Below are 83,559 nucleotides of genomic sequence, written 5' to 3'. Positions count from 1 at the left end.
GCACCATCAAACCGTGGGATCAAACACTTAAGAACTGCCCTTAAATCTCGCGCGTTAGGGCCCCGATAAATTCACTGGTTTTCTGAACGATGAGATCGCGATCATAATCCAGGGTCGCGACGTGAAACGAATTCTCAAGCCAATACAAGGTGACATCCGAGGAACCAACATCACGCATGATGCGCAGCCCGTTCTCGGGCGCGACGACATGGTCAGTGCGGGACTGGAAGATCAGTATCGGCTGTTTGAGATTGGGTAACATCGCGCCTGTCGCGCAGGTCAGGACAAACCGTTCGCGCATCGTCGCATAAGGGATCTTGTCATAACAAATTTCATGCCGGTCGGGATGGCAAATATCGGACCCAATCCCCCGTTGAAATCTGTTGCTCTTATCGCAGAATAGGCCAGCAACTTGTTCCGGCCGATAAAGTCCCGTTGAGCCGTTTATGGTAATGACTTGATCCACCTGATCCGCAAAGCGAATTGCCAGATTGAGAGCAATCGTCCCGCCAAGAGACAGGCCCGCGACAATGATCCTGTCGCAATCGCCAAGTAACATTTCAAGCGCAGCTTCCGCAGAGGCGAGCCAATCCTTGTATCCCGTCTGTTCCAATGCTTCTGGTGTTTCGCCATGGCCGGCAAGCAGTGGCACACTGAGGGTAGCACCTGTGGCATCATGGATTGCACGCCCTACGTAGGCGATGCTTTGCGGCGTGCTGGTGAAACCATGAAGCAGTAGCACGCCCGTGCGGGACCCCTTCAGATAAAAAGGATTGGGATCGGCATCATAATCCATAGAGTCTCACACTGGCATCTGGCTTTAACACCGACATAAGACGCCATGAACGCGGCTACGCTCAAATAGGCTTGTGTGATCGGGTGATCGCAAAATTGGATCACCAGCCGCCCTGTTCTATGTCGGGAAGCTCTCACGAAAGGCCTGAAGCAGTTTGGTGTCAACAACTTTACTCCATGCCATTGCGATTGTCAGTTCCGGGCTCCAGTCCGGCACAGGCAGAATTTTGAGCGCGGCGGGAAGGCTGTCTGCAGCACTGATCGGATAGAAGGTCAAACCGCGCCCATCTGCGACCCGTTGGAAGATCACCTGAACGTCCCACGCTTCATCTATGATCGACGGGGAAAGACCTGCTTGACTAAAAGCGACATCGAGCAAAGTACGATACGAACGCCAGTTTTCCCTAACACCCATGACAAAAGCGCTGTCGCGCAGCATGTCGAGTGACACTGTGTCGATGGCACGAGGCACAACGACTCCAATCTGAGTCGACCATATCGGTTTTTGGGCAACCTCGAGATCATGCACACTACCGTGTGATAGAAGAAAGCCGATGTCGATCTCGCCCGTTTTCAGATTGCGCATCATGGTATCCGTCGACATCACATGCATCTCGACTTGGCATCCCGGGTGACGCTTGTGAAAAATGTCTAGCCCGGCTGAGATCTGGGACGACGACGCCAAGGCGGAATATCCCACGATAATATGCCCTCGTGCTCCGATAGCATTCTGACGAGACGCGCGAATTGTCCTCTCGAATGCGGCGAGTGTTAGGCGCGCATCGTCAAGGAAAACGCGCCCGGCATCGGTGATTTCAAACATCCCTGCGCTACGTAGGAAAATCGGAAAACCAAGATCGGTTTCAGTATCCTGAACCGTCTTGCTGACAGCCGGTTGCGCAATGTTCAAGGCGTCGGCAGCGGCGCGGAAGCCACCTGCATCGGCGACTGCGATCGTGTAACGCAGATGGCGGATGCCGATGCGTGTTGGCCCCATGGAAATCTCCTTCTTGTCGGCTGGACCGATAACGAACTGCGATCACCCGATCAAGCTTTGCTATTTGAATAGGGCATGTCGGTGCTGAATGCTGTGCTAATGCGCACATGATCGTGGGAGAGTGACTGGTGCAAGGAGGATTTATGGATCGTGCATTTCGCAAACTGACCCATGGGCTGATGCTTGTGGGTGGGTTGGGTATTATCGTGATGATGATCAATATAACGCTGGATGTAGTTCTGAAAGTGTTCTGGAATGCGCCGATACAGGGCACAGTGGAGATCTCGTCGTACTATTACATGGTCGCGATCGTCATGCTGCCGATGGCATTGGTCGAATATGACGACGAACAGATCAGCGTGGATCTTCTGTTTAACCATTTTCCTGCATGGCTGAAACGCACCAGTTTGCTGATCACCTTCATTGCAACCGCTGGCATCTTGTCGGTGATGACATGGCGCACTGGTCTGGACGCGGTCCGGGCCTTCAAGGTCGGCGAAGTTGTCATGGGTAGCCGAGAAATCATTGTTTGGCCCGCACGCTGCATGCTTCCGCTTGGCTTTGGTTTAGCGGCTGTCGCTGCGGTGTTGCGCGCCGTCATGCTGTTGCAAGGCAAACCTGTCACGAAATTACATGAAACGGATTCCGCAGCATGAGTATGTTGGCTATCGGTTGGATCGGCGTTGGTAGCCTTTTCGGACTTCTCGCTCTGCGCATGTCCATCGGCATCGCTCTGATGATCGTCTCGTTCGTCGGGATCTCTGCCATGCTGAATATGACAGCGGCATTTGGTATCGTCAGCGCGCTGCCGTTTAGCTTCATCGGCGATTGGTCCCTTACAGCGATCCCGATGTTTCTGCTGATGGGGTTCATTGCCGCGAATACCGGGCTGACCACAGGAGCCTTTGATCTGTTGAAGCTGCTGCTGGCACGCGTGCCCGGCGGTTTGGCCTCGGCCAGCGTGGGGGCGTGCGGTCTGTTCGCAGCGGCCTCCGGTTCGAGTATTGCGACAACCGCCGCGATGTCGCGCATCGCTGTTCCCGAAATGTTACGTGCCAAATATCATCCCTCGCTGGCGACAGGCGTCGTTGCCGCATCAGGGACGCTAGGCTCTTTGATCCCGCCTTCGATCCTGATGGTGCTCTATGGCATCTTCACCGAACAGTCGATCGGCCAGCTCTTCATCGCAGGTGTCGTTCCTGGTGTGATTTCCGCCTTGATCTACATGGGAATGATCACTGTTCGCTGCGCCTTGAAGCCCGATCTCGCGCCACGTAGCGCCGAGGTGTTCGATACACGTCGCTTCTTCAATCTGCTGTGGTCGGTTTGGCCCTTCCCTGTCTTAATCATGGGCGTTTTGGGGGGGATATTTGGCGGCTTCTTTACGCCGACCGAGGCGGGCGGAATGGGGGCAACCCTTGCCATCCTGATCGCAATATTGCGCCGCAGCCTGACTTGGGACGCGATGCGCTCTGCAATTCGGCAAACTGTCGTGGCCACGTCGTCGATCTTCTTTCTCTCGATCGGGGCGATCATGTTTACCCGCTTCATGGGGTTGTCGGGCGTGCCACGCTCGCTGACGGATGCGATGCTGTCGGTTTCGGACAATAAAATCGTGATCATACTTATGGTTGCAGCGCTGTTCGTCATTCTTGGCATGGTGATCGATTCCATTGGCCTAATGCTGCTGACACTGCCTATTTTGCTGCCGGTTTTGGAAGCCGCTGATATCAACCTGATCTGGTTCGGCATCATCGCCATCAAGCTGCTCGAGATAGGCCTGGTGACACCGCCCGTGGGCCTCAACCTCTATGTCTTGCACAGTGCGCTGTCCGGAAGGGTCAAATTGGGAGACATCATTTCGGGCACGACCTGGTTCATTGCGATGGACCTACTGACGCTCATCCTGCTGATCGCATTTCCAGCGCTCAGTCTCTTCTTGCCCGCTTTGATGGCAGGGTGATGCAAATGGCTACTAAACGTTCCAAAGGGAGGAAACTTGTGAACATGACGTCGATAATGAGATCCACGGCAATCGCGCTGGCGATGATGACGACCACAGCGACTGCGGACAACTACAATGCAAACCACTTCTTTGCCGAGCGCCATTCAATGGTGCGCGGACCCTATGTTGAATTTGCGAAAAAGGTTGCAGAAGAGACGAACGGCGAGATCAACTTCACTGTTTTCTCTGCAGGCTCCCTGCTGCCGCCAGCGTCTTCCCTTCAGGGAGTTCGCGATGGCGTTGCTCAAGTCACTTACCACGCTGGAACCTACACGCCGTCCGAACTGCCAATCGATAACCTTATCGGTAACATGGCCTTCTACAATACAGATCCGCTGGTCATGGCCTTTGCGTCGACGGAATTCGGGCTGACCAACCCCGCCCAGTTGGCCGAATGGAAGGCCAATGGCGTGATCTATGGTGGTGGTTATTCGACCTCGCAATATTTCATGCAGTGCAACACGCCGATTCGCACGCTGGAAGACATCAAGGGCAAACGCTTGCGCATGGCCGGTGGCGCATGGTCACGCTTCGCAGAATATGTCGGTGCTGTTCCGGTATCGATGCCTTCAAGCGAGATGTATACCGGACTGGACGCAGGGTCTCTGGATTGTGCAGTGGCGGCCGCTGATGCTTTGGACAGCTTCAGCCTTAAAGATGTCGTCACCGACATGAACACCTTGGCGATTGGCAACTATTACGCTGGTTTCGAATGGGGATATAATGTCGCCTTCTGGCAGTCGATCTCGCCGGAAAACCGCCGCGTTCTGTTTAACGAGATGGCCTACTATCTGGCACAGCACCGCATCGAATTTGACAAAGACGTCGCGAAAGCGGTCACATCGGCCCAAGAAAACGGAATGACCGTCGTCGATCCGGATGAGTCTCTGAAAAACGCGCTGGCAGAATTTGTGGTAGCCGATGAAGCTACTCTGATCGCTACCGCGAAAGAACGCGGGATCGAAGACCCGGAAGCGATTCTGACCTCTTTCAAGGCGATCGTAGACAAATGGGACGGGCTGCTTGCCAATGTGGATACCACCGATGTCGATGCACTTGCGCAGCTCGCACGCTCGGAAATCTATGACCGGATTGATGAGACCACATACGGAGTCTACTGACGCCTAAATGGCTTTCAGAAGGAACGAATAAAGGCGGCTCTCGAGCCGCCTTCTTAAATTGTCCTCTGTCCACGTCGATTTTTCGGCTACGTGATATGGTCGTCCTTTGCCGAAGTGAACAAAACTCGCTAGGAAACAGGGTAACGGGCGGAGGCGATCACTGAGCTGAAGGTAAAGACAGACACTCGATCTCGGTCGAATAGGGAAACCAGCGTTCCGACAATCAGGCGTCTGGACCTACCTTGCTGAAAGGCTCGGCTCCTAATAGAGCTGCTTCAAAAAGGCAAATGCTGCGCTATATACAGATGGCAGCTTTAGGAATGACCGGACGGGCAAGTCGAATGTCCGTTTTCGTCCCCTTTCCGCCCTGCCGCTCTTCGCGGAACGAAAATGCTGCGCGGCGCACGAACGACCAGTTCGAAGAAGCTGCATTGCGGCGCTTGACCATCCGATGAACAGCCGAAGTGGGCCGTGAGCCGTCGAAAAGTAGAATAGCAGCTTGAGGCTTTCTATATCCACTTCTTTTAAGAGCGGTGGTAAATCTCACAGACTCTCAGGGCGGGTTCCCGAGTGAATCCGCCCTGATCTGAAGCACCCGACTGTCGCGCCCAGTTCAAGGGCAGCGGATCAGGCTATCGCCTTTTGCACAGGGCCAAGTCCCTATTTCAGCAGCGCGAGGATCTCTTGCGCGGCGGCGGCGGATGAGGCGGGGTTTTGGCCGGTGACAAGTTTGCCATCACGCAGGACGAAGCTGCTCCAGTCTGCCCCTTTTTCATACTTGCCACCATTTGCCTTTAGCATGTCTTCAACCATGAAAGGCACAACGTCGGTGAGTTGCACGGCCTCTTCTTCAGTGTTGGTAAAGCCCGTCACGCGGCGGCCGGAAACCAGCGGTTTGCCGTCCGTCCCTTGGGTGTGGCGGAACACGGCGGGTGCGTGGCAGACCGCCCCAACAGGCATGTCGGCGGCGGCGAAGGCCTCGATCAGGCGTTTGCTGTCCGCGTCTTCGGCGAGATCCCACAAGGGGCCATGACCGCCCGGATAGAAGATCGCGTCAAACCCGTCTTCGGTCACGTCCGAGAGTCTTAGCGTGTTCGCGAGATGCTTTTGCGCGTCGCTGTCGTCCTTGAAGCGGCGGGTGTCATCGGTCTGTGCATCGGGGTTGTCGCTGGAGGGATCAACCGGCGGTTGGCCGCCTTTGGGCGAGGCCAATGTGATATCGGCGCCTGCATCTTTGAAGACGTAGTAGGGGGCCGCAAATTCTTCCAGCCAGAAGCCGGTTTTTTTGCCCGTGTCCCCAAGCGCGTCATGGGATGTGAGTACCATTAGAATTTTCATGGTCTTGCCTTTCAGTTGCGGCCAACGCGGATGACGCGCTTGCCAAAGTTTTCGCCGTTCAACAGCCCGATGAAGGCTTCGGGCGCATTTTCCAGCCCGTCGATGATCTCTTCGCGGTATTTGATTTTGCCGCTCTCAACCCACGGCCCCATTTCCTTCGCGAAGTCCCCGTAGAGATGCCCGAAATCGTCAAAAATGATGAAGCCTTGCACCTTGATCTTCTTGCGCAGGATCTGTCCCATAAGCCAGTTCATCCGGTCCGGCCCGTCGGGCAGGGTGGTAGCGTTATACTGCGAGATCAATCCGCAGACCGGCACCCGTGCGTTGGGGTTCAACAGCGGGATGATCGCGTCAAGAACCTTGCCGCCGACATTTTCGAAATAGACGTCGATGCCATCGGGGCTGGCCTTGGCAAGCTGTTCGGCAAAGTCATCTGCCTTGTGGTCGATACAGGCGTCAAAGCCCAACTCGTTGACTGCGTAGGCGCATTTATCGGGTCCGCCTGCGATGCCGACCACACGGCAGCCAAGGATCTTGCCGATCTGGCCCACGGTGGCCCCGACCGGGCCGGTTGCAGCCGCCACGGCGATGGTTTCGCCGGGCTTTGGCGCGCCGATCTGTGTGAGGCCGGCCCAAGCGGTAAAGCCGGGCATACCCATGATCCCCAGCGCCCAGGACGGATGCGAAGGGGCTTTGCCCAGATTGGTGACGCCGGCACCATCGCTAACAGCATAATCCTGCCAGCCATTGAAGCTGAGCACATAATCGCCCGGCGTGAACCCGTCGACGTTCGAGGTCACGACCTGTGCCACTGTTCCGCCCGGCATGACCCCGTCAATTTCCACCGGAGCCGCGTAAGAGGGTGCGTCGCTCATACGTCCGCGCATGTAGGGGTCCAGCGACAGAAACTCCGTGCGCAAAAGCATCTGATTGGCGCCCGCAGAGGGCACCTCGCCCTTGACCAGACGGAGTGTGTCCTTGGTCGGCGCGCCTTTGGGGCGCTCCGCCAGCACAAGCTGGCGGTTTACTGTTTCGGTCTGTGTCATGTTCAAAACCTCTTACTCGGCGGCTTCAAGAATGCGGCGGGCATCCTCGGGGGTGATGGCGCTGTGCTCGCCAAGGGCGGTCATGCCGTGCTCTTTGAGCGCTGCAACGATGTGGTCGATATCGGCGCTGGCGACGTTGTAATCGCCAAGGCGGGTTTTGATGCCCATCGATTCAAAGAAGTCGCGCGTCGCCTTGATGGTCGCATCGATCCGCGCATCTTCATCGCCTTCGCGGATATCCCAGACATTGGCGCCGTATTGCAGCAGCTTCTCGCGTTTCGGGACGCGCTGGTCATTCATCAGCGCGGGCAGCACCACGGCCAGCGTGCGGGCGTGATCGGTATCGTTCAGCGCGGTAATCTCATGGCCGATCATATGGCTCGACCAGTCTTGCGGCACACCCGCCCCGATCAGACCGTTCAGCGCCAGTGTTGCCGTCCACATCAGGTTGGCACGGACATCGTAGTCGTTTGGCGTCTCAAGGGCTTTCGGCCCCAGTTCGATCAGGGTGCGCAGCAGCGTTTCGGCAAAACCGTCCTGAACGCGTGCAGCAGACGGATATGTCAGATACTGTTCGATGATATGAACAAAGGCATCCGCAACACCATTGGCGATCTGGCGCGGCGGCAGCGAGTAGGTGACCTCGGGGTCGAGCACCGAAAAGACGGGATAGCAATGCGCGCTCATGAAGGGGAGCTTGGCGCCCTTTTCAGAATTGGTGATCACGGATCCAAAGTTCATTTCTGATCCGGTCGCGGGCAGTGTCAGCACGGTGCCGAATGGCACAGCGTCTTTCACGACCGACCCGTGCGATGTCAGAATGTCCCATGCATCGCCGTCATAAAGAGCAGCTGCCGCGATGAATTTGGTGGCGTCAATGACCGATCCGCCGCCGACAGCAAGAAGAAACGTGATGTCTTCTTTTTCGATAACCTCAACCGCCTTGAGTGCGGTGTCAAAACGCGGGTTCGGCTCGATCCCACCGAATTCGACCAACGTGCGACCCGCAAGCGCCTCGCGCACCTGTGCAAGAACGCCGGTGCGTTCAGCGCTGCCGCCGCCGTAGATGATAAGAACATTTGCATCAGCAGGAACCTGATCCTTCAGGTCCGCGATGCGCCCTTTCCCAAACAGGATATGTGTTGGATTGTGAAAATCGAAATTCTTCATTGTTTCAGACCTCTTCAGTTTCAGTGTGCAGGCGCACGTCGATGTTGTTGCGTGTGGCGTTGGAGTACGGGCAAACTTGATGCGCAGCTTCGACAAGGCGCTTTGCGTCATCGGCCGCCATGCCCGGCAAACGAATGGTGATGTCCAGATCAAGCGCGTAACCACCCTCGGCGCGTTGACCAATGCCGACGTCGATCGTGGTTTTTGCCCCTGTGGCATCAAGTTTGAGCTGCTTGGCCATCAATTCCATTGCGCTGTCGAAACAGGCAGCATAGCCAAGCGCGAACAGCTGTTCAGGGTTCACCCCCGGCTCGCCACTATCCGAGCGGACCATCTGGACCGAAAGGCTTCCGTCGTTCAGGGTGGCGGTGCCGGAGCGCCCTCCGCTTGCGGTTGCGGTGGTTTTGTAGAAAATTTTCATGATTTTCCTTTACGAATAGACCGGTCGTCTTTCGCGGTGGCAAAATTTTTGAGAGTTACGGTGCTGGAACAAGCGCCCTTGTCGCATCCATTGCAGAATTAAGTGCGCCATCACTGTGTGAGATGCTCGCAACGAGGCTGGCCCCAAGCCACATATGATAGATCATTTCCGCCAAGGCTCGGGGATCTTTGAGTGAGGCAATTGTGCCTTCATCTTCCCCCTGTTCAAGAGTCTGCGCCAGATGCGCAATGATGTCGGACACACCTTTTTGCAAGATGCTGCTCATGTTTTCCGATAGGTCAGCAACCTCCGCCGACAGTTTGACGACCAGACACCGATCCTCAAGGTTCGGGCTGAGTTGTTTCTCGCGCCACCCTTCGAAATAGGTCAGGAACCGAGACCGCGCATCCATGTCGGGATGCGTGAGCGACGCATTCAGGCGAAGGCTATACTCTGTCATAAACTCGCTCAACAGCGCACAGCCATAAGCCTCTTTCGAGGCAAAATAATGGTAGAAAGAGCCCTTCGGAATGCCGGCCTCTTTCAAAAGTGTGCTCAGGCCGACACCCGTATAGCCCTGCTTGGCTGTCAGGCGGCGTCCTGTGGTCAATATTTGCGAGCGGGTGTCGTTTTGCTTTTCCATGAACTGCTAGATAGGATTGAATAGACCGGTCGTCTATGGGTGGCGCGCTATTTTCTCATTCACTAATCTGTGAGACAGGAGCGTCTACTCGCGGCGAATGACCTGTGTGGATAGCTTCCGCGCCTCCCGGGGCGATGGTGATGCGGAACTCTGCCGCGAGGCTGACCGCTTCATAGTCCCGTTCGCACGATTGCTGAGTCAATTTCAATAGTAGAGCATCTGCGCAGAACCGATGAAGCGGTCGCCCCTTTGAAATATCTCCGCGCGGCATGCTGAGCTTCTGTGATCTGGATGTCAGCTTTTCAGAACCCTCTCTTCAAGGGTAGCAACCGCAGCGTAGGTTCACTTGCTTCCCACCCCGAAAGATTGCCATCCTCACAATGCGCAGACACCCGGCATTAGAGCGCTTGCAGCGAATTGTGGCTTTGTCCGCAGTGCTGTTATTGACGCCAGCGGAACGCTGCGCTGAATATCAAAGTCCGCTTTGGGGAAGCTGCATCGCAGCGGCGATGGCAACCACGGATGACGGCTTTGGGCCGTCCTTGTCGCGTCTTGTGAGCACGCGACACCATTTTTCTGCACGTGGCCTAATGCAACTCAAGTACTCCGAGATAGCCGTTCATCTCCTTCAGCGGCAATCTCTTCGAAAAGGCCATCGAGAGCTTCAAACAAGTCCCATCGATCAGCCTGCAGCCGGGCCGCAACGCCATCGATAATTTGCAGTTCCAGGTCGGCTTCTCGTGAGCCTTTCCACAATGTGTCAGCAAGCGCGATTAATAGCTCTTCGAACGAAGCACCCATGCTGGCGTATTATGCGTGGCTGCGACAGCACCGAGCAATTTGGGCGCAAACTCCTTATTCAAGAAGTAACTTTTCGCCTGCTGCTTCATGCAGGTTACCACCTCCTTCAAGCTCGTTCGGATGAACGATTATTCCCGCATCATGTACCGCAATGCCGACTTGAACGCAGCGTTTATCGTACTGAACCCCAAGGTCATCAAGCTTTGAGATGATTTCACCACCGACTTCGCCGACTAATTGAAGATGTTTGAACAATCTTTGCGGTGCACCTAATCGTTCGAGCAGGTTGAAAGCGTCTTCCCGAGATTTCAGCAATGCCAGCTCCAAACAGCATATTCAGGAAAAGGACTTAGGCACTCCTTCTGTGGCAGCCAACTCAGCATCAGTCACTCTGGACTCAGGGCCGCCAAATGCCGGTGCAACTTTAACAAGGATAGCATCGCTCCCAGACCTGCCACCAGCAGGGATGAGCCGACCACACCCGATAAAAAAATAGGGTGAGGGCGCGGCCCTCCCCCTCGGGCAACCCAATTAGACCGGGCCGGGGCCTCGGCTGCGCCTGTGGGCCGCACCAACCCTGTCGAATTGCATTGCCTCGCCCCCACCCGCGTTCGCCACGTGGCAGATTTGCAGGAACAGGCGGCTTCGCCGTCTGACCTTCAAATCAGCCCTGATTTTCGGAAACGGAAGTCAGATCAACGCAACAGGCCCACAAGCGGCAAGGATACGGGATCAGGTCAGTTTATGACGCAAAGGTCAAAGTCATGTGACGTCTTACAAGAGGGAAATGGTGGACCCGGAGCGATTCGAACGCCCGACCCCTTGATTCGTAGTCAAGTGCTCTATCCAGCTGAGCTACGGGTCCGTGGGGGGCGATTTAGCCCCCGTGGCGGACCATTGCAAGGGCAAAACGCGCCCGATTTCTGAATTTATCCGAGAAAGCCGCTCAGAGTCTTGCAGGCTTAGAGTTCTGCGCTCGTACGCTTGTCCGTCGCGCAGTAGAGCCCCTCGCTTGAGGGCAGGAACAGGCGGAACTCGGTGCCGGTTTCATCGGTGCGCACCAGATCAAGACGGCCGCCATGCCCGCGGATCAGTTCGGCTGCGATTGCCAGACCCAGCCCCGTGCCGCCGCTGCGTGCGCCTCCGGTGAAGGGCTGGAACAGGTGGTCGCGGGCGCGCGCAGGAAGGCCGGGACCGCTATCTTGCACGCGGATCCACCAGCCCTCGGCACTCTCGCCTGCACCGATCTCAATCGTGCCCGGCTTGTTGGTCGCCTCGATGGCCTGACGGGCGTTGCGCACCAGATTGTTGAGCACACGATACAGCTGCTCGCGATCTGCGCGGATCACCAGATTGGGCGGTACATCGGTGACAAATTCCACGACGGTTGTCTCGCCCGGATGATCTTCGTTTTCCAGCACCTCTTGGGCCAGTTCGGCCAGCATAAAGCGCGACAGCGAGGGCGGCGGTTCCTCGGCCTTGCCAAAGGCAAGCGTCGATTCGCACAGGTTGATCGCGCGCCCGATAGAGCCCATCAGCTTGGGCGCGGCGCGCTGCACGCCGGGGTCATCCGAACTTTCCATACGATCCGCGAAAAGCTGCGCCGTGGTCAGGATGTTGCGCAAATCGTGGCTGATCTTGGCCACCGCCTGACCCAACTGAGCAAGACGCTCTTTCTGGCGCAGCGCTGCGGTAAGCTGCTTTTGCATCGACGCCAAAGCCTCTTCGGCGACGCGCAGCTCCTCGACACTGGCTTCGGGCGTGATGATGCGGCGCGTATCCTCGGGGGCCTCGGCATAAGACGCCATATGCGCCACCAGCCGTTTGATCGGCACCACCATCAAGCGGCGGACCAGAAAGAACAGCAGCACCGCCGTAATCACCGAGAACACCGCCGAAATCGACAACAGCCGCAGTCCGTATTCCACCATCGCGATGCGCATCGGTTCAGTGGCGAGTGTGACCTCGATCACGATACCGCCCTGCTGCACCGGTTCACCCAGCACGCGCACGACCTTATTGTCGAAATCAAACAGCGAATGCACCGCATCGCGAATCCGCGTCCATTCCGTCGAATCGCGCAGGTCGTAGGTTTCCGTCACGGGCGAGGGAATTGGCGAGGACAGCACCAGTTGGCGCACCGCATTGCGGCGCAACACCACGTTGAACACCCCGGCATTCGCAAGTAGCTCTTTTTCAAGCTTGGGTTCGATTGTCGTGTCGGTGGTCAGCAGTGCAAGCGAGGCGATCTGCGCGCGCTCAAGCCGTGTGAGGAGATAATCCTCACGGAAATTGGCAAGACCGGGCAACAGGATCAGCGCTTCGGCCAGGACGACGAAAACCGTCGTCAGGATCAGAAACCGCCCCGAAAGAGTGTTCACTGCCATCCGCCTATCATTTGCCACAGCCCGTCACCGAACTGCCTGTTTCTGCCTCTTTACGCCCGACGCGACCCTCGGCGCAACTGTAAGCGATTTGGGGTTAAGATAGGCGGCGGCCCAAAAGGGCAAAACCCCATGATCGGTCACGTTTTTCCGTCACTACCATAAAAAGGCACAAAAATCCGCATCGTCCGAATTGACTCGAGCGGATTGGGTCGCTAGAGACCGGGCTTCGAATGATAGCAGGCCTCGAATCTTGACGTTCAGGGGCCGCAACCGGAGTGACTACGATGAAACGCACGTTCCAGCCGTCGAATCTCGTTCGCGCCCGCCGTCATGGGTTTCGTTCCCGTATGGCGACCAAGGCCGGACGTAAGGTTCTCAACGCCCGTCGCGCCAAGGGCCGCAAGAGTCTCTCGGCCTAAGGCCTGACGACTCTGCAACTGACTTGATGACGCCGCCGGAGGCGCTCGTGACTTACCCTTTGGGTTGGTTTGCGGGTTGCGCCCCGGCGGTTTCTGTTTTTTGCGATGCGTGACGTTTCCTGTTTTGTCCATGAGGGCACTGCCCATGGCCGCGATCCGATCAGATGACCCAGCCCGCCCTGTCGCAACCCTGCGTCAGCGTCCCGATTACCTGCGCGCGGCCAGCGCTCAGCGCAAAGGCATGCCGGGGTTTTTGCTGCAAGCGCGCGCACGCGGCACGGCAGAGCCCGCGCCTGCGCAACTGATCCGCGTCGGTTTCACCTGTTCCAAAAAGCTCGGCAATGCCGTGGCGCGCAACCGTGCCAAGCGGCGTCTGCGCGATATTGCCCGGGCTGTGATTCCCGCTGCGGGCCGTCCGGGGTGGGACTATGTTCTTGTCGGTCGCCCCGACGCCACGGCCACGCGCAATTTTGCGGATTTGAGCGCGGATCTTGAGGCCGCGTTGGCGGTGATCCATGATCTGGAGATCCTGCCCTACCGCCCACGCGGCAAAGGCAAAAAGACCAAAGCGAAAACATGACTCCGCTTGCCCATATCCTTGCGCTGCCTGTGCGCGCCTATCGCCTGCTGCTAAGCCCTTGGGTCGGTCACGGGTGTCGCTACCAACCAACCTGCTCGGCCTATACGCTTGAGGCGCTTGAACGCCACGGCGCGATCAAAGGCAGCTATCTGGGGGCAAAGCGCATCTTAAGCTGCCACCCGTGGGGCGGACATGGCTATGACCCGGTGCCCGGTGCCGATCCCGAGTTTGACGCAGAGCATCGTTGCGATCATGCCCACAAAGACCACCCTGACGCCTGAGGGCGCAGGCAGTCCGGTGTGGTCTCAGATGCGGCGTGAAATAGCTATTCTTCGTGTTATTTAACGCGTCAACTATCCGCTAACGCGTCATCAATCCGAAGCTTGGGCGGTTCTGACGCGGCATTACCCTCGGCGTGACCCTCGCCGTTCAGCGCAAGCCCAGCAAAATCCCAGAGTTTGGGGTCTAGCAAATGCGACGGGCGCGCGTTCATCAGCGCGCGAAACATCACTTGACGACGTCCGGGGCTGTTCTTCTCCCAACCATCGAGGATCTGTTTGACCTGCTGGCGTTGCAGCCCGTCCTGGCTTCCGCAAAGATCGCACGGAATGATCGGATAGTTCATCGCCCGCGCAAATCGCTCGCAATCTTGTTCGGCGACATGGGCAAGCGGGCGGAGCACGAACAAATCACCCTCTTCGTTCACAAGCTTGGGCGGCATCGTTGCAAGCCGCCCGCCGTGAAAGAGGTTCATGAAGAACGTCTCTAATATGTCGTCGCGGTGATGACCAAGCACCACGGCAGTGCAGCCCTCTTCACGCGCGACACGGTACAGATTTCCGCGACGCAGACGCGAGCACAGTGCACAAAATGTCCGCCCCTGCGGCACCTTGTCCATGACGATGGAATAGGTGTCCTGATACTCAATCCGGTGAGGCACCTGCATGCGTTCGAGAAACTCGGGCAGGACGGTCGCCGGAAAGCCCGGCTGCCCCTGATCGAGGTTGCAAGCCAACAGATCGACCGGAAGAAGGCCGCGCCATTTCAGTTCATACAGAACCGCCAGCAAGGTGTAGCTGTCCTTGCCGCCAGACAGGCAGACAAGCCAGCGCGCATTGCGCCCTTGGACCATGCCATATTGATCGACGGCCTCGCGGACTTGGCGAACAATCCGCTTGCGCAGCTTGCGAAATTCCGTCGACTGAGGCGCGCTGTGAAAGAGGGGATGGATATCGTCAGAGTTCTGGTACATGGCCTATGGCATAGGGCAAAGGCTTGGCCGCGAAAAGAGGCTAAGCTCTCGCTGGCGCGCTTCATGATCTGAAAATAAAGCCGGGGCGGTTGCGCAGGCGTGCGCGCTTCGACATGATCGCGCGGATTTCGCAACGGGAGATGGTGATGGCGTTCACATTGGCGACTTGGAATATCAACTCGGTGCGGCTGCGTGAGGGGCTTGTGTGCAAGCTGCTTAGCGAAGAAGCGCCCGATGTGTTGTGCCTGCAAGAATGCAAAAGCCCGGTTGAGAAAATTCCGACAGAGCAGTTCCGCGCCTTGGGTTACACCCACATGGTTGCGCGCGGCCAAAAGGGCTATAACGGCGTGGCGATCCTGTCCAAGCTGCCGATCACCGAGGTCGGGGCGCACGATTTTGCCGATCTCGGCCACGCGCGCCATATTGCGGGGCAATTGGAAAATGGCGTCACGATCCATAATTTCTACGTGCCAGCCGGGGGCGATGTGCCTGACCGGGAGGTGAATGAGAAATTCGGCCAAAAGCTCGATTATCTGACGCAGATGCGCGATCATTTTCGGACCGAGGGTGTGAAAAAGGCGATCCTTGTGGGGGATCTGAATATTGCCCCGCGTGAGGATGACGTCTGGAACCATAAGCAGCTGCTCAAGATCGTGTCGCATACGCCGATCGAGGTCGAACATCTCAATGCTGCGATGGAGGCGGGCGATTGGGTGGATGTGACGCGTCAGGATATTCCCGAAGGCCAGCTTTATTCGTGGTGGAGCTATCGCGCGCGCGACTGGGATGCAGCCGATAAGGGGCGCCGTCTGGATCACGTCTGGGCGACCTCGGATATCGCGGCGGCGGGTCATTCCAGCCGCGTCTTGCGTGCGGCGCGCGGCTGGGAGCAACCCTCGGATCATGCGCCGGTGTTTGCCAGCTTCGATCTTTGACTGGCGCGGGCAGAGCGTGTGGCCAGGTTCAGATTTCGCCCGGCGCTTAGCCCGAAAAGCGCGGCCCAGATTGCGGCCGCCAGCGGTGGCGTAAGCGGACTTGCAAACCAGCTTGCCCCCGCCGCTGCGCCGTAATGTAGCGTGAATTCAAAGGCGAAGATCAGCAAAATCAGGACCAAGAGCATCGGGTCGCCGGGCGTTGTTAATTGTCTTGTGGCGACGTCGATTTTGACGCTCCAGCGGGCCGCGTGCAGCCAGCCCAGCGCAATCCCTACTGCGCCGCCGATGACAGCGAGTATCAGGTCAAATGACGATGCCTGCGGGAAAATTCCGAAAAACCCGTGTAGTCCTAACGCGCCAAAGATGACGGGCATCAGGGCCAGTCGCTCTACCCGGATCGTGCGGGCGTGCAGGCGTTTGACGCCCAGCCACACCAGACCTGCGAACAGAAAATAAACGTATGTGGGAATATGTGACATCTTATCGCCTTGTGTCAGATTGACATGAGCCAAGTTAACGCCAATTTTAACGCCGTAAAGATAGGGGGCGATCACGATGTCGCGCACAGCTAAACACGAGGACACCTATCATCATGGCGATTTGCGCAAAGCACTGTTGGACAGCGCGCGTATATTGCTGGAAGAAGGCGGGCCACCCGCGCTTAGCCTGCGCGAGATTGCCCGCCGCGTCGGGGTGTCGGCCCCTGCCGCCTACCATCATTTCCGCAATCTCGAGGCCATCGCGCAGGCGGTGGCGGAACAGGGGTTTGGCGAGCTCTCAGCCGCGCTGGACAACGCGCGATCGGGGGATGGCGTGAATGCAATGGGAATGGTCTATATCGGTTTTGCGCAGGCCAATCCGGGGCTGTATCGGCTGATGTTTTCCGATGGTCTGGCGGCGAAATCGCAGGCAGGTGCCGCGTTGCGGGCCATGCGCGCGCAGGCGTTTGCGACGTTGCGCACCGCGCTTGAGGCACAGGTGCCACCAGATCAGGCGCGCTCATTGGCGCTGTATTTGTGGTCGGTCACGCATGGCTTGGCGCTGTTGGCGATTGATGGGCAGTTGGGCGGGGCGGAGCAGGCGCAAGGGCAGATTGCACAGGTGCTTGAAGTGACCGGGCGCGCCTTGCCGCCACTCGCGACGTCCTGACGCAGGACATTCGGGGTTTGCGTTTCCACCCGCGCGCGCCATATAAAAACGGAAACTCCGAACCCGATGGTGAGAGACATGCTAGAACTTGGTGCCACGCAAAAATCCGCCCCCGCAGGCGATCTGATCAAGGACGTATCCGAGGCCAATTTCATGGCCGAGGTGGTCGAGAAATCGCAGACCGTGCCGGTCATCGTTGATTTCTGGGCGCCGTGGTGTGGCCCGTGCAAACAGCTTGGCCCAGCGCTTGAGGCAGAGGTGATGGCCGCAAAAGGCGCGGTCGTGATGGCCAAGGTCAATGTCGATGAAAACCAAGGGATTGCGGGTCAGTTGCGCGTGCAATCTATCCCGACGGTTTACGCATTCTGGCAAGGTCAGCCGATTGACGGCTTTCAGGGCGCGTTGCCAGCATCCGAGATTAAGGCGTTCGTCGCCAAGGTGATTGAGGCTGGCGGCGGCGCGGATAATGGTCTTGCGGATGCCGTCGAGGCGGCCGAGGCGATGCTGACCGAGGGCGCGGCAGAGGACGCCGCAGAAACCTTCGCGGCAATCCTGGACGAAGACCCGGAACTGGCCGAGGCGCATAGCGGTTTGATCCGCGCGCGTATCGCCTTGGAGGATCTGGATGGCGCGGGGGCTGCGCTTGCGGGCGTGCCTGCCAAGCTGACGGATGCCGCCCCGATTGAGGCCGCGCGCGCTCAGCTTGATCTGGCAAAACAGGCGCAATCGGCGGGTCCGCTGGACGATCTCAAGGCCAAGGTCGATGCCAACGCGGATGATCTTCAGGCGCGCTTTGACTATGCGCAGGCGCTTTATGCGGCGGGGGATGCTGCGGGCGCGGTCGATCAATTGCTTGATCTGTTCCGTCGCGACCGCGAATGGAATGACGGCGCGGCCAAGACGCAGCTGTTCACCATCTTCGACGCGCTCAAGCCCAATGATCCGGTTGTGCAGTCGGGTCGGCGCCGCTTGTCGTCGATGATATTTGCCTGATCAGTCCGATGACCTATCTCGGGGGAATGATTAAACACGGCGACCTGCCCGACACTCTTCCGCTTTTCCCGCTTCCCGGGGCGCTGCTGCTGCCTCGGGCGCGGCTGCCTTTGCATATCTTCGAGCCGCGCTATTTGCAGATGATCGAGGATTGCATGAAAACGCCACAGCGGCTGATCGGGATGATCCAGCCGCTCAAGGGGCCGGAGGGGCAGAACCACCTCAACGCGATTGGTTGTGCGGGGCGTCTGACCGGATTTTCCGAGACCGAAGACGGGCGTTATATGATCACGCTTGCGGGTGTGTCGCGCTTTCGGTTCCTCAGCGAGAAAGAGGGGTTCACGCCCTATTTGTGTGCCAACATTGATTGGAAGCCCTTCGCGCGCGACCTTGGCCCGGCGGAGCACGATAGCGGCTTTGATCGTGATGCCTTTTTCGATCTGCTCGAGCGCTATTTCGTGGCGCAAGGGTTGGACACCGACTGGGAGTCTTTGCAAGAGGCGGAAGAGGAATTGCTGATCAATTCCCTTGGAATGCTGTTGCCTTTAGAGCCTGAAGATAAGCAGGCGATGCTAGAGGCGCCCTGTCTTTCGACGCGGCGGGAAACCTTAGTGACGCTGCTGGAATACGCGCTGCACGGCGGCAGTGAGGAGAAACTGCAATGAGCGACGCGACCGATAAGCCAAATGCTGAGGCGCAAAACGAACGCGCCAAGCCGTTGTTTGATCGCCACATGCTAGAGGCGTTGGTCTGCCCGCTGACCCATGCAGTTCTGCACTATGATGCCGAGGCGCAGGAGTTGATTTCAAAGCCCGCCCATCTGGCGTTTCCCATTCGCGGCGGTATTCCGATCCTGCTGGAAGACGAAGCGCGTCGCCTTGACGATTAAGCGCGACGATTAGAGCGGTCGACCTTGCAAGAGGCGGGGCAGGGGGCCTGACAGCCCTGCCGCTTGGCGCATGAACCCCTGACGCAGCGCGGGCATAGCCTGCACGATCCCCATGCCAAGATCACGACCCGCACGAAGCAGCGGATTGTTGTTGGAAAACAGCCTGTTGACGCTGTCCATCCCCAGTGCAAGCGTGGTGGCATCGAAACGCCGCCAGCCCTGATAGCGCTCCAACACATCCAGCGCGCCAATGTCTTCGCCACGGCGCACGGCCTCAACCAGCACCTCGGCCAAGGCGGCCACATCCCGCAGCCCGAGGTTCAGCCCTTGGCCTGCAATCGGATGCACGCCATGCGCCGCATCGCCCACCAGTGCGATACGCGGCGCGGCATAGGCGTTGGCGAGCGTCAGGTTCAGCGGATAGCTAAAGCGCGGCCCGGCGAGTTTGATCTCGCCCAGAAAATCCCCGAAACGCGGGCGTAGCACCGCGAGGAAATCGGCGTCATCCAGCGCGGCGATGGCTTGGGCGGTTTCGTCTTTCTCGCTCCAGACGATCGACGAACGGTTGCCTTTGAGCGGCAAAATCGCCAGCGGTCCCGAGGGCATGAAGAACTGATGCGCCACGCCGTTATGAGGCAGCTCATGCTCAATTGCCGCGACGAGGGCGGTCTGACCATAGCCCCAGCCTTCGCGCGTGATGCCCGCACGTTCCGCCACGCCCGAGCGTCGCCCATCGGCCCCGACCAGCAGCTTGGCGCGCAAGCTGCGCCCGTCCGACAGTGTCGCGGCGATCGCGCCCGGCTCGACCGTTTGCTTGGTGACTTGCGTGTCATGGATCAAGGTGATCGCGGGATCGGCCTCCATCGCGTCCAGAAAGGCGCGATACAGATAGCGGTCTTCAAGCATGTAGCCGACCGGCGCCTGATCCAGTTCGCGCGCGTCGAAGTGCAGGAAAAACGGCGCGGCCCCTTCGCCGGCGTGACCATCGCTGGCCTTGACCTCCATCATCGGCTGCGCGGTGTCGGCAATAGCGCCCCAAACCCCAAGCGTAGCCAGCAATTTCTGCGACGCAATCGCAAGCGCATAGGCGCGCCCGTCAAACGTATCGGTGGCGCGTTGGCGCGCGGGAGCGGCATCAACCAGCGTGACGCTGACGCCTGCCGAGGCCAGTGCCAGAGCCAATGCAGGGCCGTTCAGCCCGCCGCCAACGATCAGGACATCGGAATCATATTTCATGCTGCTTACTATGGCGTGCCGAGCGGGATTGTCCATGCGCGCCGGTGTCGCTAGCGTGACGTCAAATAAGTAAGGAGACGGGCATGGAATGGCGGCTGGCAGGTGCGGTGGAACAGGGGCGCGCGATTGCGGCGGGGCAGCTTGATCCGGTGGAGCAGACCGAAGCCTATCTGGATGCCGCGCAGCATTGGGACGACATTTATATCCGCCTTACGCCTCAGCGCGCCCGCGATGAAGCAATGGCCGCCCATCAGCGCGCCAAAGCCAGCCAGCGGCGCGGGGTGCTGGACGGCGTCGCGCTGAGCTGGAAGGACTTGTTCGACAGCGCGGGTGTGGCAACCGAGTCCGGGTCTCGTTTGTTGGCAGGTCGGGTGCCTGATGCAGATGCCGAGGTATTGGCGCAAGCGGGCTTGGGTGGGGCGGTTTGTCTGGGCAAAACCCATATGACCGAGCTGGCTTTTTCCGGCTTGGGCGTGAACCCGATGACCGCCACGCCAGCCAATATTCATAACGCAAAGCTTGCGCCGGGTGGGTCGTCCTCTGGGGCGGCGCTCTCGGTGGCGCGGGGACTGGCGGCGGGTGCGGTTGGCTCGGATACGGGCGGATCGGTGCGTATTCCGGCGGCGTGGAACGATCTGGTGGGCTTCAAAACGACGCATGGCCGGGTGTCGACGCGCGGGGTCGTGCCGCTTTGCCGCAGCTTTGACTCCGTCGGTCCGCTGGCGCGCAATGTCGAGGATTGCGCCCATATCCTTGCGCTTCTTGAGGGGCGCAACGCCCCCGATCTGCGCGACGCAACGCTGACAGGCACGCGCCTTTTGGTGCTCGAAGGGCTGCCGTTTGAGGGGACGCGCGAAAAACCGGTGCAGGGATTTGAGACGGCGGTAGATCGCCTCGCCAAGGCGGGCGCTGTCATTGAACGGCGCGGTCTGTCGATGGTCGCGCCTGCGATGGATCTGTCGGGCATTCTGTTTGCGCCCGAGGCGTATGGCGAGTGGAAACACCTGATCGAGGCCGCGCCCGACAAGATGTATCCGCTGATCTTGGAGCGCTTCCGTAGCGGGCGCGATGTGCTGGCCTCGGATTATGTGGCGGGCTGGCATGCGCTGGCGGGCTATCGCGCGGACTATTTGGCCGCCACGGCGGAATATGACGCCGTGCTCGTGCCCACCGCACCGATTGAGCCCCCCGATGCGCAACGTCTGCTGACCGATAAGGCCTATTTCGAGACGGAAAACCTGCTGGCGCTGCGCAATACGCGGATTGCCAACATTCTGGGTCTTTGCGCGCTGAGCCTGCCAACGGGCGTGGCGTCATGCGGGATTTCGTTGATGGGCGCGCCGATGGCCGAGGACCGCCTGCTGCGTCTTGGGGTGGCTGCAGAATCAGCGCTCGTCTGAAAAGTCACAGTCTTGTGTGTCAAGCCACTTTAAGCGCTGTCTTTTTCTGGACGCGCCCGCTTGGGTTTTGTAACCTGTGTCTCAATACGGGGCGACATAGACTCCGAACCATGAGGCAATGATGGATTTTCCCGAGCGGTTTTCGAACCTGCCCGAATATGCGTTTCCGCGTTTGCGGGGGCTGCTTGATTCGCACGCGCCCGGCGGCGCGACCCTCGCCATGTCCATCGGCGAGCCACGTCATCCTATGCCTGATTTCGTCGGTGAGGTGATCGCGCAAAGCCTTGAAGAGTTTGGGAAATACCCCGCGAATGACGGCACGCCCGAGCTGTTGGACGCGATCTCAAGCTGGCTGAAGCAGCGCTACGATGTCGCGATTGGACCCGAGCGGATCATGGCTCTCAATGGCACGCGCGAAGGGCTTTTCAACGCGGCGATGGCGCTGGCGCCCGAGCTGAAGAACGGCAAACAGCCCGCGATCCTGATCCCGAACCCGTTTTATCAGGTTTACGCGGTGGCGGCGGCTGCGGTCGGCGCAGAGCCGGTTTTCGTGCCCGCAGGCCCCGAAACTGGATTCCTGCCTGATTATGCGGCACTTGCGCCTGAAATTCTGGATCGTGTGAGCGTGGCCTATCTGTGCTCGCCGTCGAACCCGCAGGGGGCTGTGGCCTCGCGCGACTATCTGGCCGATCTGCTGGCGCTCGCCGAAAAGCACGATTTCCGCATCTTCGCGGATGAATGCTATTCCGAGATCTGGCGCGAGGCTGCCCCCGTAGGGGCCGCCCAAGTCGCGGCAGAACAGGGCATCGACCCCGAGCGCGTGGTGATTTTCCACTCGCTCTCGAAACGCTCGAACCTGCCGGGGCTGCGCTCGGGCTTTTTGGCTGCTGGCCCGCAAAGCATCCGGCATCTTCGCCGCTTGCGCGCTTATGCCGGTGCGCCGCTACCCCAGCCTTTGCAGCGTGTCGCCGAACGCGCTTGGGCCGATGAGGCGCATGTGGTCGAAAGTCGGCGGCTATATAACGAGAAATACGATATCGCAGGCGCGGTATTCGCGGGGTTGGACGGGTTCAAGCTGCCCGATGGCGGGTTTTTCCTGTGGCTGCCCGTCAAGGATGGCGAGGCGGCCACGCTGAAACTATGGCAAGAGACCGGAATTCGGGTCTTGCCGGGCGCCTATCTGGCGCGCGACGTAAATGGAGAAAATCCCGGTAAGGGGTTCATACGGGTGGCCTTGGTCGCCCCAAAAGAAGAAACGCAGCGCGGGCTTACTCAGCTACGCGACTGCCTTTACGGTTGAGGACGGTAGGTTATGGCATCTTATCAGGTACGACAGCGCGATCCGCTATTCGATCAGGACACGCAGGCAGTTCTTGAACGGCGCGGCAAAGAGTTGGTGGGGGCCGTTCTGGTTCTGATCGGCGTTCTCGCGGCGATGATGTTGTTTTCCTACGCTCCCGAAGACCCCAGTTGGATGGCGGCCTCGGATCAGCCGGTGCAAAACTGGCTTGGCCGGATCGGGGCGGGCATTGCCTCTCCGCTATTCGTCATTGTGGGGCATGGCGCGTGGCTTCTGCCCGCAGCTTTGCTGGTCTGGGGTGTGCGCTTGATCACCCACCGCGGTGAAGAACGCGCTCTCTCGCGCATGATCTTTTTCCCGATCGCTGTGGCGATGGCCGCTGTTTACGCCGCTCTGCTGGTGCCGGGCGCGCAATGGGGCCAGGCCTTTGGTCTGGGCGGGCATTTTGGCGATATGATCGCAGGCTCGCTGCTCGGGATCGTGCCGGTATCGGGGGCTTTCGGCCTGAAAGTGCTGTCGCTGGTTCTGGCAGCGGCGATGCTGGCGATGGCTGCGTTTGTGCTGGGCTTCACCAAGCCCGAGTTGCGCGCGATTGTGCGGTTCATGTGGTTGGGCACGGTGGCGGTTTATGTCGGCGTGATGAATGTGCTGGGCAAAGGGGCGTCTGCCTCGGTGCAGGGCGCACGTCTGGCAGCCGAACGCGCCCGCGAGCGCAAGGCGCTGGCCGCAGAACGCGCCGCTGAACTAGCCGCTTGGGAAGAGCAACAGGCGTTGGCCGCGGGTCATTGGGCCCCTGAGGTCGAGGCCGTTCGTCCGTCGCTTTTGTCGCGTATTCGCCGCCCCGTTGAACCCGAATATGAAGCCTATGACCCCGCGCCCGAGCTGTTTGAAAGCGAGCCGCATTGGGAAAACCTGCCGCAAGAAGCCCCCAGCGACGACCGTATTCGTGCGCGTATCACGCAGGCCGTGCAAAACCGTAAAGCTGCGGTGGTGACGCCGGACCACGCGCCAGATTACGCCGTAGAATCTGCACCTCGTCTGGCCCATGACATGCCCGAAGCAATGATCGAACCCGAACCCCAAGCGCCTGCTTCGGTTCTGGCAGCTGTGGCAAAACGCCTTGCGCGCGCCCCGCGTCAGCCCCAAGTGAGCCAAGCGCAACCTGCAATGCGTGCCGAGCCGATGCTGCGGGCCGAACCGCCCTTGCACGCCGCGCCGCGCTACATGCCCGGCCACGCGCCCTCGGTTACGGTGACGCGCGAAGCGCCCGCTGAGCAAGGCTACGATTGGACCCATCCCGACTGGACCCCGCCCGAAGAGGACGATGGCGACGTGATGGACCTGCGCACCGATCACTTCTACTCTGGCGATGAGGGGGCCTTTGACGTGGCCACCGGCGAGACGCAATGGGTCGAAGAGCCGATGAGCGATTCTTATGACGCCCATCAGCCCTACGAGTCCGAGGTTCCCGAACTGCCCGCCGCCGCGCGTGGGCTGGATCGCAAGGTCATCAAACAGCCCGAGGCGAAACGCGTCGTGCAGCCGATCAGCAAACCCGCAGCGCCCTCGCGTCGTGCCCTTGAGGAAGCCCAGCCGAAGCTGGCGTTTGAGGCCAAGCCGAGTGCGCCTTATGAAATGCCGCCGCTTTCGCTGCTGACGAACCCAACTTCCATTCAGCGCCACCAACTGTCTGATGAGGCACTGGAAGAAAACGCACGGATGCTGGAATCGGTGCTCGATGATTATGGCGTGAAGGGCGAGATCGTCTCGGTGCGCCCCGGTCCCGTGGTCACGATGTACGAACTTGAACCCGCGCCGGGTCTCAAGGCGAGCCGTGTGATCGGTCTGGCCGATGATATCGCGCGTTCGATGTCAGCACTGTCGGCACGCGTTTCGACAGTGCCGGGGCGCTCTGTGATCGGGATCGAACTGCCCAACGAGCATCGCGAAAAGGTCGTGCTGCGCGAAATCCTGTCCGCGCGCGACTTCGAAGACAAGAATACCAAATTGCCGCTTGCACTGGGCAAGACGATCGGTGGCGAGCCGATTGTCACCAACCTTGCCAAGATGCCCCACCTGCTGATTGCAGGGACCACGGGCTCGGGTAAATCGGTGGCGATCAACACGATGATCCTGTCGCTACTGTATCGGTTGTCGCCCGAGGAATGCCGGTTGATCATGATCGACCCGAAGATGCTGGAACTGTCGGTTTATGACGGCATCCCGCATCTGCTCAGCCCGGTTGTGACCGACCCGAAAAAGGCGGTTGTGGCGCTGAAATGGGTGGTCTCCGAGATGGAGGACCGCTATCGCAAAATGTCTAAAATGGGCGTGCGCAACATCGAGGGCTATAACGGGCGCGTCAAAGAAAGCCTTGAAAAAGGCGAGATGTTCAAGCGCACCGTGCAGACCGGTTTCGATGAGGAAACCGGCGAGCCGATCTTTGAAACCGATGAATATCAGCCCGAATCCTTCCCCTATATCGTCGTAATCGTCGACGAGATGGCCGATCTTATGATGGTCGCAGGCAAGGAAATCGAGGCGTGCATCCAACGTCTTGCGCAGATGGCGCGGGCCTCGGGGATCCACCTGATCATGGCGACGCAGCGCCCCTCGGTCGATGTCATCACCGGCACGATCAAGGCGAACTTCCCGACCCGGATCTCTTTCCAAGTGACATCAAAAATCGACTCGCGCACCATTCTGGGCGAGCAGGGCGCCGAGCAGCTACTGGGCATGGGCGACATGCTGTATATGGCGGGTGGCGGTAAGATCACGCGCTGTCACGGGCCGTTTGTGTCGGATGAAGAGGTTGAGGAAATCGTCAATCATCTCAAGAGCTTCGGTCCGCCGGAATATATGTCGGGCGTGGTCGACGGGCCTGATGATGGCACGGCATCTGAAATCGACGCGGTGCTGGGGCTGAACACGGGCGGCAATACCGGCGGCGAGGATGCGCTTTACGATCAGGCCGTGGCAATCGTGATCAAGGATCGCAAATGCTCGACCTCGTATATCCAGCGCAAATTGGGGATCGGCTATAACAAGGCCGCGAAACTGGTTGAACAGATGGAAGATCAAAGTGTTGTCAGCGCCGCCAACCACGTCGGCAAGCGTGAAATTTTGGTGCCTGAACAGGGATAGGTCTGCGCGTTCAGTGGCGCGAAATCGCTCAATTTTTCGAAAAGCCCCGGCGCAATATCACGCCGGGGCTTTTCCTTTGCGCTAGAGAGCTTAAGTTCAACGGTATGAAACAGATACGCATCCTTTTGGCCGCCGTTTTCACGCTGGCATTCGCGCTTCCGGCTATGGCCGAGAAGCTGTCGCTCAACGCCATTTCGGCCTACCTCAATGGTATAAAAACCGCGTCAGCCGATTTTACGCAGGTCAATTCCGATGGCTCGATTGCCACTGGAAAGCTGTATCTCAAGCGGCCCGGTCAGGCGCGGTTTCAGTATAATTCGGATAAAACACTGGTCTTGGCCACGGCCAACCGGGTGGCGATATTTGATCCGAAATCGAACCAGCCACCGGAACAATACCCGCTGAAAAAGACGCCATTGAACCTGATTTTGGCTAGCAATATTGACCTGAGCCGCAACAAGATGGTGACAAGTTACAGCTCTGATGGGCCCAAAACGCTGGTAACGGCGCAAGATCCGGAGCATCCCGAATATGGCTCGATCCAGCTTGTGTTTACCGCCAAGCCGGTCGAACTGCGCCAATGGGTGATCACCGATCAGGCCGGCGCCAAAACGACGACGATCCTGAATAACCTTCAAAAAGGCGGCGATTATCCCACCTCGCTGTTCTCAATCGATCTGCAGATTGCGCAAGAAAGATGAGCCTTGCGCATCGCTTAGCGACGACAGCTTTCTAGCTGAATCTCATACATCTGCGCGCGGGCCGCGACGCGATTTGCCACTGCCAGAAGCCACGCTTTTGAGCGATGTGTGCCGCGCGAATACCCGCCACGCCCCTCGTGATAAGCGAGGTACTGGTTGCGCGCATCCGATTTGGAAATCCCAAGCTGCTTAGTCGTGCCATCCATGTACCAGCCCATAAAATCGGTGGCGTCGCTGATGCGATTGCGCTTGGCACCAAAGCTGCGGGTGTCTTTGCGATACTCATCCCAAGTCGCGTCAAGCGCCTGACTATACCCGTAAGCCGAGCTTTGACGCCCGATCGGGATAATCCCCAACGCAAAGCGGTTGGGCGTTTTGGCATTGCCGTCGAACTTGCTTTCTTGGTGGATCGTGGCCATCTGCACGGCGACCGGTACGCCCCATCGGGCCTCGGTCCTGCGCATAGCAGAGTAGTATTGCGGCCGTTCACGCACGAGTGCGCAGGCGTCATCAAGGTTACGCGGCGGTTTCGGCGGGCCACCGCACGCGGCAATCACCAACACCAGCCCAAGGGCGAGAATTTTTTTCATCACTGCTCTTCTTTGCTCTAACGGCTTATTTACAGCCATATTAGGCTGTTTTTCCCGTTTCGGAAACCGCAAAGGTTCAGGGATTTGCAAAGACTGTTCGATTCGGCGGCACAGACTGTTTCCGGCAAAAATGCGGCACAAATGTGGACATCATGGGGCTTCACATTTTAGTAATGGAGAAAGAGGGGTCGCAATGCACAGTTCTCAGGCGAAATATCATATCGGTCAGATCGTAAAGCACCGAAAGCACCCCTTCCGGGGTGTGGTGTTTGATGTCGATGCGGTCTTTTCCAATTCGCAGGCGTGGTATGAGGCGATTCCCGAAGACGTGCGCCCAAGCAAAGAACAGCCGTTCTATCATCTGCTCGCCGAGAATGATGACAGCTTTTACGTCGCTTATGTGTCGGAACAAAACCTTATCGCAGATCGCACCGGAGAGCCGGTGAGCCACCCTGACGTGCCGGATTTGTTTGGCGATTTCGACAATGGCACCTATCCGCTACAGTTTCAGCTTAACTGACCTGCGCTATCCCGCCGCGCGTACCAACATCGGCGCAAGCGGCAAGCGGAACGCCAGAAGATTGCGGTTACCATCGCGCGTATAGCCCAGATTGGTTGCTAGATCGCGGATAAGAAACCAGCCAAAACCACCTTCAGGCAGGCTTTCGGGGCTTGGTCTGGAATCTTTGTTATCCGTCTGGGACAGGCAGGTCATGGGCAATGGCACACCATCGTCACTGACAGAGCAACTAAGCCCCTGCGTATCGCGCACCATCGACAACGTAATCGTGCCCACCCCGGTATCTCGGTAGCTATGTTCCACGATGTTGTTCAACACTTCCGCCAGGATCAGTTCCAGCGTGCCCGCCTCATCCGGCGTCATAACCCGCGCGAATCGGGCTAGTGCAGCGCGCAAAGAGCTGCGCACCGAAATTGCGCTGGCTGGAAAGCTTAGGTGAAAAATGCGGGGGGGCGGCGCTGCGTCGGGCCGTGGCGCAGGGCCTTCCCCAGTTGATGTATCACGCATATTTCCGCCCCGAGTTCAGTGCAGTGTCCAGATCGGGATGAATGCGAAACACCGTGTCCATGCGCGTCAGGCGAAACACCTTGTCGACATTCCCGGTCAAGCCGCACAGTTCCAACTGTCGGTGCGGCGCGAGGGATTTCATCACGGCCACCACCGCACCCAGCCCGGAACTGTCCAGAAATTCGATTTTCGACATGTCCAGAATGACCCGAGGCGCGGGTTGCACTGTGACTTCGCGCATCTGCTCTTTAAAGCGGATCGCGATAGCAGCATCGAGGCGTGGCTCATCGACATGGACCACAAGCATGCCATCATAGGCTTCGGAAAAGAGGTTCATCTACGGCTCCCGCAGCAAGATTTCTGAATGCAGGCTAGACGCCAATGCTTACCATTCGGTATCCGTGGGCAGAATTTTGGGAGATGGACATGGAAAATGTGGTGATCGTGGGCGCATCGCGCACACCGATGGGCGGAATGCAGGGCGTTTTTTCCGATGTGAGCGCCTCGGATCTGGGCGGTGTGGCGATTGCGGCGGCGCTTGCGGGTGCAGGCGTGGCGCCGAGTCGCGTTGAAGAACTGCTGATGGGCTGCGTGTTGCCAGCGGGTCAGGGGCAGGCTCCTGCGCGTCAGGCCGGTTTCGCGGCGGGCTTGGGCGAGGAGGTGCCCGCGACCACGCTCAACAAGATGTGCGGCTCGGGGATGAAAGCGACAATGATCGCCTTTGATCAGGTTGCTTTGGGGCATACCGGTGTGATGGTCGCGGGCGGCATGGAAAGCATGACGAACGCCCCCTATCTGCTGTCCAAGATGCGGGGCGGGGCGCGACTGGGCCATGCGCAGGTGATCGATCACATGTTCCTGGACGGGCTGGAGGACGCCTATGACAAGGGCCGTCTGATGGGCACCTTCGCCGAGGATTGCGCGCAGACGTTTCAATTCACCCGCGAGGCACAGGACGATTACGCGCTGGCCTCGCTGTCGCGCGCTTTGGAGGCAGAGGCGTCGGGCGCTTTCGCGGATGAGATCGCAGCCGTGACCGTCAAATCGCGCAAGGGCGACACGGTTGTGGGCACGGATGAGCAGCCCGCTAACGCCCGCCCCGACAAGATCCCGCAGCTCAAGCCCGCCTTTCGCAAGGACGGCACGGTGACGGCGGCGAATTCGTCGTCGATCTCGGATGGCGCGGCGGCGCTGGTGCTGGCCTCGGAACAGGTCGCGCAGGCCGAGGGCCTGACGATCCGCGCGCGCATCCTGGGCCATGCGAGCCACGCCCAAGCGCCTTCCGAGTTCCCGACCGCGCCCGTCCCCGCAATTGAGAAACTGCTGAAAAAATTGGGTTGGTCGGTCGAGGATGTTGACCTTTGGGAGGTGAACGAGGCTTTCGCCGTGGTCCCGATGGCCTTCATGCACAAGCTGGGCGTGCCCCATGACAAGGTGAACGTGAATGGCGGCGCCTGCGCGCTGGGCCACCCGATCGGCGCTTCGGGGGCGCGTATCATCGTGACGTTGCTTAACGCGCTGGAAAAGCGCGGATTGAAACGCGGGATTGCGGCGATTTGTATCGGCGGGGGCGAGGGCACGGCCATCGCGATTGAACGTCCATGAAGGTTGATTACGAAGATTTGGCCAAGCACATCGCGGCACTGACGACAGGCGAGACCGATGAGGTCGCGCTGATGGCGACGCTGGCCTGTGAAATCCATCATAGCGATGATCGCTTTGACTGGACGGGGTTCTACCGTGTGACCGAACCCGAACTGCTGAAAATCGGCCCCTATCAGGGCGGGCATGGCTGTCTGGTGATCCCCTTTGCGCGCGGCGTCTGCGGCGCGGCGGCGCGCACGGGGCAGACGCAGCTTGTGCCCGATGTCGAGGCCTTCCCCGGTCATATTGCTTGCGCCAGTTCCACGCGCTCAGAACTGGTGATCCCGGTGTTTGCACAGCGCGGGGTGATCGGGGTGCTTGATATCGACAGCAATCAGCCCGATGCGTTCACGCAAGAAGATGGAGACGCGCTGGAGGCGATCCTGCGCGATGTGTTTGCCGCGCTCTGACTTGACCGCGCGGGCGCTGCGGTGCATCTCCGCGCGATGAGCTATACTTATGATCCCCCCAAAGACGCCCCGCGCATTCTGCATGCCGATCACGAGGTTCTCGTGGTCGACAAGCAGGCGGGGCTGCTGTCGGTTCCCGGCAAGGGACCGGATAAGGCGGATTGCCTGCTAAGCCGCTTGCGGGCGATCCATCCTCAGGTGCTGCTGGTGCATCGTCTCGATACCGACACGTCCGGCGTGATGGTCTATGCGCTGACGCCGCATGCGCAACGCCATCTCGGGCTGCAATTTGAGAAACGCCAGACCAAGAAGGTCTATCAGGCGCGGCTTTGGGGCGAGTTGGCGCAAAAGGAAGGCACGGTCGATCTGCCGCTTTGCGTCGATTGGCCCAACCGCCCGCGCCAGCATGTCGATTTTGAAAACGGGCGCGCGGCGCAGACCGATTGGCGGGTGATGCGCCATGAAGACGGCACCACGCGCATCCGCCTGATGCCGCTGACCGGGCGCAGTCACCAGTTGCGCGTGCATATGACAGAGCTGGGCCACCCGATTTTAGGTGATCCGCTTTATGCCGAAGGACCGGCGCGTGATTTCCCGCGCCTAATGCTGCATGCGGAATCTTTACGCTTTCGCCACCCCGATGGCGGTGTTCACCTGAGTTTCAGCGCAGAGTGCCCCTTCTGATATTGATACAATCGCGCTCTTTTCCCCGCGCGCGCAGACGGGCATACTCTGGCCAAGTTGAACGCGGAGACCTCCCATGCCCAAAACCCAGCGCCTTGGCGTGAATATCGATCATGTCGCAACGATCCGGAACGCGCGCGGCTCGTCCTATCCCGATCCGCTGCGTGCGGCGCTGATGGCGCAAGAGGCGGGGGCGGATGGCATCACTGCGCATCTGCGCGAAGATCGCCGTCATATTCGCGATGGTGATATCGACTCGCTGATGGCGGGCATCAAGGTGCCGCTGAACTTCGAGATGGCCGCGACGCCTGAAATGCAGACCATCGCGCTGCGCCATATCCCGCACGCCTGCTGCATCGTGCCCGAAAAGCGCCAGGAGGTGACGACCGAAGGCGGCCTTGACGTGGCGGGCGATCTGGCGCGGCTGACCGATTTCGTCGCCCCGCTGGTCGAAGCGGGCATTCGCGTGTCGATGTTCATCGGCCACGATCCCGCGCAAATCGAGGCCTCTGCCAAGATCGGCGCGCAGGTGATCGAACTGCACACGGGCCATTACTGCGACATGCACCATGCGGGCGATTTCGCGGCGCGTGACGTTGAGCTAGAGGCGCTTAAAGCGGGCGCAGCTTATGCCGACAGCCTTGGGCTTGAGGTGCATGCGGGCCACGGGCTGACCTACGACACGGTCGCACCGATTGCCGCGATCAAACAAATCCGCGAGCTCAATATCGGCCACTTCCTGATCGCCGAGGCAATTTTTACCGGCCTCGCCCCCGCAATCGTGCATATGCGCAAGCTGATGGTCACGGCGCGGGGATAAGCTTTCAAACCGAGAAAGGCATTTGAGATGAAAAGATATTACTGGATTTATACCGGCTGGTTCGTCGGTCTTTCTATCGGGCTGCCGATCATTCTTGGGGCTGTGCGGTATTTTTCCGGCGTCGATCTATACACCTCGTTTGTCAGCATCGCGCCCGCCATGTTTGCGGCGCTGGTCGCCGGGATGACTTTCGCCAAAGATCGCGAAACGATGCCGGAGACATCGGAAAGCTGGCAATTTGCGCGCGGCTCGGTGGTGATCGCATTCGTCTTTTCGATCCTGTTCGCAGTCGCGGCTTTTGCCATCTTTCCTGAGATGAAAGACGAACTCCAGAGCCTGTTCGAGCCCACCATTCTTGGCGTGATGGCTGTGGTCTTGGCGGTGCTGTTTGTCGTCATCTTCCTGTTGAACCGCTTCTTTTTCGCGATGGGCGCGAAGAATATTCTCAAGGTCGAGCAACGCAAGAAAGCAAAGGCGGGCTGAATGATCCTTGGCATCGGCACCGATCTGGCCAATATCGAGCGGATCGAGCGCACGCTTGCCCGCTTTGGTGATCGCTTCCGCAATCGGGTGTTTACCGAGGTCGAGCAGCGCAAGGCCGAGCGGCGGCGCGACGTGGCAGGCACCTACGCCAAGCGCTGGGCCGCGAAAGAGGCGTGTTCCAAAGCGTTGGGCACCGGGCTGCGCATGGGGATTTCATGGAAAGACATGGCAGTCACAAATCTGCCAACGGGGCAGCCGGTGATGCATCTGACCGGCTGGGCGGAAGATCGACTTTCGGACATGACGCCAGAGGGTTACGAGGCGCTGGTGCATGTCACATTGACCGATGACCACCCTTGGGCACAGGCCTTTGTGGTGATCGAGGCGCGCAAGCTTTCTTGACTCGGGCGTGAGGCTGGGTAAGGAGGGCGAGAATTCATAAGGGCAGGGCAGATGGCGAAAACGAAAACCGAAGGTGGGATCTGGGAAACCGTAAAGACGATTTTCTGGGCGCTGCTGATCGCAGGCGTGTTTCGCACGCTGTTTTTTCAGCCGTTCTGGATCCCCTCGGGCTCGATGAAAGACACGCTGTTGATTGGCGATTTCCTGTTTGTCAACAAGATGGCTTACGGCTATTCGCGCTATTCCTGCCCGTTCTCGGCCTGCCCGATCACAGGGCGTATTCTTGATCGCGCGCCCACGCGTGGTGATGTCGTGGTGTTCCGCCACCCGACCAAAGATGTCGACTTCATCAAGCGTTTGATCGGGATGCCCGGCGATACCATTCAGGTGACCGATGGGTTGCTGTATATCAACGGCAAGCCGGTCAAAGAGACGCCGGATGGCGATTTCACCGAGGTGATGGCACCGCAAGGCCCGCAGCAATTGATGCCGCGCTGTGCCAACGCGCCCGTGGGCGAGGGTGATACCTGCATCAAACACCGCTATATCGAAACGCTGCCCAATGGCGTGAGCCACGAGATCCTCAAGATCACTGATGGCGGCTATGCCAATAACACCCCGGTCTTCACGGTGCCCGAGGGCGAGTATTTCTTCATGGGCGACAACCGCGACAATTCCGAGGATAGCCGTTTCTCGCAAGCGGTCGGCGGTGTCGGCTATGTGCCCGCAGCCAATCTGGTCGGGCGCGCGGACCGGATCATGTTCTCGTCTGCCGGACGGTCGCTGTTCTACTTCTGGACGTGGCGGTCGGATCGCTTCTTCAAGGCGATCAATTGAAGCTGAGCGCAGAGATCAAGGCCTTTCAGGGCCGGTTGGGGTATACCTTCACCCGGCCCGAAACCTTACTGCGCGCGCTGACGCATTCCTCGATTTCCACGGCCACGCGACCTGACAACCAACGCCTTGAGTTTCTGGGCGACAGGGTGTTGGGGTTGGTCATGTCCGAGGCTCTGTTTCTGGCGGATCGCGCCGCGTCCGAGGGGCAGATGGCGCCGCGTTTCAACGCGTTGGTGCGCAAAGAGGCCTGCGCGGATGTGGCGCGCCAGATTGACCTTGGCGCGGTGCTTAAACTGGGCCGATCCGAGATGATGACCGGCGGGCGTCGCAAGCAGGCCCTGCTGGGCGATGCGATGGAGGCGGTGATTGCCGCCGTCTATCTTGATGCCGGATTTGAGGGCGCGCGTGATTTGATCCTGCGCCTTTGGGGGGAGCGGCTGGATGCTGTCGAAGAAGACGCGCGCGACCCGAAAACCGCCTTGCAGGAATGGGCGCAGGCGCGCGGCCTGACCCCGCCAAAATATGAGATCACGGGCCGCTCCGGCCCCGATCATGCCCCGAAATTTACCATTGAAGCCCTGTTGGACAACGGCGCGCGCGAAACGGCGCAGGCTGGCTCCAAGCGTCAGGGCGAAATGGCCGCTGCCAAGGCGTTGCTGGCGCGGCTGAAGGAGAGCGAATGAGTAACCCGACACGCGCTGGCTTCGTGGCCCTCATCGGAGAGCCCAATGCCGGAAAATCCACCCTGCTGAATGCGATGGTGGGGGCCAAGGTCTCGATCGTGACGCATAAGGTGCAAACCACGCGTGCGCGCATCCGTGGCGTGGCGATGCAGGGTCAAAGCCAGATCGTGTTCGTCGACACGCCCGGTATTTTCCGCCCGCGCCGACGTTTGGACCGCGCGATGGTGCAGGCGGCTTGGGGCGGGGCGGCGGACGCTGATGTCGTGGTGCTGCTGATCGAGGCACATCGCGGCCTGACCGAGGGTGGCAAGGCCATTCTGGAGGCGCTCAAAGAGCGCGAAGGTCTGCGCGTGGCGCTTGCTATCAACAAGATCGACAAGGTCAAATCCGAGGCGCTGCTGGGCCTTGCGGCGCAACTTAACGAGAAATTCGAGTTTGCCAAAACCTTCATGATTTCCGCCGAACGTGGGCATGGCGTGGCCGATCTCAAGGAATGGCTGGCAGGCGAGATGCCCGAGGGGCCGTGGCTGTATCCCGAAGACCAGATTGCCGATCTGCCGCTGCGCATGATCGCTTCGGAAATCACCCGCGAAAAGCTCACGCTGCGGCTACACGAAGAGCTGCCCTACCAGCTCACCGTCGAGACCGAGAATTGGGAAGAGCGCGAAGATGGCTCGGTGCGGATCGATCAGCTGATCTACGTCGCGCGCGATGGCCACAAGGGCATCATCCTTGGCCACAAGGGCGAGACGATCAAGGCGATCTCTAAAGCGGCGCGGATGGAGTTGATCGAATTCCTCGACCGCCCCGTGCATCTGTTCCTGCAAGTCAAGGTGCGCCCGAACTGGCTGGAGGATGCCGAGCGTTATTCGGAAATGGGCCTCGATTTCAAGGACGGCAACTGAGATGGCGGCGCGGCTCACGACCGATCTGTGGGTGCGCGCCTATCTCAAGCGGTTGGAACTGGCCAATATCCCGGGCTATGTGACCGCGCATGGGCAGCAAAGCTCCGGCGCGGTACTGGTGAAATGCGCACGTCTTGACGGCACGGCGCAAAGCTATGAACGACGCATTGATCTGATGACGGGGGCCAGCGCATGGATGCTGCTGCACGATGGTCCCGAGGCCGAGGTGGATGCGAGCATCGCCAAACAACGCAGCTTTGACCCCGACCTCTGGGTGATCGAAATCGAAAGCCGCGACGGGCGCACATTGCTGGATGAAGAGGGGCTTAGCGACTAAGCCGCAGCCCGCCCATCGCACGCCCCAGCGCGACTATTACGAGCCCGCCCAACCAGAACGCGATCACGAACTGCGCGCACCAGATCGCCAGTCCGTTCCAGCCAAGCTGCGTGAGGTTGAGAAAGAAATACGGGTAAAACCCGGTCTCAAGCCCCCTGATTACGGCGTAAACCAAATAGATCGCGGGCCAGATCAACCACAGCCCCGCGTCTCGCCATTGCAACGCACGCTTGGGTGCGAAAAGCAGCCACCAGATCGGCAGCAAGATCGGCGCGGCGGTGTGATAGAGGAAGTTCTCCAACCAATCGAGGCCGTAAAGTTCGGCATTCCCCGCCAGCAGCAGGTGATAGACCGCGCCCACAATAATCATCCACAGCGTCAGGGCCGCCAGAAGTGCTGGCGAAAACAAGCGCTTGCGCCAGAGCATCACGCCAAACAAAATCCCGACCAATGAATTGGTCCAGATCGTGAAGTAGCGCAGCATCAGCCATAAGATCCCCAACGGCACCGCAGCATGGGAATGGGCCGCCATATTCGTGGTGAAGCTTGAGGCGAAGGCAATGACTTCACACAGGAAAATCAGCAATGCGAGGTATTGGGATAAGCGTGTCATGGGCGCAAGCTAGGCCGAACTGCGCCGCGTGCGCAAATCACGAACCCGCTTGCGCCGCAACGTCACGACGCGGATAGTCGCGCGATGGACTGGCAAGATCACGGCACTATTCTGTCTGCGCGCCCGCATGGCGAAAACTCGATGATTGTCGAGCTGTTCACCGCCGATCACGGCCGTCACGCGGGCGTGGTGCGCGGTGGGGCATCACGCAAAATGGTGGGAATATTGCAGCCGGGGAACCGCGTCTCGGCGACGTGGCGGGCGCGGCTTGAGGATCATCTGGGCAGCTTTACCATCGAGCCGCTGCAAAGCCGCACGGTGATCTTGACGGATCGCCTAGCACTGGCGGGGCTGAATGCGACCTGCGCGCTGCTGCGCTTTACCCTGCCCGAACGCGAGGCGCATATGCGTGTTTTCGCATCCTCCGAGGCGCTGTTCGATCTGTTCGTTGAGGGGGGCGATTGGGCCGCCGAGTATTTGCGTTGGGAGATGGGGCTGCTTGAGGAAATGGGCTATGGCCTTGATCTGAGCCAATGCGCGGTGACGGGTTCACGCGACGATCTGGCCTATGTCAGCCCGCGCACGGGGCGGGCTGTCAGCCGTGAGGCGGCAGGCGAATGGGCGCCCAAGCTACTGCATCTGCCGCTGTTCTTGCTAGGGCAGGGACCGGCCACGGGGGCCGAGATTGCCCAAGGGTTGCGGCTGACCGGATTTTTTCTGGGCGAGCGTTTGGCACCCGATCTGGGCAATCGCCCGCTGCCCGAGGCACGCAACCGATTGGTTGATCTATTGGCGCGTCAGGGCTGAGAGCGGTCGTCCAGCACCAGTTGCAACAGCGCCAGATCGAGCCAACGCCCGAACTTCTTACCCACCTGCGGCATCATCCCGACATGGTCAAAGCCAAGCCGCTCATGCAGGCGCACCGATCCGGTATTGGCCGCATCAATCGCCGCGATCATGACGTGAAACCCGGTTTCGCGCGCGCGAATAATCAGCGCCTCCATCATCTGCGCGCCCTTGCCACCGGAGCGGTGATCGCGATGGACGTAAACCGAATGCTCGACGCTTAGATGATAGCCGTCATGGGGGCGAAACGGGCCGAAACTGGCATAGCCCACGGCCTCGCCGTCCTGCTCCCAGACGAGCACCGGATAGCCTGCCGCCTGCCGATCCGCGATCCAGTCGCGGCGGTTCTGCGCGTCGATCTCGATATCGTTCCAGATCGCGGTCGTGTTGCGCACCGCGTCATTGTAGATTTCAGCTATTGCTTCGGCGTCGTCTGGCTTGGCGTCCCGGATCATCTGCGCTCTCCTTGTTCAGGCGCAGATTTGGCGCGCATCGCCGCGGTGTGCAAGCCTCATTTCGCGGCGAGGAAACGCGCGGTGCGGATCACGGCCTCATCGGCGGGGGTGAATTTGACGCCCAGATCATCGGTCGCGGCGGTATGGCTAAGATGCATCTTTTTGCCAATCATCGGCAAGATCAGTGCGATCTGGGCATCAAATAGCGCCAGAAGCTTGAGCACGAATTTCGGTGCCAAGCGTTGCGAGATTTTGCGATCGGGGAAATTGGCCTTAAGGGCTGCCGCGAGATCACGGAAATTGGCGAAGCTCTCGGCGCAGATATAGCGCTTGTTGATCGCGTCGGGGCTATCCAGTGCTGCGATATGACAGGCCGAGACATCGGCGATATCCACCACCGGCAAGTCCAGATCAGGCTGCATCGGATCGCGCCCCGACAGCAGCCGTTCGACCACCGCGACCGAAGATCCGGTGTGCTTATCCATCGGCGTGCCGCAAACCAGACCGGGATTGATCACGCTTAGCAGCATTTCGGGATGGGCTTTGACAAAGTCCCAAGCGGCGCGTTCGGCAAAGATTTTCGAACGCGTATAGGCGCTGCAAGTCGGGGCCTCGGGGTTGGACCAATCGGCCTCGGTCATCGGGTTTGAGGTGACGCCATGCATCACTGCCTCCATCGAGGAGGTCAGCACAACACGCGTCACGCCTGCCTTATGCGCCGCTTTGAGAACGCGTTTGGTGCCCTCAACCGCCGGGCCGATGATCTGGGATTCGTCCTTGGGCTTGCTAAGGGGGAAGGGCGAGGCCGTGTGCATCACGCCATCCACGCCGCCCATCGCTTCGGCCCAGCCGCGATCCGTCATCAGATCGGCCTCGACAAAGCTAAGACGTGCCAGGGCCTCGGGCGGCAACCCCGCAAGTGCCGCGCGTACCTCTTGGCTGCGTCCGGATTTACGTAACGTTCCGCGCACAATATCGCCGCGCGCCAACAGATCATAAGCGATCTTCTTGGCGATGAACCCGGTTATGCCGGTGACGAGGATCGTGCGGGGCATACGGCCCTCCTAACGTGATTGGTTAGGATTGAATTGGGGAGGGCGGGGGTGAAGTCAAGTTCGCCCCGTCGGCAAGGGCGATCACCTGTGGCTGAGATGCCGCCAGTGCAAAGGGCGGTGCCCGTTGGACACCGCCCTCCGCATCAAGTTTCAAGCGCGATCAGCCGAGCAGGCGGCGTGCGATGACCTGCGCCTGAATTTCGGCCGCACCCTCGAAGATATTGAGAATGCGCGCGTCACACAGGATGCGCGAGATTTGATATTCCAGCGCGAACCCGTTGCCGCCATGAATTTGCAGCGCGTTGTCAGCCGCCGCCCATGCGACCCGAGCCCCCAGCAGCTTCGCCATGCCCGCCTCAAGATCGCAGCGGTTGCCGTGATCCTTTTCCCAAGCCGAGAAATAGGTCAACTGACGCGCCATCATCGTTTCGACCGCCATCATCGCCAGTTTGCTGGCAACACGCGGGAACTCGATCAGCGATTTGCCGAATTGCTTGCGATCAATCGCATATTGCATGCCGATTTCCAGCGCCGATTGCGCGACGCCCACGGCGCGCGCTGCGGTCTGGATGCGGGCCGATTCAAACGTCTCCATCAGTTGCTTGAAGCCCTTGCCCTCTTCACCGCCCAGCAGGTTTTCACCCGCCACACGGAAGCCGTCAAAGGCCAGCTCGTATTCTTTCATGCCGCGATAGCCCAGCACCTCAATCTCACCGCCGGTCATGCCGGGCGTCGGGAACGGGGCGTCATCGGTGCCCGGCGTCTTTTCCGCCAGGAACATCGACAGACCTTTGTAATCGCTTGAATCGGGGTTGGTGCGCGCCAGTAGCGTCATCACATGGGTGCGCGCAGCGTGTGTGATCCATGTCTTGTTGCCCGTCACGACCCAATCCTCGCCGTCCTTGACCGCACGGGTGCGCAACGAGCCAAGATCCGATCCGGTATTCGGCTCGGTGAAGACGGCGGTGGACAGGATCTCGCCACTCGCCAGACCGGGCAGCCACTTTTCCTTTTGCGCCTCGGTGCCGCCGCAGATGATCAACTCGGCCGCAATCTCCGAACGCGTGCCAAGCGAGCCAACGCCGATATAACCGCGCGAGAGTTCTTCGGTCACGACTGCCATCGACGCTTTGGACAGGCCCAGCCCGCCATATTCCTCGGGAATGGTCAGGCCGAACACGCCCAGTTCCGCCAGCTCCTCTATTACCGACATCGGGATCAGTTCATCCTTGAGGTGCCATTCATGGGCAAAGGGTTTCACCCGGTCCTCGGCATAGCGGTAGAACTGCTCGCGGATCATTTCTAACTCGTCATCCAGCCCCGATTGACCAAAGATCGAGCGGCCCTGCACGTCTTGGATCAGCGCAACCAGACGCAGGCGTGCCCCGTTGGAGTTGCCCGAGGCGATCAGCGTGGCAGCCGCGTCGGACGGGGTCCACGAGACCTCCATATCGGCCAAGCGCACCATTTCGCCTTGGTTCATCTGGATGCCGCCCGCGATCTGGGCGAGGTATTCGCCAAAACCGATCTGCAGGATCAGTTGTTCTATCTCACCGAACTTGCCCTCATCCGCCAGCCGCTTGGCCCAGCCATGCAGCTGTTTGAGCGATTGCTCATAGGTCGTGAGCCATGCCAGCCCATGGGCCTGATACTGATGCGTTTCCAGCAAGGCGCCGGAAATGCGCCCGTCTTTGGTGGCCTTGGCGCGCAAGGCTTCGGTCGCGTCCGAGACAAGCGCCGCCAGTTCGGGCAAGGTCGCTTCACTCAGCGTTAGAAGGTCATTAAGAATGATCGTCTTCACCATATCGGCCCCGTCATGTGCCATGAATCGGCTCCCTATTCTGCAGTTGCATCGTACATAGGTATTTTGCATCCGCAGCGCAATTAAAATGCGCGAGACGCCACGTTCCGGACCTAAAATGTCGCGTCCGTTTTCGGAGTTTCCAACCTTTCCGTGATTTTACATCGATTTTGGCCTTGGGCTGGCTGCGCCGAGAAATCCCGCTAAAAGCAAGCCAAGCAGGGAGAGAACGATGGCACGGTTAGAGCTTTGGCAGATCGGGGTGGCGCTGGCGGTGACGCTATTTGCGGGCTTCGTCAAAGGCGCGGTCGGATTCGCGATGCCGATGATTATGCTGTCGAGCTTTGCCTCGTTTCTGCCGCCCGAGATCGCGCTGGCGCTGTTGATCCTGCCGACCTTGGTGAGCAACCTGATCCAAGCGTTTCGGCAAGGCGTGGGGGCGGCGTGGGGGTCAATCCGGCGCTATCAGCTTTTCATTGCGATGATCATCATCTTCATCCCGATCAGTGCCAGCTTCGTGCGCATTTTGCCGCAACAAGCGATGTATCTGCTGCTGGGCGTGCCGATTGTCGCCTTTGCGATCTGGCAGCTCTCGGGGCGGCCACTGGTGCTGCCTGTTCATCATCGCAAGCGGACCGAGACGGTTTTGGGCATTATCGGCGGGCTTTATGGCGGGATTTCCGGCATCTGGGGGCCGCCGCTGATCGTGTACCTGCTGTCGATCCACGCGCCCAAGCAGGAGGCCGTGCGCATTCAAGGCGTGGTGTTCATGATCGGCGCGGTGATCCTGACGATATCGCATCTCGCCTCGGGGGTGTTGAACGCGCAAACGGTGCCGCTTTCGGCGCTGATGGTCGTGCCGGCGCTGATCGGGATGCGGCTGGGCTTTGGCGCTCAGGATCGCCTTGATCCGGTGCTGTTTCGCCGTTTGACGCTGATCCTGTTGGGGCTGGCGGGGGCCAATCTGGTGCGTCGCGCCTTGATGGGCTAGCCGGCGACTGGATTAGGCGGCGACTGGACCGCGCCCGTGACGGCGTGCAGTGGCCAAAGTCGTGGCCTCATATCCGCTGGCAATTTTGAGGACAGGCTTGCGGTGCAACGGCAACGCGCCCGCGTGCGCAAGATCGGCCAAAGCGGTTGTCGCCGCTAACAGAGGCTGGCGCGCAAGTCGTCCGATATGCAGGCTTTCCACCTCGCAGCCATCCGCGATCAGCAGGTGGTGTCCGCCCAGCAAAATCCCGTGCCAGCTAAGCAATCCGGGCCGATCGGGTTGCAATGCGGTGCAGCAATCAACAAGATGGCTTGCCTCGATCAGCACCTTTTCCTCGCCCAGAATGTAATCCACCGATGGCCCACCCAGCGCGACACGGTGCTGTGGCAGCAGCCAGAGGTCGCGGGTTGCCCCAAAGACGGGCGCGCGCAGTTGAACGGGGCGCAGATGACCCAGCGCGGGCAGGGTCACGCGCCCGGCCCAGACGACCTTTTGCGGCCCGGCATCGGCTGTAAGAACCTCATCGCCCGCGCAGATATGCGCCGCAGGACGCGGGCCTTGGGGTGTCTCGATTGGCGTCGCGGGGGCAAAGCACGCGCCCGGCCCAAGCGGATGCAAATGATCGCCCAGCGCCAGCCATGACACGCGCGGACCAAGCTTGGCGCGATCATCACCCGCGACCAGCGCCAGCGCCTCGGCACGCGTGGGCGGTAGCGGCGCGTGGCCGGAATGTTGGCGCAGCGTGCCATGATCCAGCGCCTTGAGCGTCAGCAGGCTTTCACGCCCCGGCCCGTCCCAACGCCAGCTTAGACGCATCCGCCCGCCGGTCATGATCTCGGACCGGGCATCCAGCGAAACCGCGTGCACCTGATCGCCGCGCCGCTGCATCAGCGTGATCCGCCCCTGCGCGTCTAGTCCCAGCGAGAGAAACTCGCGCCAACCAGCCGTGCGGTTTTCCAGATGGATCAGCGGCAACGGGCCGCTTTCGCCACGCACCAACGTGAATTCCAGCATCAAAGTGCCTTGCGCCAATATCGGCGGCAAAACGCGATCATCGAAACGGTAATGGCCGCGATGGGGCTCGAACGCGGCAATCCAGCCAGACGCGCGGCTCATGCGGCGCGCCCGTGCAAGAGGCTGGATTCAAAGCTGCGCAAAAGCGGGCGGGCCGGGGGGCCATAGCCAGCGCCCGTCAACGGGCAAAGCTCGGGAAACAGTGTGAGGATCTCGGCTTGCAGAGCGCTTTCCAGCCCCTCCATCGTCATCGGGCCGGGCAGGAAGCTTTCGGTGGCGATGCCTTCGGAGAACACGATGTGATGGCACTCAAAGAGAATATGAACATAGGTCACCATGCCGCCCTCGCAGCGCGTGACCGTGGTGTCGTTCACCAGATTTTTCGCCGCGATCAGCACTTCGGAAGAGTCAAACAACAGCTCTGCCATCGGATCACACACCAAGACACGGTGCTGCGGGGACAACAGCAGATCGCGGCTTGCGCCGAACGTGCCTTTGCGAATGCGGATCGGAGCGAAATTGTCCTTGGCGGGCACGGTCGTTGAACCGCTCCAGATCAGGGGTTGTGCGCCCGCGTCCTGCGTCATTACCAGATCGCCGGGGCGCAGGGCCTCAACCGGGCGCAGGCCCTCGGGGGTGTCGATCAGCGTGCCAGCTACGAAACAGGCCACGTTCAGATCAACCACCCCGACCGAGCTATCACCCGCCGAATTTTCGATCGTATAGGTGAAGGCGGTGTTCTCGATATCGTCGCCGGAATCGATGCTCACCGTGCCATCAGGGTTCAGCGTGATCGACTGCCCCGTCGATAGTGTGACCGTATCCCCTGCGGAAACATCAATCCCGTTGATCTTGGTGATCGTGATCGTGCCCGCAGCGGTGTTCGTGTCGTTCTGCGTCAGATCGAAGTCCTTGATCTTATCCGGCTTGAGTTGCAGGTCATCATCATTCGCGATCAGCGAGGTTTGCGCGCTGTCTGCTGCGATTAAGACGTTGGAGTCATATTGCGTGTCCGACACATCCGCGACGCCGATCTTAAGCGTATTGGGCACGCCCGCATTGACCGGAAAAGTGACCGACATGGTGACGGTAAAGCCGTCCATTTCGGTGTTATAGCTGTCGCCCGTATTGTCGATATACAGGCTGTCATTGGCGCCCCCGTTCACGTTGGACACCGACGTCGAACCATCGCCCACATTCACTGTCGCGGGCGTTCCATTCACCCAGATCCCGAAGAAGTCGTTGAAGCTGGAGTTGATATATTCGGGATATTCTTCGGAGGCGAAAACGAAGGTCAGGGTCATCGTGTCCCCGACAGGCGTGAAATTCACATCGAGGATCGAGGCGTCATAAGTGTTCGTGCCTGCCATCGCGTTGAAATCGCTGTCGCTGGGCCCGTTGGTATCGGTCGAGGTGCTGGTTGAACCGTTCACATCGCCCGAGTTGCGCGTGAAGCTGTCAGCGTAGCCGGTGGACAGGATCACCCCGCTATCAGAGGGCGCAACGCCGGGCGAGATCGTATCCGCGTCGCTATAAATAGCCGAGGACCGGGAGTCTCCCGTATAGGTTGCCGAATTCACGGTTACGCCGCTGCCAAAGATGGTTTGCGCCATCTCCATTGCGGTCGCGTTCAGATCATACGTTAACTCTGCCATTTCTGCCCCCGAGCCTCTCGAAGGCAGCGCAACACATTTGCGGTCGTTGCCGCATTTCGCGGTCCGTTTGGCCGCGTTTCAGATGTTGGGCTTTTGCCCTGCTCGTGTTGCCCTGCCTCGGGCTGTTTATATTTTCCTTTATATTGACAGGTTTTATGGCGATTGCGAGCCCCTGCTCACGCGATTGCGAGCAGAGGTGGCGGCGTTGCAACAGCCATTGCCCGCGCCGCGCCTGCGCTTTACTCCTGTGAGCGAAGTGAAAAGGAGCGCAAATGACCATTGATCCCGTAGCCCTTAGCGCCGATCTGATCCGCTGTCCCTCGGTCACCCCCGAGGAGGGCGGCGCGTTGGTGTTGCTGCAATCCCTGCTGGCAGATGCGGGGTTTGAGTGTGCGCGCGTGGATCGCAACGGCACGCCCAACCTGTTTGCGCGTTGGGGCGCAAAGGGGGCTGCGCGCAGTTTCGGGTTCAACGGACATACCGATGTCGTGCCGGTGGGCGATGCGCGGGCGTGGGGTCATGATCCCTTTAGCGGGCAGATCGAAGACGGTGTTCTTTGGGGGCGCGGGGCGCAGGATATGAAATCGGGTGTGGCCGCCTTTGCCGCCGCTGCGGTGGATTTCGTGCGCGAGACCCCGCCCGATGGCGCGGTGATCTTGGCGATCACTGGCGATGAAGAAGGGTCGGGGCGCGATGGCACGCTGGCACTTCTGGACTGGATGGCCACTCAGGGTGAGACGATGTCGGTCTGTCTGGTGGGCGAGCCGACCTGCCCCGAGGTGATGGGCGATATGATAAAAATCGGGCGACGTGGTTCGATGACTTTCTACTTCGAAGCCGAGGGTGTTCAGGGCCATGTCGCCTATCCCCATCGCGCGAAAAACCCGCTGCACGGGCTGGTCGATCTGCTTGGGCAGATGACGCAGAAACCGCTCGACCCCGGCACCGCGCATTTCCAACCCTCCAGCGTGCAGATCACGACGGTCGATTGCGCCAACCCGGCCAATAACGTGATCCCCGCGCGCGCCACAGCTACGGTGAATATCCGTTTTAATGACGCGCATAGCAGCGCATCGCTGATTGACTGGGCGACGGCGCTTGCGCGCAAAATCACCGATCAGTCGGGCGTGACCTTCGCGCTGAACCCGACTGTATCGGGCGAGAGCTTTGTCACGCCCCCCGGTCCCTTTGTCGATCTGGTCGCGAACGCGGTTCAGGCAGAAACGGGCGTCGCGCCTGAACTCTCGACCTCGGGGGGGACTTCGGATGCCCGGTTCGTCAAAGACCACTGCCCGGTGGTGGAATTTGGCCTTGTAGGTGACCGCATGCATCAGGTCGATGAGCGCGTTCCGGTCGAGCAAATCGAAACCCTTAAACGCGTCTATACGCGCATTCTGCAGGATTATTTCGCATGATCATTGAACCCGTTGACGATATTTCCCCCTGTCACGCATTGCGCCGCGCGGTTTTCATCGAGGAACAGGGCATTTCCGAGCCCGAAGAATGGGATGATCTTGATTCGGGAGCGATTCATTTGCTGGCGTATGAAGGGCAAACCCCACTCGGCACGGCGCGGCTGATTATCGCGGGCACAACGGGCAAAATCGGGCGGCTCTGCGTTGCCAAATCCGCGCGCGGCACCGGCCTTGGCGCGGCGCTTGTCACCGAGGCTTGCCTGCGCCTCAAAGCCCGTGGCTGTTCACGCGCCTACCTGTCGGCGCAAACCTATGCGATCCCGTTTTATGAACGCTTGGGCTTCACCGCTTATGGCGAGGATTACGACGACGCGGGCATCCCGCATCGCGATATGGAAAAACCGCTATAGGGTTCTAAACGGCGCGGTCGAGTTTTGTCGTCAGGTGGATCAGGCTTTCTGAATCCCGCACACCTGGAATCTCGCCGATCACATCAAGCACCTTGTCGAGTTGCGGTGTCGAATTGGCCGCGATTTGCAGCATCAGGTCAATGCGCCCCGACGAGGTGACGATCCGCTCAATCTCGGGGAGAGTGCGCAGCTTTTGCAAGATCGCCGCCTGCACCCGCAGATCAATCTCCAGCAAGACAGTGGCGCGCAGACGGGCGGCCTTGGCGGCCTCGCCCAATTTGACCGTGTAGCCTGCGATCACGCCGTTGGTTTCCAGCCGCTCCAGCCGCGCCTGCGCCGTTGATCGCGCCACCCGCAACCGGCGCGCCATCGTCGCCAGCGATATCCGCGCATCGGCCGAAAGCAGGCCGAGAATCTTCTGATCTAGCTCATCCATGGTCATACCTTACAAATTGACCGGCACTTTCGTCATTCTAACCAAGTTTCGCAACATTTTTGTTCTTTCATCTGGTGAAAACGTGTCGCATATCGCGGACTATCGAAAGACAGGAAAAGGGCGGCTCATACGTACCTTGCCTGCGGACTGGTTGAAACGCGTAAGCGCTCTCCCAACCCGCTCGGGGCAAGAGGTGGCTGCCACTCATATGGCAAGGAGCAAGCCGATGGGACTGTCGAAAACGATCTGGGCGAACCCCGTTGAGGTTATCCGCACCAAGCAGCCGGATCATCCGGTTCTGGTGTTTGCGCCGACCGTGTTGCAAGCCACTGCGCGTCGTTTCATGCGCGGCTTTCCGGGTCTGGTGACCTATGCCGTGAAATCCAACCCCGATGAGATGGTTGTCGAAAATCTGGTTGCGGCTGGCATTCGTGGCTTTGATGTCGCCAGCCCCGCCGAGATCGCGATGATCCGTCGGCTCGCACCCTCTGCTGCGCTGCATTACCACAACCCGGTGCGCGGGCGTGACGAGATTGCGTTCGCGGTGAAGATGAATGTGAAAACGTGGTCGGTGGATTCGATCTCGGAGCTGGAAAAGCTGATCGAGATGGTGCCGACCGAGGGCTGCGAGATCTCGGTGCGCTTCAAGCTGCCGGTGTCGGGGGCTGCCTATAACTTTGGCGCGAAATTCGGGGCGACCGCAGAGCTGGCCTCGGTCTTGCTGTCGCGTGCGGCAGCGGCGGGGTTCATTCCTTCGCTGACCTTCCATCCGGGCACGCAATGCACCGATCCGACGGCGTGGGATGCCTATATCCGCGCCGCTGCCGAGATCGCCACGAATGCAGGCGTGCAAATCGCGCGTCTCAATGTCGGGGGCGGGTTCCCGAACCATCGCACGCAGGGTCCGGCACCGATGCTTGAAGATATTTTCGAGCTGATCAAGCGGGTCACGCGCGAGGCATTTGGTGCGGCGCAACCTGCGCTGGTTTGCGAACCCGGTCGTGGTCTGGTCGGTGATGCATTCGTGCATGTCACGCGTGTCAAAGCGGTGCGTGACGGGGCGCATGTGTTCCTCAACGATGGGGTCTATGGCGGGCTCGCAGAACTGCCGCTGATCGGTGTGATCGACCGCGTTCAGGTGATCTCGCCCGAGGGGGAGTATCGTCGCGAAGCGGGCCAGCCGCGTGTCGTCTTCGGTCCGACCTGCGATTCGGTGGACCGTCTGCCCGGCGAAATGGCGCTGCCGATGGATCTGGCCGAGGGTGATTTCGTCGTCTTCCAAGGCATGGGGGCCTATTCCAGTGCGACCAACACGCGGTTCAATGGCTTTGGTCAGCTTGAAGTGGTCACGGCGCTGAGCCTTGATTTCTAGGCTCTGACGGGCGCGTTCCGACAAAGACAATGAAAATTAACGAACCTTGCCTTACACTCAGTCGGGCAAGGTTTTTCATTTGGCTCGGAAGGGGGCGTCGTGCGGGGACTGTTTGACAGGATGATGTCGGTCTTTCGTCGGCACGACAAAGCCCGCCCGGAGGCGCGCACAACCGCGCGTGGGCGTGGATCGGTCGATCATGTCCTGCTGCTGGATGGCACCTTGGGCAGTTTGCGCGCGGACCGGATGACCTCAATCGGGATCATCTACCGGTTTTTGCGCCGCGCTGCGCCGACGGCGTCGGTTTATTACGGCAAGGGGCTGCAATGGCGGGAATGGCATGACACCTCGGACGTGTGGTTCGGTTGGGGGGTGAACCGCCAGATTTTGCGCGCCTATGGTTGGCTCGCGATGCGTTACCGCCCCGGCGACCGGATCTTCCTGATCGGCTATTCGCGCGGAGCGTTTGCGGCGCGCTCGCTGGCGGGGATGATCGAACGGGTTGGCTTGTTACGCGCCGAGGCCGCGATTGAGCGCAACACGAAAACGGCGTGGCGTCACTATGAGGGCGCGCCGCCGCCGCCGATCCTGCAGGGCTTTCGCGACGGGCTGTGTCATCCGTCGGTGCGGCTAGAGATGGTGGGCGCGTTTGATACGGTTTCGGCGCTGGGTGTGCGACTGCCGTTTTTCTGGCTGTTGAATGATCGCCGCGCGCGATTTCACAATGATATTTTGGGGCAAAGCGTGCATCACGGCTATCAGGCGCTGGCGCTGGATGAGACGCGCTCGGTGCTGGAACCCCTGATCTGGGATTGCGAGGGCACGGGCGCTTCGCGGATTGAGCAGGTCTGGTTTCGCGGCTGTCATGGCGATATCGGCGGGCAGCTTGCGCATTTCGAGGACGCGCGCCCGTTGGCCAATATCCCGCTGGTCTGGATGCTGGAAAAGGCCGAGGCGCTGGGCCTGTCACTGCCGCAAGATTGGCAAGAGGCCTTTCCCCGCGATGTCAGCGCGCCCTCGGTTGGCAGTTGGCGCGGCTGGGGGAAGTTTTCCCTGCTGCGCGCGCCGCGAGTCGTTGGGCGCGATCTAAGCGAGCGGCTGCATGAAACCGTGACGTTGCCACCCGCAGAAGGCTGGCGCGCGATTCTGCGGCCGCGGCTTTTGCGACCCGAACTGCACGCGCCTGCGCCGTCAGCTTCCGGGGGTCATCACGAAACAGGTGGTGGTCCCGGTGGCATAGAGCCGCCCGTCCTGCGCGCCCCGGATCTCGCCGCGCGCGACTCCGGTTGAGCGCCCGATGTGATCGAGCGTGCCGATAGCGATGACCTCGGTGCCCGGTTTGATCGCGCGGATCAGGTTGACCTTGAATTCCAACGTGGTCTGGGTCTGACCTTTCTTGAGCCCGGTGATCACCGCGCAGGTCATCGCGGTGTCCAGCACCATCGCATACCAACCGCCGTGAATGCCGCCATAGCCGTTGGTTTGCGGATGAGCGGGTGTGCCGCGCAACTCGACACGGCCTTCCTCGACCTGTGTGATCTTGTAGGCCATCAGTTTCTGCACGGTGGGTGAGGGCACTTCGCCCGCCGCCATCTTACGGATGTAGTCGAGCCCTGAAATATTCAGAACCTCATCGAGCGTAAGAAAATCCTCGGGGCCGTCGGCGTAAATGGGATCGGGCATGGGCGTCTCCTGTTAGATGCGTCACAGGCTAGTGCGAGTTTTGCCAATGCCAAGGAAATGCGTGACTTTCCTTGCGTCACAACGCGCGCGCATGAAAAAGGGGGCGCGCGGCCCCCCCCCGATAGCGATTGTGGCGATACCCTATTAGGCGACGTTTTCGAGAACCGTCTCGGGCGTCACACCCAAAGCATGGCAGACATCGCGCGTCAGCGTCGGGCGGTTGAGCGTGTAGAATTGCAGGTCTTCCACGCCGCCTTCGATCAGCTTGTCGCACAGCTCGGTGCACAGCGCGGTTGCCAGCAACTGTTCGCGATCATCGCGGGTTGCGGCCTCAAACGCCTCTTCGACCCAAGCGGGGATCGAGGTGCCACAGCTTTGGGCGAATTTTTTCGCGCCTTTCCACGACTGGATCGGCAGGATGCCGGGGATGATCTTGGCTTCGATCCCCTCTTTCACGCAGGCATCGCGAAAGCGGAAGAACGTGTCGGCCTCAAAGAAGAACTGCGTGATGGCGCTGGTGGCACCGGCTTCGACCTTGCGCTTGAGCCAGCGCACATCGGCCAGCGAATCCGTGGCCTCGGGGTGGGGTTCGGGATAGGCGCCGCAACGAATGGTGAAGCGGCCATCTTCGGCCAATGCCTCGATCAGTTCGACCGACGAGGCGAACCCATCGGGATGGGGGGTGAAGCCGGCTGAACCCTTGGGCGGATCGCCCCGCAGCGCCACGATTTCGGTGACGCCAACATCGGCATAAGCGTTCACGATCTCCATCGTCTCGGCTTTCGTCGCCTCAACGCAGGTCAGGTGGGCGGCCACATTCAACCCGTAATTTTTGTGAATCGCGCCTACCGCTTCATGCGTCAGCTTGCGCGTCGTGCCGCCTGCACCATAGGTGACCGAGACGAATTCGGGCTGAAGCGGAGCCAAAACCTGCGCCGTTTCCCACAGCCGGAAAGACGCATCCAGCGTCTGGGGCGGGAAGAATTCAAAGCTAATTCTCGGCGTGGTCATAACGGCGTTCCTTTTCGTTCGCTCTCTTGTGTCAGATCGTCCCGTGTGAGACAAACTCATAATCTTCACAATTGTTATGAGCCAAGCCACAAGATGCATCTCGAGTTCCGTCACTTGCGCACGATCAAGGCGATTCACGATGCGGGCGGGCTCGCGCGGGCGGCGGATGTGCTGCATATAACACAAAGTGCGCTGTCACACCAAATCAAGGGGCTGGAGGATCAGACCGGCGTTGAACTGTTCGTGCGCCGCTCCAAGCCGCTGAAACTGTCTGCGGCGGGCATGAAGCTGCTGCGACTGGCCGAGCGCGTCCTGCCTGAAATCGCCGCGACCGAGGCTGAATTTGATGCGCTGCGATCGGGGCGCGCGGGGCGCTTGCACATCGCGATTGAATGTCACGCCTGTTTTGACTGGCTCTTTCCGGTGCTGGAAAAATTCCGCCACGCCTGGCCCGAAATCGACGTCGATATCCGCCCCGGACTTGCCTTTAACGCCTTGCCGGCGCTGGCGCGCGAAGAGGTCGATCTCGTGATCTCATCCGATCCCGAAACGATCCCCGGCGTGCAGTTCAACCCGCTGTTTGATTACGCGCCGACACTGGTCGCCCCCGCCAACAGCCCCTTGGCGGCGAAACCCTTTGTCGAGGCGCAGGATTTCGCGGATCAGACGCTGATCACCTATCCGGTGGATCGCGCGCGGATCGACATTTTCACCCAATTGCTGACCCCTGCCAAGATCGAACCCAAGGCGCATCGCAAGGTCGAGCTGACGGCGGTGATCTTGATGCTGGTGGCCTCGGGGCGCGGGGTGTCGGTGCTGCCCGACTGGGTTCTGCGCGAGGTGAAATACCAGCCCGATTACATCACTCGCCCGGTCACCGCGCAGGGGCTGACCAAACGTCTTTACGCGGCAACGCGGATCGAGGAGGCCACGCAGCCGTTTATGGCGCATTTCCTGCGCTTGGCGCGAACAGAGCCAATGAAATTGCAACGTGCCTGAGGGCGAGGGTGCGCAGGCTCTTGGATTCCGCGCACAACCCTTGTAAGGCAGCCGCTTGAAAGCCGAAGGAGCCCCCCGATGCAAGGCAGCGCAAACCTCAACCTGATGATCAAGGCCGCGCGCAAGGCGGGCCGCTCGCTGGTCAAGGATTTCCGCGAGGTAGAGAACCTTCAGGTCTCGTCCAAGGGGCCGGGCGACTTCGTGTCGAAAGCCGACCGCGAGGCAGAAGCGATCATCAAAGAAGACCTGCGCGCCGCACGCCCGTCCTATGGCTGGGTTGGCGAAGAAACCGGCGAGGAAGAGGGCGAAGACCCGACCCGCCGCTGGATTGTAGATCCGCTTGATGGCACGACGAACTTCCTGCACGGCTTGCCCCATTGGGCCGTTTCTATCGCGCTGGAGCACAAGGGCGAAGTGATTGCGGGCGTGGTTTTTGATGCCGCCAAGGACGAGATGTATTACGCCGAAAAAGGTCTTGGTGCGTTTATGAATGAAACGCGCTTGCGCGTTTCGGGGCGTCACAAAATGATCGAGTCGATCTTTGCGACTGGCGTGCCCTTTGGCGGCAAAGCGACCCTGCCTGCCACCTTGCAAGACCTTGCGCGCCTGATGCCACAATGTGCCGGTGTGCGGCGCTGGGGCGCGGCGTCGCTGGACCTCGCCTATGTCGCCTCGGGGCGCTATGAGGGCTATTGGGAGCGTGGTTTGAATTCCTGGGATGTCGCCGCTGGGCTGATTCTGGTGAAAGAGGCGGGCGGCTTTGTGTCGTCGCTGCGCGAGGGCCGCACGATCTTTGAATCGGGCTCGGTGATTTCCGCCAATAACGCGATGTTCGATCCGCTGAAAAAAGTTCTGACGGAAAAAGCCTAAAGTTTTAGACGTTCAATCGTCTCTAGGTTGATTTCCCCCGTTTTGTTCACTCCTTGTTCACTCTCCTATGGCAGCGTGCAAAGGCTGCCAAAGGAGGGACACTGCCATGTTCCAAGATACTTACTGGGCCGATGCCGGCCCACACCAGTCGCATGCAGAATTCGGTGGGGCCTACCCGATCGAAGCCGCGCTGGATGAGTTGCGCCTAGCCTCGCGCGACCTTGCTTTTGCTGAAGCTGCCGAAGTGATCGCGCAAAATCGTATCACCGTCATCGACGGGATGATTGCCGCCTGTGAAACTGATGCCGCGTGTTCTGATGCAAGTGATGCGGCGGCCCTTCGCGATGCCGCAGCAAACCTGCGTGACGAACGGGCGTCTTTGGCCGAAACCCTACCGCTGGAACGCGCATTTCGCGCCGATCAACGCGATCTTGCCTGCGCCCGGATTGCAGCGGTGCAAACACGGCTTCAGGCTTGGATTGATAATCCGGATGCGATTGAGGCCCCGTTTAATCCCAATATCGCCCCTGATGAGGCAATTGCATTGGCGCAAGAGGGGCTGGCCTGCTCGCCTGAGGAAATCGCGATGACCGCGCGGTCAGATGCCCGCGCGCGCCTGTATGAGGTTTCCTCGGGTGAGGCGCTTGATATTTCGCCCGTCGCGCCCGTAAGCAACACGTATTGCGCGGCTTGGGTTGCCGGGCGCTTGGTCGCGCGTGCCCGTGCACGGCGACATTAAGTGGGCAGGGCGGCTCTACGGCAGCGCCGCATCGCGGTTAGGTCGTTTTACGGTGCAGGATGGCAGAGAAGTCTTTTGCAGCAGCCTGAAATCTGGGTCCAATTCGACGTGAGACAAAGAATAGCGCTAAAGGTGTTTCATAGACCTGCCAGACCAACCCCGGGTGATAGTGGCTTGGCAGGCCAAGAAGGAAACGCTCAGCCTCTGACGGGGTGAACATAGATAGCAACTCGCCATACGCGGTTAATCTATGTTAACATCTTGGCGCTCGGAAGCAATTCGGGCTATCTCTAAGGGGCAGAGAATGATTCAAGAGTTCAAGGACTTCATTGCCAAAGGCAATGTAATGGATATGGCGGTCGGCATTATCGTCGGCGCCGCGTTTACCGCAATCGTGACATCGCTGGTGGGGGATCTGATCAACCCGATCATCGGCTTGATCACGGGGGGCGTGGATTTCTCCAACAAATACGCCGTGCTGGCCGGCGAAGTTCCCGCCGGCGCAAGCCTTGCAGCCGCGCGCGATGCCGGGGCTTCGGTCTTTGCTTACGGCTCGTTCATCATGGCCGTCATCAACTTCCTGATCATCGCGTTCGTGGTGTTCATGCTGGTCAAGATGGTGAACCGCGTCAAATCCGCTGCGGAAAAGCCCGACGAAGTTGCGCCCGAAGTGGCAACCGGCCCAAGCGAGCTGGATGTTCTGCTTGAAATTCGCGACTCGTTGAAAAAATAAGTCGGCCAAGTGCTGATTGACTAAGGCCCGGGCAAAGCTCCGGGCCTTTTGTCGTTTTACTGTGCTGCGTGCAGCAGGGTTTCCGTTTTACTGAGCGGCAGGTTCAGCGCCTCTGCCACCGCAGGATAGGTGATCTGGCCGTCATATACGTTCAGCCCGGCAGCAAGATGGGGATCCTCGGCGCAGGCGCGCTCCCAGCCTTTGTCGGCAAGCGCCAGCATGAAGGGTTGGGTCGCGTTTGACAGCGCCAGCGTTGCCGTGCGCGCCACCGCGCCGGGCATATTCGCCACGCAATAATGCACGATGCCGTCGACCTCATAAATCGGATCATCATGCGTGGTCGCGTGCGAGGTTTCCACGCAGCCGCCCTGATCAATCGCCACATCGACAATCGCTGCACCCGGCTTCATCGTTTTCAACATATCGCGCGTCACCAGTTTGGGCGCTGCTGCCCCCGGTATCAGCACCGCACCAATCACCAGATCGGCCCCGGCCACCAGTTCGGCGGTCTCGGCTTTTGAGGAATAGGCCGTGCGGAACATCCCGCCGAACGTGTCGTCGAGATAGCGCAGACGCGGCAAGGAACGGTCCAGCACCGTCACATCCGCCCCCATCCCAGCGGCCACGCGCGCCGCATGCGTGCCAACCACGCCGCCCCCGATCACCACGACTTTGGCTGGGGGCACACCGGGCACGCCGCCCATCAATACGCCACGCCCGCCATTGGCCTTTTGCAATGTCCAAGCGCCCATTTGTGGCGCAAGCCGCCCGGCAACTTCGGACATCGGCGCAAGCAGGGGCAAGGTGCCATCCCGCGCCGTCACGGTTTCATAAGCGATGCAGGTCGCGCCCGATTGCATCAACTCACGCGCTTGGGGTTCGTCAGCGGCCAAATGCAGATAGGTGAACAGGATCTGACCTTTGCGCAGCATCGCGCGCTCGTCCGCTTGCGGCTCTTTGACCTTCACGATCATGTCGGCAGCCTCAAAAACCGCCTTGGCGTTGGATGAAATTTTGGCGCCAACGGCCTCGTAATCAGCATCATCAAAGCCCGCGCCCAGCCCTGCGCCCGCTTCGACAAGCACTTCGTGGCCATGTGCCACGGCTTCATGGGCCGCAGCTGGTGTCAGCCCGACCCGATATTCACGTGTTTTGATTTCACGCACCGTTCCAATTTTCATCGCGTTTCCTCCTCCAATGGTCCTGTAACGCTCGTAAGTCATTATGAGTTTCGTCGCGCGGCAATGGTTTGCCAATAATCGGTTGTCGCTGACGCGCGCCGCCGATATCTTCGGTCAAGACAGCCTAAATCGACAGGAACTTGCATGGATGGCAAATTGGACGCGACAGACCGTCGGTTGTTGACGGTGTTGCAAAAGTCGGGGCGAATCTCGAATGCCGACCTGAGTGAGCGGGTGAATCTCTCGCCCTCGGCCTGTCACCGGCGTGTCCAGCGGCTGGAAGAAGAGGGCTATATCCGCGATTACGTTGCGCTTTTGGATGCGCGTAAGATGGGGCGGACGACGGTCATCTATGTCGAGATCAAGCTGTCAGGACAGGCAGATGAGATCCTTGCCGCCTTTGAGCGCGAGGTGCAGAAAGTGCCCGAAGTTCTTGAGTGTCATTTGATGGCGGGATCTGCGGATTACCTGTTAAAGGTGGTCGCCAAAGACACCGAGGATTTTGCGCGCCTACACCGCGCCAAACTGGCCTGCCTGCCCGGTGTGATGCAGATCCAGTCAAGTTTTTCACTGAAATGTGTGCAATGGACGACCGCGCTGCCGGTTTGATCTAGGCACGCCAGAAGCGTGGTGAAAACAGCACGAGGATTGCCAGCATCCCGATCCGCCCCAGCAGCATCGCCAGCGTCATCAGCCAGGTTGCAGCGTCAGAAAACGCGGCCATCGTGCCACTGCTCGCGCTTAGGGGGCCGACGGCATAGCCGATATTTCCCAGCGCCCCCCAAGTGGCAAAGAGCGCCGAGATGAAATCGGCACCCGTCATGGAGATCGCGACCGAAATCACACCAAGCGCCAGAATATAACCGGTGAAATACAAGATTAGCGAAGACAGCACGTCTTCCTCAAGAACTTTGCCGTAGAGGCGTGGCAAAATCACCCGATGCGGTGCGTGCAACCGGCGCACCGAGGTGCGGATGACCGCCGCCAGCGCCTGCCAACGAAACACCGAAAGCGCGCCGGAACTTGATCCGGTGCAGCCGCCAATCAGCCCCACCCAATAGACCAAAACCAGACCGAAGCTTCCCCAATGGGAGACATCGGATGTGCCAAAACCGGTGCCTGTCATGATCGAGGACAGGTTGAAACTGCTGTCGCGCAACACCTCCTCGAATGACCCCTGTTGATGGGCATAGCGCCAGATCAGCAAGGCCCCCAAAGCAATCGCAAACCAGCGCAGAAAGGCGCGCACTTGGGGGTCGCCCCAAAACGGGCGCAGATTGCCGTGGCCAAGTTGAACGTAGCGAATGAAGGGCAGCGCCGAGGCGAGCATAAAGAGCGTTCCGGCATATTGCGCGGCGGGCGGAAAGCCCGCAAAACTGGAATCGTGGGTGCCAAATCCCCCCGTCGCCAGTGTCGCCATTGCGTAGCAAATCGCGTCGAACAGGCTCATGCCGGTGATGACGTAGCTGAGGGCACAGAGAAAGGTCAGCGAGCAATAGACCCAAAGCAAGGACTTCGCGATGTCACGGGCACGTGGCATCACTTTGCCCAGCGTATCAAAGCCCTCTGTCTGGAAATATCGCATCCCGCCAATGCGCAGCACGGGCAGGAAGATCATCGCGACAAAGGCGATGCCAAGCCCGCCGAACCAGTTCAGCATCGCGCGCCATAACAGGACCGAGCGCGGCAGATCATCGAGATCGGTGAACACCGTATAGCCGGTGGTCGTGATCCCCGAGGCAGCCTCGAAATAGGCCTTGGTAAAGGTGACATGCGGCGCGCCCTCGATAAACGCCAGAGCCGCAAACAGCGGCACGGCCAGCCAGATCCCGGCGGTCAGTAGATAGGCTTGTCGCGTGGTTAGTCCGTCATTGTTTTCACCGCGCGTGGTTATCGCAAGCAGCGTGCCCACCAGCATCGTTTCAATCGCAGCTTCAAGGAATTCCTGCCAATTCGGGTTGGTGTCGTGCAGGTCAATTGCCATTGGTAGCAGCATCGACGCGCCGAGTGCGGCAAGGATGAGACCAAGCAAATGTATGACGGGCCGGACATCGGGCATGTTTGAAAGAGGTTCCAGCCTAAAGAGCCAATGCGTCGTGCGAGGGTAGGCGGTGGGGCGATTTAGGCAAGGTTAAATCGGTGTCGCGGGGTTTAGAAAACCAAAAACCCCCGACGGCGAAGCCACGGGGGTCATCAGCGCGGGCAAGCCCGCCAGCATTTTCAGACGCCTTGAGCGGCGTAAAGACGCTTAGAGCGCGCCTTCGCGCTGAGCCTTCTTGCGTGCCAATTTACGGGCACGACGAACGGCCTCGGCTTTCTCGCGCGCTTTTTTGACGGAGGGCTTCTCGAAATGTTGCTTGAGCTTCATTTCACGAAACACACCCTCGCGCTGAAGTTTTTTCTTCAGAGCACGAAGCGCCTGTTCGACGTTGTTGTCGCGAACGCTGACCTGCATGTGGTGTCACCACCTTCCTAAGTTAGAGTTGCAGTTGCTTGCAGGAGCGCCCCATATAGGGGGGAAAGGCTGGCTTGTCTACTGCCGCCAACGGAGGAAACGCGATGAAAAACGATCATATCGACATAGACCGCGCCCGCGCCGAGCTATTATCCGCGATCAAGCCCCACGTGCCCTTTGATGGCTGGTCCGAGCCCTCGTTTCGCGCTGCGGTGGCGGATCTGGGAATCGATTCGGGGCTGGCGCGCGTGATCTGCCCGCGTGGGGCGGTTGATCTGGCGGTTGAATATCACCGCGCAGGCGATGCGCTGATGCTGGAAAAGGTGGCCAAGGCAGACCTGTCGGGGATGAAATTTCGCGACCGGATCGCTACGGCGGTGCGCTTTCGTCTTGAGGTGAGCGATCCTGAACTCGTGCGGCGCGGGGCTGCGGTATTTGCGTTGCCTCAGAATGCCGCGACCAGTTCCAAGTTGGTTTGGGAGACCTGCGACAAGATCTGGCGGGCTTTGGGCGATCAAAGCGAAGATTACAATTGGTATTCCAAGCGGCTCACGCTGTCGGGCGTCTATTCGTCGACTGTTCTTTATTGGATGGGCGACACAAGTGACGATCACGCCGAGACCTGGGAGTTCCTCGATCGCCGCATTGAGGGCGTGATGCAATTCGAAAAAGTGAAGGGAAAGCTGTTGAAATTGCCCTTCGCGACGCAAATCCTAGGAACGATCCGTGCGCCAAAACCGCGCGACGACATGCCGGGAAAGGAGGCGCGCTGATGGAGCTGCCCGAACAGATGCGCTGCGTAGAAATCACCGAAGCTGGCGGGCCGGATGTCTTGGTTCAGGGCGCGCGCGCCGTGCCGGTGCCGCGTCACGGCGAGATCCTGATCGAAGTGGCCTATGCTGGCGTCAATCGGCCCGATGCGCTGCAACGCGCGGGGGCTTATCGCGCCCCGCCCGGTGCGTCCGATTTGCCGGGGTTGGAATGTTCGGGTCGTGTCGCGGCGCTTGGTTCGGGCGTCACGCAATGGGCGGTGGGCGATGCGGTTTGCGCGCTGCTGCCCGGTGGCGGCTATGCCGATTACGCGACATGTCCGGCAGAGCATGCGCTGCCTGTGCCCGCTGGTCTTGATCTGAAATCGGCGGCATGCCTGCCCGAGACCTGCTTCACCGTCTGGTCCAATGTGGTGATGCGCGGCGGGCTTAAGGCGGGTGAGCGGTTCTTGGTGCATGGCGGTTCCAGCGGCATCGGCACCACCGCGATCCAGATTGCCAAGGCGCTGGGTGCGCGGGTGTTCACCACGGCGGGCAGCCCCGAGAAATGCGCCGCCTGCGAGGAATTGGGTGCGACCGCGATCAACTACAAAACCGGCGATTTCGTCGATGTGCTGCGCGCAGAAGGCGGTGCCGATCTGATCCTAGACATGGTTGGCGGCAGCTATATTGCGCGCAATATCAAGGCGATGGCGGATGATGGGCGGATGGTGATGATCGCCTTTCTCGAGGGCCCCAAGGCCGAGATCAATTTCGCGCAGGTGATGATGCGCCGCCTGACGATCACCGGATCGACGCTGCGCCCGCAATCAGACGCCGCCAAGGCTGCAATTGCAGCGCAACTGCGCGAGCATGTCTGGCCGATGATCAGCGCGGGCAAGCTGCGGGTGATCCATGACAGCGCCTATCCGCTGGCACAGGCGGCGACGGCGCATGCGCGCATGGAATCAAGCCAGCATATCGGCAAGATCGTGCTGGAAGTAGCCGGCGGCTGACCCCGCCAAAGGAGGTGAATGATGAGCGATGGATTCAAGATTCTCGACGGATTTCCCGACCCCGTTCTGGCCGTCGAAGCCATCGGCAAGGTCGATGCGCAGGCCTATGAAACGGTGCTGATCCCGGCGATTGAAGACAAGCTTTCGGCGCTGGGCAAGATCAAGCTGCTCTATATCATCGGCGACAGTTTCGACGGGTTCACGCTGGGCGCGGCTTGGGATGACACCAAGGTCGGGCTGACGCATCTGGGCGATTTCAGCAAAATTGCACTGGTGAGCGATGTCGAATGGATCAGGCTGGGGATGCGGGCGTTTGCACCGATGATTCCCGGAGAGATGCGGTTGTTTTCGCTCGCCGAGCGGCAGCAGGCCGAGGATTGGATCGCGGCCTAGCGCACCTTTTCCATCAATGCGCCGCTGAGGCTGCAATCGCGGATCGTGTCTGCGCCACAGCGGCGCGGGCTGAGGTCTTTGCGCAAGCAAACGCGGACCTCTTGGATGCGGCCCTGTTTGCAGGTGATCGTGACCTCATCCGCATGCAGGTCGGGATTTGATTCCAGAAATGCCTGCTCCACCACCTTGGCGGGCAGTTTCACATCGCGGTTCAGATGGGCGAAAACCGGGGGAATCACCACGCTGTCATAGGCTTTGCGCGCGGTTTCGAAATACTGGCTGGCGGACAACCCCGCGCAGCGCCCGTGTTTTTTCCACTGATACCAAGCGGTGCCGGGCGCCCCCATGATATCCTCCATCGCCGCCGTTTGTGCCTTGGAGGGATCGCGCGCTACGGTATGGCAATAGCTGGGCCAGCCGGTTTCGTTTTGCGGCCAAAGCCCATGCAGAACAAACGAGAAATCGTTGCGCGCGTCACATTGAGGCGAGTGGCGCGCATCGCCGGTGGTGGCGCACCAAGTGGGCGACCAGCTCAGCGACAGCACATAATAGTCGAAATTTCCCGCCTTCTCACCATCGGCATGGGCGAGCGTCGCGCTTAGGATCAGGGTAACAGCTAGAACAATGGCTTTCATTTTCTCTTTTCTCCGGACGCGCAAACGACTATATGGGCCTCAATTCCCCTTCCAGAAATGGACCGCGGCAGGGAACGTCCTTCGCCGCAGCCGGTTTCTCGGCCCGGGAGAGATATGTAAAGGATGGCCGCGATGACGAACAAGCCCCTCATGGCAAAGGCCACCGCCGTGTGGCTGGTGGACAATACAACGCTCACCTTCAAACAGGTCGCGGATTTCTGCGGCATGCACGAGCTTGAGGTGCAAGGCATTGCCGATGGCGATGTGGCTGTTGGCGTGAAAGGGCAAGACCCCGTTGCCGCAAACCAGCTTGAGCAAGCCGAAATCGACAAGGCCGAGGCGGACCCGCTGTATAAGCTGAAGTTGAAATTCAACGCCGCCGCTGTGGGCGAAGATAAACGCCGCGGCCCGCGCTACACGCCGCTGTCCAAGCGTCAGGATCGCCCGAACGCGATTTTGTGGCTGGTGAAGTTCCACCCCGAACTGGCTGATGCGCAGATCGCACGCCTTGTGGGGACGACCAAGCCGACGATCCAGTCGATCCGCGAGCGCACGCATTGGAACATCCAAAGCATGACACCGATTGATCCGGTCGCGCTGGGCCTGTGTCGCCAGAGCGAACTGGATGGCGAAGTGCAGAAAGCGGCCAAGAAAGCGTCGGCTGAAGGCGTGATGAGCGATGACGAGCGGCGCAAACTGGTCTCGACCGAGCAGTCCTTGGGCATGCCCGACGAGCCGCGCTTGCCGACTGCGATTGCGGGGCTTGAGAACTTCACCTCGTCCGATCTCAAGGATGAGAACGAGGACGACAACAAAGACTTCTCGAATGCCGACAGCTTCTTCAACCTTCCCGAGGATAATGAAGGCGACGAGGATGACGACAAGAAATAAGGCGCTCCTGCGCTGATATGGAAAAGGCCGCTCCCTCGGGGGCGGCCTTTTGCGTGGGTGGGATGGTGTCGCTTTAGGGCGCGTTGGCGTCCTCAGGCCTGCTGCATCCGCTCGATATAGGCGCGCAACTCCTCGGCCTCGTGGCGGGCGTCGCGTAGGCCATCCATTGCGGCGCGCAGCTCTGCCTCGGATTGGTTGAGCTGCGTGCTCAACTCCGCCTCGCGATTCTCGTAATAGGCCAATGTCTGATCGCGGTTTTCTTCGGCGTCATGCAGGGCCTGCGCCATCTGTTCCAACTCGCCCATATCCGCGCGGCTGACGCGGGTCAGGCGATGGATCAACCACGAGGCAAACCAGCCAAGCGCGAAGGCCACAAAGAGGATGATTGCGGTGGCAAAAACGAATTCGGTTCTGTTCATATCCTGTCCTCTTAACCCTTCTTGTCCAGATCCGCGGGGCGGTTGCGGGGGCGTGGTGTATCGGTTTGTGGCGTCTCGACCGGTATCGTTTCCGAACTGGCGGCGTCGGGCTGTGCCTCTTGCGCAGCGGGAACGCCATCATCGCCCGGAGCAGCTGCCCCATCATCTGTTATCGACCCGTTCCATTGCGGCTCGGCGGTATCGGTGCCTAGGGCGCTGTCATCCAGACCGTTATCCACAGGCTTTTCATCCAGCAGCACAAATTCGATCCGGCGGTTTTGTTCGCGCCCGGCTTCGGTGTCGTTGGTGGCGATGGGTTGGTCCTCGCCGTAGCCTTTCGCGACCAGATTGCCGGTCAGAACGCCACGATCCAGCAGCCCATGCAGAACCGCTTGCGCGCGCGCTTGGGAAAGCTGCAAGTTCATCTCGGCGCGGCCCTGATTGTCGGTATAGCCATCCACTTCCATGCGGAAATCGGTGCAGTTTTTCATCGCCGCCGCCAGCGCGTCCAGTGCTTTGACGCTATCTTCTGACACCTGAGCCGAGCCCGGATCAAAGTTGATCTTGGCCTTGGCCAGCGACCCGTTCAGGCGGCTGACACATTCCTTGCCATCGGGCAGCGCCAGTTTCTCGTCCAGCCGCTTGTCATATTTCACTTGCAGGTCCATCTGCACATCTTCGCCGAGTTGCCCCGTCAACAAACGCGCGATCTTGTCAGAGGCCTGCGCATCGCCGGTCGTGCCTTTCACGCTGATCTGTTTTGCGGTCACAACCAGCGTGCCGTCATGCAGCATCGTCAGCGCCTCAAGACCGGCCAAGGTGCGCACCGGCCAACCTGCGGGCAACGCCGCATCGACCCGCGTAGCGCCGTGGACCTGATCGTGACCAAACTGAGCGCGGGCATAGCTTTCGACCGCGTCGCGTTGGCGCGCATCCAGAACGCGCCCCTTCAGGGTCACGCTGCCCTTGCCGTCACGGATCGCGCTGAATTGCGCCTCTGCGGCCTTTGCCGTGGCGCTGGGTTCCAATGTTGCCTTAAGCGAGAACGCCGCGGGCAGGTTGGATTCCAACTCGCCCACCACATCGTCAAAGGTTTTCTGATCGACCGTGGGTTTCACATCCAGAACGATATCCGCATCCGAGAAGGTGACACTCCCGGCGCCAAGTTGCCCCAGCGAGGTGATCGCCATGCTCGCGGCCTTGGCCCAATCGGTCGAGGGCACACCCATCCCGACGGTGCAGCTAAGCGTGCCTTTCGCACCAGCCGCGCGGGCCGCTGCCAGGATTTGATCGCGCGCTTTGTCGGTATCGGCGGAACAGGCATCGAAATGCGGGCCGTCCGCGTCGATCAAAAACCGCAACGTAAACGGCGTGATCACCGGACGGGGTGCGGAAATATCATAATCAAGTTTAAGGTCGGCGGGGCGGCGACGTGCCAGCGAGGTCTCGACGCGGCCTTGTTCGGTCGCGCTGTCGGTGATCGCCTCGACCGAAACCTTGCCAGCTTGCACCGACACCTTGGAACGCGGCAGCGTCTCCAGCGTGCTCAGGCCGAATTTCATCGCCTTGTCCCAACCCGTAGGCACGGGATAATCCGCAGATTCCAGCAAATCGGTCACGCCGCCATCGCCGGCAACTTTTTTCAGGCTTTCAACAATCGCCTTGCGATCAACTGATGCCGGCACCAGCCCGATCAGCGAAATCCCGTTTTCATTGCGCAGCATCTGCATGGAAAACGGCGGCGGGCTAAGCGCTGCGGTGTTTTCGACATCGGTATTGTCCACAACGCGCGAGCTATCAACATATTTGTCGGCCAATGCGACGGCGCGAAAACGCTCTGCCTCGGTGGGGGCGGTGCCGTTCAGGATGACCTGTAAACCGTCGGTCTGGACTTGCATCCAGCCGTGGTCTTGGGTCTCCATCGCGAGGCGCACCTCGGATTTCGTACGTTTTTCGATCACGGTGGCAGAGCCACCTGCGATCACCATCGACAAGATCAGGGCAATAACAAAAGCCGCAATGGTCATGAACGTGCTGCGCGAGCGCATCTGTCAATTCTCCTCCCCGCCGGACTTGGTCGCACATCCTTTACGGCGCGGGGGGCCGGGGATCAATCACAAGGGTTCTACACGATTGCGCCAATGGCAAGAAACAGCGCGCCCAGCAGCCCCGTGTTGCGATTGGCACGAAACAGATCAAGGCAAATATCGGGGTTGTCGATGTCAAGATTACGCATCTGCCACAGCATATGCCAGCCCATCGCCCAAGGTGCACACAGCGACAGCGCCAGACGCAGCGGACCGGCATTGGGCAACAGCGCCATCAGCACCGCGATGCTCATCAGCGAGACCGAGGCGATCAGAAACCCGCCTAGCCATTTTGCGCTATCATCGCCAAACAGCCGTGCGGTGGATTTCACCCCGATCAGCGCATCGTCTTCTTTGTCCTGATGGGCGTAGATCGTGTCGTAAAACAGCGTCCATACCAGACCCGAAAGATACAGCAGCACCGGCGGCCAGGACAGCGAACCGGTATGCGCTACCCAAGCCAGCAGCGCGCCCCAGTTGAACGCAATGCCAAGGAAAACCTGCGGCCACCAGGTGAAGCGCTTGGCAAACGGATAGATCGCAACCGGCGCAAGTGAGACGATCCCCAGCAAGATCGCGGGGGCGTTAAAGGTCAGCAGGATCGAAAAGGAAATCAACGCCTGAAGCGCGAGCCAGACCAGCGCGGCCTTGACGCTGACCTGCCCCGAGGGGATCGGGCGCGACCGGGTGCGCGCCACGCCCGCGTCGATCTTGCGGTCGGTGATGTCGTTCCACGTGCAGCCCGCGCCGCGCATCAGAAACGCGCCAATCGCGCAGCCCACCGCCAGCCACAGATCACGCCAGATGAACCCGCCGGTATGCGCGGCGGCCAGCGCAATTCCCCACCAGCAGGGCAGCAACAGCAACCACGTTCCAATCGGGCGATCTGCGCGGCTAAGTCGCAGATAGGGGCGCGACCACGCAGGCGCAATCCGGTCCACCCAATTGCCCCGATAAGCATCGGCAACCGTTCCGGTGCTGTCAGGATGTGCCGCCTCTGGCGTTTCGGTTTTTCCGCTCATAAAGTCCGCCCTATGGAACGTGCCAAGATCAGACTCTGTGTAGAGCACCCGCTGGGCGCGGGGCAAGCCGTGCCGCTTGACCCCGATCAGGCGCATTACCTTTTCGTGGTGATGCGGCTGGAAAAAGGTGCCCGCGTGGCGCTGTTTAACGGGCGCGATGGCGAATGGACCGCCGAGGTGGCCGAGGCGCATAAAAAGCGCGGTATCCTCGTCTGTGTCGCGCAGGCCGCGCCGCAGCTTGATCCGCCCGATCTTTGGCTGATCTTTGCGCCGATCAAAAAAGAGCGCACCGATTTCATCGTCGAAAAGGCGACCGAACTGGGCTGCGCGCGCATCCTGCCGATGCAAAGCGAGTTCACCAATTCCGCTCGTATCCGCCAAGATCGCCTGCAAGCGCACGCCCGCGAGGCCGCCGAGCAATGCCTTGGCACCTTCGTCCCGCCGGTCGAGGATTTGCAGCCGCTGTCCAAGCTGCTGAGCGGCTGGGATACATCACGCCGCATCCTGTGGGCTGATGAGGCGCTGGTCGGTCCGGCGGAAACGCTTGCCAGCCTGCCACCCGGACCGTGGGCGATCCTGATCGGGCCAGAGGGCGGTTTTTCCCCGTCCGAGCGCGCCAAGCTGCGCGACCTGCCTTTCGTCACCCCGATCAGCCTTGGCCCGCGCATTTTGCGCGCCGATACAGCGGTCTGCGCGGCCATCACCCTTTGGCAAATCGGCATCGGGGACTGGCAGTGATCCGCCCCGAAGTGGCGCAAGCCCTGCATCGCTGGCGCGAGGTGATCGCCGCCGCCTGCGTGGTCGTCTTTGGCGGCTGGCTGATCTGGCTCGGGGGCTGGCTGCTGATTCCGCTTGGGGCTGCGGCCTGTGCCATCGGCGTGGCGTTCGCGCTGATCGCCCTGCGCCGCTTACGGTTTGCGCGCGCGGTGGGCGCGCCGGGGCTGGTCGAGGTGGTCGAGGGGCGGGTGTCTTATTTCGCGGCGTCGCGTGCCCGCGCGATTGGCGGCCCTGATAGCGCCGCGCCCCAAGGCATGGGCGGTGAGATGGCGCTGCGCGAGCTGGCCGAGATCCGTTTGCTGCATCTGTCGGGGCGGCAATACTGGCGCTTGCGCACGATAGGCGGCGAAGCGCTGCTGATCCCGCTTGAGGCCGCGGGGGCCGATACGCTCTATGATGCCTTTGCCAGCCTGCCCGGCATTGACATGGGCGCGCTGTCTTCGGCGCTGGATCGGCCCCTGACCGCACAGAGCCTGTGGAGTCGTAAATAGGTTTCGCGCTTGACTTGCAGCCTAGGTCGCGCCACCTGTTCCCTCCTGAATTTAACCGCGAGGCTTTCATGTCCATTCCGCAAGAGGGCGGCGGCCCGATCGAAAGATACGAGCAGCTGGCCGAATATCTGGCCTCGGGCGAGAAGCCGCGCGATGATTGGCGCATCGGCACCGAGCACGAGAAGTTTGGCTATTGCGCCAATAAACAACTGCCGCTGCCTTACGAGGGCCCGTGCTCGATCCAAGCGATGCTGGAAGGGTTGCGCGACGGCTTTGGCTGGGCGCCCGTGCTTGAGCAGGGCAACATCATCGGGCTAGAGCGCGATGGCGCCAATGTCAGCCTTGAACCCGGTGGCCAGTTGGAGCTTTCGGGTGGTCCGCTTGAGACGATCCACCAAACCTGTGACGAGGTGAACGAGCATCTGCGCGAAGTGCAAGAGGTCGCGGATAAGATCGGTGCGCGGTTTATCGGCTTGGGCGCCGCCCCGATCTGGAGCCAGGACCAGATGCCGATGATGCCCAAGGGGCGCTATCGGTTGATGACGGATTACATGGATGACGTGGGCACACTGGGTAAGCAGATGATGTATCGCACCTGCACGGTTCAGGTGAATCTCGATTTCTCATCTGAAGCCGATATGGTGAAAAAAATGCGCGTGGCGCTGGCGTTGCAGCCTGTTGCGACGGCGCTGTTTGCCAATTCTCCCTTCTTGGATGGCAAGCCCAATGGCATGAAATCCTGGCGCAGCCATATTTGGCAAAACCTTGATGATGCACGCACCGGCATGTTGCCTTTCATGTTCGAAGAGAGCGCGGGTTATGACGCCTATGTCGAGTATGTTCTCGATGTGCCGATGTATTTTGTCTACCGTAATGGCAAGTATATCAACGCTTTGGGGCAATCCTTCCGCGATTTCCTGAAGGGCGAATTGCCTGCACTGCCGGGGGAAAAACCCACGCTCAGCGATTGGGCCGATCACCTCACCACCGTCTTCCCCGAGGCGCGCACCAAGAAATATATCGAGATGCGTGGGGCCGATGGTGGGCCGTGGCGGCGTCTATGTGCGCTGCCCGCATTCTGGGTCGGGCTGCTGTATGATCAAAGCGCGCTCGATGCGGCTTGGGACTTGGTGAAAGACTGGGATCACGAAACCCGCGAGGGCCTGCGCAAGGTGGCGGCTGTCGATGCGCTGCAAGGCGAGTTTGGCGGTGTTAATCTGCACGATCTGGCGCGTGAAACCGTGGCGATTGCGAAATCGGGCTTGGCGGCGCGAGCACGTCCCGGCGCAGGTGGCATGATTTCGGATGAGACCCATTTCCTCAACGCGCTTGAGGAATCGGTGGAAACCGGTCGCGTCCCTGCCGATGAGTTGCTGGAGAAATACCACGGCGAATGGAATGGCGATCTCAGCCGGATCTACGAGGAATACAGCTACTAAGGCGGACGTTCCTAAGCGGGGCGGGGCCTAAGCCCGGCCCGCTTTTCCAATGCAATGCACCCCGCACCTGTGAGGTGCGTCGACCTAGCCCGCCAGATCGCAAAGAACCTGCTTCACGGTGGCGATTGCCCTCGGCTGGCTGAGGCTTGGGGCATGACCACAATCGTCGAACAAGGTGAGGCCGGGCTTCGGCCCGTAGGTCTGCATCCTAGCGGCAATGTCTTGCGTCAAAAGATCGGATTGCGCGCCGCGAAACAGATGCATCGGCGTGGCGATTGTCTCGTATTGATCCCAGGTGAAGAAATCCTCGGGATGAACCTCGAACTGACGTACAATGCGCGGATCATAGTGCAGTGTCAGACTGCCATCGTCCCGACGACGAACAGAGGTTTCGGCCATGCGCTGCCAGAAAACATCCTCGGCTGGACCGAAAGGAAGGTAAACCTGCCGCAGCCGCGCCTCAGCCTCGGCCACCGTCGCAAAGACCGGCGGGGTGCCGGTATAGGCGAGGATGCGGTCGATTGCAGGTTGCGGCAGTTCCGGCCCAATATCGTTGACGATCAGCGACTTAAGGCGCGGCGCTTGCGGCCCCGAGGCGATACGCATGCCAATAATCCCGCCCATCGAGGTGTCCAGCCAAGCGGTCTGCTCAATCCCGAGCGCATCAAGCAGCGCCAGCGCCTGACCTGCATAGGCGTCAAGACAATAGTCAGCATCAGGATTGCGCGCCCAACTTGAGAACCCGCGCCCGATCGTATCCGGACAAATCACGCGCCAGTGCTCTGACAGCCCCGCCGCGAGTTCGTCGAAGTCGCGCCCGGTGCGGGCAAGACCGTGCCAAAGCACTAGCGCTGGAGCGTCCGGGGCGCCCCACTCGGTGATATGGATTTCATGATCGGGGATCGCGATAAAGCGGGATCCGGGGGTCATTTGCGTGTCTCCCGGCCAGCAAGGGTGCCCGCAATTCCAGCGGGAAAGAAATAGACGAGCAGAATGAACACGATTCCCAGCCACAAGAGCCAGCGGTCGGGGTTCAGCAGGTCAGGCAGAAGCGGTAGGCCAGCCAGCGCATCGGATGCCGCCTGCATCAAGTCACGCAGGTAGTATTGCGCCATGACAAGCGCCGCGGCCCCGATGACTGCCCCCCACATCGTCCCCATGCCACCGATCACCACCATCAGCAGGATGTCGACCATGATTTCAAAGCTCAGGGTCGTGTCGGGGCCGGTATATTGCAGCCATGTCGCATAGAGCACGCCCGCCAGTGCCGCCATCACCGCAGTGAAGCCGAAGACAAAGGTGCGGTATGCTACGACGCGATAGCCCAGTGCCTCGGCGCGCGCCTCGTTCTCGCGGATGGCCTTGAGTACCGTGCCAAGAGGCGAGACGGTGACGCGCAGCAAGATCAGATAAAGGACAAGCGATCCGCCAAAAATGAAATAATAGGCCGCAATTTTGCCATCCATCCGCACCCCGAAAAATCGCGCGGTCCGCCCGGTGGCGTCATGAAAAAGCGCGGTCGCGGGGCTGAAAAGGTCGGGCGCTGAATAGGTCACGCCGTCCTCGCCCCCCGTCAGGTTCGAAAGCTGCGAGGCCAACACCAGCGCAACCGAGGCGACGGCGAGGGTGACCATGGCAAAGAAGATCGCCTTCACCCGCAGCGACAAAAGCGCGATTAGAACCGCCAAGACCAGCGCCGCGAGAACACCCGCCGCGCCCCCAAGGATCAGCGCGCTCCAACTTGCGTCATGCTGCGCCAAGGCGATCCCCACGCCATAAGCGCCAAGGCCGAAGAACATCGTATGCGCGAAGCTGACGATACCGGTGTAGCCAATCAGCAAATCGTAGCTGGCCACCAGCACGATGAAAACGCAGATCCGGGCGGCGACCTCAATCGCGCGCACGCCGGGGAACAGAAAGGGCGCGAATAAAAGGGCGACGCCAATCCCCAAAACGATCAGCCGGACGCTCCAGCCGCCAATGCCAAGCCGTGCCATATGCGCCCCCTATTTCACTGCGGGGCGAAGCCCGTTGGGCCGCCACATCAAGATCACCATCATCAACACCATATTTGATGCCAGCGCCGCCTTGGGCATGAGAAAGCCCACATAATTGTCGATCAGCCCGACCATCAGCGCCCCCAAAAGCGTGCCCTCAATCGACCCTAGCCCGCCAATAATCACCACGATGAAAACCACGATCATCATCTGCGCCCCAAGCGTTGGCGAGATCAACTGCTGGTATCCCGCCCACATCGCTCCCCCCATCGCGGCCAGCGCCGAGCCCAGCATAAAGACCCCGATAAACAGCCGGCCAACGCGAAAGCCCAGCGCCTCGACCATCTCGCGGTTCTCGACACCTGCGCGCACCAGAAGGCCCACGCGGGTCCGATTGAGAAGCAGGTAGAGTGCTGCGTAGACCATCACGCCAAGGACCACGGCGAAAATGCGGTAGGTCTCGATCGAGACGTTGCCCCAGACGAATGAGCCCTGCAGGAACCTCGGGCGCGCCACGTTCAGCGGCGAGCCGCCCCAGATCACGAAGATCAGCTGCTCGATCACGATCAGCGCGCCTATGGTGATCAGGATCTGGCGCAAGTGATCGCGATAGACCGGGCGGATGATGATCCTCTCAAACAGGAAGCCCCCAATCAGCCCGAACAGCACCGCAACGCCGATCGCAAGCATCAGGGCCGCAAGGTTCAGCACCCAGCTTTCCGAACCCAGCCAGCCCGACATATGGGCCAGCACCGTGGCCGCTACAAAGGCACCAAGCGAGGCAAAGGCGGAATGGCCGAAGTTCAGCACATCCATCAGCCCGAAGACGAGGCTCAGCCCCGAGGCCATCAGGAATAGCATCATCCCCATCGCAAGCCCCGCGATGGTCAGCGTCAGCCAGACCGAGGGCGATCCGATCAGCCCGAACGCGATCAGGGCCAGCACGAGCGGCAGCAGATTCACGTTGCCGAGGCGATTGAGCGTTTGGTTCATGGTCATCCTTGTTTCCCTCACACCGACAGGCTCAGCAGGCGGGTCTGCAATTCGGTATCCTCGGCGAAGGCCTCGATTGAGCCGGTATGCACGATGCGCCCGTCCTCGATCACCGCCATGTCGCGCCCCAGCGCGCGCGCGAATTCGAAATTCTGCTCGACCAGCAGGATCGTGGTGTCTCGGGCGATTTCCTGGAATGCCTCGGCCATGGCGTCGACGATGGCGGGGGCAAGCCCTTTGGTCGGCTCGTCGATCAGGATCAGCGCCCGTGGCTCGATGATCGCGCGCGCGACCGCCAGCATCTGCTTTTGCCCGCCCGAAAGCCCACCCGCAGCGGTGTTCCAGAATGTCTTGAGCGCAGGGAACAGATCAAAGATCCAGTCCAGTCGCGCACTATCGAATTGCCCGCGTGCCGTGGCGAGTGTCATGTTTTCGGCCACAGTGAGGGCGCGAAAGATGCCCATATCCTCGGGCACGAAGGCCACGCCCTTGCGCGCGATGACCGAGGTGTGCAGCCCGCTAATTTCCGTATCGCGAAACCGCACCGATCCGGCATGGGGCGTCCAAAACCCCATGATCGTGCGCAGCGTCGTCGTTTTGCCCGCGCCATTGCGCCCGAGCAGGACAAAAACACCGCCCTCGGGGACTGTGAAACTGACCTCGTGGAGCACGTTGTAGCGCCCGATGCGGGTTTCGATGCCGTTGAGTTCAAGCGCGTTCATGCCGCCCCCCGCTTGCCGAGATAGACCTCTCGCACGAGGTCCGAGGCCATGACCTCGGCTGGCTTGCCATCCGCCAGCAACGTGCCGTTATGCAGCACGATAATCCGGTCGGCGAGCGCGCGCACCACGTCCATCTTGTGCTCGACCAACAGCACGGTGCGGCTGCGGTCTTTCTTGATCTCGGCAATCAGGTCCAGCACGTCGGGCGCATGATCAAGCGACATTCCCGCAGTGGGCTCGTCGAACATAAAAACATCAGGCTCCATCGCCAGCAAAAGCGCGACCTCAAGCTTGCGCTGGTCGCCATGTGACAGGGCCGAGGCGGGCTGATGCGCGACCTCGGTCAGGCGGGTTTGCGCGAGATAACCCTCGGCCTGCTCGATCAGCTCGCGATGGCCAGAGGCGCGGCGCAGGAACTGCCGCCCGACGCCGGATCGCGCCTGCACCGCAAGGCGGATATTTTCCAGCACGCTCAGCTCGGGGAAAAGATTGGTCAGTTGAAAGGCGCGCCCGACGCCCGCCCGCGCACGGCCCGATGGAGCAAGGCGTCCAATGTCGCGCCCATCCTTTAGCACCTGCCCGGAACTTGCGCGCAACTGGCCCGAAATCAGATTGAAATACGTCGTCTTACCTGCGCCATTCGGCCCGACGATCACGGTCAACTCGCCGGGATGAAACGCGCAGCTTACGGCGTTCACCGCGACATGACCGCCAAAACGGATCGTCAGATCACGAGTCTCCAACGAGGGGGGCATCGCGTTGTCTCCTGCCGTTCGTGCCGGCCGCCCCATGGGCGAGGCGGCCAAGACTTGGGATATTTACTTCGCGAGATCAGTTTTTGTCTTCGCGCCCGACGGGGATGTCCATCTCGGAGGGTTTGATGACCCGCACAAGTTCGGGCACGGCCCATTTGACGTTCGGATCGACCTTGATCTTAAAGGCATACATGTCTTGCATGGCCTGATGATCCGAGGCGCGGAAAGTCATCTCGCCTTTGGGCGTGTCCCAACTCATCCCCGCCATCGTCTTGATCAAGTCGTCGGTCTTGAGCGAGGGGCTCTCTTTGAGCGCCTTCACGACCGCCAGCGCTGCTGCCATACCGCCCGCAGTAAAGAAGTCGGGCGGCGTGCCAAAGCGTTTCTCATGCTCTGTCACCAGCCAGTCGTTGATCGGGTTTTTCGGGATGCCGTAGTAATAATAGGTCGCGCCCAGCATACCCGGGACCGCCTTGTAAGACACCATCGCGGGCAGGATGTTACCCCCCGCCGACAGCTCAATACCATAGCGGCCCGGATCCATCCCAGCGATCTTGCTGAGCGGATCACTGCCGCCTGCGACATAGATCAGGATCACTTTGCGGCCCGGCTTGTCCTTGAGCGCCGCGAACATGCGCTGTGCCGCAGCGGTATAGTCCGTGGTTTTGAGCGGGACGTATTCCTCATCGACAACCGTTGCCCCGGTGTCTTTCAGCGCCGATTTGAACGCCGCGATTCCGTCGCGTCCGAAGGAATAGTCCTGCGCCAGTGTCGCGACATAAAGATCCTTGTCGGGGTTCAGCGAAAGCGCCTGCGCCTGCATGTCCTGCGACGAGTTTCGCGAGGTTTTGAAGACGTAGCGATTGGACTCTTTGCCCGTCAGCGAATCCGCCACCGCCGGCTCCACGAGCAGGATCCGCTTGTATTGCTTGGCGATTGGCAGCATCGCCTTGGTCACGCCCGACGAGGTGCCGCCGACCGCGATAAGTGCGTCATCGTCGCCATAAGCCTCGGCCAGCACGGCACGCGCGACATCGGGCTTGAACTGGGTGTCTTTGTGGATCAGCTCGATCTTGTGACCGTTCACTTCCATCGTGTTGTTGGTCGCGTATTCGAGACCCATTTCAAAGCCGGTCTCATCCTGCTTTGAATAGGCATCCAGACTGGACCCCGAAGTGCCGTGGATGAGCGCGATCTTAACTGTGTCGGCAAGCACCGGCGCGGCGAAAAGCGCCGCAGCCAAGGCACCGCCGAGAAGGCGGATCGAAGTTTTCATGGTTTCTCCTCCCTATGTCGACACAGTCAAGTGCGTTGTGCCGTGCCCGGTTATCGACTAATTCTTTCATCGGCCAATTCCGGTCGCGAAATGTTGGCAGAGGGCGTTCGCCCGGGCAAGATCGTGGAAATACCTAAACAGCCCCAGTCTTCCGCCGCCGACGATGCCTTTGCGCGCGGTGAATTTGCGGCGCTCGGCTTTATGGAGGCACCGATAGGTCTGGTGATCACCGAGAACCGGGTGATCCGGGCCTGCAACCGGACCTTCGCTGCTATGTTCGGCTACACGGTTGAGGAACTGCGCGACCAGAGTTTTGCCATGCTTTATCTGTCCGAGCAGGAATTTGCGCAGATCCGCGACAAAGGCGTGAAGGAATTGCGCGAAAAGAACCGCTATTGGGACGAACGCATCATGGCGCGCAAGGATGGCGCGCAGTTTTGGTGCCGTGTGCGCGGGCGCACCTTCACCCCCGACAGTCCCCTGATGCGCGCCGTCTGGAGCTTTGCCGATCTGTCCGAGCAGCGCCCTGTGCAACCGCTCACGCCGCGCGAACGTCAGGTGATCATGCTTCTGGGCGAGGGCGACACATCCAAAGAGATCGCGCGCAAGCTCGACATCTCGCACCGCACGGTCGAATTGCACCGCGCCAGCCTGCTGCGCAAATACAACGCCGCCAACGTGGCGCAGCTTTTGATGGCGCTGGGCGGCCTTCCGGGCACAGCTTGTAGGCGCATTTTACGGTATATAGTGTCGGTCTTTTCGGGTAGACGTGACGAGCAGGGCGCATCCAGCAGCCCTTGTGTTCCGGCTGAAAATCAATGTGTCTGACGCCGAACCTCGCGTTTTCCCCGCGTGACGCCCCGAACAGCCCATGCTAGGCAGAGCCATGAGCAAATCCACCCCCATCCCATCGCGCCAAGAGATTCTCGATTGGCTGAACGACAATCCCGGCCAAAGCGGCAAGCGTGATATCGCGCGCGCCTTTGGTGTGTCGGGCCAGGCCAAGATCGAACTCAAGCGGATCTTGCGCGAAATGCAGGCCGAGGGGTTGATCGAAAAGCGCAGCCGCAAGTTCCGCGATCCGGACAGTCTGCCACCCGTTACGGTGCTGCGGATGCTGCGCGAGGATGCCTCGGGCGATCAATGGGCCGAGCCTGCGGAATGGTCGGGCGAGGGGCCTGCGCCTGCGGTGTTGTTCGTGTCCAAACAGGGCGAGCCGGCCCTTGCGCAAGGTGATCGCATCCTCGGCCGGCTGACCCCGGTTGAGGGCGAAAGCTATGGCTATCAAGCGCGCCTCATTCGCAAGATCGGCGAGGCGGCCCATCGCATTCTTGGGGTGTTTCGTAAATCCACGGAAGGCGGGCGGATCATGCCCATCGACAAGGGGCTGGCGAACGAATGGCAGGTGCCTGCCTCGGCAACTTTGGGTGCCAAGGATGGCGAACTTGTCGAGGCCGAGCAGACCGGCCCGCGTGGGCGCATGGGCCTGCCCAAGGCGCGCGTGATCGAGGTGCTGGGCGATCCGGGCGCGCCGCGTGCCGTTTCGCTGATCGCGATCCATCAGCACGGCATCCCCGATGATTTCCCCGACGCCGTCGTGGCCGAGGCCGATGCGGCCAAACCCGCGACGCTGGACGGGCGCGAGGATCTGACCGAGCTGCCATTTATCACCATCGACCCCGCGGATGCGCGCGACCGCGATGACGCCTGTCTGGTGATCCCCGATGATGATCCGAAAAACGAAGGCGGGCATCTGCTGTGGGTCGCGATTGCCGATGTCGCCCATTACGTCACGCCGGGATCGGAACTGGATCGCGAGGCGCGTAAGCGCGGCAATTCCAGCTATTTCCCCGACCGCGTGGTGCCGATGCTGCCAGATAGCTTGTCGGGCGATCTGTGCTCGCTGCATGAAAACGTGGATCGTGCGGTTCTGGCTGTGCGAATGAAGATCGACTCCTTCGGGCGCAAGATCAGCCACCGATTTACGCGCGGGATGATCCGCTCGGTCGCGTCGCTGGAATATGCGCAGGTGCAGGCAGCGCAAGATGGCACCCCTGATGAGAAGACCGAGGATCTGGTCGAGGATGTGATCGCGCCGATCTACGCCTGCTATCAATCCCTGCTGCATGCGCGTGCGCAGCGCCAGCCGCTGGAACTGGAACTGCCCGAGCGTCAGATCGTGATCGGTGAGGATGGCAAGGTCGCCTCGATCCAGTTCAAAGAGCGTCTTGATGCGCATAAGCTGATCGAGGAATTCATGGTGCTGGCCAATGTCGCCGCCGCCGAGGAGCTCGAACGGCTCAAGCGCCCGTTGCTGTATCGCGTGCACGAAGAACCCAGCCTTGAAAAGATCGAGGCGCTGCGCGAAGTGGCGCAGGCGTCGGGCTTTACGCTGGCCAAGGGGCAGGTGCTCAAGACCGCGCATCTCAACAATCTGCTCAGCCAATCCGAGGGCAGCGAGTTCGACGAGCTGCTTAACATGACCACGCTGCGCTCGATGACGCAGGCCTATTACTACCCGCAGAATTTCGGGCATTTCGGCCTTGCGCTGCGCTCTTACGCGCATTTCACCTCGCCGATCCGGCGCTATTCCGACCTGATCGTGCATCGCGCGCTGATCGCCGGGCATGGCTGGGGCAAGGACGGGCTGAGCGCGTGGGATATCGAGCATCTTGAAGAGACCGCCAAGCAGATTTCCGATACCGAACGGCGCTCGATGGCGGCGGAACGCGACACCACCGATCGTTACCTCGCCGCTTACCTAAGCGAGCGTGTGGGCAGCGAATTTACGGGCCGGATCGCGGGCGTGCAGAAATTTGGCGCGTTCGTGCGGCTGGATGAGACAGGGGCCGATGGGCTGATCCCGATCCGCGAAATCGGGCGCGAGTTCTTCCATTACGACCGCGATGCGCAGGAATTGGTGGGCGCGGAAACCGGGCTGACGATCAAGCCGGGATTGCGCGTCACCGTGCGCTTGGCCGAGGCCGTGCCGATCACCGGTGGGCTGATGTTGGAACTGCTAGAGGTCGAGGGGCAGAACATGCCCTCGGGCAAGCGCAAGGGGCGTCGTCCCGGCACCAAACCGCCGCGTAAAGTGGCGCGCGGAGCATCAAAAAAACGCGCGATTGCACGCAAGGTCAAACGCACGCGCAAACCCTGATCGCTACAGCATCCATTCAATCGGCAGCCGCTGCGCAATCGCTAAAAACACGCGATGCGTCCAGGGCACGCCGGGTTCGCTTTTTAGCTCGGGCTGGCCGGGGCGCGACCAACGCAGCTGTTGCGCCCGACTCAGCCGCACCCGCCACGCCCGTTCGGGGATGAACTGCGCGAAACTGTCCGAGATTTGCGTCGCGATTTCCGGCGCAGAAATCACCACGCCGAGTTCGGTATTGAGCCGCATCGAACGCGGATCAAGGTTGAACGAGCCGATGAACACCCGCGCGCGGTCCACGGCAAAAACCTTGGCATGCAGCTTGTTGCGCGAGAACGGCGACGTGCCCTTGATCGCGCTGCCCATGAATTGCCCCGGACGCATGCCGCGCGCGTGTTCGGCCTCGGCAACGGGGGCGTATTCGTAAATCTCAAGCCCGGCGCGCAGCATCGCGCGGCGGCGATGTGCATAGCCCGAATGCACGATCGGTACATCCGTTGCAGCGTAGGAATTCGTAAGCACCTTGATCGTCACGCCGGTGCGCGCAATCCGGCGCAAAAACCGCACGCCGTTGCGCGTTGGCACAAGATAGGGCGTGATCAGCAGCAGTTCCTGCGCTGGCTGACCCAGCGCACGGATCAGATATTGCCACAGCAATTTGCGCCCACGCAGCATGCCGCGAATTTTGGCAGGATGATCATAGATCAACTGGGCTTCGGCCAAGATCACCTTTGTCTTTGCGTCAAGGATCGCATGCGCGCGCTCGCGCGTTTGCAGGGTGTCGCGATATCTGCTGGCCTCGGGGGCAGACAAGCGCAACTCCTCGTCTTGCAAAAGCGCTTTGGCTTCGGTCTCGGGGCAAGTGCCCAGCATCAATTCCGCCGGGATTGCCAGTTGCGCGTTCCAATACAGGTCGAACTGCTCACCGATGGTTTCAATGATCGGGCCGGCGACCGCCACATCCATGTCCATATACAAGCCGGTTTCCGAATCCGGGTCGAAATAGTCTTCGCCGATATTACGCCCGCCCAAGATCGCGATACGACCATCCGCGACCATCGCCTTATTGTGCATCCGTCGATTGAGGCGGCGAAAATCCGACAGATAGCCCAGCACGCGGGCCCGCCGGATCGGAAACGGGTTGAACAGCCGCACGTCGATACCCGGCATCTGGTCAAGCGCGGCCAAGGTCCGGTCCATTCCGGCGGTGCCGTTGTCATCAATCAACAGCCGCACGCGCACGCCCCGCGCCGCCGCCTTGCGCACCGCCCGCAGCATCAACGCGCCTGCCGTATCATTTTGCCAGATGTAATATTGCAGATCGAGCGAGACCTCGGCGGCGGCAATAAGTTCAAGCCGTGCCGCAAGCGCATCCACCGGATCAGCCAGCAGTTGCACTGCCGATTTATCCTTGGGGGCCTTGGCCAGACGCGATTGCAAAGCGCGCGCAATCACACCGCTTTCGGGCGCGATCCGGGTTTGTGCCGCGGCAAAAGGGCCACGTGGACGGCGATGCGAGAGCCGCGCAACCAGCAGCGTGAGCGCGATCAAGATGATCACGCCCGCAAGTATGGCCCAAAGGACCAGATGAATCAGGTCTTGCTCCATTGTGGGTTCAATGTAGGCGGATCAACGCATTAGGGAAGTGTGGGCTGAAGATAGCCATGGTAGGGGCGCGCGCCGATACAGCCAATTCATATCTCGGAGATATGCTTTTTCTGCATAGCAGCATGAACTGGACAAAATCTTGTGAGCACGCCACATGCCGCAACAGGGAGCAGCGATATTTTAGGAGAGATCATGAAACGCGCCATCTCTTGGGGTGTCTGTGCCCTGTCATTGTTTGTAACGCCCGCCATTGCTCAAGCTGGTAGCGTTGAAAAACTCAAGCTCGGCGAAAGCAAGGTTCTCGCCAGCTATATTGGCGGCGATTGCGGAGCCCCCGCACCCAGCTTTGAAGCCATCGAAAGCTTCTTGCCCGCGTCCAAGCTGGTGATTTATTCCGACGGTGGCGTTGGCGCGTTTGAAAGCCAGCGTTGCGGCGGCGAGATCGAAGGGCGTCAGGTTCTGGCCACGGCTGTAAAGCCCGGTACGGAAATCAAGATCTTTCAGGCCAAGCGTGTTGGCGTCAAAGTTGACTAAACGCGTTTCCTTGATCTGACATGAAAAAAGGCCGGGCGCAGTGCCCGGCCTTTTCATTTCGCGCGCGCCGCGGGGTTACCCGATTGCGGCGGCTTTCACGTCGTCGTCGATAAAGGGCACATATTGCGCGAAGTTATCGGCGAACATCTGCACCAGTTTGGCCGCTTGCGCGTCATAGGCCGCGCCATCGTCCCAAGTGCGTCGCGGATCAAGCAGCACGTCGGACACGCCAGGCACCGCGACGGGAACCTCAAAGCCGAAATTCGGGTCCTTGCGGAACTCGACATCATGCAGCGATCCGTCCAGCGCCGCCGTTAGCAGGGCGCGGGTCGCCCGGATCGGCATGCGCGAACCGGTGCCGAATGCGCCGCCAGTCCAGCCGGTATTGACCAGCCAGCACGACGCGTTGGTGTCGTGGATCTTCTCTTGCAGCAGCTTGCCGTAAACCTCGGGGCGGCGCGGCATGAAGGGCGCACCAAAGCAGGTCGAGAAGGTCGGCAACGGCTCGGTCACGCCCACTTCGGTGCCCGGTGTCTTCGAGGTGAAGCCCGACAGGAAGTGATACATCGCCTGCGCCGGCGTCAAACGCGCGATCGGCGGCAATACACCATAAGCATCACAGGTCAGCATGATGACGTTTTTCGGCTGCCCACCCAGGGACGTCGGCGACGCGTTCGAGATATAGTGCAGCGGATAGGCGCAACGCATGTTGTCGGTCAGCGAGTTATCCTCGAAGTCGAGTTCCAGCGTTTCGGGATCAAACACCATGTTTTCAACTACGGTACCGAACATCGAGCAGGTCGCGTAGATTTCCGGCTCGGCTTCTTTGCTCAGATTGATCGTCTTAGCGTAGCAGCCACCTTCAAAGTTGAAGATGCCTTTTTCCGACCAGCCATGTTCGTCATCGCCAATCAGGATGCGAGAGGGATCCGCCGAAAGCGTCGTCTTACCGGTACCCGAGAGGCCAAAGAATACGGCGGCGTCATCGGGATCGCCAATTGCGTGATTGGCCGAGCAATGCATCGCCATCACGTCCTTGCCGGGCAGGATGTAGTTGAGCAGCGTGAAGACGCCCTTCTTGTTCTCGCCTGCGTAGGCCGTGTTGCCGATCAGGATGACCTTTTTGTCGAAGTTCAGCGCAACCACCGTTTCAGAGCGACAACCATGGCGCGCGGGATCGGCCTTAAAGCTGGGGCAGTTGATGATCGTCCACTCGGGGGCGAAGCTGTCCAGTTCGGCGCGCTCGGGGCGGCGCAGCATGGTGCGCAGGAACAGCCCGTGCCATGCCAGTTCGGCGACAAGACGCACGTCAAGGCGATGCTCGGGGTCGGCGCCGCCGTACAGGTCTTCGACGAACATGTCGCGACCTTTGAGGTGGGTTAGCATGTCGGCATAGAGGCGATCAAAGGCCTCTGCCTCCATCGGCTGGTTGTTTTCCCACCAGATCGTGTCTTCCACGCTGGGCGTGCGCACAACGAATTTATCCTTCGGCGAGCGCCCGGAATGAACGCCAGTGGTGCAGTAAAATGCGCCGCCTTTGCCCAACGTGCCCTCATTGCGCTTGATCGCTTCTTCGATCAGGGCTGGTTCCAGCAGGTTGTAATAGACATTTCCCAGACCTTCGATTCCTTGGTCCTCAAGGCGTTTCGCCGGGTTTACACGTCCTATGTCCATTTTTTCGCTCCCCATGCCGTCATACGGCGTTCATTGGGTTCCTCCCGGCATCCCGGGGCCTCGGGGTGCCGATCCAAGTAAGAATGTTACCCGAATGGGTCGCCTATAGCATGACTATTTCAAGATGGAACAGGAAGCATTGCCACAGTTAGCGCAACCATCCTTGGGTTTAGCGCCACCATCGCGGAAACTTGCCCACAGGTGAGGCAAATTAGTCAAACCTTCGGTTTTTTCGGCTCAGATGATTCGGGAAACGGGTATGATTCGCACATCTTGGTTGATTTGCGTCCGTCAAATGCAGATGATGTGGCTAATAACAAAAGAGCAAAAATGAGGGAACGGGCATGTCAAGGATCGCTCTGGTCGATGATGATCGCAATATTCTGACTTCGGTGTCGATGACACTTGAGGCCGAGGGATACGAGGTCGAGACCTATAATGATGGACAGGCCGCATTCGACGCGTTTAACAAACGCCTTCCGGATATGGCCGTGTTGGATATCAAGATGCCGCGGATGGATGGCATGGAACTGCTGCAGAAGCTGCGCCAGAAAACCGCGATGCCGGTGATCTTCCTGACTTCCAAAGATGATGAGATTGACGAAGTTCTGGGCCTGCGCATGGGCGCGGATGATTACGTCAAAAAGCCGTTCTCGCAGCGTCTTTTGGTCGAACGAATCCGCGCGCTGCTACGTCGTCAGGATGCAATCAGCACCGGCGAAGTTGCCACCACCGAAGAGACCAAAGTCTTGGTGCGCGGCGCGCTGGAAATGGATCCGCTGCGCCATGCTGTGACTTGGAAAGGCAAGGACGTCACGCTGACCGTGACCGAGTTCCTGCTGCTTCAGGCGCTGGCACAACGGCCCGGTTTTGTGAAGTCGCGCGATCAGTTGATGGATGTGGCCTATGATGATCAGGTCTATGTCGATGACCGCACGATCGATAGTCATATCAAGCGTTTGCGCAAAAAAATGCGCAGTGCTGACGATGAGTTTTCGGCCATCGAGACGCTTTACGGCATCGGCTACCGCTATAATGAAGAGTGATGTGACATCAGTATGAGCATCGCAGGGAGAATTGGGTTGGGACGCTCACGCAGCACCAAGGCGAACGCTTCGGGCGGGGATGTAATCCTTGGCGAGGACTGGATCGGCCCGGCAGGCGCCGTTGACGAGGATCTGCGTAAAGGGCGTGCGCGGCGCGGTTTTATCGCGCTGAACCGCTCGCCGTTGGCGCGCAAGATCATCACGTTCAATCTGCTTGCGATGATCGTTCTGGTCGTCGGCGTGCTGTATCTCAACCCGTTCCGCGATACGCTGGTGATGCAGCGCGAAAGCGGTCTCGTGAATGAGGCGCAGCTGGCCGCCGACGTGTTCGAGGCGCAGCTTCCCAAAGGCGCGCCGGTCAATCTGGCGGCGGGTGACGGGATTGATCCGGTCGCGACAATTGCAGGGATCGAACTGCCAGACGGGGCTGATCTGTACCTTTTTGATCCCGGCGAGGCGCTGATTGGCACAACGACCACGGGCGAACGTGCCCCTGTCGAGCATGTTGACGGCCTGCAAATGGACCGGCGCACAACGATTCTGACAGATTTTCTTAGCCGGATATGGGCGGGCATTTCGCGCGTGGTCTCGCGGCCCGGCAAAGATACCGGGGATTCCGCGCTTGATATGGTGCGCCAGATGCTGCCCGCCGCCTTAAGTGGTCGGACCCAGATTTCGTCGCAGAAAAACGCCGCTGGCGCGACGATTTTTGCCGTCGCAACCCCCATCCGGCAAGGCGACCGTGTGGTTGGCGTTGTGGGGCTGACGTCAATCGCGGGGCAAATCGACTCTCTTGTAAGTGTCGAGCGTGAGCAAGTGATCCAGATGTTCGTGATCGCAATCATCGTGTCGATCGGGCTTAGCCTTGTTCTGGCGTCTACCATTGCCAACCCGATCTCTGATCTTGCTGCCGCCGCCGAAATCGGGCGTGAGAAAAATGCGCGCAAGATGTCACCCGCACGCGTGCGCATTCCCGATCTGACCGGGCGCCCGGATGAGATCGGTCGGCTGTCTGGCGCGATGCGTGGCATGGTGGCCGCGCTTTACGACCGGATCGACGCTAACGAACAATTCGCTGCCGATGTCAGCCATGAAATCAAGAACCCGCTGGCAAGTTTGCGCTCTGCCGTGGCCTCTTTGCGGATGGTCAAAAAAGAAGAGCAGCGAACCAAACTGCTGGATGTGATTGACCATGATGTGCGCCGTCTGGACCGCTTGGTCAGCGATATTTCCAACGCGTCGCGCCTTGATAGTGAGCTGGTCAAAGAGGAAGAAGAGCAATTCGATCTGGTGAAAATGGTCAGCAACCTGGCGGAATATCTAGGCCAAGAGGCGCGCAAGAAAGGCGTCGATTTCATTATCGACCTGCCGACGCAACCGATCCAAATCTCCGGGCTTGAGGCGCGATTGGCGCAGGTTTTTGTCAACCTCATCACCAATGCGACCTCGTTCTGCGAAGATGGCGACGCGGTGCGGGTCTGGGCGCGGCGTCGCGATAATCGTGTGCTGGTCGTCGTTGAAGATACCGGCCCCGGCATCCCACAAGAGGCGCTGACCAAGGTGTTCAAGCGCTTTTACTCGGAGCGTCCGGTGGGCCAGTTCGGCGATCACTCGGGGCTGGGACTGGCGATTTCCAAGCAGATTGTCGAGGCGCATGGCGGTGTGATCTGGGCTGAGAACATTCGCCCCACCGATGCCGACCTGACGTCTGACCCTCTGGGGGCGCGTTTCGTCGTCGGCCTTCCGGTCTGATCGGGCGGTGGGTGAGACGCCGTCCATTTCCACCAACATCCACGCAAGCGTCGTTGCGTTGGGCTCGCAACGCGGCGCTCTGATCAAAGGGGCGTCGGGGTCGGGGAAATCATTGCTCGCCCTGCGCCTGATGGCCTATGGCGCGCAGCTTGTTGCAGATGATCGCGTTGACCTGTGTGTTGAGGCCGGGCAGTTGATCGCCACCGCACCACCCCAAATCACAGGCCGGATTGAGGCGCGTGAAGTGGGGCTGTTGCACGCCGAACCGCTACCGCGCGCGCGCATTATCTTGTGCGTCAACCTCGATGAGATTGAGACCCAACGTCTCCCGGAGCAACGAAAAGACAGGGTGCTTGGGGTCGAACTCCCTCTTGTGCTGCGCGTGCAACATGGCCATCTTGACGTAGCAATTCTTCAATGGCTGAAAGGCGGTCGATGGGCGTGACCCGATTAGATCCGGCAACGCAGCAGGCTGGCCAGCGCGTCGTGCTGGTAACCGGCCCGTCGGGGGCTGGGCGCACCACGGCAATCGGTGCGCTTGAGGATCTGGGCTATGAGCCGATTATCAACCTGCCGCTCAGTCTGATCCCGCGGCTTCTTTTGGGGCATATCGGGCCTCCTGTTGCTTTGGGCGTCGATGTGCGCGGGCGTGATTTCTCTGTGTCGGCGCTGATCGAGATGATTGACGCCCTGACGCGTGAACCCGATCTAAACCTTGAGCTGTTGTATCTCGATGCGCGCCCCGATGTGTTGGAGCGCCGCTATTCCGAGACCCGCCGTCGCCACCCTCTATCCCCTGACGAGCCGCCGGAATTTGGGATCGCGCAAGAGATCGATATTCTCGCCCCGAT

91 protein-coding genes and 1 tRNA gene (1 of these 92 only partly in view) are annotated in these 83,559 nt (G+C 60.1%); 51 read left to right on the top strand and 41 right to left on the bottom strand.

Annotated elements, in window-relative coordinates; translation table 11 throughout:
- Positions 1–40 precede the first annotated feature (40 nt).
- Both DT23_RS16765 and DT23_RS16760 read right to left on the bottom strand, forming a co-directional pair.
- Positions 41–796 carry an alpha/beta hydrolase gene (locus DT23_RS16765; RefSeq protein ID WP_038133094.1) on the bottom strand — a complete coding sequence of 252 codons (756 nt, stop codon included), beginning with the start codon at positions 794–796 and terminating at the stop codon, positions 41–43.
- A 117-nt stretch (positions 797–913) separates the two neighbouring features.
- A complete protein-coding gene (locus DT23_RS16760) occupies positions 914–1,792 on the bottom strand; it encodes a LysR family transcriptional regulator (protein WP_038133091.1) in 879 nt (292 codons plus the stop codon).
- Positions 1,793–1,935: 143 nt separating this feature from the next.
- Here DT23_RS16760 and DT23_RS16755 point away from each other — a divergent pair, with 143 nt between their 5' ends.
- The 3 genes from DT23_RS16755 to DT23_RS16745 are packed head-to-tail and all read left to right on the top strand — an operon-like array spanning position 1,936 to position 4,918.
- Positions 1,936–2,448, top strand: coding sequence for a TRAP transporter small permease subunit (locus DT23_RS16755; RefSeq protein ID WP_038133090.1), 513 nt, complete (start codon positions 1,936–1,938; stop codon positions 2,446–2,448).
- The gene (locus tag DT23_RS16750) at positions 2,445–3,755 is read left to right on the top strand and encodes a TRAP transporter large permease (protein WP_038133089.1); all 1,311 of its coding nucleotides are present in this window, start codon (positions 2,445–2,447) and stop codon (positions 3,753–3,755) included. The genes DT23_RS16755 and DT23_RS16750 overlap by 4 nt, the downstream gene beginning before the upstream one ends.
- Positions 3,756–3,760: 5 nt before the next feature.
- Entirely contained in the window at positions 3,761–4,918 is a 1,158-nt protein-coding gene (locus tag DT23_RS16745; protein ID WP_162177269.1) for a C4-dicarboxylate TRAP transporter substrate-binding protein, read from the top strand.
- A 660-nt stretch (positions 4,919–5,578) separates the two neighbouring features.
- On the opposite strand, the gene DT23_RS16740 is transcribed toward DT23_RS16745, so the two are convergent.
- The 9 genes from DT23_RS16740 to DT23_RS16705 form a co-directional block, all read right to left on the bottom strand.
- The gene (locus DT23_RS16740; RefSeq protein WP_038133087.1) at positions 5,579–6,256 is read right to left on the bottom strand and encodes a type 1 glutamine amidotransferase domain-containing protein; all 678 of its coding nucleotides are present in this window, start codon (positions 6,254–6,256) and stop codon (positions 5,579–5,581) included.
- Between the two features lie 11 nt (positions 6,257–6,267).
- Complete coding sequence (locus DT23_RS16735; RefSeq protein ID WP_038133085.1) at positions 6,268–7,302, bottom strand: NADP-dependent oxidoreductase; 1,035 nt, start codon at positions 7,300–7,302, stop codon at positions 6,268–6,270.
- Between the two features lie 12 nt (positions 7,303–7,314).
- Positions 7,315–8,472, bottom strand: a complete 1,158-nt coding sequence (locus DT23_RS16730) for an iron-containing alcohol dehydrogenase (RefSeq protein ID WP_038133084.1) — start codon at positions 8,470–8,472, stop codon at positions 7,315–7,317.
- Positions 8,473–8,476: 4 nt separating this feature from the next.
- Positions 8,477–8,893, bottom strand: a complete 417-nt coding sequence (locus DT23_RS16725) for an organic hydroperoxide resistance protein (protein WP_038133083.1) — start codon at positions 8,891–8,893, stop codon at positions 8,477–8,479.
- 55 nt (positions 8,894–8,948) lie between these two features.
- Entirely contained in the window at positions 8,949–9,536 is a 588-nt protein-coding gene (locus tag DT23_RS16720; protein ID WP_038133081.1) for a TetR/AcrR family transcriptional regulator, read from the bottom strand.
- A 597-nt stretch (positions 9,537–10,133) separates the two neighbouring features.
- Positions 10,134–10,337, bottom strand: a complete 204-nt coding sequence (locus tag DT23_RS18755; RefSeq protein ID WP_051697385.1) for a hypothetical protein — start codon at positions 10,335–10,337, stop codon at positions 10,134–10,136.
- A 54-nt stretch (positions 10,338–10,391) separates the two neighbouring features.
- Positions 10,392–10,652 carry a hypothetical protein gene (locus DT23_RS19630; RefSeq protein WP_156023991.1) on the bottom strand — a complete coding sequence of 87 codons (261 nt, stop codon included), beginning with the start codon at positions 10,650–10,652 and terminating at the stop codon, positions 10,392–10,394.
- Positions 10,653–11,125: 473 nt separating this feature from the next.
- Positions 11,126–11,202, bottom strand: a tRNA-Arg gene (locus DT23_RS16710).
- A 97-nt stretch (positions 11,203–11,299) separates the two neighbouring features.
- Positions 11,300–12,724 (bottom strand): sensor histidine kinase, encoded by a 1,425-nt coding sequence (locus tag DT23_RS16705; protein ID WP_051697384.1) that lies wholly within the window; start codon positions 12,722–12,724, stop codon positions 11,300–11,302.
- 284 nt (positions 12,725–13,008) lie between these two features.
- Between DT23_RS16705 and rpmH the strand changes: the two genes are divergently transcribed.
- From rpmH to yidD, 3 genes are all read left to right on the top strand, one after another.
- Positions 13,009–13,143 (top strand): 50S ribosomal protein L34, encoded by a 135-nt coding sequence (rpmH, locus tag DT23_RS19225; protein ID WP_074854838.1) that lies wholly within the window; start codon positions 13,009–13,011, stop codon positions 13,141–13,143.
- 145 nt (positions 13,144–13,288) lie between these two features.
- On the top strand, positions 13,289–13,723 hold the full coding sequence (gene rnpA / locus DT23_RS16700) for a ribonuclease P protein component (RefSeq protein ID WP_240473650.1): 435 nt from the start codon (positions 13,289–13,291) through the stop codon (positions 13,721–13,723).
- The gene (gene yidD / locus DT23_RS16695) at positions 13,720–14,004 is read left to right on the top strand and encodes a membrane protein insertion efficiency factor YidD (protein ID WP_051697383.1); all 285 of its coding nucleotides are present in this window, start codon (positions 13,720–13,722) and stop codon (positions 14,002–14,004) included. Before rnpA ends, yidD begins: the two co-directional genes overlap by 4 nt.
- Positions 14,005–14,072: 68 nt before the next feature.
- Here the strand turns inward: yidD and ttcA are convergent, their stop codons facing one another.
- Entirely contained in the window at positions 14,073–14,975 is a 903-nt protein-coding gene (gene ttcA, locus DT23_RS16690) for a tRNA 2-thiocytidine(32) synthetase TtcA (RefSeq protein WP_038133080.1), read from the bottom strand.
- A gap of 146 nt (positions 14,976–15,121) precedes the next feature.
- On the opposite strand from ttcA, the gene DT23_RS16685 reads away from it, so the two are divergent.
- Positions 15,122–15,910 (top strand): exodeoxyribonuclease III, encoded by a 789-nt coding sequence (locus tag DT23_RS16685; RefSeq protein WP_038133142.1) that lies wholly within the window; start codon positions 15,122–15,124, stop codon positions 15,908–15,910.
- Here the strand turns inward: DT23_RS16685 and DT23_RS16680 are convergent.
- Positions 15,877–16,389, bottom strand: a complete 513-nt coding sequence (locus tag DT23_RS16680) for a DUF6622 family protein (RefSeq protein WP_038133140.1) — start codon at positions 16,387–16,389, stop codon at positions 15,877–15,879. The genes DT23_RS16685 and DT23_RS16680 overlap by 34 nt on opposite strands.
- A 76-nt stretch (positions 16,390–16,465) precedes the next feature.
- Here DT23_RS16680 and DT23_RS16675 point away from each other — a divergent pair, with 76 nt between their 5' ends.
- The 4 genes from DT23_RS16675 to DT23_RS16660 all read left to right on the top strand — a co-directional run bounded on the left by DT23_RS16675 (position 16,466) and on the right by DT23_RS16660 (position 18,941).
- Entirely contained in the window at positions 16,466–17,059 is a 594-nt protein-coding gene (locus DT23_RS16675) for a TetR/AcrR family transcriptional regulator (RefSeq protein ID WP_038133078.1), read from the top strand.
- A gap of 78 nt (positions 17,060–17,137) precedes the next feature.
- Complete coding sequence (locus DT23_RS16670) at positions 17,138–18,052, top strand: thioredoxin family protein (RefSeq protein WP_038133077.1); 915 nt, start codon at positions 17,138–17,140, stop codon at positions 18,050–18,052.
- Positions 18,053–18,078: 26 nt separating this feature from the next.
- Complete coding sequence (locus DT23_RS16665; RefSeq protein WP_038133138.1) at positions 18,079–18,717, top strand: LON peptidase substrate-binding domain-containing protein; 639 nt, start codon at positions 18,079–18,081, stop codon at positions 18,715–18,717.
- A gap of 68 nt (positions 18,718–18,785) precedes the next feature.
- A complete protein-coding gene (locus tag DT23_RS16660; RefSeq protein ID WP_240473652.1) occupies positions 18,786–18,941 on the top strand; it encodes a Trm112 family protein in 156 nt (51 codons plus the stop codon).
- Between the two features lie 9 nt (positions 18,942–18,950).
- Here the strand turns inward: DT23_RS16660 and DT23_RS16655 are convergent, their stop codons facing one another.
- Entirely contained in the window at positions 18,951–20,213 is a 1,263-nt protein-coding gene (locus DT23_RS16655; RefSeq protein ID WP_081847270.1) for an FAD-dependent monooxygenase, read from the bottom strand.
- A gap of 47 nt (positions 20,214–20,260) precedes the next feature.
- Between DT23_RS16655 and DT23_RS16650 the strand changes: the two genes are divergently transcribed.
- From DT23_RS16650 to DT23_RS16635, 4 genes are all read left to right on the top strand, one after another.
- The gene (locus DT23_RS16650; RefSeq protein WP_038133072.1) at positions 20,261–21,577 is read left to right on the top strand and encodes an amidase; all 1,317 of its coding nucleotides are present in this window, start codon (positions 20,261–20,263) and stop codon (positions 21,575–21,577) included.
- Positions 21,578–21,698: 121 nt separating this feature from the next.
- Positions 21,699–22,877 carry an aminotransferase class I/II-fold pyridoxal phosphate-dependent enzyme gene (locus DT23_RS16645; protein ID WP_038133070.1) on the top strand — a complete coding sequence of 393 codons (1,179 nt, stop codon included), beginning with the start codon at positions 21,699–21,701 and terminating at the stop codon, positions 22,875–22,877.
- A 12-nt stretch (positions 22,878–22,889) separates the two neighbouring features.
- Complete coding sequence (locus tag DT23_RS16640; RefSeq protein WP_038133068.1) at positions 22,890–26,021, top strand: DNA translocase FtsK; 3,132 nt, start codon at positions 22,890–22,892, stop codon at positions 26,019–26,021.
- Positions 26,022–26,125: 104 nt separating this feature from the next.
- Positions 26,126–26,722: a LolA family protein gene (locus DT23_RS16635; RefSeq protein WP_038133065.1), complete on the top strand. Its 597-nt coding sequence runs from the start codon at positions 26,126–26,128 to the stop codon at positions 26,720–26,722.
- Between the two features lie 14 nt (positions 26,723–26,736).
- On the opposite strand, the gene DT23_RS16630 is transcribed toward DT23_RS16635, so the two are convergent.
- Positions 26,737–27,312: a transglycosylase SLT domain-containing protein gene (locus DT23_RS16630; protein WP_038133062.1), complete on the bottom strand. Its 576-nt coding sequence runs from the start codon at positions 27,310–27,312 to the stop codon at positions 26,737–26,739.
- Positions 27,313–27,505: 193 nt separating this feature from the next.
- Here DT23_RS16630 and hspQ point away from each other — a divergent pair, with 193 nt between their 5' ends.
- On the top strand, positions 27,506–27,832 hold the full coding sequence (gene hspQ / locus DT23_RS16625) for a heat shock protein HspQ (protein ID WP_038133061.1): 327 nt from the start codon (positions 27,506–27,508) through the stop codon (positions 27,830–27,832).
- Positions 27,833–27,838: 6 nt separating this feature from the next.
- Here the strand turns inward: hspQ and DT23_RS16620 are convergent, their stop codons facing one another.
- Both DT23_RS16620 and DT23_RS16615 read right to left on the bottom strand, forming a co-directional pair.
- Positions 27,839–28,339, bottom strand: coding sequence for an ATP-binding protein (locus tag DT23_RS16620; protein ID WP_081847268.1), 501 nt, complete (start codon positions 28,337–28,339; stop codon positions 27,839–27,841).
- Positions 28,332–28,676, bottom strand: coding sequence for an STAS domain-containing protein (locus DT23_RS16615; protein WP_038133059.1), 345 nt, complete (start codon positions 28,674–28,676; stop codon positions 28,332–28,334). The genes DT23_RS16620 and DT23_RS16615 overlap by 8 nt, the downstream gene beginning before the upstream one ends.
- Before the next feature lie 89 nt (positions 28,677–28,765).
- Between DT23_RS16615 and DT23_RS16610 the strand changes: the two genes are divergently transcribed.
- The 10 genes from DT23_RS16610 (at position 28,766) to DT23_RS16565 (ending at position 35,544) form a co-directional block, all read left to right on the top strand.
- Complete coding sequence (locus DT23_RS16610) at positions 28,766–29,944, top strand: thiolase family protein (protein ID WP_038133058.1); 1,179 nt, start codon at positions 28,766–28,768, stop codon at positions 29,942–29,944.
- Positions 29,941–30,393: a GAF domain-containing protein gene (locus DT23_RS16605; protein ID WP_038133057.1), complete on the top strand. Its 453-nt coding sequence runs from the start codon at positions 29,941–29,943 to the stop codon at positions 30,391–30,393. The genes DT23_RS16610 and DT23_RS16605 overlap by 4 nt, the downstream gene beginning before the upstream one ends.
- Positions 30,394–30,429: 36 nt before the next feature.
- Entirely contained in the window at positions 30,430–31,077 is a 648-nt protein-coding gene (locus DT23_RS16600; protein ID WP_038133055.1) for a pseudouridine synthase, read from the top strand.
- A 76-nt stretch (positions 31,078–31,153) separates the two neighbouring features.
- On the top strand, positions 31,154–31,897 hold the full coding sequence (locus tag DT23_RS16595; protein ID WP_038133052.1) for a pyridoxine 5'-phosphate synthase: 744 nt from the start codon (positions 31,154–31,156) through the stop codon (positions 31,895–31,897).
- Between the two features lie 27 nt (positions 31,898–31,924).
- Complete coding sequence (locus tag DT23_RS16590; RefSeq protein WP_038133050.1) at positions 31,925–32,380, top strand: ABZJ_00895 family protein; 456 nt, start codon at positions 31,925–31,927, stop codon at positions 32,378–32,380.
- Complete coding sequence (gene acpS, locus DT23_RS16585; protein WP_038133048.1) at positions 32,381–32,782, top strand: holo-ACP synthase; 402 nt, start codon at positions 32,381–32,383, stop codon at positions 32,780–32,782.
- A 51-nt stretch (positions 32,783–32,833) separates the two neighbouring features.
- Complete coding sequence (gene lepB, locus DT23_RS16580) at positions 32,834–33,619, top strand: signal peptidase I (protein ID WP_038133047.1); 786 nt, start codon at positions 32,834–32,836, stop codon at positions 33,617–33,619.
- Complete coding sequence (rnc, locus tag DT23_RS16575; RefSeq protein WP_038133045.1) at positions 33,616–34,302, top strand: ribonuclease III; 687 nt, start codon at positions 33,616–33,618, stop codon at positions 34,300–34,302. The genes lepB and rnc overlap by 4 nt, the downstream gene beginning before the upstream one ends.
- Positions 34,299–35,207 (top strand): GTPase Era, encoded by a 909-nt coding sequence (era, locus tag DT23_RS16570; RefSeq protein WP_038133044.1) that lies wholly within the window; start codon positions 34,299–34,301, stop codon positions 35,205–35,207. Before rnc ends, era begins: the two co-directional genes overlap by 4 nt.
- A gap of 1 nt (position 35,208) precedes the next feature.
- Positions 35,209–35,544, top strand: coding sequence for a DUF1491 family protein (locus DT23_RS16565; RefSeq protein WP_038133043.1), 336 nt, complete (start codon positions 35,209–35,211; stop codon positions 35,542–35,544).
- Here the strand turns inward: DT23_RS16565 and DT23_RS16560 are convergent.
- Positions 35,534–36,157 (bottom strand): Pr6Pr family membrane protein, encoded by a 624-nt coding sequence (locus tag DT23_RS16560; protein WP_051697380.1) that lies wholly within the window; start codon positions 36,155–36,157, stop codon positions 35,534–35,536. The two genes, DT23_RS16565 and DT23_RS16560, sit on opposite strands and share 11 nt — an antisense overlap.
- Before the next feature lie 84 nt (positions 36,158–36,241).
- Between DT23_RS16560 and recO the strand changes: the two genes are divergently transcribed.
- Complete coding sequence (recO, locus tag DT23_RS16555; RefSeq protein WP_038133041.1) at positions 36,242–36,964, top strand: DNA repair protein RecO; 723 nt, start codon at positions 36,242–36,244, stop codon at positions 36,962–36,964.
- On the opposite strand, the gene DT23_RS16550 is transcribed toward recO, so the two are convergent.
- The 3 genes from DT23_RS16550 to DT23_RS16540 all read right to left on the bottom strand — a co-directional run bounded on the left by DT23_RS16550 (position 36,955) and on the right by DT23_RS16540 (position 40,338).
- Entirely contained in the window at positions 36,955–37,458 is a 504-nt protein-coding gene (locus DT23_RS16550; protein ID WP_038133040.1) for a GNAT family N-acetyltransferase, read from the bottom strand. The genes recO and DT23_RS16550 overlap by 10 nt on opposite strands.
- A 56-nt stretch (positions 37,459–37,514) precedes the next feature.
- Complete coding sequence (locus tag DT23_RS16545) at positions 37,515–38,513, bottom strand: NAD-dependent epimerase/dehydratase family protein (protein ID WP_038133039.1); 999 nt, start codon at positions 38,511–38,513, stop codon at positions 37,515–37,517.
- A gap of 160 nt (positions 38,514–38,673) precedes the next feature.
- The gene (locus DT23_RS16540; protein ID WP_038133038.1) at positions 38,674–40,338 is read right to left on the bottom strand and encodes an acyl-CoA dehydrogenase family protein; all 1,665 of its coding nucleotides are present in this window, start codon (positions 40,336–40,338) and stop codon (positions 38,674–38,676) included.
- A gap of 208 nt (positions 40,339–40,546) precedes the next feature.
- On the opposite strand from DT23_RS16540, the gene DT23_RS16535 reads away from it, so the two are divergent.
- Positions 40,547–41,305, top strand: coding sequence for a sulfite exporter TauE/SafE family protein (locus DT23_RS16535; RefSeq protein ID WP_038133036.1), 759 nt, complete (start codon positions 40,547–40,549; stop codon positions 41,303–41,305).
- A gap of 12 nt (positions 41,306–41,317) precedes the next feature.
- Here DT23_RS16535 and DT23_RS16530 read toward each other — a convergent pair whose 3' ends face one another.
- Both DT23_RS16530 and DT23_RS16525 read right to left on the bottom strand, forming a co-directional pair.
- A complete protein-coding gene (locus DT23_RS16530) occupies positions 41,318–42,421 on the bottom strand; it encodes a Hint domain-containing protein (protein WP_038133034.1) in 1,104 nt (367 codons plus the stop codon).
- Complete coding sequence (locus tag DT23_RS16525; protein WP_038133033.1) at positions 42,418–43,974, bottom strand: choice-of-anchor L domain-containing protein; 1,557 nt, start codon at positions 43,972–43,974, stop codon at positions 42,418–42,420. The genes DT23_RS16530 and DT23_RS16525 overlap by 4 nt, the downstream gene beginning before the upstream one ends.
- A gap of 272 nt (positions 43,975–44,246) precedes the next feature.
- Between DT23_RS16525 and dapE the strand changes: the two genes are divergently transcribed.
- Both dapE and DT23_RS16515 read left to right on the top strand, forming a co-directional pair.
- A complete protein-coding gene (gene dapE / locus DT23_RS16520; protein WP_038133031.1) occupies positions 44,247–45,389 on the top strand; it encodes a succinyl-diaminopimelate desuccinylase in 1,143 nt (380 codons plus the stop codon).
- Positions 45,386–45,799: a GNAT family N-acetyltransferase gene (locus tag DT23_RS16515; protein ID WP_038133028.1), complete on the top strand. Its 414-nt coding sequence runs from the start codon at positions 45,386–45,388 to the stop codon at positions 45,797–45,799. Before dapE ends, DT23_RS16515 begins: the two co-directional genes overlap by 4 nt.
- Before the next feature lie 4 nt (positions 45,800–45,803).
- Here the strand turns inward: DT23_RS16515 and DT23_RS16510 are convergent, their stop codons facing one another.
- A complete protein-coding gene (locus DT23_RS16510; RefSeq protein WP_038133131.1) occupies positions 45,804–46,235 on the bottom strand; it encodes an Lrp/AsnC family transcriptional regulator in 432 nt (143 codons plus the stop codon).
- A gap of 226 nt (positions 46,236–46,461) precedes the next feature.
- Between DT23_RS16510 and DT23_RS16505 the strand changes: the two genes are divergently transcribed.
- Together DT23_RS16505 and DT23_RS16500 are read left to right on the top strand one after the other, a co-directional pair.
- The gene (locus tag DT23_RS16505) at positions 46,462–47,607 is read left to right on the top strand and encodes a type III PLP-dependent enzyme (RefSeq protein WP_038133026.1); all 1,146 of its coding nucleotides are present in this window, start codon (positions 46,462–46,464) and stop codon (positions 47,605–47,607) included.
- 99 nt (positions 47,608–47,706) lie between these two features.
- Positions 47,707–48,897, top strand: coding sequence for a DUF2235 domain-containing protein (locus DT23_RS16500; RefSeq protein WP_240473649.1), 1,191 nt, complete (start codon positions 47,707–47,709; stop codon positions 48,895–48,897).
- On the opposite strand, the gene DT23_RS16495 is transcribed toward DT23_RS16500, so the two are convergent.
- Positions 48,799–49,290 carry a PaaI family thioesterase gene (locus tag DT23_RS16495; RefSeq protein ID WP_038133024.1) on the bottom strand — a complete coding sequence of 164 codons (492 nt, stop codon included), beginning with the start codon at positions 49,288–49,290 and terminating at the stop codon, positions 48,799–48,801. The genes DT23_RS16500 and DT23_RS16495 overlap by 99 nt on opposite strands.
- A 144-nt stretch (positions 49,291–49,434) precedes the next feature.
- Positions 49,435–50,301, bottom strand: coding sequence for a methylenetetrahydrofolate reductase [NAD(P)H] (gene metF, locus DT23_RS16490; RefSeq protein ID WP_038133021.1), 867 nt, complete (start codon positions 50,299–50,301; stop codon positions 49,435–49,437).
- 93 nt (positions 50,302–50,394) lie between these two features.
- Here metF and DT23_RS16485 point away from each other — a divergent pair, with 93 nt between their 5' ends.
- From DT23_RS16485 to mscL, 4 genes are all read left to right on the top strand, one after another.
- A complete protein-coding gene (locus tag DT23_RS16485) occupies positions 50,395–51,300 on the top strand; it encodes a LysR family transcriptional regulator (RefSeq protein ID WP_038133020.1) in 906 nt (301 codons plus the stop codon).
- 78 nt (positions 51,301–51,378) lie between these two features.
- Positions 51,379–52,170, top strand: a complete 792-nt coding sequence (locus DT23_RS16480) for an inositol monophosphatase family protein (protein WP_038133018.1) — start codon at positions 51,379–51,381, stop codon at positions 52,168–52,170.
- Positions 52,171–52,276: 106 nt separating this feature from the next.
- Positions 52,277–52,909, top strand: coding sequence for a hypothetical protein (locus DT23_RS16475; RefSeq protein WP_038133017.1), 633 nt, complete (start codon positions 52,277–52,279; stop codon positions 52,907–52,909).
- A 304-nt stretch (positions 52,910–53,213) separates the two neighbouring features.
- Positions 53,214–53,642, top strand: coding sequence for a large conductance mechanosensitive channel protein MscL (gene mscL, locus DT23_RS16470; RefSeq protein WP_038133015.1), 429 nt, complete (start codon positions 53,214–53,216; stop codon positions 53,640–53,642).
- Between the two features lie 56 nt (positions 53,643–53,698).
- On the opposite strand, the gene ald is transcribed toward mscL, so the two are convergent.
- The gene (gene ald / locus DT23_RS16465; protein WP_038133012.1) at positions 53,699–54,823 is read right to left on the bottom strand and encodes an alanine dehydrogenase; all 1,125 of its coding nucleotides are present in this window, start codon (positions 54,821–54,823) and stop codon (positions 53,699–53,701) included.
- A gap of 144 nt (positions 54,824–54,967) precedes the next feature.
- Here ald and DT23_RS16460 point away from each other — a divergent pair, with 144 nt between their 5' ends.
- Positions 54,968–55,432 (top strand): Lrp/AsnC family transcriptional regulator, encoded by a 465-nt coding sequence (locus DT23_RS16460; RefSeq protein WP_038133010.1) that lies wholly within the window; start codon positions 54,968–54,970, stop codon positions 55,430–55,432.
- A gap of 1 nt (position 55,433) precedes the next feature.
- On the opposite strand, the gene DT23_RS16455 is transcribed toward DT23_RS16460, so the two are convergent.
- Positions 55,434–56,819 carry a TrkH family potassium uptake protein gene (locus DT23_RS16455; protein ID WP_240473648.1) on the bottom strand — a complete coding sequence of 462 codons (1,386 nt, stop codon included), beginning with the start codon at positions 56,817–56,819 and terminating at the stop codon, positions 55,434–55,436.
- Positions 56,820–57,071: 252 nt separating this feature from the next.
- The gene (gene rpsU, locus DT23_RS16450) at positions 57,072–57,278 is read right to left on the bottom strand and encodes a 30S ribosomal protein S21 (protein ID WP_011748553.1); all 207 of its coding nucleotides are present in this window, start codon (positions 57,276–57,278) and stop codon (positions 57,072–57,074) included.
- Between the two features lie 104 nt (positions 57,279–57,382).
- Here rpsU and DT23_RS16445 point away from each other — a divergent pair, with 104 nt between their 5' ends.
- The 3 genes from DT23_RS16445 to DT23_RS16435 are packed head-to-tail and all read left to right on the top strand — an operon-like array spanning position 57,383 to position 59,436.
- Positions 57,383–58,051 (top strand): COQ9 family protein, encoded by a 669-nt coding sequence (locus DT23_RS16445; RefSeq protein WP_038133006.1) that lies wholly within the window; start codon positions 57,383–57,385, stop codon positions 58,049–58,051.
- Entirely contained in the window at positions 58,051–59,043 is a 993-nt protein-coding gene (locus DT23_RS16440) for an NAD(P)H-quinone oxidoreductase (RefSeq protein WP_038133004.1), read from the top strand. The genes DT23_RS16445 and DT23_RS16440 overlap by 1 nt, the downstream gene beginning before the upstream one ends.
- A gap of 21 nt (positions 59,044–59,064) precedes the next feature.
- Positions 59,065–59,436, top strand: coding sequence for a SpoIIAA family protein (locus DT23_RS16435; RefSeq protein WP_038133003.1), 372 nt, complete (start codon positions 59,065–59,067; stop codon positions 59,434–59,436).
- Here the strand turns inward: DT23_RS16435 and DT23_RS16430 are convergent.
- Complete coding sequence (locus DT23_RS16430) at positions 59,433–60,071, bottom strand: ribonuclease T2 family protein (protein WP_038133001.1); 639 nt, start codon at positions 60,069–60,071, stop codon at positions 59,433–59,435. The two genes, DT23_RS16435 and DT23_RS16430, sit on opposite strands and share 4 nt — an antisense overlap.
- A gap of 132 nt (positions 60,072–60,203) precedes the next feature.
- On the opposite strand from DT23_RS16430, the gene DT23_RS16425 reads away from it, so the two are divergent.
- Positions 60,204–60,962, top strand: coding sequence for a DUF1013 domain-containing protein (locus DT23_RS16425; protein ID WP_038133128.1), 759 nt, complete (start codon positions 60,204–60,206; stop codon positions 60,960–60,962).
- Positions 60,963–61,054: 92 nt separating this feature from the next.
- On the opposite strand, the gene DT23_RS16420 is transcribed toward DT23_RS16425, so the two are convergent.
- From DT23_RS16420 to ubiA, 3 genes are all read right to left on the bottom strand, one after another.
- Positions 61,055–61,381 (bottom strand): hypothetical protein, encoded by a 327-nt coding sequence (locus DT23_RS16420; RefSeq protein ID WP_038132999.1) that lies wholly within the window; start codon positions 61,379–61,381, stop codon positions 61,055–61,057.
- Between the two features lie 11 nt (positions 61,382–61,392).
- Positions 61,393–63,429 carry an OmpA family protein gene (locus DT23_RS16415; RefSeq protein WP_051697379.1) on the bottom strand — a complete coding sequence of 679 codons (2,037 nt, stop codon included), beginning with the start codon at positions 63,427–63,429 and terminating at the stop codon, positions 61,393–61,395.
- 77 nt (positions 63,430–63,506) lie between these two features.
- Entirely contained in the window at positions 63,507–64,490 is a 984-nt protein-coding gene (gene ubiA / locus DT23_RS16410) for a 4-hydroxybenzoate octaprenyltransferase (RefSeq protein ID WP_038132997.1), read from the bottom strand.
- A gap of 12 nt (positions 64,491–64,502) precedes the next feature.
- Between ubiA and DT23_RS16405 the strand changes: the two genes are divergently transcribed.
- The 3 genes from DT23_RS16405 (at position 64,503) to DT23_RS16395 (ending at position 67,197) form a co-directional block, all read left to right on the top strand.
- Positions 64,503–65,228 (top strand): 16S rRNA (uracil(1498)-N(3))-methyltransferase, encoded by a 726-nt coding sequence (locus tag DT23_RS16405; RefSeq protein WP_038132993.1) that lies wholly within the window; start codon positions 64,503–64,505, stop codon positions 65,226–65,228.
- Positions 65,225–65,758: a hypothetical protein gene (locus tag DT23_RS16400; protein WP_038132991.1), complete on the top strand. Its 534-nt coding sequence runs from the start codon at positions 65,225–65,227 to the stop codon at positions 65,756–65,758. The genes DT23_RS16405 and DT23_RS16400 overlap by 4 nt, the downstream gene beginning before the upstream one ends.
- Positions 65,759–65,826: 68 nt before the next feature.
- Complete coding sequence (locus tag DT23_RS16395) at positions 65,827–67,197, top strand: glutamate--cysteine ligase (protein ID WP_038132989.1); 1,371 nt, start codon at positions 65,827–65,829, stop codon at positions 67,195–67,197.
- 84 nt (positions 67,198–67,281) lie between these two features.
- On the opposite strand, the gene DT23_RS16390 is transcribed toward DT23_RS16395, so the two are convergent.
- From DT23_RS16390 to DT23_RS16365, 6 genes are all read right to left on the bottom strand, one after another.
- Entirely contained in the window at positions 67,282–68,127 is an 846-nt protein-coding gene (locus DT23_RS16390) for an alpha/beta fold hydrolase (RefSeq protein ID WP_038132987.1), read from the bottom strand.
- Positions 68,124–69,194: a branched-chain amino acid ABC transporter permease gene (locus DT23_RS16385; RefSeq protein WP_038132985.1), complete on the bottom strand. Its 1,071-nt coding sequence runs from the start codon at positions 69,192–69,194 to the stop codon at positions 68,124–68,126. Before DT23_RS16385 ends, DT23_RS16390 begins: the two co-directional genes overlap by 4 nt.
- 9 nt (positions 69,195–69,203) lie before the next feature.
- The gene (locus tag DT23_RS16380; protein WP_038132984.1) at positions 69,204–70,193 is read right to left on the bottom strand and encodes a branched-chain amino acid ABC transporter permease; all 990 of its coding nucleotides are present in this window, start codon (positions 70,191–70,193) and stop codon (positions 69,204–69,206) included.
- Positions 70,194–70,204: 11 nt separating this feature from the next.
- Complete coding sequence (locus DT23_RS16375) at positions 70,205–70,909, bottom strand: ABC transporter ATP-binding protein (RefSeq protein ID WP_038132981.1); 705 nt, start codon at positions 70,907–70,909, stop codon at positions 70,205–70,207.
- Positions 70,906–71,664, bottom strand: coding sequence for an ABC transporter ATP-binding protein (locus tag DT23_RS16370; protein WP_038132980.1), 759 nt, complete (start codon positions 71,662–71,664; stop codon positions 70,906–70,908). The genes DT23_RS16375 and DT23_RS16370 overlap by 4 nt, the downstream gene beginning before the upstream one ends.
- 76 nt (positions 71,665–71,740) lie before the next feature.
- Positions 71,741–72,940, bottom strand: a complete 1,200-nt coding sequence (locus DT23_RS16365) for a substrate-binding domain-containing protein (RefSeq protein WP_038132979.1) — start codon at positions 72,938–72,940, stop codon at positions 71,741–71,743.
- A 123-nt stretch (positions 72,941–73,063) separates the two neighbouring features.
- On the opposite strand from DT23_RS16365, the gene DT23_RS16360 reads away from it, so the two are divergent.
- Together DT23_RS16360 and rnr are read left to right on the top strand one after the other, a co-directional pair.
- Positions 73,064–73,768, top strand: a complete 705-nt coding sequence (locus DT23_RS16360; protein ID WP_338064228.1) for a LuxR C-terminal-related transcriptional regulator — start codon at positions 73,064–73,066, stop codon at positions 73,766–73,768.
- A gap of 58 nt (positions 73,769–73,826) precedes the next feature.
- Entirely contained in the window at positions 73,827–76,100 is a 2,274-nt protein-coding gene (gene rnr, locus DT23_RS16355; RefSeq protein WP_038132976.1) for a ribonuclease R, read from the top strand.
- A 3-nt stretch (positions 76,101–76,103) separates the two neighbouring features.
- On the opposite strand, the gene DT23_RS16350 is transcribed toward rnr, so the two are convergent.
- Positions 76,104–77,702, bottom strand: a complete 1,599-nt coding sequence (locus tag DT23_RS16350; protein ID WP_051697378.1) for a phospholipase D-like domain-containing protein — start codon at positions 77,700–77,702, stop codon at positions 76,104–76,106.
- Positions 77,703–77,894: 192 nt separating this feature from the next.
- Here DT23_RS16350 and DT23_RS16345 point away from each other — a divergent pair, with 192 nt between their 5' ends.
- On the top strand, positions 77,895–78,236 hold the full coding sequence (locus tag DT23_RS16345) for a hypothetical protein (RefSeq protein ID WP_038132974.1): 342 nt from the start codon (positions 77,895–77,897) through the stop codon (positions 78,234–78,236).
- Positions 78,237–78,311: 75 nt separating this feature from the next.
- Here the strand turns inward: DT23_RS16345 and DT23_RS16340 are convergent, their stop codons facing one another.
- Positions 78,312–79,910 carry a phosphoenolpyruvate carboxykinase gene (locus DT23_RS16340; protein WP_038133122.1) on the bottom strand — a complete coding sequence of 533 codons (1,599 nt, stop codon included), beginning with the start codon at positions 79,908–79,910 and terminating at the stop codon, positions 78,312–78,314.
- Between the two features lie 344 nt (positions 79,911–80,254).
- On the opposite strand from DT23_RS16340, the gene DT23_RS16335 reads away from it, so the two are divergent.
- The 4 genes in view from DT23_RS16335 to rapZ are tightly spaced (at most 12 nt apart) and all read left to right on the top strand, a layout consistent with a single transcriptional unit that may run on beyond the window.
- Positions 80,255–80,956 carry a response regulator transcription factor gene (locus tag DT23_RS16335; RefSeq protein WP_038132973.1) on the top strand — a complete coding sequence of 234 codons (702 nt, stop codon included), beginning with the start codon at positions 80,255–80,257 and terminating at the stop codon, positions 80,954–80,956.
- 12 nt (positions 80,957–80,968) lie between these two features.
- Positions 80,969–82,708 (top strand): sensor histidine kinase, encoded by a 1,740-nt coding sequence (locus DT23_RS16330; protein ID WP_038132971.1) that lies wholly within the window; start codon positions 80,969–80,971, stop codon positions 82,706–82,708.
- A gap of 7 nt (positions 82,709–82,715) precedes the next feature.
- Positions 82,716–83,153: an HPr kinase/phosphorylase gene (locus DT23_RS16325; protein ID WP_038132970.1), complete on the top strand. Its 438-nt coding sequence runs from the start codon at positions 82,716–82,718 to the stop codon at positions 83,151–83,153.
- Positions 83,150–83,559, top strand: partial view of an RNase adapter RapZ gene (gene rapZ / locus DT23_RS16320; protein WP_240473647.1) — the beginning only. The gene runs 511 nt beyond the window's last position; 410 of the gene's 921 nt are visible here — the first part of the coding sequence; it begins with the start codon at positions 83,150–83,152; the stop codon falls past the right edge of the window. The genes DT23_RS16325 and rapZ overlap by 4 nt, the downstream gene beginning before the upstream one ends.

Origin of the sequence: Thioclava indica (assembly GCF_000714545.1) — a bacterium.
Taxonomy (GTDB): Bacteria; Pseudomonadota; Alphaproteobacteria; order Rhodobacterales; family Rhodobacteraceae; genus Thioclava; species Thioclava indica.
The sequence above is the reverse complement of the archived record's forward strand: the minus strand, read 5'-3'. Positions and strand labels throughout refer to the sequence as shown.

Excerpts from the sequence above, each read along its gene's own strand:
- DT23_RS16370 (WP_038132980.1), bottom strand. The coding sequence starts at position 71,664 with ATGCCCCCCTCGTTGGAGACTCGTGATCTGACGATCCGTTTTGGCGGT.
- DT23_RS16435 (WP_038133003.1), top strand. The coding sequence starts at position 59,065 with ATGAGCGATGGATTCAAGATTCTCGACGGATTTCCCGACCCCGTTCTG.
- DT23_RS16510 (WP_038133131.1), bottom strand. The coding sequence starts at position 46,235 with ATGGATGAGCTAGATCAGAAGATTCTCGGCCTGCTTTCGGCCGATGCG.
- DT23_RS16660 (WP_240473652.1), top strand. The coding sequence starts at position 18,786 with ATGCTAGAGGCGTTGGTCTGCCCGCTGACCCATGCAGTTCTGCACTAT.
- DT23_RS16730 (WP_038133084.1), bottom strand. The coding sequence starts at position 8,472 with ATGAAGAATTTCGATTTTCACAATCCAACACATATCCTGTTTGGGAAA.
- ubiA (WP_038132997.1), bottom strand. The coding sequence starts at position 64,490 with ATGAGCGGAAAAACCGAAACGCCAGAGGCGGCACATCCTGACAGCACC.
- DT23_RS16455 (WP_240473648.1), bottom strand. The coding sequence starts at position 56,819 with ATGCTGCTACCAATGGCAATTGACCTGCACGACACCAACCCGAATTGG.
- DT23_RS16740 (WP_038133087.1), bottom strand. The coding sequence starts at position 6,256 with ATGAAAATTCTAATGGTACTCACATCCCATGACGCGCTTGGGGACACG.
- DT23_RS16335 (WP_038132973.1), top strand. The coding sequence starts at position 80,255 with ATGTCAAGGATCGCTCTGGTCGATGATGATCGCAATATTCTGACTTCG.
- DT23_RS16765 (WP_038133094.1), bottom strand. The coding sequence starts at position 796 with ATGGATTATGATGCCGATCCCAATCCTTTTTATCTGAAGGGGTCCCGC.
- DT23_RS16535 (WP_038133036.1), top strand. The coding sequence starts at position 40,547 with ATGGCACGGTTAGAGCTTTGGCAGATCGGGGTGGCGCTGGCGGTGACG.
- DT23_RS16340 (WP_038133122.1), bottom strand. The coding sequence starts at position 79,910 with ATGGACATAGGACGTGTAAACCCGGCGAAACGCCTTGAGGACCAAGGA.
- lepB (WP_038133047.1), top strand. The coding sequence starts at position 32,834 with ATGGCGAAAACGAAAACCGAAGGTGGGATCTGGGAAACCGTAAAGACG.
- DT23_RS16365 (WP_038132979.1), bottom strand. The coding sequence starts at position 72,940 with ATGAAAACTTCGATCCGCCTTCTCGGCGGTGCCTTGGCTGCGGCGCTT.
- rpmH (WP_074854838.1), top strand. The coding sequence starts at position 13,009 with ATGAAACGCACGTTCCAGCCGTCGAATCTCGTTCGCGCCCGCCGTCAT.
- DT23_RS16670 (WP_038133077.1), top strand. The coding sequence starts at position 17,138 with ATGCTAGAACTTGGTGCCACGCAAAAATCCGCCCCCGCAGGCGATCTG.
- DT23_RS16560 (WP_051697380.1), bottom strand. The coding sequence starts at position 36,157 with ATGACACGCTTATCCCAATACCTCGCATTGCTGATTTTCCTGTGTGAA.
- DT23_RS16630 (WP_038133062.1), bottom strand. The coding sequence starts at position 27,312 with ATGAAAAAAATTCTCGCCCTTGGGCTGGTGTTGGTGATTGCCGCGTGC.
- DT23_RS16650 (WP_038133072.1), top strand. The coding sequence starts at position 20,261 with ATGGAATGGCGGCTGGCAGGTGCGGTGGAACAGGGGCGCGCGATTGCG.
- DT23_RS16705 (WP_051697384.1), bottom strand. The coding sequence starts at position 12,724 with ATGGCAGTGAACACTCTTTCGGGGCGGTTTCTGATCCTGACGACGGTT.
- dapE (WP_038133031.1), top strand. The coding sequence starts at position 44,247 with ATGACCATTGATCCCGTAGCCCTTAGCGCCGATCTGATCCGCTGTCCC.
- DT23_RS16605 (WP_038133057.1), top strand. The coding sequence starts at position 29,941 with ATGAAGGTTGATTACGAAGATTTGGCCAAGCACATCGCGGCACTGACG.
- acpS (WP_038133048.1), top strand. The coding sequence starts at position 32,381 with ATGATCCTTGGCATCGGCACCGATCTGGCCAATATCGAGCGGATCGAG.
- DT23_RS18755 (WP_051697385.1), bottom strand. The coding sequence starts at position 10,337 with ATGGGTGCTTCGTTCGAAGAGCTATTAATCGCGCTTGCTGACACATTG.
- yidD (WP_051697383.1), top strand. The coding sequence starts at position 13,720 with ATGACTCCGCTTGCCCATATCCTTGCGCTGCCTGTGCGCGCCTATCGC.
- DT23_RS16720 (WP_038133081.1), bottom strand. The coding sequence starts at position 9,536 with ATGGAAAAGCAAAACGACACCCGCTCGCAAATATTGACCACAGGACGC.
- DT23_RS16640 (WP_038133068.1), top strand. The coding sequence starts at position 22,890 with ATGGCATCTTATCAGGTACGACAGCGCGATCCGCTATTCGATCAGGAC.
- mscL (WP_038133015.1), top strand. The coding sequence starts at position 53,214 with ATGATTCAAGAGTTCAAGGACTTCATTGCCAAAGGCAATGTAATGGAT.
- ttcA (WP_038133080.1), bottom strand. The coding sequence starts at position 14,975 with ATGTACCAGAACTCTGACGATATCCATCCCCTCTTTCACAGCGCGCCT.
- DT23_RS16755 (WP_038133090.1), top strand. The coding sequence starts at position 1,936 with ATGGATCGTGCATTTCGCAAACTGACCCATGGGCTGATGCTTGTGGGT.
- DT23_RS16460 (WP_038133010.1), top strand. The coding sequence starts at position 54,968 with ATGGATGGCAAATTGGACGCGACAGACCGTCGGTTGTTGACGGTGTTG.
- DT23_RS16350 (WP_051697378.1), bottom strand. The coding sequence starts at position 77,702 with ATGGAGCAAGACCTGATTCATCTGGTCCTTTGGGCCATACTTGCGGGC.
- DT23_RS16645 (WP_038133070.1), top strand. The coding sequence starts at position 21,699 with ATGGATTTTCCCGAGCGGTTTTCGAACCTGCCCGAATATGCGTTTCCG.
- DT23_RS16665 (WP_038133138.1), top strand. The coding sequence starts at position 18,079 with ATGATTAAACACGGCGACCTGCCCGACACTCTTCCGCTTTTCCCGCTT.
- DT23_RS16380 (WP_038132984.1), bottom strand. The coding sequence starts at position 70,193 with ATGACCATGAACCAAACGCTCAATCGCCTCGGCAACGTGAATCTGCTG.
- DT23_RS16475 (WP_038133017.1), top strand. The coding sequence starts at position 52,277 with ATGTTCCAAGATACTTACTGGGCCGATGCCGGCCCACACCAGTCGCAT.
- rpsU (WP_011748553.1), bottom strand. The coding sequence starts at position 57,278 with ATGCAGGTCAGCGTTCGCGACAACAACGTCGAACAGGCGCTTCGTGCT.
- DT23_RS16615 (WP_038133059.1), bottom strand. The coding sequence starts at position 28,676 with ATGAACCTCTTTTCCGAAGCCTATGATGGCATGCTTGTGGTCCATGTC.
- DT23_RS16530 (WP_038133034.1), bottom strand. The coding sequence starts at position 42,421 with ATGAGCCGCGCGTCTGGCTGGATTGCCGCGTTCGAGCCCCATCGCGGC.
- DT23_RS16750 (WP_038133089.1), top strand. The coding sequence starts at position 2,445 with ATGAGTATGTTGGCTATCGGTTGGATCGGCGTTGGTAGCCTTTTCGGA.
- DT23_RS16420 (WP_038132999.1), bottom strand. The coding sequence starts at position 61,381 with ATGAACAGAACCGAATTCGTTTTTGCCACCGCAATCATCCTCTTTGTG.
- hspQ (WP_038133061.1), top strand. The coding sequence starts at position 27,506 with ATGCACAGTTCTCAGGCGAAATATCATATCGGTCAGATCGTAAAGCAC.
- DT23_RS16525 (WP_038133033.1), bottom strand. The coding sequence starts at position 43,974 with ATGGCAGAGTTAACGTATGATCTGAACGCGACCGCAATGGAGATGGCG.
- DT23_RS16485 (WP_038133020.1), top strand. The coding sequence starts at position 50,395 with ATGCATCTCGAGTTCCGTCACTTGCGCACGATCAAGGCGATTCACGAT.
- DT23_RS16545 (WP_038133039.1), bottom strand. The coding sequence starts at position 38,513 with ATGCCCCGCACGATCCTCGTCACCGGCATAACCGGGTTCATCGCCAAG.
- DT23_RS16635 (WP_038133065.1), top strand. The coding sequence starts at position 26,126 with ATGAAACAGATACGCATCCTTTTGGCCGCCGTTTTCACGCTGGCATTC.
- DT23_RS16430 (WP_038133001.1), bottom strand. The coding sequence starts at position 60,071 with ATGAAAGCCATTGTTCTAGCTGTTACCCTGATCCTAAGCGCGACGCTC.
- recO (WP_038133041.1), top strand. The coding sequence starts at position 36,242 with ATGGACTGGCAAGATCACGGCACTATTCTGTCTGCGCGCCCGCATGGC.
- DT23_RS16610 (WP_038133058.1), top strand. The coding sequence starts at position 28,766 with ATGGAAAATGTGGTGATCGTGGGCGCATCGCGCACACCGATGGGCGGA.
- DT23_RS16600 (WP_038133055.1), top strand. The coding sequence starts at position 30,430 with ATGAGCTATACTTATGATCCCCCCAAAGACGCCCCGCGCATTCTGCAT.
- DT23_RS16425 (WP_038133128.1), top strand. The coding sequence starts at position 60,204 with ATGACGAACAAGCCCCTCATGGCAAAGGCCACCGCCGTGTGGCTGGTG.
- DT23_RS16685 (WP_038133142.1), top strand. The coding sequence starts at position 15,122 with ATGGCGTTCACATTGGCGACTTGGAATATCAACTCGGTGCGGCTGCGT.
- DT23_RS16345 (WP_038132974.1), top strand. The coding sequence starts at position 77,895 with ATGAAACGCGCCATCTCTTGGGGTGTCTGTGCCCTGTCATTGTTTGTA.
- ald (WP_038133012.1), bottom strand. The coding sequence starts at position 54,823 with ATGAAAATTGGAACGGTGCGTGAAATCAAAACACGTGAATATCGGGTC.
- DT23_RS16445 (WP_038133006.1), top strand. The coding sequence starts at position 57,383 with ATGAAAAACGATCATATCGACATAGACCGCGCCCGCGCCGAGCTATTA.
- metF (WP_038133021.1), bottom strand. The coding sequence starts at position 50,301 with ATGACCACGCCGAGAATTAGCTTTGAATTCTTCCCGCCCCAGACGCTG.
- DT23_RS16735 (WP_038133085.1), bottom strand. The coding sequence starts at position 7,302 with ATGACACAGACCGAAACAGTAAACCGCCAGCTTGTGCTGGCGGAGCGC.
- DT23_RS16675 (WP_038133078.1), top strand. The coding sequence starts at position 16,466 with ATGTCGCGCACAGCTAAACACGAGGACACCTATCATCATGGCGATTTG.
- DT23_RS16480 (WP_038133018.1), top strand. The coding sequence starts at position 51,379 with ATGCAAGGCAGCGCAAACCTCAACCTGATGATCAAGGCCGCGCGCAAG.
- DT23_RS16415 (WP_051697379.1), bottom strand. The coding sequence starts at position 63,429 with ATGCGCTCGCGCAGCACGTTCATGACCATTGCGGCTTTTGTTATTGCC.
- DT23_RS16385 (WP_038132985.1), bottom strand. The coding sequence starts at position 69,194 with ATGGCACGGCTTGGCATTGGCGGCTGGAGCGTCCGGCTGATCGTTTTG.
- DT23_RS16395 (WP_038132989.1), top strand. The coding sequence starts at position 65,827 with ATGTCCATTCCGCAAGAGGGCGGCGGCCCGATCGAAAGATACGAGCAG.
- era (WP_038133044.1), top strand. The coding sequence starts at position 34,299 with ATGAGTAACCCGACACGCGCTGGCTTCGTGGCCCTCATCGGAGAGCCC.
- DT23_RS16440 (WP_038133004.1), top strand. The coding sequence starts at position 58,051 with ATGGAGCTGCCCGAACAGATGCGCTGCGTAGAAATCACCGAAGCTGGC.
- DT23_RS16550 (WP_038133040.1), bottom strand. The coding sequence starts at position 37,458 with ATGATCCGGGACGCCAAGCCAGACGACGCCGAAGCAATAGCTGAAATC.
- DT23_RS16595 (WP_038133052.1), top strand. The coding sequence starts at position 31,154 with ATGCCCAAAACCCAGCGCCTTGGCGTGAATATCGATCATGTCGCAACG.
- DT23_RS16495 (WP_038133024.1), bottom strand. The coding sequence starts at position 49,290 with ATGCCCGATCCCATTTACGCCGACGGCCCCGAGGATTTTCTTACGCTC.
- DT23_RS16745 (WP_162177269.1), top strand. The coding sequence starts at position 3,761 with ATGGCTACTAAACGTTCCAAAGGGAGGAAACTTGTGAACATGACGTCG.
- rnpA (WP_240473650.1), top strand. The coding sequence starts at position 13,289 with ATGGCCGCGATCCGATCAGATGACCCAGCCCGCCCTGTCGCAACCCTG.
- DT23_RS16330 (WP_038132971.1), top strand. The coding sequence starts at position 80,969 with ATGAGCATCGCAGGGAGAATTGGGTTGGGACGCTCACGCAGCACCAAG.
- DT23_RS16375 (WP_038132981.1), bottom strand. The coding sequence starts at position 70,909 with ATGAACGCGCTTGAACTCAACGGCATCGAAACCCGCATCGGGCGCTAC.
- DT23_RS16405 (WP_038132993.1), top strand. The coding sequence starts at position 64,503 with ATGGAACGTGCCAAGATCAGACTCTGTGTAGAGCACCCGCTGGGCGCG.
- DT23_RS16655 (WP_081847270.1), bottom strand. The coding sequence starts at position 20,213 with ATGGACAATCCCGCTCGGCACGCCATAGTAAGCAGCATGAAATATGAT.
- DT23_RS16680 (WP_038133140.1), bottom strand. The coding sequence starts at position 16,389 with ATGTCACATATTCCCACATACGTTTATTTTCTGTTCGCAGGTCTGGTG.
- rnr (WP_038132976.1), top strand. The coding sequence starts at position 73,827 with ATGAGCAAATCCACCCCCATCCCATCGCGCCAAGAGATTCTCGATTGG.
- DT23_RS16565 (WP_038133043.1), top strand. The coding sequence starts at position 35,209 with ATGGCGGCGCGGCTCACGACCGATCTGTGGGTGCGCGCCTATCTCAAG.
- DT23_RS16540 (WP_038133038.1), bottom strand. The coding sequence starts at position 40,338 with ATGGCACATGACGGGGCCGATATGGTGAAGACGATCATTCTTAATGAC.
- DT23_RS16620 (WP_081847268.1), bottom strand. The coding sequence starts at position 28,339 with ATGCGTGATACATCAACTGGGGAAGGCCCTGCGCCACGGCCCGACGCA.
- DT23_RS16390 (WP_038132987.1), bottom strand. The coding sequence starts at position 68,127 with ATGACCCCCGGATCCCGCTTTATCGCGATCCCCGATCATGAAATCCAT.
- DT23_RS16725 (WP_038133083.1), bottom strand. The coding sequence starts at position 8,893 with ATGAAAATTTTCTACAAAACCACCGCAACCGCAAGCGGAGGGCGCTCC.
- DT23_RS16760 (WP_038133091.1), bottom strand. The coding sequence starts at position 1,792 with ATGGGGCCAACACGCATCGGCATCCGCCATCTGCGTTACACGATCGCA.
- DT23_RS16515 (WP_038133028.1), top strand. The coding sequence starts at position 45,386 with ATGATCATTGAACCCGTTGACGATATTTCCCCCTGTCACGCATTGCGC.
- DT23_RS16505 (WP_038133026.1), top strand. The coding sequence starts at position 46,462 with ATGGGACTGTCGAAAACGATCTGGGCGAACCCCGTTGAGGTTATCCGC.
- DT23_RS16590 (WP_038133050.1), top strand. The coding sequence starts at position 31,925 with ATGAAAAGATATTACTGGATTTATACCGGCTGGTTCGTCGGTCTTTCT.